This is a genomic window from Paenibacillus sp. FSL R10-2771 (assembly GCF_038000205.1).
Taxonomy (GTDB): Bacteria; Bacillota; Bacilli; order Paenibacillales; family Paenibacillaceae; genus Paenibacillus_AQ; species Paenibacillus_AQ phytohabitans.
Genome location: NZ_JBBOBM010000001.1, coordinates 6,632,226 through 6,747,568 on the forward strand (window position 1 = coordinate 6,632,226; position 115,343 = coordinate 6,747,568).

95 protein-coding genes, 3 rRNA genes, 1 pseudogene and 3 riboswitches (2 of these 102 cut by a window edge) are annotated in these 115,343 nt (G+C 52.9%); of the genes and pseudogenes, 23 read left to right on the forward strand and 76 right to left on the reverse strand.

The window, feature by feature from the left end:
• Together NSU14_RS28560 and NSU14_RS28565 are read right to left on the reverse strand one after the other, a co-directional pair.
• Positions 1-109 carry the 5' end (the start) of an MFS transporter gene (locus NSU14_RS28560; RefSeq protein WP_340948067.1) on the reverse strand. Its footprint begins 1,145 nt before the window's first position, so only the first 109 of its 1,254 coding nucleotides appear in the window; its start codon is at positions 107-109; its stop codon lies off the left edge, out of view.
• 550 nt (positions 110-659) lie between these two features.
• Positions 660-2,801, reverse strand: coding sequence for a DNA topoisomerase III (locus NSU14_RS28565; RefSeq protein WP_340948069.1), 2,142 nt, complete (start codon positions 2,799-2,801; stop codon positions 660-662).
• Between the two features lie 127 nt (positions 2,802-2,928).
• On the opposite strand from NSU14_RS28565, the gene tsaA reads away from it, so the two are divergent.
• Together tsaA and NSU14_RS28575 are read left to right on the forward strand one after the other, a co-directional pair.
• A complete protein-coding gene (gene tsaA, locus NSU14_RS28570; protein WP_047014141.1) occupies positions 2,929-3,378 on the forward strand; it encodes a tRNA (N6-threonylcarbamoyladenosine(37)-N6)-methyltransferase TrmO in 450 nt (149 codons plus the stop codon).
• 21 nt (positions 3,379-3,399) lie between these two features.
• On the forward strand, positions 3,400-4,305 hold the full coding sequence (locus NSU14_RS28575; protein ID WP_340948071.1) for a helix-turn-helix domain-containing protein: 906 nt from the start codon (positions 3,400-3,402) through the stop codon (positions 4,303-4,305).
• 76 nt (positions 4,306-4,381) lie between these two features.
• Here the strand turns inward: NSU14_RS28575 and NSU14_RS28580 are convergent, their stop codons facing one another.
• The 17 genes from NSU14_RS28580 to NSU14_RS28660 form a co-directional block, all read right to left on the reverse strand.
• A complete protein-coding gene (locus NSU14_RS28580) occupies positions 4,382-5,515 on the reverse strand; it encodes a DUF4179 domain-containing protein (protein ID WP_340948073.1) in 1,134 nt (377 codons plus the stop codon).
• Positions 5,490-6,248 carry an RNA polymerase sigma factor gene (locus NSU14_RS28585; RefSeq protein ID WP_340948075.1) on the reverse strand — a complete coding sequence of 253 codons (759 nt, stop codon included), beginning with the start codon at positions 6,246-6,248 and terminating at the stop codon, positions 5,490-5,492. Before NSU14_RS28585 ends, NSU14_RS28580 begins: the two co-directional genes overlap by 26 nt.
• Complete coding sequence (locus NSU14_RS28590; protein WP_340948077.1) at positions 6,238-6,984, reverse strand: acyl-[acyl-carrier-protein] thioesterase; 747 nt, start codon at positions 6,982-6,984, stop codon at positions 6,238-6,240. The genes NSU14_RS28585 and NSU14_RS28590 overlap by 11 nt, the downstream gene beginning before the upstream one ends.
• Positions 6,985-7,259: 275 nt before the next feature.
• Positions 7,260-7,376: ribosomal RNA gene (rrf, locus tag NSU14_RS28595) — 5S ribosomal RNA — on the reverse strand.
• 127 nt (positions 7,377-7,503) lie between these two features.
• Positions 7,504-10,434 (reverse strand): 23S ribosomal RNA (locus NSU14_RS28600).
• A gap of 300 nt (positions 10,435-10,734) precedes the next feature.
• A 16S ribosomal RNA gene (locus tag NSU14_RS28605) occupies positions 10,735-12,292 on the reverse strand.
• Together the 16S, 23S and 5S rRNA genes form the textbook arrangement of a ribosomal RNA operon.
• Before the next feature lie 364 nt (positions 12,293-12,656).
• A complete protein-coding gene (locus tag NSU14_RS28610; RefSeq protein WP_231575274.1) occupies positions 12,657-13,448 on the reverse strand; it encodes a transglutaminase-like domain-containing protein in 792 nt (263 codons plus the stop codon).
• Between the two features lie 32 nt (positions 13,449-13,480).
• Positions 13,481-13,561, reverse strand: a riboswitch (cyclic di-GMP riboswitch).
• Between the two features lie 72 nt (positions 13,562-13,633).
• Positions 13,634-13,714: riboswitch (cyclic di-GMP riboswitch) on the reverse strand.
• Between the two features lie 127 nt (positions 13,715-13,841).
• The gene (locus NSU14_RS28615) at positions 13,842-14,495 is read right to left on the reverse strand and encodes a class D sortase (RefSeq protein WP_042133377.1); all 654 of its coding nucleotides are present in this window, start codon (positions 14,493-14,495) and stop codon (positions 13,842-13,844) included.
• 71 nt (positions 14,496-14,566) lie between these two features.
• Positions 14,567-14,971: a GtrA family protein gene (locus tag NSU14_RS28620; RefSeq protein WP_042133375.1), complete on the reverse strand. Its 405-nt coding sequence runs from the start codon at positions 14,969-14,971 to the stop codon at positions 14,567-14,569.
• Positions 14,961-15,938: a glycosyltransferase family 2 protein gene (locus NSU14_RS28625; RefSeq protein WP_076246315.1), complete on the reverse strand. Its 978-nt coding sequence runs from the start codon at positions 15,936-15,938 to the stop codon at positions 14,961-14,963. The genes NSU14_RS28620 and NSU14_RS28625 overlap by 11 nt, the downstream gene beginning before the upstream one ends.
• Before the next feature lie 81 nt (positions 15,939-16,019).
• Positions 16,020-19,859 carry a phospholipid carrier-dependent glycosyltransferase gene (locus tag NSU14_RS28630; protein ID WP_340948082.1) on the reverse strand — a complete coding sequence of 1,280 codons (3,840 nt, stop codon included), beginning with the start codon at positions 19,857-19,859 and terminating at the stop codon, positions 16,020-16,022.
• Entirely contained in the window at positions 19,856-21,850 is a 1,995-nt protein-coding gene (locus tag NSU14_RS28635; protein ID WP_340948083.1) for a hypothetical protein, read from the reverse strand. The genes NSU14_RS28630 and NSU14_RS28635 overlap by 4 nt, the downstream gene beginning before the upstream one ends.
• 290 nt (positions 21,851-22,140) lie before the next feature.
• On the reverse strand, positions 22,141-23,541 hold the full coding sequence (locus NSU14_RS28640) for an NCS2 family permease (RefSeq protein ID WP_340948084.1): 1,401 nt from the start codon (positions 23,539-23,541) through the stop codon (positions 22,141-22,143).
• 124 nt (positions 23,542-23,665) lie between these two features.
• Positions 23,666-23,765, reverse strand: a riboswitch (purine riboswitch).
• Between the two features lie 381 nt (positions 23,766-24,146).
• Positions 24,147-25,685: a glutamine-hydrolyzing GMP synthase gene (gene guaA, locus NSU14_RS28645; RefSeq protein WP_039309743.1), complete on the reverse strand. Its 1,539-nt coding sequence runs from the start codon at positions 25,683-25,685 to the stop codon at positions 24,147-24,149.
• A 695-nt stretch (positions 25,686-26,380) separates the two neighbouring features.
• Positions 26,381-28,798 carry a transglutaminase domain-containing protein gene (locus NSU14_RS28650; protein ID WP_340948085.1) on the reverse strand — a complete coding sequence of 806 codons (2,418 nt, stop codon included), beginning with the start codon at positions 28,796-28,798 and terminating at the stop codon, positions 26,381-26,383.
• A 28-nt stretch (positions 28,799-28,826) separates the two neighbouring features.
• Complete coding sequence (locus NSU14_RS28655; RefSeq protein ID WP_340948087.1) at positions 28,827-30,326, reverse strand: DUF58 domain-containing protein; 1,500 nt, start codon at positions 30,324-30,326, stop codon at positions 28,827-28,829.
• A gap of 159 nt (positions 30,327-30,485) precedes the next feature.
• Complete coding sequence (locus NSU14_RS28660; RefSeq protein WP_340948089.1) at positions 30,486-31,907, reverse strand: polysaccharide deacetylase; 1,422 nt, start codon at positions 31,905-31,907, stop codon at positions 30,486-30,488.
• Between the two features lie 109 nt (positions 31,908-32,016).
• Between NSU14_RS28660 and NSU14_RS28665 the strand changes: the two genes are divergently transcribed.
• Positions 32,017-32,703 carry a DedA family protein gene (locus NSU14_RS28665; protein ID WP_340948091.1) on the forward strand — a complete coding sequence of 229 codons (687 nt, stop codon included), beginning with the start codon at positions 32,017-32,019 and terminating at the stop codon, positions 32,701-32,703.
• Positions 32,704-32,716: 13 nt separating this feature from the next.
• On the opposite strand, the gene NSU14_RS28670 is transcribed toward NSU14_RS28665, so the two are convergent.
• Complete coding sequence (locus tag NSU14_RS28670) at positions 32,717-33,994, reverse strand: MFS transporter (protein ID WP_340948093.1); 1,278 nt, start codon at positions 33,992-33,994, stop codon at positions 32,717-32,719.
• Between the two features lie 133 nt (positions 33,995-34,127).
• On the opposite strand from NSU14_RS28670, the gene NSU14_RS28675 reads away from it, so the two are divergent.
• Together NSU14_RS28675 and NSU14_RS28680 are read left to right on the forward strand one after the other, a co-directional pair.
• Positions 34,128-35,105, forward strand: a complete 978-nt coding sequence (locus tag NSU14_RS28675) for a helix-turn-helix transcriptional regulator (protein WP_340948095.1) — start codon at positions 34,128-34,130, stop codon at positions 35,103-35,105.
• A 119-nt stretch (positions 35,106-35,224) separates the two neighbouring features.
• A complete protein-coding gene (locus NSU14_RS28680) occupies positions 35,225-35,521 on the forward strand; it encodes a zinc ribbon domain-containing protein (RefSeq protein ID WP_336101128.1) in 297 nt (98 codons plus the stop codon).
• Positions 35,522-35,611: 90 nt separating this feature from the next.
• On the opposite strand, the gene NSU14_RS28685 is transcribed toward NSU14_RS28680, so the two are convergent.
• Both NSU14_RS28685 and NSU14_RS28690 read right to left on the reverse strand, forming a co-directional pair.
• Entirely contained in the window at positions 35,612-37,144 is a 1,533-nt protein-coding gene (locus NSU14_RS28685; RefSeq protein WP_076246289.1) for a DHA2 family efflux MFS transporter permease subunit, read from the reverse strand.
• Positions 37,141-37,593: a MarR family winged helix-turn-helix transcriptional regulator gene (locus NSU14_RS28690; RefSeq protein WP_039310060.1), complete on the reverse strand. Its 453-nt coding sequence runs from the start codon at positions 37,591-37,593 to the stop codon at positions 37,141-37,143. Before NSU14_RS28690 ends, NSU14_RS28685 begins: the two co-directional genes overlap by 4 nt.
• A gap of 208 nt (positions 37,594-37,801) precedes the next feature.
• Between NSU14_RS28690 and NSU14_RS28695 the strand changes: the two genes are divergently transcribed.
• Complete coding sequence (locus tag NSU14_RS28695) at positions 37,802-38,491, forward strand: DinB family protein (protein WP_336101129.1); 690 nt, start codon at positions 37,802-37,804, stop codon at positions 38,489-38,491.
• Positions 38,492-38,693: 202 nt separating this feature from the next.
• A complete protein-coding gene (locus tag NSU14_RS28700) occupies positions 38,694-38,852 on the forward strand; it encodes a hypothetical protein (protein ID WP_340948099.1) in 159 nt (52 codons plus the stop codon).
• A 74-nt stretch (positions 38,853-38,926) separates the two neighbouring features.
• On the opposite strand, the gene NSU14_RS28705 is transcribed toward NSU14_RS28700, so the two are convergent.
• Together NSU14_RS28705 and bcp are read right to left on the reverse strand one after the other, a co-directional pair.
• Positions 38,927-43,213, reverse strand: coding sequence for an acyl-CoA dehydratase activase-related protein (locus tag NSU14_RS28705; protein WP_340948101.1), 4,287 nt, complete (start codon positions 43,211-43,213; stop codon positions 38,927-38,929).
• 120 nt (positions 43,214-43,333) lie between these two features.
• On the reverse strand, positions 43,334-43,795 hold the full coding sequence (bcp, locus tag NSU14_RS28710; protein WP_076246284.1) for a thioredoxin-dependent thiol peroxidase: 462 nt from the start codon (positions 43,793-43,795) through the stop codon (positions 43,334-43,336).
• Between the two features lie 102 nt (positions 43,796-43,897).
• On the opposite strand from bcp, the gene NSU14_RS28715 reads away from it, so the two are divergent.
• Positions 43,898-44,956 carry an LCP family protein gene (locus tag NSU14_RS28715; RefSeq protein WP_042133356.1) on the forward strand — a complete coding sequence of 353 codons (1,059 nt, stop codon included), beginning with the start codon at positions 43,898-43,900 and terminating at the stop codon, positions 44,954-44,956.
• A gap of 105 nt (positions 44,957-45,061) precedes the next feature.
• Complete coding sequence (locus tag NSU14_RS28720; protein WP_042133354.1) at positions 45,062-46,387, forward strand: glutamate-1-semialdehyde 2,1-aminomutase; 1,326 nt, start codon at positions 45,062-45,064, stop codon at positions 46,385-46,387.
• A gap of 72 nt (positions 46,388-46,459) precedes the next feature.
• Here the strand turns inward: NSU14_RS28720 and NSU14_RS28725 are convergent, their stop codons facing one another.
• The 10 genes from NSU14_RS28725 to NSU14_RS28770 form a co-directional block, all read right to left on the reverse strand.
• Complete coding sequence (locus NSU14_RS28725) at positions 46,460-47,077, reverse strand: hypothetical protein (RefSeq protein WP_340948104.1); 618 nt, start codon at positions 47,075-47,077, stop codon at positions 46,460-46,462.
• Positions 47,078-47,110: 33 nt separating this feature from the next.
• Complete coding sequence (locus NSU14_RS28730) at positions 47,111-47,362, reverse strand: hypothetical protein (RefSeq protein ID WP_340948106.1); 252 nt, start codon at positions 47,360-47,362, stop codon at positions 47,111-47,113.
• Positions 47,362-47,928: a peptide deformylase gene (def, locus tag NSU14_RS28735; protein WP_042140716.1), complete on the reverse strand. Its 567-nt coding sequence runs from the start codon at positions 47,926-47,928 to the stop codon at positions 47,362-47,364. The genes NSU14_RS28730 and def overlap by 1 nt, the downstream gene beginning before the upstream one ends.
• Before the next feature lie 105 nt (positions 47,929-48,033).
• Positions 48,034-49,326: a stalk domain-containing protein gene (locus NSU14_RS28740; protein WP_340948108.1), complete on the reverse strand. Its 1,293-nt coding sequence runs from the start codon at positions 49,324-49,326 to the stop codon at positions 48,034-48,036.
• A 106-nt stretch (positions 49,327-49,432) separates the two neighbouring features.
• Entirely contained in the window at positions 49,433-49,723 is a 291-nt protein-coding gene (locus NSU14_RS28745; RefSeq protein WP_042133348.1) for a hypothetical protein, read from the reverse strand.
• A gap of 15 nt (positions 49,724-49,738) precedes the next feature.
• Positions 49,739-50,626 (reverse strand): inositol monophosphatase family protein, encoded by an 888-nt coding sequence (locus tag NSU14_RS28750; RefSeq protein ID WP_076246272.1) that lies wholly within the window; start codon positions 50,624-50,626, stop codon positions 49,739-49,741.
• A gap of 165 nt (positions 50,627-50,791) precedes the next feature.
• Positions 50,792-51,799, reverse strand: coding sequence for a UV DNA damage repair endonuclease UvsE (gene uvsE / locus NSU14_RS28755; RefSeq protein ID WP_076246268.1), 1,008 nt, complete (start codon positions 51,797-51,799; stop codon positions 50,792-50,794).
• Positions 51,796-52,113: a hypothetical protein gene (locus NSU14_RS28760; protein WP_039308646.1), complete on the reverse strand. Its 318-nt coding sequence runs from the start codon at positions 52,111-52,113 to the stop codon at positions 51,796-51,798. Before NSU14_RS28760 ends, uvsE begins: the two co-directional genes overlap by 4 nt.
• A gap of 47 nt (positions 52,114-52,160) precedes the next feature.
• Positions 52,161-53,252 carry a D-alanine--D-alanine ligase gene (locus tag NSU14_RS28765; protein WP_042133340.1) on the reverse strand — a complete coding sequence of 364 codons (1,092 nt, stop codon included), beginning with the start codon at positions 53,250-53,252 and terminating at the stop codon, positions 52,161-52,163.
• A gap of 19 nt (positions 53,253-53,271) precedes the next feature.
• Positions 53,272-54,300, reverse strand: a complete 1,029-nt coding sequence (locus tag NSU14_RS28770; RefSeq protein WP_340948110.1) for an amidase domain-containing protein — start codon at positions 54,298-54,300, stop codon at positions 53,272-53,274.
• Between the two features lie 444 nt (positions 54,301-54,744).
• Between NSU14_RS28770 and acnA the strand changes: the two genes are divergently transcribed.
• Positions 54,745-57,489, forward strand: a complete 2,745-nt coding sequence (gene acnA, locus NSU14_RS28775) for an aconitate hydratase AcnA (RefSeq protein ID WP_042133336.1) — start codon at positions 54,745-54,747, stop codon at positions 57,487-57,489.
• Between the two features lie 115 nt (positions 57,490-57,604).
• On the opposite strand, the gene NSU14_RS28780 is transcribed toward acnA, so the two are convergent.
• The 3 genes from NSU14_RS28780 to NSU14_RS28790 all read right to left on the reverse strand — a co-directional run bounded on the left by NSU14_RS28780 (position 57,605) and on the right by NSU14_RS28790 (position 61,969).
• Positions 57,605-58,636 (reverse strand): ABC transporter substrate-binding protein, encoded by a 1,032-nt coding sequence (locus NSU14_RS28780; RefSeq protein ID WP_340948112.1) that lies wholly within the window; start codon positions 58,634-58,636, stop codon positions 57,605-57,607.
• A 198-nt stretch (positions 58,637-58,834) separates the two neighbouring features.
• Positions 58,835-61,051 (reverse strand): helix-turn-helix transcriptional regulator, encoded by a 2,217-nt coding sequence (locus NSU14_RS28785; RefSeq protein WP_340948113.1) that lies wholly within the window; start codon positions 61,049-61,051, stop codon positions 58,835-58,837.
• Positions 61,052-61,219: 168 nt separating this feature from the next.
• Positions 61,220-61,969, reverse strand: coding sequence for an IclR family transcriptional regulator (locus NSU14_RS28790; RefSeq protein WP_042133334.1), 750 nt, complete (start codon positions 61,967-61,969; stop codon positions 61,220-61,222).
• A 348-nt stretch (positions 61,970-62,317) separates the two neighbouring features.
• Between NSU14_RS28790 and NSU14_RS28795 the strand changes: the two genes are divergently transcribed.
• On the forward strand, positions 62,318-63,313 hold the full coding sequence (locus NSU14_RS28795) for an alpha/beta hydrolase (RefSeq protein ID WP_076246342.1): 996 nt from the start codon (positions 62,318-62,320) through the stop codon (positions 63,311-63,313).
• Between the two features lie 203 nt (positions 63,314-63,516).
• Entirely contained in the window at positions 63,517-64,710 is a 1,194-nt protein-coding gene (locus NSU14_RS28800) for a Fe-Mn family superoxide dismutase (RefSeq protein ID WP_340948115.1), read from the forward strand.
• A gap of 87 nt (positions 64,711-64,797) precedes the next feature.
• Here NSU14_RS28800 and folE read toward each other — a convergent pair whose 3' ends face one another.
• From folE to NSU14_RS28825, 5 genes and pseudogenes are all read right to left on the reverse strand, one after another.
• Positions 64,798-65,391, reverse strand: coding sequence for a GTP cyclohydrolase I FolE (gene folE, locus NSU14_RS28805; protein WP_039308661.1), 594 nt, complete (start codon positions 65,389-65,391; stop codon positions 64,798-64,800).
• Between the two features lie 54 nt (positions 65,392-65,445).
• Positions 65,446-65,697 carry a YneF family protein gene (locus NSU14_RS28810; protein ID WP_042133331.1) on the reverse strand — a complete coding sequence of 84 codons (252 nt, stop codon included), beginning with the start codon at positions 65,695-65,697 and terminating at the stop codon, positions 65,446-65,448.
• Positions 65,698-65,803: 106 nt separating this feature from the next.
• Positions 65,804-67,575, reverse strand: a pseudogene (queG, locus tag NSU14_RS28815) (tRNA epoxyqueuosine(34) reductase QueG).
• A 38-nt stretch (positions 67,576-67,613) separates the two neighbouring features.
• Positions 67,614-68,231 (reverse strand): signal peptidase I, encoded by a 618-nt coding sequence (gene lepB / locus NSU14_RS28820; RefSeq protein WP_081969806.1) that lies wholly within the window; start codon positions 68,229-68,231, stop codon positions 67,614-67,616.
• A 210-nt stretch (positions 68,232-68,441) separates the two neighbouring features.
• Entirely contained in the window at positions 68,442-68,861 is a 420-nt protein-coding gene (locus tag NSU14_RS28825; RefSeq protein WP_039308670.1) for a GNAT family N-acetyltransferase, read from the reverse strand.
• Between the two features lie 480 nt (positions 68,862-69,341).
• On the opposite strand from NSU14_RS28825, the gene NSU14_RS28830 reads away from it, so the two are divergent.
• A complete protein-coding gene (locus NSU14_RS28830; protein WP_039308673.1) occupies positions 69,342-69,950 on the forward strand; it encodes a superoxide dismutase in 609 nt (202 codons plus the stop codon).
• Between the two features lie 141 nt (positions 69,951-70,091).
• Here the strand turns inward: NSU14_RS28830 and NSU14_RS28835 are convergent, their stop codons facing one another.
• From NSU14_RS28835 to acpS, 3 genes are all read right to left on the reverse strand, one after another.
• Positions 70,092-70,361, reverse strand: a complete 270-nt coding sequence (locus tag NSU14_RS28835) for a hypothetical protein (RefSeq protein ID WP_340948118.1) — start codon at positions 70,359-70,361, stop codon at positions 70,092-70,094.
• A 328-nt stretch (positions 70,362-70,689) separates the two neighbouring features.
• Complete coding sequence (gene mutY / locus NSU14_RS28840; RefSeq protein WP_340949014.1) at positions 70,690-72,171, reverse strand: A/G-specific adenine glycosylase; 1,482 nt, start codon at positions 72,169-72,171, stop codon at positions 70,690-70,692.
• Between the two features lie 134 nt (positions 72,172-72,305).
• Complete coding sequence (gene acpS, locus NSU14_RS28845) at positions 72,306-72,698, reverse strand: holo-ACP synthase (protein ID WP_042133315.1); 393 nt, start codon at positions 72,696-72,698, stop codon at positions 72,306-72,308.
• Positions 72,699-72,864: 166 nt separating this feature from the next.
• Here acpS and NSU14_RS28850 point away from each other — a divergent pair, with 166 nt between their 5' ends.
• A complete protein-coding gene (locus NSU14_RS28850) occupies positions 72,865-73,683 on the forward strand; it encodes an alpha/beta hydrolase family protein (protein ID WP_336101139.1) in 819 nt (272 codons plus the stop codon).
• 112 nt (positions 73,684-73,795) lie between these two features.
• Here the strand turns inward: NSU14_RS28850 and nadE are convergent, their stop codons facing one another.
• From nadE to NSU14_RS28865, 3 genes are all read right to left on the reverse strand, one after another.
• Positions 73,796-74,605 (reverse strand): ammonia-dependent NAD(+) synthetase, encoded by an 810-nt coding sequence (gene nadE / locus NSU14_RS28855; RefSeq protein ID WP_039309932.1) that lies wholly within the window; start codon positions 74,603-74,605, stop codon positions 73,796-73,798.
• 125 nt (positions 74,606-74,730) lie between these two features.
• Complete coding sequence (locus NSU14_RS28860) at positions 74,731-75,165, reverse strand: BrxA/BrxB family bacilliredoxin (RefSeq protein ID WP_039309930.1); 435 nt, start codon at positions 75,163-75,165, stop codon at positions 74,731-74,733.
• Positions 75,166-75,341: 176 nt separating this feature from the next.
• Entirely contained in the window at positions 75,342-77,063 is a 1,722-nt protein-coding gene (locus NSU14_RS28865; RefSeq protein WP_052421651.1) for an ATP-binding protein, read from the reverse strand.
• Positions 77,064-77,223: 160 nt separating this feature from the next.
• Between NSU14_RS28865 and NSU14_RS28870 the strand changes: the two genes are divergently transcribed.
• Positions 77,224-78,492 (forward strand): BaiN/RdsA family NAD(P)/FAD-dependent oxidoreductase, encoded by a 1,269-nt coding sequence (locus NSU14_RS28870; RefSeq protein ID WP_042133311.1) that lies wholly within the window; start codon positions 77,224-77,226, stop codon positions 78,490-78,492.
• A gap of 78 nt (positions 78,493-78,570) precedes the next feature.
• On the opposite strand, the gene NSU14_RS28875 is transcribed toward NSU14_RS28870, so the two are convergent.
• Both NSU14_RS28875 and NSU14_RS28880 read right to left on the reverse strand, forming a co-directional pair.
• Positions 78,571-79,821 (reverse strand): ABC transporter permease, encoded by a 1,251-nt coding sequence (locus NSU14_RS28875; protein WP_076246248.1) that lies wholly within the window; start codon positions 79,819-79,821, stop codon positions 78,571-78,573.
• Complete coding sequence (locus NSU14_RS28880; RefSeq protein ID WP_042133307.1) at positions 79,818-80,561, reverse strand: ABC transporter ATP-binding protein; 744 nt, start codon at positions 80,559-80,561, stop codon at positions 79,818-79,820. The genes NSU14_RS28875 and NSU14_RS28880 overlap by 4 nt, the downstream gene beginning before the upstream one ends.
• A 404-nt stretch (positions 80,562-80,965) precedes the next feature.
• Here NSU14_RS28880 and NSU14_RS28885 point away from each other — a divergent pair, with 404 nt between their 5' ends.
• The gene (locus tag NSU14_RS28885) at positions 80,966-81,433 is read left to right on the forward strand and encodes a MarR family winged helix-turn-helix transcriptional regulator (RefSeq protein WP_039309924.1); all 468 of its coding nucleotides are present in this window, start codon (positions 80,966-80,968) and stop codon (positions 81,431-81,433) included.
• 125 nt (positions 81,434-81,558) lie between these two features.
• Here NSU14_RS28885 and NSU14_RS28890 read toward each other — a convergent pair whose 3' ends face one another.
• The 3 genes from NSU14_RS28890 to NSU14_RS28900 form a co-directional block, all read right to left on the reverse strand.
• Positions 81,559-83,064 carry an MDR family MFS transporter gene (locus NSU14_RS28890; RefSeq protein ID WP_042133304.1) on the reverse strand — a complete coding sequence of 502 codons (1,506 nt, stop codon included), beginning with the start codon at positions 83,062-83,064 and terminating at the stop codon, positions 81,559-81,561.
• A gap of 26 nt (positions 83,065-83,090) precedes the next feature.
• A complete protein-coding gene (locus tag NSU14_RS28895; RefSeq protein ID WP_076246246.1) occupies positions 83,091-83,651 on the reverse strand; it encodes a GNAT family N-acetyltransferase in 561 nt (186 codons plus the stop codon).
• 177 nt (positions 83,652-83,828) lie between these two features.
• Positions 83,829-84,128 carry a hypothetical protein gene (locus tag NSU14_RS28900; protein WP_039309934.1) on the reverse strand — a complete coding sequence of 100 codons (300 nt, stop codon included), beginning with the start codon at positions 84,126-84,128 and terminating at the stop codon, positions 83,829-83,831.
• Between the two features lie 221 nt (positions 84,129-84,349).
• On the opposite strand from NSU14_RS28900, the gene NSU14_RS28905 reads away from it, so the two are divergent.
• Positions 84,350-84,829 (forward strand): GAF domain-containing protein, encoded by a 480-nt coding sequence (locus NSU14_RS28905; protein ID WP_039309920.1) that lies wholly within the window; start codon positions 84,350-84,352, stop codon positions 84,827-84,829.
• Positions 84,830-84,974: 145 nt separating this feature from the next.
• Here the strand turns inward: NSU14_RS28905 and NSU14_RS28910 are convergent, their stop codons facing one another.
• From NSU14_RS28910 to NSU14_RS28920, 3 genes are all read right to left on the reverse strand, one after another.
• Positions 84,975-87,407 (reverse strand): glycogen/starch/alpha-glucan phosphorylase, encoded by a 2,433-nt coding sequence (locus NSU14_RS28910; RefSeq protein WP_042133302.1) that lies wholly within the window; start codon positions 87,405-87,407, stop codon positions 84,975-84,977.
• A gap of 105 nt (positions 87,408-87,512) precedes the next feature.
• Positions 87,513-88,616 carry a glucose-1-phosphate adenylyltransferase subunit GlgD gene (gene glgD, locus NSU14_RS28915; protein WP_042133301.1) on the reverse strand — a complete coding sequence of 368 codons (1,104 nt, stop codon included), beginning with the start codon at positions 88,614-88,616 and terminating at the stop codon, positions 87,513-87,515.
• A 22-nt stretch (positions 88,617-88,638) separates the two neighbouring features.
• Positions 88,639-89,802: a glucose-1-phosphate adenylyltransferase gene (locus NSU14_RS28920; protein WP_039309915.1), complete on the reverse strand. Its 1,164-nt coding sequence runs from the start codon at positions 89,800-89,802 to the stop codon at positions 88,639-88,641.
• A 479-nt stretch (positions 89,803-90,281) separates the two neighbouring features.
• On the opposite strand from NSU14_RS28920, the gene NSU14_RS28925 reads away from it, so the two are divergent.
• The 3 genes from NSU14_RS28925 (at position 90,282) to NSU14_RS28935 (ending at position 93,318) form a co-directional block, all read left to right on the forward strand.
• Positions 90,282-90,968: a response regulator transcription factor gene (locus tag NSU14_RS28925; RefSeq protein ID WP_042133300.1), complete on the forward strand. Its 687-nt coding sequence runs from the start codon at positions 90,282-90,284 to the stop codon at positions 90,966-90,968.
• A complete protein-coding gene (locus NSU14_RS28930) occupies positions 90,965-92,593 on the forward strand; it encodes a sensor histidine kinase (protein WP_336101143.1) in 1,629 nt (542 codons plus the stop codon). The genes NSU14_RS28925 and NSU14_RS28930 overlap by 4 nt, the downstream gene beginning before the upstream one ends.
• A gap of 158 nt (positions 92,594-92,751) precedes the next feature.
• Positions 92,752-93,318 (forward strand): FAD-dependent oxidoreductase, encoded by a 567-nt coding sequence (locus NSU14_RS28935; RefSeq protein WP_042133298.1) that lies wholly within the window; start codon positions 92,752-92,754, stop codon positions 93,316-93,318.
• A 577-nt stretch (positions 93,319-93,895) separates the two neighbouring features.
• Here the strand turns inward: NSU14_RS28935 and NSU14_RS28940 are convergent.
• The 10 genes from NSU14_RS28940 to NSU14_RS28985 form a co-directional block, all read right to left on the reverse strand.
• Positions 93,896-94,879 carry a glycosyltransferase family 2 protein gene (locus NSU14_RS28940; protein WP_340948124.1) on the reverse strand — a complete coding sequence of 328 codons (984 nt, stop codon included), beginning with the start codon at positions 94,877-94,879 and terminating at the stop codon, positions 93,896-93,898.
• Positions 94,880-94,909: 30 nt separating this feature from the next.
• A complete protein-coding gene (locus NSU14_RS28945) occupies positions 94,910-97,093 on the reverse strand; it encodes an ArnT family glycosyltransferase (RefSeq protein WP_340948125.1) in 2,184 nt (727 codons plus the stop codon).
• Positions 97,094-97,354: 261 nt separating this feature from the next.
• A complete protein-coding gene (locus tag NSU14_RS28950) occupies positions 97,355-97,900 on the reverse strand; it encodes a DUF1697 domain-containing protein (RefSeq protein WP_340948126.1) in 546 nt (181 codons plus the stop codon).
• A gap of 28 nt (positions 97,901-97,928) precedes the next feature.
• On the reverse strand, positions 97,929-98,744 hold the full coding sequence (locus NSU14_RS28955; protein WP_042133294.1) for a phosphotransferase family protein: 816 nt from the start codon (positions 98,742-98,744) through the stop codon (positions 97,929-97,931).
• Between the two features lie 17 nt (positions 98,745-98,761).
• On the reverse strand, positions 98,762-99,058 hold the full coding sequence (locus NSU14_RS28960; RefSeq protein ID WP_039306615.1) for an antibiotic biosynthesis monooxygenase family protein: 297 nt from the start codon (positions 99,056-99,058) through the stop codon (positions 98,762-98,764).
• Between the two features lie 15 nt (positions 99,059-99,073).
• Positions 99,074-99,688 carry a hypothetical protein gene (locus NSU14_RS28965; protein ID WP_340948127.1) on the reverse strand — a complete coding sequence of 205 codons (615 nt, stop codon included), beginning with the start codon at positions 99,686-99,688 and terminating at the stop codon, positions 99,074-99,076.
• A gap of 130 nt (positions 99,689-99,818) precedes the next feature.
• The gene (locus NSU14_RS28970; RefSeq protein ID WP_340948128.1) at positions 99,819-100,913 is read right to left on the reverse strand and encodes a GerAB/ArcD/ProY family transporter; all 1,095 of its coding nucleotides are present in this window, start codon (positions 100,911-100,913) and stop codon (positions 99,819-99,821) included.
• Positions 100,914-100,939: 26 nt separating this feature from the next.
• Positions 100,940-101,143, reverse strand: a complete 204-nt coding sequence (locus NSU14_RS28975) for a hypothetical protein (RefSeq protein ID WP_076246233.1) — start codon at positions 101,141-101,143, stop codon at positions 100,940-100,942.
• Between the two features lie 2 nt (positions 101,144-101,145).
• Positions 101,146-102,300 carry a Ger(x)C family spore germination protein gene (locus NSU14_RS28980; RefSeq protein WP_083705641.1) on the reverse strand — a complete coding sequence of 385 codons (1,155 nt, stop codon included), beginning with the start codon at positions 102,298-102,300 and terminating at the stop codon, positions 101,146-101,148.
• The gene (locus NSU14_RS28985) at positions 102,297-103,844 is read right to left on the reverse strand and encodes a spore germination protein (RefSeq protein ID WP_340948129.1); all 1,548 of its coding nucleotides are present in this window, start codon (positions 103,842-103,844) and stop codon (positions 102,297-102,299) included. Before NSU14_RS28985 ends, NSU14_RS28980 begins: the two co-directional genes overlap by 4 nt.
• A 280-nt stretch (positions 103,845-104,124) precedes the next feature.
• Here NSU14_RS28985 and NSU14_RS28990 point away from each other — a divergent pair, with 280 nt between their 5' ends.
• The gene (locus tag NSU14_RS28990) at positions 104,125-104,517 is read left to right on the forward strand and encodes an MGMT family protein (protein WP_336102337.1); all 393 of its coding nucleotides are present in this window, start codon (positions 104,125-104,127) and stop codon (positions 104,515-104,517) included.
• Here NSU14_RS28990 and NSU14_RS28995 read toward each other — a convergent pair.
• The 9 genes from NSU14_RS28995 to NSU14_RS29035 form a co-directional block, all read right to left on the reverse strand.
• Positions 104,493-105,194 carry a DUF1361 domain-containing protein gene (locus NSU14_RS28995; protein ID WP_340948131.1) on the reverse strand — a complete coding sequence of 234 codons (702 nt, stop codon included), beginning with the start codon at positions 105,192-105,194 and terminating at the stop codon, positions 104,493-104,495. The genes NSU14_RS28990 and NSU14_RS28995 overlap by 25 nt on opposite strands.
• Before the next feature lie 214 nt (positions 105,195-105,408).
• Positions 105,409-107,187, reverse strand: a complete 1,779-nt coding sequence (locus NSU14_RS29000) for a SulP family inorganic anion transporter (protein WP_076246224.1) — start codon at positions 107,185-107,187, stop codon at positions 105,409-105,411.
• A 108-nt stretch (positions 107,188-107,295) separates the two neighbouring features.
• Positions 107,296-107,622, reverse strand: coding sequence for an ArsR/SmtB family transcription factor (locus tag NSU14_RS29005; RefSeq protein WP_039306638.1), 327 nt, complete (start codon positions 107,620-107,622; stop codon positions 107,296-107,298).
• 112 nt (positions 107,623-107,734) lie between these two features.
• A complete protein-coding gene (locus NSU14_RS29010; protein ID WP_076246222.1) occupies positions 107,735-108,112 on the reverse strand; it encodes a hypothetical protein in 378 nt (125 codons plus the stop codon).
• A gap of 65 nt (positions 108,113-108,177) precedes the next feature.
• Positions 108,178-109,806 (reverse strand): phospholipase D-like domain-containing protein, encoded by a 1,629-nt coding sequence (locus tag NSU14_RS29015; protein ID WP_340948132.1) that lies wholly within the window; start codon positions 109,804-109,806, stop codon positions 108,178-108,180.
• Between the two features lie 242 nt (positions 109,807-110,048).
• On the reverse strand, positions 110,049-111,236 hold the full coding sequence (locus NSU14_RS29020) for a pyridoxal phosphate-dependent aminotransferase (RefSeq protein ID WP_042140708.1): 1,188 nt from the start codon (positions 111,234-111,236) through the stop codon (positions 110,049-110,051).
• Between the two features lie 27 nt (positions 111,237-111,263).
• Entirely contained in the window at positions 111,264-111,560 is a 297-nt protein-coding gene (locus tag NSU14_RS29025; RefSeq protein WP_042133285.1) for a putative quinol monooxygenase, read from the reverse strand.
• A 58-nt stretch (positions 111,561-111,618) separates the two neighbouring features.
• Complete coding sequence (locus NSU14_RS29030) at positions 111,619-112,254, reverse strand: nitroreductase family protein (RefSeq protein WP_042133284.1); 636 nt, start codon at positions 112,252-112,254, stop codon at positions 111,619-111,621.
• A 39-nt stretch (positions 112,255-112,293) separates the two neighbouring features.
• Entirely contained in the window at positions 112,294-112,722 is a 429-nt protein-coding gene (locus NSU14_RS29035) for a MarR family winged helix-turn-helix transcriptional regulator (RefSeq protein WP_042133283.1), read from the reverse strand.
• Between the two features lie 109 nt (positions 112,723-112,831).
• Here NSU14_RS29035 and NSU14_RS29040 point away from each other — a divergent pair, with 109 nt between their 5' ends.
• Positions 112,832-113,611 (forward strand): carbon-nitrogen family hydrolase, encoded by a 780-nt coding sequence (locus NSU14_RS29040; protein WP_076246213.1) that lies wholly within the window; start codon positions 112,832-112,834, stop codon positions 113,609-113,611.
• A 483-nt stretch (positions 113,612-114,094) separates the two neighbouring features.
• On the opposite strand, the gene NSU14_RS29045 is transcribed toward NSU14_RS29040, so the two are convergent.
• Positions 114,095-114,991 (reverse strand): lipoate--protein ligase family protein, encoded by an 897-nt coding sequence (locus NSU14_RS29045; RefSeq protein WP_052421648.1) that lies wholly within the window; start codon positions 114,989-114,991, stop codon positions 114,095-114,097.
• 287 nt (positions 114,992-115,278) lie between these two features.
• On the opposite strand from NSU14_RS29045, the gene NSU14_RS29050 reads away from it, so the two are divergent.
• Positions 115,279-115,343 carry the start of a CHAD domain-containing protein gene (locus NSU14_RS29050; RefSeq protein ID WP_042133279.1) on the forward strand. The gene runs 838 nt beyond the window's last position, so 65 of the gene's 903 nt are visible here — the first part of the coding sequence; its start codon is at positions 115,279-115,281; its stop codon lies off the right edge, out of view.

Consider the following 115,343-nt stretch of genomic DNA (forward strand, 5'->3'; position numbering starts at 1 on the left):
AGAACCAGAACATAAAGACAATCACCAAAAAGAAAAACCGGCTGCCCCCCCTCTTGCCTGAGCCTTGTACCGATTGAATTTCATCTTCCACCTGCTTATCCGCCGCCACTTAATCACCCGCTCCACTATATTTGCCGGAACCCTAATAGCCCTTCCAGCTTCAATCTCCTAAGTAAAACATATCTGCCGCCCCTTGGACAGCCTTCGTAAAGTAACATTACACTTAATCTTCTGTCATACACCAGCCAGCCCCGCGATTTCCATAGACACAACAAAACCACCGGATGCTCCGGCAGTCTTGTTGTCTCGAAGCCTTCCCTCTCTGGAAGGGAAACTAACTTCTTTATAAGAGCTTAGAATAAACATGCTGCTCTTACGTTAACTAGTCTTACGCTTGTATCTTCGGTTGTATCTTTGTTTTTATCTTTGTTTGAATCATCGTAGTATCTTCGTTGTATCTTCGTTGTATCTTCGTTTGTATCTTGGCTTGCATCTTCGTTGTATTTTGTTTTTATCTTCGTTATATCTTCGTTTGTATCTTTGTTTTTATCTTTGTTCTTATCTTTGTTCTATCTTCGTTTTTATCTTCGTTGTATCTTCCTCTTTTTTTTGCCACTCACTTCATTTAATGCACTGTTGCCCTTACACTTTAGGCTTTTTTATTTCCCCTTCTGCTTGGCTTCCATCGCTGCCTTCAACAATTCACCAAGGTTAGAGCCGCCGGCGCTTTCCGGCTTGCTGTACTGCTGGACCAGCTTCTGCTGTTCACGTTTGTTGATATGCTTGTGGTCCTTATCCATCGTCTCCGTAATCCCGCAGCCGAGGCACTGCACATACATCCCTGCCTTGCCTTCCTTAAGCTCCATCTTCTTATGGCACTGCGGACAGCGGCGGTTCGACAACTGCTTCTCCCCTGCCCGGGTATAGCCGCAGTCCTCTTTGGGACAGACCAGCAGCTTGCCGCGTTTGGTCTTCTTCTCCAGCATTCTTGTCCCGCATTCCGGACAATGGCTGTTAGAGACATTATGCGGCTTGTATTCCGCTCCGCTATTCTTTACCCCGGACACCAGCTCCTGGGCCATATTACGGATTCCCTGCAGAAAAGGCTCCGGACGCCCTTGCCCGCGCGCGATCTTCTCCAGCTCCGCTTCCCAGCGTGCCGTAAGCTCCGGAGTGCGCAGCTGTCCTGAGACCAGTCCGATCAGCTGCTTGCCTTTGCCGGTCGGATGCAGCAGATTGCCCTGCCGCTCAATCGTATCCGAGCTGACCAGCTTCTCGATGATATCCGCACGGGTTGCCGATGTTCCCAGCCCGTACTTCTCCATCTGCGTCAGCAGCGAAGCTTCATTATAACGCTTCGGCGGCTGCGTCCGGCCGGGCTTGATGATGCAGCGCTCAATTTTCACGCTGTCGCCCTCCCGCAGTTCCGGCAGCTTCACACTGCCCGCTGCAGGCTCGTCGCCCGCGTTCTCATCCTCCTCATCCGAGCTCATATCCCCGCCATAGACTTCGCGCCAGCCCGCGTCCTTAACCGTAGTGCCTTTAACCTGGAACGTTTCTCCCTCCACGCTCACCGTCACAGCCACTGCATCATAACGTGCCGGTGGATAGAACAGGCTGATGAACCGCCGTACAATCAGATCATACAGCTTCCGTTCTTCTGCACTTAACAGATTAAGCAATACCGTCTGCTCTGTTGGAATAATTGCGTGATGGTCACTGACCTTACTGTCGTCAACAATCCGTTTCGTAACCAGCAGCGTTTTGCGCAGTAGCGGTCTAGCGAGGGCCGCATACGGTCCGACTGCTACGCTGTCCAATCTTTCTTTTAGCGTACCGGTCATATCGGCAGTCAGGTAGCGGCTGTCCGTACGCGGATAAGTAACCAGCTTATGCTGTTCATACAGTTTTTGCAGCAGGCTTGAGGTTTGTTTGGCCGAAAAGCCAAATTTACGGTTTGCATCCCGCTGCAGCTCCGTCAGGTCATAGGCCAGCGGATGGGGTTCGCTTTTCTCGCTTTTGTGCACCTTGGTAATCCGTCCACTGCGGCCGGTCAGCTTCTCCTTCAGGATACCCGTCTTGTCTCTGTCAAAAATCCGGCCGTCCCCGCCCTGCGCACGCCATCCTGCCTGGAAATTGCCGAAATCAGCAGTCAGCAGATCGTATTCCTGGGAATGGAAGCCTGTAATTTCATTCTCCCGGTCCATAATCATGCCAAGCGTAGGTGTCTGTACACGTCCTGCCGAGAGCGGCGCACCGAACTTACAGGTTAAGGCGCGCGTAATGTTCAGCCCGATCATCCAATCCGCCTCTGCACGGCAGCGGGCAGACTCATACAACCGGTCGAAGTCCTTGCCCGGACGAAGCGCGGCGAAGCCTTCCTTAATCGCCTTATCCGTCTGCGAGGAGATCCACAGCCGCTTGAACGGCTTCTTCCAGCCAGCCATATTCATGATCCAGCGTGCCAGCAGCTCCCCCTCACGCGCAGCATCCGTCGCAACGATCAGCTCCTCAATATCCTGCCGTTTCATCAGCTGCTGTACCGCTTTGTATTGCTGGCTGGTCTCCCGCAGCACCTTCAGCTTGGCCTTCTCCGGAAGAATCGGCAAATCCTCCAATGCCCAGGTAGCATATTTATTGTTATAGTCCTCAGGCTCAGCCAGGCCAACCAGATGACCCAGAGCCCAGGTAACCACATATTTCGGACCTTCCATATAGCTCTTTTGCTTATTTCCGCAGCCCAGCACCCGGGCAATCTCCCGGGCAACCGATGGCTTCTCCGCCAGTACCAGTACCTTCATAATTCTCTCCCCTCCATATCAACAACCTATTATACCACGGGATAAAAGACCGCAAATATCATCAGGCTGATTTCGCTTCATTTCAGATAAACTAGAATTATTCCCCAGCCGAAAGGAGTCACAGCCAATGCTCACAACAGAACCGTATAATGTTATATCAGTAGGTGTAGTATCCGTATCCGGATCACAGCACAACCTGCGTCTCGAGATTAAACCGCAATACAGACCTGCCTTGAAGGGGCTGGCTGATTTCAGCCACTGCCAGATTCTCTGGTGGATTCATGAATTTGCAGACGATGCCTTCCGGCGTACTACGCAGATTGAGCCTCCATATGAGGCTCCGGTAACGGGTGTATTTGCCACACGTTCTCCCGTACGCCCTAATCCTATTGGCCTTTCTGTGGCCGAAATTGTGTCCGTTGATGTTGAACAGGGAATTGTTGAGGTTACCGGACTGGATGCCTATCCGGGGACGCCTGTGCTCGATATCAAAGCCTATTTTCCTGCTACCGACCGTGTCCGTCATGTCAGAGTCCCTGTATGGGCGTCCTCTTGGGGAGAGTGGGCTCTAGAGTAAACTAGTACGAGGAGAGAGCTCATGACTAACTGCAAGCTTATTCTGCAAGTGATTGAGTACATTGAATCCAATCTGAAGCAACCATTGTCTGTCCTGACCCTCTCCAGAGTGAGCGGTTACTCGCTTTATCATTTTATCCGGCTGTTCCAGGGGGTTACCGGGCTGACACCCGGCGACTATATCGCAAGACGTCGAATTTCCGAGGCTGCACGTGAGATTCTGAGAACGCCTGACCGCAGCTTCCAGGATATTTCGCTGGATTATTCCTTTAACGATTATGAGACCTTCACCCGTGCCTTCAAAAGATTGCTCCATACCACCCCCACCTGTATCCGCCAAAAATCAAATCCGGACATCCCTCTGCTGCTGCATCCTATACGGGGAATGGATCTGCCGCACTGGACTGTCCACAACACCGGATCTCCGGAAATCATTGAGCTTGGGGAAATCAGACTTCAGGGACCGTTTATTACGGTTAACAACGATCCTTCTATTATAGGTGCAGCTTGGGAACAGCTATTCAGCGGTATCGCCTCTATTCCCTGCCGTAAGCTTCCGGAGAGGTATTATCAGCTTGGTTATTGGCCGGATAACTATGAGGATAGCGGCATCTCTTTTCTCTGTGCCTGTGAGTTGAACGCATCATCGCCTTTACCATCCGGCACTACATTTCGGGCAAACAGAGGACAAGCAGATAGCAATCTTCCCGTCCACATCCTGCCACCAGCGCGTTATCTTAAATTTCTGCATAAAGGTCCCTCAGCAGAAGTCTCCGCTACATACAAATATATATATGGCGTATTTCTGCCCGGAACTGATTATCGCCTAAACCTCACTTATGAATTTGAATATTACGGTGCAGGTTATCTTGGCCCGGATAATCCGGACTCGGTAAGTGAGATCTACATTCCTTTAACTTTGCTTTGAATACAAACAAGTCCGCCTCTGCAGAGCAGACGCGGACAAGAATACAGTTCATTTTACACATAACTAATTTTCTGATTTAAGGAATCACTATAGTAGTCTCAAGCTCTTTATGATAAGTTTTTACCCGTTCACCATTAGCATCCAGCAAAAGATTCAGCTCACTATCAAACGTACATGTATACGGTCTGATCGTAATCGTCTTGGGAATTTGCGGGAAGGTATTGTACAGATTATCCAGAATAGGATGCTGAACTGCTTTGGCCATGGCATATCCCATCTGCCGGGGATTGATCACATTGCCGGCATCATCCACAAGCTCATAGAATACTTCGGTAGGCGCATATTCTCCTGTCTGCTCCGCCGAGGCAGGCACTTCCCCTTCACTGGTTACGATCAATCTTAGGGTAGCAGGCGTAATGTCCAGACTCTTCACTGTGTAATGGAAGGAGCCTTTGCTTGCCCCCTGACCTGGAGTAAGATTAATTACTCCCTCCGTTACTTTTTTCACCGTTACCTGGAACTCAAACGGCTCTGCGATCTGAGCAACCGGCACACTGATATCCACCTTGAATTCGTCTCCCAAAGCTGCAGTGTTCCGCAGTTCATTCAGCTCCAACAGAAGGGTTTGGGCTTGTCCCTCTACGTCACCTGTAGAAGAGGAGCCGAAGCTGATGGGCTCACCTGACACCTGAGTAACCACAGGCAGCCCCAGTAGCCCTTTGGTCGACTGATCAAAGTCATGGGTTTTGAAATCAGTAATCTCCGCCAGAACCCGTTCATCCATGATTCCCGCTCTCTCAAATCCAATGGCTAGCCGGGTACCGTCATAAAATACTTCTGTAACACTTAAAGTAACTCCATCCTTTGTAACGCTCATGTTAGGTGAAGTAGTCAAGCCCTTTTCCGCCGCCAATTTCAAACCTGGGTCGGTGTGCTTGAAAATACTGCTGAATACGGGGAATTGACTCAATGTATCGGCCCATACTGGGGAGATGAATCCTGCTGTTACTGTACCTAACCCGATCATTACGGCCACACATGCGGCTGCTAACGTCTTTTTAATCAATTTGCTGCCTCCTTTGATCTCCATATGCTCAATACGGTTCATAATTTGCTCATTGTAACTGTCCACAGGAAGCTGAACCTTTCCGATGCTGCTGCGAATCTGCTCCAACATTTGCTTCTCAGTTTGATTCTGCCACTTCTCCACGAGTGCATCCTCCTTCGTTCGCTTTTTGCTGGATCAGTTTTCTCCGGAGCCGTTCATACTTCTTGCGGAGAGCGGCCGAACTGCTCCCGGTTATCTGTGCAATTTCTTCGAAACTGTATTGTTCAATGACACGCAGGATCAACAAACTGCGCTCCTCCGAAGTTAGGTCTCCGAACATTCTATCCACAGGCGAATTGACTGGAGACTCAGGAGTTTCCCGCACCAGCTGCAATTTATAAAGTGACATTAACCGGCTGCGGCGCTTATGCCTGCGAAGCTGGTCCAGGCAATGATGATAAGCTACCTTATACAACCAGGCTGAAAAAGAGACACGCTTCTCATAACGCCCAAGCTCCTGATACACCTTTACAAATATATCCTGCACAGCATCCTCAGCTTCTTCACGGCTCCTCAAAATATAATAACAATACGTATATATTTGCCGTTCATATGCAGTAATCACTGAAGTAAAAGCATGCTTTTCACCAGCGCGCACCTTATGAATTGCTTCTTCGATCATATTTGGATTCACTTGGCCCCCGGGGTTGCCTTGCTCCAAAAGAATCACCTCCATTTTCCTTTTACACCTGTATAACGAATGCCAACTGCTTATTTGTGACATCCCGGGAATTAGCTTTATATACGAAAAAAAGGCAGTTCTCTGAAAAACAGAGTGGCTGCCATGAGAAGAAACTACACTTAAGACTGTTGTTGTTAAGGGTTTATCTCTCAAACCTTAGACTAGCTTCAAAAAACACCTTGTCCCCGCCTTGGCCGCGTACATATACTCCTTCTTCAGTCCGGGAGGACCGTAAAATACTGATTTCCTCGCCATACTGGGCTTCCTGCGCATAGGTTATGTGAAGACCGGTAAGCTCCAGCTCTTCCCATTCCTCCAAAGTCAGCGCATCGCAGCATAAATCTACATACCTTGCATTGTTAAGGTGCCCGTTATTATCGAGCCCGCTATACCTTACTTGATAGCGAAAGGCTTCCTGCAGAGAAAGATCAGCGGGAATCACTACTTTGTCCGGGAGGCTTCCTACCGAATCCTCCAGATAAGGCTCTACAGCAATGGGAAGGGCTGAAGGACGAAGGATCTTTCGCTTATCCATATCCACAAGTGCCCAGATTGAGCGTGCCGCCGCCAGTTCTACAGCATTACTATCAAAAATCCGATAATCCCGCTGCCAGAGCGCTCCTTTGTTTCCTTTACTCCAGGTACGCACATTAAGAAGCTCGTTAGGCGACGGTAAACGTCGAAGATCCAGATCGAGTGTGATAACCATCCAGCCCATTCTTGCATTAAGCATTGTATCAATACTTAGACCCAGGCTGCTTACAGCCGAATCCGCAGCACGCTGCATAATATCAAGAAGAAAGGAGAGCTTGCCTCTTGACCGAAAATCAGTGTCACTTGCATGAACCATAAATTCCTCTGTCCACAAAAGGTTGCCGTGCTTGTCCATAACTTTACGCTCCTTTACGCATTCATCCACAATTCCCTCTGTTGTATCCACATTATCTAATATGATATCCACATGAATTGGGGAGTAATTGTTAAAAAATATAATCTATCCACATGTGTATAAGTTTTCATTTCTTTCTATTTACCACCGAATTATACACAAGCTATGCACAAAATGCACAAGCAGTACCAGAAATAGGGCCCTAAGTAATTGTAATACTATTCTCTAAAGGACACAAAAAAGCCATTGTCGATTACTCAACAATGGCTTCATTTGCTTGGCAACGTCCTACTCTCCCAGGACCCTTCGGTCCAAGTACCATCGGCGCTGGAGGGCTTAACGGTCGTGTTCGGGATGGGTACGCGTGGAACCCCTCCGCTATCGCCACCAAACATGCGTCTGTGAAACAGACGCTGCCGCTTGAAATTCGGTTCATCACGGATGTGTGAATGAATTTCATGGCGTACAGGCTTGATCACCTGAAAACTGAATCCGAAACGAATCTGCGCTCTAAGAAATTTGGATAAGCCCTCGACCGATTAGTATTGGTCAGCTCCATGCATTGCTGCACTTCCACCTCCAACCTATCTACCTCGTCGTCTTCAAGGGGTCTTACTAGTTGGGAAATCTCATCTTGAGGGGGGCTTCACGCTTAGATGCTTTCAGCGCTTATCCCGTCCGTACGTAGCTACTCAGCCATGCTCCTGGCGGAACAACTGATGCACCAGCGGTACGTCCATCCCGGTCCTCTCGTACTAAGGACAGCTCCTCTCAAATTTCCTGCGCCCACGACAGATAGGGACCGAACTGTCTCACGACGTTCTGAACCCAGCTCGCGTACCGCTTTAATGGGCGAACAGCCCAACCCTTGGGACCTACTTCAGCCCCAGGATGCGATGAGCCGACATCGAGGTGCCAAACCTCCCCGTCGATGTGGACTCTTGGGGGAGATAAGCCTGTTATCCCCAGGGTAGCTTTTATCCGTTGAGCGATGGCCCTTCCATGCGGTACCACCGGATCACTAAGTCCGACTTTCGTCCCTGCTCGACTTGTAGGTCTCGCAGTCAAGCTCCCTTATGCCTTTGCACTCTGCGAATGATTTCCAACCATTCTGAGGGAACCTTTGAACGCCTCCGTTACTCTTTAGGAGGCGACCGCCCCAGTCAAACTGCCCGCCTGACACGGTCCCCGTACCCGATTAGGGCACTAGGTTAGAACCTAGATACGATCAGGGTGGTATCCCAACGGCGCCTCCGCAGAAGCTTGCGCTCCTGCCTCACCGGCTCCCACCTATCCTGTACAGATCGTACCCAAATTCAATATCAAGCTGCAGTAAAGCTCCATGGGGTCTTTCCGTCTTGTCGCGGGTAACCTGCATCTTCACAGGTATTAAAATTTCACCGGATCTCTCGTTGAGACAGCGCCCAAGTCGTTACGCCATTCGTGCGGGTCAGAATTTACCTGACAAGGAATTTCGCTACCTTAGGACCGTTATAGTTACGGCCGCCGTTTACTGGGGCTTCGGTTCACAGCTTCGGGTTTAACCCCTAACCACTCCCCTTAACCTTCCAGCACCGGGCAGGCGTCAGCCCGTATACTTCGCCTTGCGGCTTCGCACAGACCTGTGTTTTTGCTAAACAGTCGCTTGGGCCTTTTCACTGCGGCCCCCTCGGGCTATTCACCCTACCGAGGCACCTCTTCTCCCGAAGTTACGAGGTCATTTTGCCGAGTTCCTTAACGAGAGTTCTTCCGCGCGCCTTAGAATTCTCTTCTCGCCTACCTGTGTCGGTTTGCGGTACGGGCACCTTCTCCTGGCTAGAGGCTTTTCTTGGCAGTGTGAGATCATGACCTTCGCTACTACAATTTTCGCTCCCCATCACAGCCCAGCCTTATCGATGTGCGGATTTGCCTACACATCAGCCTCACTGCTTAGACGGACACATCCATCAGTCCGCGTCACTACCCTCCTGCGTCACCCCATCGCTCATAGCGGATTACGGTGGTACAGTAATTTCAAACTGTTGTCCTTCGACTACGCCTTTCGGCCTCGCCTTAGGTCCCGACTTACCCTGAGCGGACGAGCCTTCCTCAGGAAACCTTGGGCTTTCGGCGGATCAGATTCTCACTGATCTTTTCGTTACTCATACCGGCATTCTCACTTGTATGCTGTCCAGCGCTCCTTACGGTACACCTTCAACCTACATACAACGCTCCCCTACCCCAGATGCAAAGCATCTAGCCATAGCTTCGGTGGTGTGTTTAGCCCCGTTACATTTTCGGCGCAGAGTCACTCGACCAGTGAGCTATTACGCACTCTTTCAATGGTGGCTGCTTCTAAGCCAACATCCTGGTTGTCTGTGCAACTCCACATCCTTTCCCACTTAACACACACTTGGGGACCTTAGCTGATGGTCTGGGCTGTTTCCCTTTTGACAATGGATCTTAGCACTCACTGTCTGACTCCCGGCAAGAAGTTAATGGCATTCGGAGTTTGACTGAGCTTGGTAACCCTTGCGGGCCCCGCACCCAATCAGTGCTCTACCTCCACCACTCCATTCACCGAGGCTAGCCCTAAAGCTATTTCGGGGAGAACCAGCTATCTCCGAGTTCGATTGGAATTTCTCCGCTACCCCCACCTCATCCCCGCATTTTTCAACATGCGTGGGTTCGGGCCTCCAGTGCGTGTTACCGCACCTTCACCCTGGACAGGGGTAGATCACACGGTTTCGGGTCTACGTCCACATACTCAATCGCCCTATTCAGACTCGCTTTCGCTGCGGCTCCGGCTTCTCACCTTAACCTTGCATGTTAAACGTAACTCGCCGGTTCATTCTACAAAAGGCACGCCATCACCCATAGATCGGGCTCTGACTTTTTGTAAGCACACGGTTTCAGGTTCTATTTCACTCCCCTTCCGGGGTGCTTTTCACCTTTCCCTCACGGTACTGTTTCACTATCGGTCGCCAGGTAGTATTTAGCCTTAGCAGATGGTCCTGCTGGATTCATACGGGGTTTCACGTGCCCCGCACTACTCGGGATCCGTCTCGGAGAGAACACAGTTTAGGCTACAGGGCTTTTACCTCTATCGCGGGCCTTTCCAGACCTCTTCGCCTACCATATTCCTTTGTAACTCCATGTGAGACGTCCCACAACCCCAAGAGGCAAGCCCCTTGGTTTAGGCTGTTCCGCGTTCGCTCGCCGCTACTGACGGAATCACTATTGTTTTCTCTTCCTCAGGGTACTTAGATGTTTCAGTTCCCCTGGTCTGCCTCTGCGTATCCTATGTATTCAGATACGAGTAACTGCGAATTACCACAGCTGGGTTTCCCCATTCGGACACCCCCGGATCAAAGCTTGCTTACAGCTCCCCGAGGCAGTTTCGTTGTTCGCCACGTCCTTCGTCGGCTCCTGGCGCCTAGGCATCCTCCGTGTGCTCTTATTAGCTTAACCAATGCGTTTTCCGTTAGGAAAATCGCTGTAGCAACTAATAACTATTTCAACTTGCTTACACAAGTTTCAGCTAAAAGATGTTCTAAAACGCAAATTCGTTTCGGTATCCAGTTTTCAAGGATCAAGGTGCTGAAATTTCGGTACAATCACGACTGTGATGTTCGAAAATTCAGACAGTTTAAAGATGAGAGTTTGAGCTCTCAAAACTGACCAACGAGTGAGTAACAGGCCTAGACCTGAGTTTTGGAAGCTTACGCTTCCGATTTGAATGTCACCGTTGCAGGTGACGATTCTCCATAGAAAGGAGGTGATCCAGCCGCACCTTCCGATACGGCTACCTTGTTACGACTTCACCCCAATCATCTACCCCACCTTCGGCGGCTGGCTCCCTTGCGGGTTACCCCACCGACTTCGGGTGTTGTAAACTCTCGTGGTGTGACGGGCGGTGTGTACAAGACCCGGGAACGTATTCACCGCGGCATGCTGATCCGCGATTACTAGCAATTCCGACTTCATGCAGGCGAGTTGCAGCCTGCAATCCGAACTGAGACCGGCTTTGCTGGGATTGGCTCCACCTCGCGGTTTCGCTTCCCGTTGTACCGGCCATTGTAGTACGTGTGTAGCCCAGGTCATAAGGGGCATGATGATTTGACGTCATCCCCACCTTCCTCCGGTTTGTCACCGGCAGTCACTCTAGAGTGCCCAGCTTCACCTGCTGGCAACTAAAGTCAAGGGTTGCGCTCGTTGCGGGACTTAACCCAACATCTCACGACACGAGCTGACGACAACCATGCACCACCTGTCTCCAATGCTCCGAAGAGGGGCACTATCTCTAATGCTTTCATCGGGATGTCAAGACCTGGTAAGGTTCTTCGCGTTGCTTCGAATTAAACCACATACTCCACTGCTTGTGCGGGTCCCCGTCAATTCCTTTGAGTTTCAGTCTTGCGACCGTACTCCCCAGGCGGAGTGCTTACTGTGTTAACTTCGGCACCAAGGGTATCGAAACCCCTAACACCTAGCACTCATCGTTTACGGCGTGGACTACCAGGGTATCTAATCCTGTTTGCTCCCCACGCTTTCGCGCCTCAGCGTCAGTTACAGCCCAGAAAGTCGCCTTCGCCACTGGTGTTCCTCCACATATCTACGCATTTCACCGCTACACGTGGAATTCCACTTTCCTCTTCTGTACTCAAGTCACCCAGTTTCCAGTGCGACCCCAGGTTGAGCCCAAGGTTTAAACACCAGACTTAAATGACCGCCTGCGCGCGCTTTACGCCCAATAATTCCGGACAACGCTTGCCCCCTACGTATTACCGCGGCTGCTGGCACGTAGTTAGCCGGGGCTTTCTTCTCAGGTACCGTCACTCCGGTAGCAGTTACTCTACCGGACGTTCTTCCCTGGCAACAGAGCTTTACGATCCGAAAACCTTCATCACTCACGCGGCATTGCTCCGTCAGGCTTTCGCCCATTGCGGAAGATTCCCTACTGCTGCCTCCCGTAGGAGTCTGGGCCGTGTCTCAGTCCCAGTGTGGCCGTTCACCCTCTCAGGTCGGCTACGCATCGTCGCCTTGGTGAGCCATTACCCCACCAACTAGCTAATGCGCCGCAGGCCCATCCCCAAGTGGCAGATTGCTCCGCCTTTCATTCTCTCTTCAGGAGAGGAAAGAAATTATCCGGTATTAGCTACCGTTTCCGGTAGTTATCCCAGTCTTGAGGGCAGGTTGCCTACGTGTTACTCACCCGTCCGCCGCTAAGCATGAATGGAAGCAAGCTTCCATTCAAACTCCGCTCGACTTGCATGTATTAGGCATGCCGCCAGCGTTCGTCCTGAGCCAGGATCAAACTCTCCAAATTGTATTTAGAAAGAGCGATTGCTCATTTTGAAACATCTGACGAGAATTTTCATTCTCTTTTTTGGAAGTCACTTTCGTGATTTCCGATACTCACTCGTTGTTCAGTTTTCAAAGATCAAGCTCGTTGTCAGCGCCGCTCATCGCGTCACCAGCAACTCTTATAATATATCACATTCATTCGAGTAATGCAAGCTTTATTTTGAAATCACTTATTTAAGCCATTTCTTATTAAGTTTGCCGCTCCAACAACGCTTATTTATAATACCCTATCTCTCTACCAAAAAGCAACCTTTTCCAAAATAAAAATAACCCGCTTAATTACTAAGCGGGTTATCCTCAATGAAACTATGAATGCATCTGTGCTCTTAGTAGAACTTAGCTGCAGTATATTTACTTGCTACTTTAACCAGATCTGCTGTTTTGCTGTTCTTGGCAAGTCCAGCATCAACTGTAGTATCAATAGTTACCCATTTGCCATTAAGGAACACTTCATTCCAAGCGTGGTAAGAAGTCACATAACTTGTGTTACCCATAACCAGTTTGGTAGGAATGCCTTCACTGCGAAGCATAGTAGCGAACAAGGAAGCGTAATCGTAGCAGATCCCCTTCTTGGTAGCCAAGGTGCTGTCGTTGTTAGGGATGTAATCTGTAGTAACACTGGAAGCCAGGGAATAATCATATTTCACATTGGCTACGATATAATTATAGATAGCCTTCACTTTGTCTTCATCTGATGTCAAACCTTGTGTAAGCTGTGTTGCTTTCAGAACTGCTTTATCGGAAGAACTCCATTTAACATTCTGTACGGAGCTCAGATATACGGCGTTGGCGTTGCTCAGGCTAAGATCTACCGTCTCGGAAGAGATTACTTTGTATTTGTTGCCGTTAGTGTTCTCAAGTACGGAAACCTTGTATGAACCGTTACCTTGTTGAAGCGGGAATGTTTCAGTTGGTTTGGAAGTGTATAAGTTGTAGGTGTAGCTGTTATTATCTTTGGTGATCATCAGCTTAATCTTCTTATCCTTAGGAACATTATAAGAAACTCCGATAACACCCTGATCAAGTTGACCTATGTTCAACCAGCTTGCATCTGCATTAGCAGCTTGAGCTGTACCTGTCTGCACCGACGTAACCACTACGAATAGTGTAACCAACATTAAATAGAACTTCTTCATTGGATAAAACCCCTTTCGGTAGCTGGCTGCCATCCTTACGGGAAGGCCCTTTAGCTTTGCGTCCCTACCTTTCGATAGGTTTGCCGTTATCGTATAAGCTTTATCTGTCCTTGCTTCTACCATAAAATGCTAGATTCACAATAAGAACAAACAAAAAAGCCTCTTCATTCGGTAGCTGGCTGCCATCCTTACGGGAAGGCCCTCTAGCTTTGCGTCCCTACCTTTCGATAGGTTTGCCGTTTATCGTGTATTAGCTTTGTATAGTTATATCTTACCATATCTATTTCTATTATCAAGACCTAAATCACTAGATTTCCGCGAAAACAAATAAAAATTTTAAGTATTTTAAGTTTTTCCGTCATTATTCTACAAACATCACGATAACTTTGCGTGAATGATAAGTCTATGCGTTGGATTCACCAGCGGATCACAAGTAATGAGTGTTAGAATCTTGTCATCCTTATTCCCTTTCAATACGGATACATCGGTTGGTTCCACAATAGTCACATCATAAACTACATAATTGTATGCCTGCTTGCCGGTTGTAACGGAAATAGTGTCCCCGACTCCAACTTCATTCAATCTGTTGAATAGCCTTCCCGTAGTTCTTGATCTATGCGCTGCAATTGCAGCATTCCCAGCAGAGCCAAGCGGAGCCGTCTCCTTCATATGCGCAGCAGCATGCTTCATATTCGCCTTGGTGGCGCCTTCCAGGACAGGCAGCTTCAGATCTATTTTGTCGATTTCGATGATTGCCATCACCTTGCCTCCGACTTCAATCTCAGGCGCAGCAGAGGGTTCTGGCTCTTCCGCAGCCGACTCATCCGCCAGCAGCTGGGTTACTTCCGCGTAAGGCTTACTTAGATCAGCACTGGCCGGAGCTGACGCAGACGGAACGATTTCACTGTAGGCCTGTTCAGCCTCTTCCAGCAGCTTTTGCTGCTGACGGTCATTGTACCATTCGCTTCCTTTGGGATAGAGCATAATAAGCACCCCGGCAAGTATAATCAAATAGGATAATTTCCGCATGACAATCGCCTCCGTAATATAGAATAGATGTTACCCTTCCGGAATAATTAAGAAGCAATGCTTCTTAATTATCAGAATACCCATTTCCGGCTTCCGAAGAAATTAATGATCACCGTAACAAATGTGACCAGCACTTTGGCGACCAGCACTTGAATACCGAGAGAATCGGTCAATATATGAATCAGCAGCACCGATATACCCAGCACCAACAGATTCAGCACGATAAACCTGATCAGCTGCATCCGGTCGAAGCCCTCTTTATTGCCTCTGTCCCGATCACGGAAGGTTACCTTTTTGTTCCAGAAGAAGCTGTTGGCCGTACCGGCGCTGTAGGAAATAATCTGCGCAGGGGTGTTGATCATCCCAAGGGAATGCAGCAGTGTGAATACAGCAAAATCAATCAGTGTATTCAGCAGGCCTACCGCATTGAATTTCAGGAACTGGATGAACCCCGCACTCCATTTCTTATCTGGCATAATCGCTTTCCTTCCGCGTGTCTTCTATTTCCGCATCCGGATAGCCTTTGGTCTCACGTACAATATAGAGCGGTCTGTCCTTCGACTCATCATAGATCCGTCCGATATACTCACCAATTACCCCCAGCAGCATCAGCACAATCCCGTTGAAGAGCAGGTTCACGCCGACTATAGATGCCCATCCGGGTACGGTCCAGGAGGTAAAGATTTTTTGGAACAATACCAGGAACAGATAGATGAAGCTGGAAAAGGACAGAAAGAATCCGATATAGGATGCGATTTTGAGCGGTTTGTGGGAAAAGGAGGTGATGCCGTCGAGCGCAAACCGGATCATTTTCTTGAGCGGATATTTCGTTTCCCCGGCAAAGCGCTCCTCCCGCACATATTCTACCATGGTCTGCCGGAAGCCTACCCAGCTTACCAGACCCCGGACATACCGGTTCTTCTCCTTCAAACCGCGCAGCACATCACAGACTTTACGGTCGATCAGCCGGAAGTCCCCGGTATCGGTAGGGATTTCAACACTGGTCATACTGCTGAGTAGGCGGTAAAAGATCTTAGCGGTGACTTTCTTGAAGAAAGTCTCCCCGTGACGCTTCAACCGCTTGGCATACACGACTTCGTAGCCCTCTTTCCACTTGGCAATCATCTGCAGAATAACCTCAGGAGGATCCTGGAGGTCTGCGTCAATCACCACGACTGCCTGGCCTTCGGCATAATCCATACCAGCCGTAATCGCCACCTGGTGGCCGAAATTACGGGAGAAGTCGATCAGCTTGACATGCTCATCCCGGCTGCTGATCTCGCGCATGATCTCCGCCGTGCGGTCCCGGCTGCCGTCATTGACGAAAACCAGTTCATAGGAATCACCGCAACCATCCATTACTTTTTTGAGCCGCTCATAGGTTACCTGAATGACTTCCTCCTCATTGAACATGGGGACAATTACACTGTATCTGGCTTTCACCTTAGTTCCTCCTATAAGTTTCTACGAGATACCCCGCAATAAAACTGTTTTCTGAAACATATGCCTTCTTAAATAGTGCCCCTAGAATACCCAGGAAGGGAACCAGCGCAGTACAGTATTTATATAACTGCTGTTAATCTGCATTCCGGACAACACCGGATAGAACATTACAAACAGGATGGCTGCAGCAGCCACATAGGCATACCGCAGATATTTGGCGTCGCCGAATCTGCTGTCAAGCAGCTTCAGGATATAGACAACCGACAGAATCATAAATGGCACCATCGCAAAATAATGGTACAGGAACGTCTCACGCGGCACAAGCATCCACGGGACATACTGTGAGAAGAACCCGATCCAGATCATGTACAGATTCTTGTCCCTGCGTTTCACGGTAAGCCACACGGCTGCCAGCATAGCGAAGATTCCTGTCCACCAGATGAGGGGATTCCCCATGGTCACGATACTGCTGGCCTTACCTTCCGGCAAGCCTTCACCGCCGCTGAAGAACCAGACCGGACGTTTCATGAACGGCCACTCCCACCAGGAAGAGGCGAACGGATGCGTAGCTACAAGCTGGCTGTGATAGTTGTACATATTTTTCTGGGCATCAATCAGTCCCTTAATGGTGAAGCCTTCCGCCGAAGCAGAGAGCGCCGGGACAAAGGACAGGCTATAGATGATAACCGGGATAGCAATGAAGAATATGATGCAGCTGGCCAAAGTAATGATGGTGTTCTTCCAGAAGGATTGGTCCGCTGTCCGGCAGGCAGCTTTGAGCTCCTGACCGGTCAGCTTGCCCTCAGCCAGCAGACGGCCTGCAGCCTTATACTCCCTATACCGCTCAAACAGCGCCAGTGCCAGCATCACCGCAAGTCCTGCCCCTCCGTAGAGAACAATCCACTTGGAAGCAACTCCGATTCCGAAGAACAGTCCGGACCAGAACAGCGGAACCAGCGTTGTGCGCAGCGGCATACGGTAGAAGTTCATCGTATAATACCGCTGCATGAAATAGAACATCAGCATAATGAAGAATACGCCGTATACATCAATCGTTGAAATGCGTGTCTGGGTGAAATGCATGAAGTCCAGCGCGAACAGTCCGGCTGCTAATGCAGCATAGGTAGTCTTCCGGAACAGCCGCATCGCCATGATATAGATCAGCGGCAGCATTGCAATGCCGAACAGGGTGCCGATGATACGCCAGCCAAACGGATTGACGCCAAACAGCTCCATGCCTGCACCGATCAGCAGCTTGCCAAGCGGCGGGTGCGTATTCTCATAAGGGACAATATCATGATAATGTTCATAAGCGGTCCGTGCATGATAGATTTCATCGAAATACGTACTGTTCATGAAATTCGAGTTCTCCGGGATCATGGACTGCTCATCGAACAGATTGGCTGGCGTCCCTCTTTTGGGAGCCGCAGCGGCATCCGGTGTAACACCGGCAATTTGCAGAGGCGTCTTCGGTGCCTCCTGGCCATAGAAAGCCACTTCATTCAGGGTGAAGCCCGGAGAGGTGACTGTCAGCTTGACGTATCTTGCCGATACGTTCAGCGGCTGGCTTTTCCATATGAAGACATTGCCGACATCCTCGCTCACATCAAGCGGGCTGCTCCAATTATCCGGACTCTGGCTGAACTCCAGCTGAAACTTGCCCGTGCCGACACCGCCGAAGATATTTACCCGCTCCAGCTGGTGGGCCTGCCCCAGATCCACATAGAAGCTCTCGCCGCTGGCGGCAGGCTCCCACAGGGTTTCAGGCGACTTGTTGTCCCCCAGATGATAAAGCGCAAGCGCTCCATAGAGTACCGTGATCGCGATCATCCAGATCCAATCTCTGCGCTGCAGCTTCAGCGGGGAACGCCGTTCTTGCTTGGCAAGGGGCTGAATCCCCTCTGCAAGCCGCACATCTGCTTCAAATGCAGCCTGCGTTGTAACAGGCTCTGGCAGGAGCTTTGTTGCTTTGCGGATATATACATCGTACCCAACATACAGCAGATATAATGCCAGAACTACGGTAGTAATCGCTGTAACCAGGACAATTCCGTCTGTCGGCGGATTGCTGCCGGTATTGAGATAGGCCAGCGTATAGCCTACATTAATATATTGAGTCAGCGAGAATCCGAGAAACAGTGTCAGGAAACGCCGGTCCTTGCTCTCAATGAAGGTGAATAGAGAAAGGAGCAGAACAGGATACAGGTAGCGTTCATGCATTTTGGTGCCAAATACAAAGACAACCGTGATCAGCACCATGCCGAGGAAATACGATTTAGAAAGATCCTTGCGGTCCTTGGTATTGAAGGAATAATAAGCTGCAAGAGCTACCGCTACAAGTATGAAAATAAAGCCCCATATGCGGTAAGGTATGCCGAGCCAGGTGACATCAAGCGCTGACCACATCGGATCCGTCAAAGCATAAAGATTGAATGCATTAACTGTAGAATACGGATAAGAAGATAAAGTGCTCTTATATAAATCAATCACTCCGGCAAAACCGCCGTTATTCCAGAAGAACGGGGCTGCGAGCAGAGCAAATATTCCCAGTCCGTAGACAGCGCCCAGAGCAAGCTGCTTCCAGGCACGGTGATGATAGAAGGCAAAGATCAGGACCGGTGTGAAAATCAGCGCCTGCGGTTTGATCAGTGTGGCAATGGCGAAAAAGATCGCTGCGCGTACAAAGGTTCTATCCACTACTCCCATTATGCTGAGCAGCAGGAAGATGAGGAAGAAGGAGTCTGCTTGTCCCCACGCTGCAGAGTCCATCAGCACTGCCGGGTTAAACAGGAACAGCATCATCAGCCCGATCGCAAGTCCGGGTCCGATCTTGGCACGTGCGCCCTTGTAGATGATCCAGCCGAGCACGAGGTCGGAGATGATGGCCGGCAGCTTATATAGCACAGTCTCTGCGCCTGACCCGCCCGCAAAATTAAACAATCCGCGGAGCAGACTCAGCAGGTACAGCACATACAAGTAGCCTGGGGGGTAATCCGCGAAATAGCCTTCTTCATAGAACTTGCCCGGACCAAGGTCTGTCAGACGATGGCTCCAAGCCATGAATGTATTCATATCATTCTGATAGCCCTGCGCAGTCAGGCCAATCCAGATCCGCAGAATGAATGCTACACCAAACAGGACATACAGCCAGCGTGTATAGATCACATCCTGCTGGTTCAGCAGGCGTTTACTGCTGAAGGCTCTGTGATATAAAAGAGCAAAGAACACACTGAACACTGCCGATATCAGCAGCAGCTTGGCAGGTGACACCTTATGCGGTGTTTCTGCCGGCTGGCTCCCGCCGCCCGCATCCGCCCCGGCCGCCGGTGCTCCGCTGTCCAGCGATACAATGTTCGCGCCTTCCGGAGCAGCATCCAGCTGTTCTACGGACAGATCATCGAAATAGGCCTTGCCCTGAATCAGGTTGGCATATCCGCCCAGGGCAGCACCTATCCCGATCTCGGTCTGCTCTTTGCCGGTCTGGCCGATGAACTCGAGATGCTGCCATTCGCCAGCTGTATCCTGGGTGGCGGGATAACCGCCGCCAATTCCGACCGGGAATATATTAGCACCCATTCCTCCGCCTGCTGTACTGACTATTTTGACATAACCCGAGATCTTGTAGTAGCTGTCCGGCGAGACGGCAACCGTCTGTACCCACTTCAGGTGATTGGGTTCAAGGTTCTCAATGACTGCCGCTTTGCTGCCGGAGTGAACATCCTCGGATTGAACGGACAGCAGACCGGAGGCATCGCCCGAGATCCACATATCTTTGCTCCAGCTGGCAGGCGCACCGTCCTCCCCATCCTCAAAACCCGGATTCTGCAGTAAATTCCCCTCAGCATAAACGTTTGTTACAGGAAGAATAAATAATAAGAGCATCAGTATAACGGTTGCCGCCGCACGTGTATTCTTGGTCATCGTTCCACCCTCACCTCGTCAATGTTAATCCAGCCGTTACCGCCGGTTATGTAAACTTCTGCCTGCATCCCCTGCTCCAGCGTGACCGCAGGGAGTGTAACCTGATGATAATCTTCCCCTGCCTGCAGTTCGGCTTCTGCCAGCACAGTGCCGGTTGCACGGATTCCGATCTTCCCGCCGCCGCTGCCGCCTGCACTAACCATTGCGGATAGCTTGTAGTCACCGGCTGCCGCGGCAAAAACCTGTGACACGCTTCTGTCAGCTCCCGCATCAAGATAAGCCAGCCTAGTTCCGGCGTAAGGCTTATTGTCAGCCACTCCCGCTCCCGCAGAGAATGTCCAGCCCGAAGTCCCTTCTTCAAACCCCCCGTTCCTAAATTCAGCAGCGGGAACCTCCGGAGCTGCCGGAAGCCCGTCCGCTTTGTCTTTAGTAAGCATTACGCTGTAGTTGGCGAAACGCTTAACTGTATATTCTGTACTTGCCGCAGGAAGCGGAGAGCTATTCCCAAAGATATATGCGGCATTTGCAGGCACCATGTTCAAATCGTCAAATCTGTATCTCCCAAAGGAGGATACACGCTGGAAAGCTTCTCCCGGATTGGCGTAAACGGCGGAATCCTGGAAGTCTTGCGGATTGATCCGCTCATAGAACAGCACATAAATGTAGGGCATATTCACATTATTGGTAATATAGATTTCTCCCGGGCTGTGTTCGGAGGCATACTGCACCGCCTCACCGAAAGAATCATAAAAAGCCGGTCCGATCCGGCCGGGGAACTCACGGAAATAATCACTTGAGAACAGGACAAAAAATATTGTAAACACTGCAGCGGCCAATACGGCAGCTCCCTTGACTCTCCCCGCAAGCCACACAAATCCGGCGCTTACCAGCATGATGAACGGATAAAAAATAATATTGATCCGGTTGATGTTTACACTTGTAATAAACGCCATCAGCACGGCAATCAGGAACCAGAGCAGCAACACTCCATACCCTGCGTTCTCCCGCCGCCTGGTCCACCACGAATGTATGAGGACAACCAACCCCAGCAGCGCAAAGGGAAGCGCGATCGGGTACGCATAGCCATAAGGAGAAATTGAATTCCATGGCAAGCCGTCAGTCCCGCTAAGCATAAGCTTGCTGAATGCACTGAAGTTATCCGCAGCTGCCCTCCCAAGCTGTCCGCTGAACACGGATGAAATCTCCTCCACACGCGGCATCGTAAGCTTGGGAATAGTGAACAATGGAGTGGCTATGTCCTGCATGGAGTAACGGTTAATAACAATAAATAATAGTATAGGCAGGGCCATTGCTGCAAACAGCAGGCTGTTCCACACAAGAGTCCTGAGCTTAAGTATCTTGCTATACAATAGAAGAATTGCCGTACCAAGCGCAAATAACGGGACAAAAAAGTAAGCTGTTCCATAGGCATACAGCGAGAGGGCCAGCATGCCGGTAAACGCATAAAACCATCGCGGATTGTCGAAGGATCTTAGCAGAAGGTACACAGCTATCAGAATCATCGTGGGAAACAGATTCGATTCCAGCGCCCACCTGGACATCATAATATGCCAGGGATTGATCGCAATAAAGAACATGGCAGCGATTCCTGCTCCGGATGAGGCGGACAGCCGTTTCATAATCAGGTAGAAGACAATCATGGCCAGTAAGCCCATGACCAGACTGAGTGCCCGCACAGACAGCGGCGTCAGGCCAAACAGCAGAATAAACGGCATGGACAAGTAGGCATACAGCGCATTCTGTCCGCTGCCCCAGGCGATAAGATGAACGGGCAGATGTACACCATTGCGGTCCATTCCGTAGTGAAGAATGGCGTAAGCATCATAGCCGATAGATGCTTCATCCTGGTTCAGTCCCGGAGGAATAGAATTTATGTATATGATACGAACGATTGCCCCCAGCAGAAACAATAGGTACGGCCAGGGATTGTTAATGCAGGACTTGTAAGCTCTCGTAAGTAAGCCGGACAACGTTTATCACCTCTTCAACAATATAATCTAAATACTGGATGAAGAAAAGGGTAAAGCAGAGGTTAACCCCAGCTGCAGCCTCCTTATGAGGGATTCTCCAGTGAAACTGAACATTTCTATAACAAGTAGAAACGGCTTTGCCGTCCTTCTATAAGGACGGTACCGTTTCAGCGAGAAATAGAAGGATAATTGATAGCGTGAAGCAAATAAATTCTTATATTTTTATAAAAAAAACGGCCCCTTCATATTAATGAAGGAACCGTGTACTTAAAGACGGATGTCGTTCTCTCTTAGCCTTGGCTGCCGATCAGAACATAACGCAGAATAATCAGAACAGCCAGTACCCACATCATCCAGTGGATATCATATTTCTTCTTGCCGGCCAGATTCGCTACGCAAGCCAGAATAACATAAGTGACAATCCCGAACGAAATACCGTTAGCGATGTTGTAAGTGAAAGGCATAATAACAAAGGTAAGGAAGGCCGGGATCGCCAGGACCATGTCCTGGAAATCAATGTCGCGGATGGATTGGGCCATCAGGACACCGACAATAATCAGTGCAGCGGCTGTTGCAGGGCCGGGAATAAGCGCTACAATCGGAGCCAGGAACAATGCGAGCAGGAAGCACACACCTGTAGTTACTGCAGTCAGACCCGTACGTCCGCCTTCAGCTACACCGGCAGCACTCTCAACATAAGCAGTGGTTGTGGAAGTACCCAGCATCGCACCACCGGCAACGGCTACTGCATCTACAAACATGGCGTTACCAACACGTCTTTTGCCTTCTTCAGCATCCTTCATGATTCCTGCACGTTCGGCAGTACCTACAAGTGTACCGAAGGTATCAAACAATTCTACAAAGGTAAAGGTAGCAATTGCGGAAACGATACCGGTGTGCATGATGCCTTCCCAGTCAAATTCCCAGAAGTTGAGTTGCGTGAAGTCCGGAATCCAATGGGCTTGTGAATCATTAATGGAACCAAAATCTACAGCGCCCATCAGGATCGCAGCCAGCGTAGTACCCAGAATACCGAACAGGATTGCGCCGCGTACGCGCAGCACCATCAGGATGGAAATCAGCAGCAGGCCGATAATTACGAGCTGAACATCGGTGTTCTCCAGGCTGCCCATATGAATTACAGTTTCGAAGGAAAGAACATCCGTGAATTTATTAGCGGCAATGTCATTACCGGCTTCAACGCCGATCGTCATCAATCCGCTGTTCTTCAGGCCGATAATGGTGATGAACATCCCGATACCGACCGTGATGGCATGCTTCAGGCTGTCAGGAATTGCGGTAAGCAATATTTGCCGGACCCGGGTAACGGTCAGCAGGATGAAGATGATACCGGAGATAAATACCGCAGTAAGACCCATTTGCCAGGTAAACTCATGTTCGGTGGTTGCCGAAGACAACACTACGGAAGCAAAATATGCATTAAGGCCCATACCAGGTGCCAGAGCTACCGGGAAGTTAATGAATAATCCCATGGCAATTGTGAAAATACCTGCTGCAAGTGCTGTAGCCAGGAATACGGAATACCAGCCCATATCAATGCGGCCAAAGGCAGTCAGGGTATTGGGATTAACCGATAGGATATAAGCCATTGCCATAAACGTGGTCAAACCGGCCATGATCTCTGTGCGTACTGTAGTGCCGTTCTCTTTCAACTTGAAAAAGCGATTCAAATTGTTCTCCCCCTAAGGTGTATGTTATGCCATCACAGCAACAGAAAAGCCGGCATCTGGGAAGACACCGGCCCGAAAAAAGAGATTCTTGCCCGGCATATCCGGTGTTAACCGGAATTCCAGGTAAGCTGCTCTTCTTAATCGTAGCCAGGTCATTACGGTGACCTCGTAGAGACTTCCAGGCCAATCCCCGGAATTATACGAATATGTATTTGCTGTAGCGCTTTATCATTTTAGGTGTATATGACATGAGTTGTCAATGGTAAATACGAACATTAAGCGTAAGGTTTATACAATTGTTCGTAAATCGAACATTTTCATGACAAATTTCGCTTGGTACAGGGATGATCCGCCAAACATCGCGGTATAAACGCGGACGGTACTGTACTTAAGCCAGGTTATACACGTATGATGGAGCGCTAAGCGGGATAGCCGGGTGGCATCATTTTCTGTGTATAGCATTTGACTGTCCTTCCGTTTGTATGCAGGACAGAAAAGAGAAGATTCTCAAATAGAAACGGCTTGCCCTTATATCAGCAAAAAAGCCGGAAACGCCAGTGAAGGCGTTCCGGCTCCGGAATTTGATAGTCAGCTGTTGATGAGGCCTATTCCCACTCAATCGTTGCAGGCGGCTTCGAAGTAATGTCGTACACGATACGGTTGACGTTATCCACTTCGTTGACGATGCGGACGGAGATTTTCTCCAGAATATCCCACGGAATACGCGCCCAGTCTGCGGTCATTCCATCTACGGAAGTTACAGCGCGGATACCTACGGTATAGGAATACGTACGCTCGTCGCCCATAACGCCAACACTCTTCATGTTAGGCAATGCAGTGAAATACTGCCAGATTTCACGGTCGAGACCGGCTTTGGCAATCTCTTCACGCAGGATAAAGTCCGAATCACGAACAATAGTCAGCTTCTCTTCGGTTACTTCACCCAGAACACGGATGGCCAGACCCGGACCCGGGAAAGGCTGACGCCAGACGATGGCATGCGGCATTCCGAGCTCTTCACCCAGCTTGCGGACCTCATCCTTGAACAGGGTGTTCAGCGGCTCGATCAGACTGAATTTCATATCTTCAGGCAGCCCGCCTACATTATGGTGGGACTTAATGGTCTGAGCCGTTGCTGTACCGCTCTCCACGATATCTGTATACAGTGTGCCTTGTGCCAGGAACGCGAAATCACCCAGCTTGGCCGATTCTTCGTCGAAGCAATAAATGAATTCATTGCCGATGATCTTACGTTTCTGTTCGGGATCGGAAACACCGGCCAGCTTGCCGAGGAAGCGGTCACGGGCGTCGATTTTGACCACATGGATATCGAATTTGCCGACAAAAGTCTCCATAACGCTCTCCGCTTCACCTTTGCGCAGAAGGCCGTGGTCAATGAACATACAAGTCAGCTGGTCGCCGATGGCACGGTGAATCAGCATAGCCACAACAGAGGAATCTACACCGCCGCTGAGTGCGCAGAGCACTTTTTTGTCGCCGACTTTGTCGCGGATATCCTTAATGGCATCGTCAATAAACGACTCCATCGTCCATTTGCCCTCGCAGCCGCAGACCTCATACAGGAAGTTCGAAATCATCTCATTCCCGTTCACAGAGTGGCGCACCTCAGGGTGGAACTGTACGGCGAAGAATTTGCGTGCATCATTGCTCATAGCTGCGATTGGAGCACTCTCTGTCCCGGCGTCCAGCTTAAAGCCTTCCGGAAGCTCCACAACATGGTCACCGTGGCTCATCCATACGGTCTGATTGCTCTCAAGACCTGCTGCAAGCACAGACCCTGGCGAGAATTCCACATCCGCTTTGCCGTATTCCCGCTTGGATGCGCGTTCTACCTTGCCGCCCTGCTGCTGGGCCATCAGTTGCATCCCGTAACAGATTCCGAAGATCGGAAGTCCGAGTTCATAAATCGCCGGATCTACATGTGGTGCATCCTCAGCGTACACACTGCTTGGCCCGCCTGAGAAAACAATCCCTTTTGGCGACAGTGCCTTAATCTTCTCCATTGGTGTATTGTACGGCAGAAGCTCGCTGTATACCCCCAGGTCCCGAATTCTGCGCGCGATAAGCTGGTTATACTGTCCCCCGAAATCCAGAACAACGATAATTTCATTTGGCTTGTTCATTACTTGCCTCCCTTGATTATTGGATTCATTATACTCATGGTTAATTCTCAGCGTCAAGGAAAGGAGACGTCTTGTCTTCGGGGATTTCTCCCATATGTGACGGGGTCTGGGGCGATTTAGGGGGGCCTGTAAAGACAGTATCCAGATCTTGGAATTCGTATCCGCTTCCACGTTTGCATGCTGGGGAAAAGTGTGACGCTACCGCTGCTAACAAGTGATTTCCTCTTTCAGGAATGCCGTCATATGCTGGACAGAACAGAGGGCTAGCCGGCGGGCGACACCGGGGAAGTTACTATGAACTAACTAATACGCCGGAAAACCAACTAATACGCCAGAGCTATACTTTTGCAGCCCTCCAAGGGTCACGCTGTACTCTCCGGGGCGCCGCACAGCAGCAAAGCGGGCTCACTTAAGTTCACCTGTAAAGAAAGGCCTAAATGTTGTAAGTATTACAACATGGATTCATGAATACTGGGGGATTCGTAACAATTGTTGTATGAAATGCAGGAATTGATGCGCTTAGCTGCCTGATTATGGGGAAATGCTGCTTTTTATACAACAATTTCTGATTTGGCTCGTTATTATGAGGAGATTGTTGTATTTCGTGCAGGATTTCAGTTGGCATCCAAGTTCAGCTTAAATATTGATGTAAATGAAAAGGCGCTCGCTGCATTAGCAGTGAACGCCTTTTCATCTTATCGGGTCAGACGGAATGTAATCGTCAAACATCTGGCAATAAACGCGGCAGCGTCATTGGCTTCCGCATCCTTGGCAGGAGCACTGGAGCGCAGGGGTTGCGGGACCGGGTCGGAGGCGCCGGGACGCGGGAGCTGCGGAACCGCGCCGGATGCGCCGGGACGCGGGGGCTGCGGAACCGCGCCGCCTGCGCCGGGGCACGGCGATTGCGGGTCCGCGACGACTGCGCCCCGGTGCGATGGCTGCGCGCGGGCGGCAAGCCCGCCCGCGCATCCGCTGTACGCCAGGGTTTCCCACTGGCGTACGAAGTCCCGGACGGCGGCGCGCAGCCGCCCGTCCTCAATGGCCAGGGAGTCTGCGTACTCCCTGGCGGTAACCCCGGGCAGCGGCGGCCCATACCGCGCCGCCAGCCCGTGCCAGGCCAGAGCGGCGGCGCGAAGCTGCCGCTCACGGCTTAATCTGCCGGCGCGGCGCACCGCCGGCAGCAGGGCCAGGCAACGCCGCCAGCGGATGGCGGCGGCCAGCCCCAGCGCCGCTGCGGCAAGCGGCGCCGGAGCTGTGCCGCCCGCCTGCGGCAGGGCGGCGGACAGAGCATCCGCGAGCTGCGCAGCGGACATGCGGGCTCCCGGCGGCGCGGAGGCAGCCGCCGGATTCGTCTCCGCCGCGCCTGCAGCAGCGGCGGAGGCAGCAGGCGTGGGGTCGAAGGGGACCCAGCCGGCGCCGGGGAAATAGACCTCGACCCAGGCGTGGGCATCACCGCCGGTCACATTGTAGCGCTGCGGCATGGAGCCGGCCACAAGCGTCCCCGGGCCGTAGCCCTGGACGTAACGGGCCGGAATGCCGCTGCTGCGCAGCAGGACCGTCATCGCCGTGGCGAAATGCACGCAGTAGCCCTGCCGGGTCCCGAAGAGGAAATCATCGGCGAAGTCCGCACCGGGCGGCGGCACTCGGGTCTGCAGGGTGTAGGTGTAGCCGGTTTGCAAATAATCTGCAACTGCAGCAGCGGCATCATAACGGTTAGCCGCAGCAGCGGTAAGCTGCTCTGCCAGAAGCCTCACCCGCTCCGGCACGGCTGCGGGGAGCTGCAAATACAGATTGCTCACCCGCTCAGGATCAATCCCCTGCAGCTTGCGCAGCACAGCCGGATCACTTTCCGGAAGCACGGACTTCACCGTATATTCCGTTAACTTGGCGGACCCGGAGACCTCCGGCAGCCGGAAGCTGCTCTTCTCGCCGTTCGCAAGGACATAACCAAGCTGGCTCCCATCAGCCAGCCGGATATTCTGTACATCGACTGCCGTGCCTGCGCTGAAGAGAGGAAGCCCGCCGGATGAAGGCTTGGCGAACTGAATCCGCTGAATGAGCGGCGCTGGCCCGGCCGCTTCCGGCTCCGCAACCGGGAGGCTCGTTAAATTAAGCGGTTCATAGGACACCCCGCTTCTGATCCAGCGGCGGCCGTCATAATAAGCTATGCTTTCTCCCCGCCAGTAGGACGGACGGGCAGCCGTTACGCTAAAGACGGCCTCTCTGCTGGGCGACAAGGGCATTCCCAGCTCCCCGTCTCCCGCACTGTAACCGGTGCTGGCCGCCTGAGGTCCAGCAGATTCTCCGGGCCTTTGCGTTTCCGCCCAATTCTCCAGCTTGTTTAGAACCGGCTGCAGTGTAATGGGAACCACTGGCCGGGCACCGAGTCCCTGCCCGCCTATCCAGGCTGCCACCGTCACGGCCACCGCTGTAGAGAACGCCCATATTCCCCAGCGGGCGTAAGGAAGAGCGTGGCTTCCTGTCCGCTCCTGCAGACGGAGCAGTCCGCTTAATGACCGCATCCAGAGAATCAGCCCCGCTGAGACCAGTACATCACCGGACGTATCGACAGCATAGACCATATCGAGCGCCAGCAGATATACCAGGGTTACACCTGTAAATAAGGTGATACTTCCCCTGTAAAGAGCCAGCTGCTGGACAGTTGACACTAACAGGCCCCAGCCAAGCACCAGAATCAGCAGCCGGCTGTCCTCACTTAAGGCTGAAATCCGGCCTGACAGGAGCAGAAGGGCATCCTCACGGATATCTGCTGCATAGAGCCGTAGCCAGGCAGTTCCTTCCTGTGCCGCGCACAGGTAGAACCAGGTCAGGAAGATCAGGAGGAACTGCCCGCAGGCCTGCAGAAGGCGGGGAAGCTGAATACATCCCCATAACAGCAGTCCGGCAGCCGAGAGCATCAGGAGCTTCAGAAGCTCGGCGGTATCCGCCGATGCGGCCAGCCGCTTGAGCGGCAGCAGCCACAGGGTGAACATCCCCATAATAGCCAAAGAGAACAGCCCGCGATAATACAGGGGACTGCTCTCCCTTTTATCGGCGAAGCTGTTCTCCGTACTTTCCGCTTCCGGCTGCCGGCTGCCCCCTGGAGAATTCACAGGGCCCCCTAAGTCTGCTGGAGTAACCCTAATGCGATGTCGGTTGGCCCGGATATCCATAATACTCCGCCCCCTTGTACCCTTGTGCAGGAGAGACATCGTTCAGACAATGGATCCGCGCACCCAGCCGCATCAGACTTCCGGCTATAGTGCCCGATGTACGCTGCTTGCCGCCGGAACCCGGGCTATACTTAACAGCCGGATAACTCTCTACAGGCTCAGGGAATCCTTCCCTGGCCTCCTTGGTTCCGGTTGAACTCCGTACCGGATCTTCCGCCGGTCCTCCCCCCGGAGAGGGCTGATCCCAGACATAGTACAGCTCGACCTTAATTCCCTGGACCAAAAAGCGGGCAAGCGTCCGGGCAGACTCTTCTTCAAGCCGGCCGGTAATGACAGACACCGTCATGCCGGGAATCCAGCCCCGTGAAGCATCCTCCAGCAGCCGGCTGAGACTCTGTGAGCCGGATGGGGATATTTCCGTCAGCAGGTCTTGTACCCTGCCGGGGATTTGACCCAGGCCTTCATATCTGGCCATCCCTTCAGGCCAGCCGCCGCTGAAGAGCTGCAGGTAACTGCTGGAACGTTCGGCAGAGAGCATCAGTCCCATTGCCGCCGACACCGCCCGTTCAAAAGCAGGCATAACCGTTCCGCGCTGCCCGCGAGGTACCAGGGCACCGTAAGGAACCTCATAATCCTCCGGAGAATTGGCAAGCACGATACAGGTCATTTGCCCGGCTTCCCGTTCAGGTACTCTGCTCTGCAGGGTTCCCTTGCGGGCGCTGTTCTTCCAGTGAATCCGGCTGAGCGGATCACCGGGGGCATAGTCACGGATATCCGCTGCTTCTGCACTGCCCTGCTTCCCCCGTCCGGGAAGCATCCGGTCTCCCGGCATTACACGGTTATCCGGCAAGCTGCCGGCCAGATACAGCGCCTTCGGGAGCACCTTGAAGCTCTCTTTGCCGCCCGGCTGACAGCCGCCAGTGAACAAACCAGGCAGATCCCCCCAGGTGACACCGCAGCCGTAAAGCTGGTGGACCCCTCTGGGAACAGACTTCAGTTCATACGAATAAGTGAAGGAGCGCCGGAATCCGGGAAACAGCAGCTCCTGATGGCTGCCTTCACTCCAGTAATCGGCAACAACTATCCATGGAAGCGGGATCTTGGAGACAAAGCTGATCTGTACCTTAACGGTAACGGTATCCCCGGCCGACGGGCGTGCGGGAGTTATTGTGCGGAGAACGGCTACCCTCCGTGGACCGCAAAGATGCATAAGCAGCCCGCCGGACATTACAATTACGCCAGCCGTCAGAAGCAGCAACAGTGATTCTCCGCCCCGCCACAGATATAACCCTAAGACTGCTGCGGTTAAAAGCAGCATCCGCGCCCACTCCTGTACAGTGCTGCGGACACGCCGGCGGGACAGGAACGCAGCCGCAGATTTCCCGGAACTATCCCGCTTTCCATGCTCATATTTGATCTGATCTATCAATGATGAGGAGGACAAGGATGACACCCTTCTTTCGGTCATAGACTAGCTCCCCCGCCTGCCCGCAATATCACTGGCTATTCGGCTTCCGGGAGCCTATTACTATCTATTCTTTCCATCAAAAAGGGTGCCCAGACATTCAGCGAATTCTTTTTAGCCCCGACTCTCCCGGCTATTTATATCAACGGCTGACACATCGGTTCAAAGTGCCTTCACTCTGCGTTCTTCTACATTTACACTGGCCGCAAGCGGCGGATGTCCTGTAGCTTCGAGCAAATCCCGCAGGGATACCCATAAGGAAGAACCAATGAGCTGTATCTCTGCTGTCTTAAGCTCCACCGCTCCGTCCGGCTGGACGACCTCTATCTGCTGTTTCTTTGAATTTACAGTCACTGTCCGCCCATTCCAGCTTACCTGTCCGCTGCGGGTAGCCGTATCCCAGCCGACTTGCCCGCCAAGCCGCTCCACGGCGGTACGGAGAGGCACGAAATATTGCCCGTTTCTAAGGTTGTACTCTCCAGGCTTCAGGATGGTTTCCAGCCTGCCTACCTCCAGAGCAAGCGGTTTGCCGGGTGCAAACAGTTCAGCATTCGGAACAATATTCGCCGAGATCCAGGCTTTGGACGGCTTCACCCGCTGCAGTGCCGCTGCCTGAGCCGACACTCTGAACTGTACCGGCTCACTCTGCGCATTAAGTAAGCCGAATTCATAACCGGCGGCTTTGTAGCGTTCAATAATGGCCGGCAAGGCCTTGGCACTCTGCTCATGACCCGACCCGTCATGCAGCAGCAGGATAACACTCCCGGAGTCCAGATCAGCAACCGAATGCTGAAGGATCTCTGCGGCAGGCACTCCCCGCCGGCTGGAGTCTCCGCTGTCTACGGTCCAGTCCATCACCTCATAGCCCGCCTGCTTCAGCAGATAAAAATAAGTATTGTCAAAATGGCCAAAGGTGCCTCCCGGTGCACGGACCAGCTGCGGACGAACCCCTGTAATGCCTCTGACCGTTTCCTCTGTCTGTTTGATCTGACGCCAGAACTCCGTGAATCCGCTATAGAGATCATGATAATTATGGTTATAGGTATGATTGCCGATGGCATGCCCCTGCTCCCAGATGGCATTGACCAGCTCGGGGCGGCTGGCAGCTTGCTCCCCCAGCACGAAGAAGGTAGCCTTCACTCCCTGCTCCTGCAATATCTGGAGCACCCGGTGAGTAACCGCACTTGGCCCGTCATCGAATGTAAGGTAGACGACCCGTCTTGCCTTGCTGTGTTTAGCTTCCTGATTAGATGTGCCCGCAGCGGCGGATACTTTCTGTAGGGTAGCAGCCTGCGGATCGGTAGCAAGTGCATAAGCTGAACCCCCTGAACCGTGGGGCTGCAGCGGCTCTGCTTCAGCATTCTTGACTGCAGCCGGCGGCAAATCTTGCACCGGGACTTCCGGAGGATTATTCTTAGAGAGTAAAGATGCTGCACTGCCTGCTTCAGCCTGCAGGGAGAATGTCCTCCATGAAGCCGGGGATTGCCCCTTGCCCCCAAGGGCTGACATACTTAGAAGCACTGCCATAACAAGCAACCCGCGGATCATAACCCGGCGGATAGGATTTTCCCGGCTATCCTTCATCTTCTCTACCTCCAGCATTCTATTGGCGATTTCACGCCATTTGGTAGATTGTATGAAGACAAGCTTCAGAATAGAATCAGGCGCGCCGCCTTCGGAGAGTGATGAATGTATGGAAATGCTGAAATGGATACAGGAATTGTTCGCCAGCTATGGATATAGCGTATTGTTCTTTGGGCTTTTGCTGGAATTCATTGCTCTTCCCTTTCCCGGAGAGACTACCATGGCCTTCGCCGGGTTTCTGTCCTATACCGGGAGGCTGGATTTCTTCACGCTGGTTATCGTAGCTTTTGCAGGGACCACAGTTGGCATGACCATTACTTATTTCATTGGACTTAGGGCCGGGCTGCCCTTCATCCAGCGTTACGGCAAATGGTTCATGTTCTCTCCGGCCAAGCTGGAAAAGACCCAGCGCTGGTTCGAGCGGTACGGCAGCGTGCTGATCTCAATCGGCTACTTTGTTCCGGGCGTCCGCCATTTCACCGGCTACTTCGCCGGTATTATCGCACTGCCTTTCCGCAAATTCGCAATGTACGCCTATGGCGGCGCCTTGTTCTGGGTACTGTTATTCCTGGGTATCGGCAAAATCTTCGGACCGCAGTGGATGGGCATTTTCCACTTAATCGAAACCTACGCCCTCTGGATTGCCCTCTTCGCCGCAGCCATTGCTGCGCTGATTGTGATGTACCGTTACCGGAATGCCATCCTTCTCCGGCTGTCCCGGCGCAAATCCGCTGCTCCGCTGGAGACGAAGGTCAAAGTAAAGGTCAAGGTCAAAGAAACTTCCAAAAGCCGCTGATTCTTTCAGATTATTAAGGCCGGGACTCCCTGTACCGCTTATTCCATTTGCTGCGCAGCAGGTAATAACCTCCCAGCAGCAGCGCAATCCCAGCAAAACCCGCCCCGCCCGCGAATCCCAGCATTCTGGGCTCCACATCATCAAGCAGCCAGCCTGCCCCTAGCATGGACAGACCCAGCAAGGTTCCGCTTACTGCCGCCAGCAGGCCGAATACGGCCGGCTGCAGCGCAGGCGGCGTTTCTCTCATCACCAGCGCATCCAGACAGGCATTGCCAATCCCTCCGGCCAAAGATAACAGAATGTACAGCAGAAATGCTGCAGCGAAATGACCGCTGCTGCTAATCATCATGAGCAGAATGCCCTCGAGCAGCAGACCGCCCAGTGCTACCGCTAAGAGCCTTTTGCGGAATAAACGCCCGGCAAAGAAACTCAGGCTGAGCCCGATGCCAAGCGCTGCGTAGAACGCCCCCACCCCGCTGTCTCCCGCATGAAATACCTGCACAGCATATACGCTGATCAGCACATTATCCCAGCCATTGATCACCGGCACCAGCAATTCATAACAGAGCACAATCTGCAGTGCCAGACTGCCTCCAAGGACTGTGCGCAGCGCCCGCCGCCGTGTCCCTTTGGCAGACAAGCCTAAGGTATGGTTTCCGCCTTCAGCATGCGGTGTTGACTCCCGGCCTGCATCTCCGGCAAGTGCCTGCTTGGGATAATGAATCCCCCTTATCAGCAGTCCGGCCGCCAGGAACGACACAGCATTCATAACAAAGGCCATGTCCGGACCGAGATACAGCGAGACAATCCCTCCTGTAAAGGCGCCAAGAATCAGCACGCAGCCGTTCAAAAGCTGTTCCAGGCTGTTGATCCGCAGCAAATCCTCCGGCGCTGCCAGCAGCGGGATGGAAGATTTGCGCACCGGACTATAGATGGCTTCACCCGCTGCCATCACAAAGCTGCCGGTATACACCAGCCACAGCATATGCTCCCCGTCTACCCAGAGCAAGGACAAGGCTACGGGGACACGCAGGAAATCCACAGCCATCATGATTGTTGTGCGCGGCAGTCTGCCAGCCAGTAACCCTCCAAGCGGTGCCATGAACAGATAAGGCAGCACCCGCACGCCAAGCGATATCCCTACGGCCATTCCCGACCCGGTCAAATGAAGAACCAGGGCCAGCATGGCAATACTGCTGAAGCGGTCGCCGATACCATTGATTAACCCGGCTGCAAACAGCCTTTGATAGCCTTTATTGCGTCCCGCAAGTGATCCTGCATTTGTGCTCATAACTTTAGCCCCTCATTAAATTATATAAATATCTAATTAGATGATAATATAATATGAAATTTGGAGCAATGCTTTATTTCAGACAATTTGCTAAGCTTAGACCATTAACCTGAAAGAAAGCGGGTGCATTTCTGTGAAAATAGACCGTCTCCTCTCCATTGTCATTCTGCTGCTGAACCGGCCGCTGATTCAGGCCAAGGAGCTGGCCGATATGTTCGAAGTCTCCGTACGCACCATCTACCGCGATATAGACAGCATTAATACCGCAGGTATTCCTGTCGTCACGTATCAGGGGGCCGGGGGCGGTATCGGCCTCATGCAAGGCTACCGGCTGGACCGTAATGTTCTATCCGAGCGTGAGCTGGCCGATATCTTCGGCGCACTGCAAAGCGTCTCCTCTTATGGCGGTGAAGGGCACCAGCTGTTAATGGAGAAAATCAGCAGTGTGATCCCCCCTTCCCAGACAGCTGCCTTCCGCAGCAAGACCACCCAGATGATCGTTGATCTCTCCCCTTGGGGACTGATGGGCCCTTTGGAGGAGCGGATCAGCCTTCTTAAAGAGGCGCTGGAGGAAAATACAGTCATCTTCTTCGAATACATCTCGGCCGAAGGCCGGGCAAGTACGCGTACCGTTGAACCCTACACCCTTGTACTCAAAGGACAAAGCTGGTACTTATACGGTTTCTGCACAGAACGCCGGGATTTCCGGCTCTTCAAGCTGCTGCGGATGAAAGCGCTGGTGAAGGAGAAGCGGCACTATACCCGCCAGGATATTCCGCTGAAGGAGCTGCCCTGGACGGACGGCTGGAAAGAACCGCAGAATATCCAGCCGATCCGGCTGCAATTCGCACCGGAAGGCAGGCATCTTGCGGAAGAGTATTTCGACTCCGAGGAGCTGCAGCAGGATGACCGCGGCGGGTACTCCCTCACCGTCCATTATCCTGAGAATGATTGGCTGTTCGGTTTCCTGCTAAGCTTCGGAACCGTACTGGAGGTGCTTGGGCCGGAACATATCCGCCGGAGAATAGGCGAGCTGGCCGGAGGCGTTGCTGCCAAATACGCCTCCAGCCTCCCGCAGCCAGCACTACCTGCTGAACAAAGAAGGGGATAGTATCTTTTTTCCATAACCCGCACATGAACCTGAATCTATGCTGTCAGGTTTGCCGGCTTATACTGGACAGGAAGAGGCGGCAAACACCGCCTGAACCAGAACCCTGAGGAGTGTGCAATATGGAAACGGCGTCAACGAAACAAACGGAGGGCTTGTTCTGCCAAAGCTGCGGAATGCCGGTTAACGAAACTGAGCTGCAGGGCAGCGACAAGGAAGGCAACAAAACGGAGGAGTATTGCATCTACTGTTATGAGCATGGTGAATTCAAGCAGCCGGATATCACTCTGCAGGAGATGACCGATCTCTGTGCCGGGTACTTGGTGGAGGAAGGGATGGATGAAGCTGCCGCCCGCCAGATGCTGGGGTATTCCCTTCCGCAGCTGAAGCGCTGGAGCAAGGGAGCCGGGATTAGCTGAGGCTGTAAACGGACAACAAAAGGACTACCCGGCAAAACCGTACGGCTTTGCGGATAGTCCCTTTGTTGAAATTATAGCCTGTTCATACAACTAAGCTCTTTGCGATTTCACCTTGTTAGGCTGCGGCTGTACTGCATCCTCTTCTTCCGTCTTCAGGAAATCCGGCTGCGGGGAAGTCTTTCTGATGAACAACGCCAGCACCAGGGCAAGAACTGTCACCCAGGTAGCTACAGTGAACGCATGGGTAATCCCGTTAATCGTTGCTTCCTGCGTAAGCTTAAGCATCGCCGCCTTATCGGTCTGCGATACCGCACCACTTGTCAGTGCATCGGTAATGTTGCTCTTCGTACGGTTGGTCATCAGGCTGACGAACAGCGCCATACCCAGTGCACCGCCAACGGTCCGCAAGGTGTTGGACATTGCCGTACCGTGCGAAGCCAAACGCTGCGGCAGCTGATTCAGGCCGGCAGTTACGATTGGCATCATCAGCATGGACATCCCGAACATCCGCGCAGTATAAGTCAGGATCAGATGTGTATAGGTTGTGCTGTCACTGATCTGGCTGAATTCCCAGGTCGTAATGGCTGTGATGGCAAGGCCGATAACCGCCAGCCATCTTGCACCTATTTTATCAAATATAATTCCGGTGATCGGAGACATAATACCCATCAGAATCGCACCCGGCAGCAGCATCAGTCCGGATTCCATAGGTGTAAATCCGCGGATCGTCTGCAGATAAATCGGCAGCAGGATCATACCTGCGTACATAGCCATAGTCACAATAATGTTAATTACTGTAGTGAGTGAATACATGTTGTAGCGGAAAATGCGGAATTCAAGCAGCGGCTTATCCGCTGTAAGCTCACGCCATACGAACAGCCCCAGGGAGACAATACCCAGGATCAGACAGAGGATAACTGTGGTGCTGCCCCAGCCGTCCGTTCCTGCGTCACTGAAGCCATACAGCAAGCCGCCAAAGCCCAGGGTCGAAAGAACCACACCCGGCTTATCCAGCTTCGGAGAAGTTAGTTTGCCTACATTCTGCATCGTCTTCATGCCAAGCAGCATCGAGAAGATCGCCAGCGGAAGCACGATGTAGAACAGCACGCGCCAGGAGTAGTTCTGAACCACCCAACCGGACAAGGTAGGTCCGACTGCCGGAGCAAAAATCATCGCAACCGCCATAAGTCCCATGGCCTTGCCGCGTTCTTCAATCGGGAAGATGCGCAGGAACACAATGTTCATCAGCGGCATCAGAATCCCGGCACCTACCGCCTGGATAACTCTGCCGACCATAATCATTTCAAAGCCTGATCCTATTGCACAAACCAGTGTACCTATGGAAAATAGCATCATCGCCGTCGTAAAGAGCTGGCGGGTCGTAAATTTCTCTACCAGATAAGCACTGATTGGCACCAGTACACCATTAACCAGCATGAACCCTGTAGTCAACCATTGCGCCGTATTGGCGGCGATCTTCAGGTCCTCCATCATTTTGGGCAGCGCCACATTCATCAGTGTCTGATTCAGCAGCGCCACGAAGGCGCCGATCAGGAGCGCTGCGATAATCGGACCTCTGCGGATCGCTTTAGACGATGCAGTGTCTGCAGTAATTGTACTCATAGCTTCTTTTTGTCTCTCCCTTGTTCTAGAATTTTGATGATTTCACCATGCAACCGCAGCAATTCTCCAGCATCCTCAGCAGGTATATTAGCCAGTGGCTGCAGATACCTGCGCAGAGACTGTTTGCTTAACTCCCGGATCTCCTTGCCCTTATCGGTCATCGCCAGCTTAAATATACGTCTGTCGCTCTGCGAGCGTTCTCTGGTAATCAGTCCAGCCTTCACCATCCGGTCTACCACTCCGCTTGCCGCGCTGTTGCCAAGATGCAGCAGATCTGCAAGCTCAGTGATACCGATATCGGGATGTGCCGATAACTTACGCAATACCATTAGCTGGGTGGATGTAATCTTCAGCTCTTCTGCGTCCTTCCACAAAAGCTGCTGGAAATTATGGTTGATGCAGCGGAAAGAGGACAGAATATCGTCCAATTGCTTTTCCTTTTCCTCCAACCTCAATCCCTCCAATCGCCCAATATGAAATAATACTTCGCATACGAACTATTTTACTATTTACCTATTTATTCGTCAATAACTTGCAGAAATTTTCTGAAAAAGTAATTATTCTTTCACTCCTACCGGGATGCCACCGGCAAAAGTTTGCGTTTATTGTGGACTTCCCGGGTCCAAAATATGAATTACACGAAAGCGGGGAAAACAAATGAGTCTGGAGCAACAACGTAAGAGCTGGAGCGGGGAGCATAAGTTTTTGTCGGAGATCATCGTAAAGCCTGAAGCGCATGCTGAAGCTGCCGCTTTATTCCTGAGGCTGCATTCAGCCCTGTATGCTGCAGACATAAGCAGCGGGGAACAGCCTAGTTTCGAGGATTCCTTATGGAACAATCTGTTAGAGTCTACTTTGCGCAGCTATCCTGTTCAGACGCCCGGCAGCCGTAATTCTATAGTCTGGCATATATGGCACAGCGCGCGGATCGAGGACATCACCATGAACATCCTTGGTGCAGACCGTGCGCAGGTGCTTCATTCAGAGCACTATGCAGAGAGCCTGCAGACCCCTTTCATCCACTCCGGTAATGGAATGAGTGATCAGGAAGTGGCTGCATTCAGTGCAGAGGTGAATATCGGGGCATTAGCGGCATACCGGCGTGCTGTAGCAATCAGAACACGCTCCATCATTTCCGCTGTGCAGCCGGGGCAATTCGGGCGCAAAGCCACTCCGGCGCAGTTCAGCAGGGTGCTGGAGGAAAAAGCCGTCCTGGAAACCGAGCAGTGGCTACTCGATTACTGGGGCGGCAAGACCCTTGCCGGACTGGTGCTGATGCCTGCCACACGGCATAATTTCGTCCATCTTAACAAAGCGATGCGCGTGAAGCAGAAGCTGCAGAAGTGAGCTATATTAACCGCACTTAAGGCAACAACCATTCAAATTCCGGTCAGTCGCTGCGGACTGGCGGAATACGTCAATGCTCAATGCCTTACACTTGATTCTTTAGCGGCAGAATGGAGACCTCTTAGGAAGCTCTGTAGACATAAATGTTGTACGTTTTGCAACTTTGATTCATGGATTACGGGGTGATCGGGAGGATTGTTGTATGAAATGCAAGAATATTCCTGCTGAGCTGCTTGAAAAAGGTGAAATGCTGCCTTTTATACAACAATTCTGGTTTTGGGCCGATAGGAGGAGGGAATTGTTGTATTATGGGCAGGAATTTATGAAGAGTTACGGGAGTTCCACCACAGAAAGCGGATGAATCTAAAAAGAGCGGGCCGGAGATTAATCCGGTCCGCTCTTTGGCATATGCAGGGCTTTACAGCATCACTGGGCTTATATCCCGCAGCCCACAGTGCCAGTTAAAGTAGGCTGCAGCCGTGCGATTTCCTCTGCTGACGGTTGTTTGCCGCTCTCCAATCCGCTGGCAATTGACATCATCAGCTTGATCCGGTTAGCCTGATTCACGACGCTGACCCCGGCATCATAGTCGATGGCAACGATATTCGCGCCCGGATACAGCTCCTTCAGTCCTTTAATCATGCCCCGGCCGGTAATATGATTCGGCAGGCAGGCAAATGGCTGAATACAGGCGATATTGTTCACGCCATTATCGAGCAGATCCATCATCTCCGCTGTCAGGAACCAGCCTTCGCCCATCTGGTTGCCTACAGAGACCAGACGGCTTGCTTTCTCGGCCAGCCCATAAATATTCTCCCGGCCTTTGGCCAGTCCCGCTTGCTCCAGCGCCACTTTGACCGGCTTGCGGTAAATCTCCAGATACGAGATCAGCATGGGATTAATATATCCCAGCCGTTTGCTTTTGCCGAATTGCTCGGCTTTGTAGATCGGATTATAGACACAATAGAAAATGAAGTCCAGGAAATCCGGCATTACAGCCTCTCCGCCTTCTGCCTCAATCATATCGATAATGCGGTTATTGGCGTCCGGATGGAATTTGATCAGTATTTCACCGACAATGCCCACCTTCGGCTTCACTGCCGGGTTAACCGCGAGCCGGGAGAACTCAGCGACGATCTCACGGCATAGCCGCTTGTACTCACGGAACGAGAAGTTCGACAGGCTTTTTTTGCAGCGCTCCATACCGCTGCGGAATAAGGCTCCGGCGCTTCCCGGAACAGTCTCATACGGTCTGAAGCGGTGCAGAAGACGCATCATCAGATCACCGTAGCAGGCCGCAGCAATCAGGCGGTTCGCCAGCTTCAGGCTGATCCGGAAGCCCGGCTGATTCTCCATGCCGGATGCATTCAGTGAAATAACCGGAATCTGCCCCAGATTCGAATCCTTCAGTGCCTTGCGCAGCAGGGAGATGTAATTGGTCGCCCGGCAGCCGCCGCCGGTCTGTGACATGATTACGGCAGTCCGGTCCGGATCGTATTCCCCGCTCTTCAGCGCGGACAGCATCTGCCCGATGGTTACAATCGCCGGATAACAGGCATCATTGTTCACGTACCTTAGACCTTCCTCGGTCTCCTGCGGTCCGGTTGATTCCAGGATCTTCAGACGATAGCCTGCATCCTGGAACACCCGTTCAAACAGCTCGAAATGGATCGGTGACATCTGCGGAGCCAGAATGGTATAGGTTTCCTTCATTTCCTTCGTGAACGGCACATTTGCCTGCGTCTTGTACAGCAGCTGAGGCTGCACATCCCCCTGCTCCCGCTCACGCATAGCTGCCAGCAGGGAACGCAGACGGATACGTGCGGCCCCCAGATTGCTGATCTCATCAATCTTAATCAGCGTATAGACCTTATTGTGGCGTTCCATAATCTCCTGAACGGCATCGCAGGTGATCGCATCAATACCACAGCCAAAGGAAGTCAGCTGGACAAGCTCCAGATCGTTTCTTCCCGCAGCCAGCCGGGCCGCACGGTACATCCGCGCATGGTAGGTCCATTGGTTGACTACGCCTACGTCTCCTTCACTGTGGTCCAGATGGCAGACCGAATCCTCGGTCAGCACCGCAAGACCCATGCCGGTGATCATATCGGCAATACCGTGGTTGATCTCCGGATCAGCGTGGTACGGATGTCCGCAGAGCAGAATCCCCTTCGTCCCTGTCTCCGTAAGGAAGACCAGCGTTTCTTCACCCTTCGTACGCACATCATTCTTCGCCTGATCGGCTTCCGCAAGTCCCGCCTGTACAGCTGCAGCGATCTCCTCCTTGGGAACATCGGCAAAGGTCTTCACCAGCACCCGCGTCAGCGCCGGAATATCATCGAAGGTCAGGAACGGACTGACTAGAGGAACCCCCTGCTCCTTCAACCCATCCATATTGTTGCGGATTACCTCTGGATAAGAGGCAACCACCGGGCAATTGAAATGATTCTGGGCGGCTTCATCCTCCTTCTTCTCAAAGACAACCGCAGGATAGAAGATGAAGTCGACGCCTTTGCCGATCAGACTCTGCACATGCCCGTGAGCCATTTTGGCCGGATAACAGATGGATTCCGACGGAATGGTATCCATTCCGCTCTCATACAGCTTCTTAGTGGACTTCGGCGACAGTACAGTCCGGTAGCGCAGAGAGGTGAAGAAGGTATGCCAGAACGGATAATTCTCGAACATATTCATCGTCCGTGGAATTCCGACCGTGCCCCGTACCGCCGCTTCTTCAGGCAATCCCTCATAGTCGAAGAAACGTTCATATTTATACTGCATCAGATTCGGCAGCGTATTCTTCTCTTTCTTGCCGCCTGCCCCGCGCTCGCAGCGGTTCCCGGTCACGTGGAAGCTCTTGTCCGGGAAGCGGCTGATGGTCAGCGCGCAGTTATTGGCACAGCGGCTGCAGCGGCCGGGAGAGACTGAATATTGGAATGTCTCCAGCTCTTCGGGTCCCAGAATAGTGCTAATCCCTTCCGGGCCAGCCTGTTCTTTGGCAATCAGCGCACAGCCGTAGGCGCCCATAACGCCGGCAATATCAGGTCTGACCACGGTTCTCCCGGTCAGCTGCTCGAAGGCCCGCAGTACGGCTTCATTGTAGAAAGTGCCGCCCTGAACAATAATGTTGCGGCCCAAATCCTCAGGATTGCGGATTTTGATTACCTTTTGCAGGGCATTCTTGATAACTGAATAGGCAAGTCCGGCCGAGAGATCGGCCAGAGACGCGCCTTCCTTCTGTACCTGCTTCACCTTGGAATTCATGAACACGGTGCAGCGGGAACCGAGATTCACCGGCTTGACGGATTCGAGCGCCGATTGGGCGAACTCCTCAATGCCAAGCTCCAGCGCGGAAGCGAAGCTCTCCAGGAAGGAGCCGCAGCCTGCCGAGCAGGCTTCATTAAGCATCAGGCTGTCGATAGCGCCGCCGCGGATCTTGATGCACTTCATATCCTGGCCGCCGATATCGAGGATAAAGTCTACTTCCGGCATGAATTTGGAGGCCGCTTTATAATGCGCTACCGTCTCCACTTCGCCGCCGTCTGTCCGCAGTGCGGCCTTGACCAATCCCTCGCCGTAACCGGTAGCATAAGCTCCGGCGATGTAGCAGCCCTCCGGCAGAATCCGGTAGATTTCCTTCAGCGCATCCGTAACAGACTGCAGCGGATTGCCTTTATTGCTTCCATAGGAAGTGTATAGAATCTCATCCGCCGACCCGGTAATCACCAGCTTTGTCGTTGTAGAGCCGGCATCAATGCCGAGATAAATAGGTCCGCGATAGGCGGATAGCTCGGAACGCGGTGCTGTCGCTTGGCCGTGGCGGAGTCTGAACTGCACCAAATCATCCGCAGTCTCAAACAGCGGTGCCAGCTCGGCATCCTCCGCACGGTCCAGCGAGAAGTCCACGGAAGCAATCCGCGAGATCCAGCTAGACAGCGGCAGGAACAGGGGATCCGACTGCGCAAGCGCCGAACCGATCGCTACAAAATATTGTGAATGCTCCGGGAACAGTATGTCGCCTTCCTTAAGTCCCAGCGTATCCGCAAAACGGTCGCGGAGTGCAGACAAGAACGTCAGCGGTCCGCCCAGAAAAGCCACACGGCCGCGGATCGGCCGTCCGCAGGCAAGTCCGCTGATCGTCTGGTTCACAATGCTCTGGAAGATGGAGGCCGCCACATCCTCGCGGCGTGCTCCTTCATTAAGCAGCGGCTGCACATCACTCTTGGCAAATACCCCGCAGCGTGAAGCGATTGGATAGATCCGTTCATGCTTCACTGCAAGCTCATTGAGCCCGCCGGGATCGGTCTGCAGCAGCGAGGCCATCTGATCGATGAACGCTCCGGTACCGCCAGCACAGGCGGTATTCATCCGCTGCTCAATGCCGCCGCTGAGATAGATAATCTTGGCATCTTCCCCGCCAAGCTCAATCGCTGTATCGCACTGCGGAATCCGTTCGCTGATCGCCTTGGTGCAGGCAATGACCTCCTGGACAAACGGAATCTCCCCCAGTTTGGATAGTGATAAACCGGAGGAGCCGCTTACAGTGAGTGCTGCTTCGCTATCCGGGAACCGGTCCTGTACATCGGACAAGAGAGATAGCGCCGCTTTTTTTATATCGCTGAAATGACGCACATAATCTTGATAAATAATTGTATCCCGCTGCATAACAACCAATTTGGCCGTAGTTGATCCGACGTCAAGCCCAATACGCAGTATTTTCATGCCATCCCCCATGCCTTGCTCCAAATTTGAAGTAATATGAGGCAACTATATCATGAGAGAGGCTGACCAAAGCTGTTAAAAAAGTAACAGACAAATACAATTAACTCCTAGCATACTTAATTATTTCACGATTTGTTCTAATGCGGCCTCCACATGGCCCTTGACCCGGACTTTTCTCCATTCCGCGATCAGAATTCCTTCTTCGTCAATCAGGAAGGTGGAGCGCACAATGCCCATAAATTCTTTGCCGTAGAGCTTCTTCAGCTGCCACACTCCGAATAATTCGCTTACCTTATGCTCCTCATCGGACAGCAGAGGGAATGGCAAACCGTTCTTCGCGATAAATTTGCCGTGTGAGGCGAGATTATCGGGGCTGATTCCCAGCAGAACCGCTCCATGGGCTGTAACCCTGTCATGGGCATCACGGAAATCGCAGGCTTCCTGCGTGCAGGCGGGTGTCATATTCTTGGGATAGAAGTAGAGCAGGACTTTCCTGCCGCGATACTGGCTTAAGCTGATTTCCTGCCCTGTGGAAGCGGGGAGCGTAAAGTCCGGAACCGCTTGTCCAAGCTTGATATTCATTTAATGTTCACTCCTTATGGATATGGCTGATGATTCGGAAATTGCGTGTATTCCCAAAAGAAATTATAATGTAGAGAATGTGAACCGGAAAGGAAGAACGAAATGCCGCCAAGAAAGAACCGGCACGCAAAAGCCGGCAAATCAAAAAAGAAGACGTTGCTCTGGACTCTGGCAATCATACTCCTTCTAATTATCGGAGGTCTGGTTTATTATTTCACCGCAATCTACAACCAGCTCGACAACCTGCACAAGACAGGTGAAGATTCTCCGTTTGCCAATGTGCCAACAGCCTCGGCGGAAACTGTTCAGCCCCCCGAATGGGAAGGTACAGAGCCTGTGAACATCCTGCTTATGGGTGTCGATGCGCGCGGAGTGAAGAAAGGCGAGGTCCCACGTTCGGATACCATGCTGGTTGCCTCATTAGACCCGGTCAAGAAAAAATTCTATGTCTTCTCCATTCTTCGCGATACTTATATCCCTATCCCTGACCACGGGACACAGCGGATCAATGCTGCAATTACCTATGGACCCAATACGGCGATGCAGACGGTAAGCGACCTGCTCGGCATCCCGATTCAATATTATGTGTATACCGATTTCCAGGGCTTCATGAAGCTTGTAGATGCCGTTGGCGGTGTCGACTATGAGGTTGAGAAAGACATGCACTATACTTCCAAGGCGGACGGGCCTGAGTTCGATATTGATCTCAAAAAAGGCTTCCAGCACCTGGATGGCAATATGGCGCTGCAGTACGTGCGCTTCCGCCATGACGCCACTTCCGATTTCACCCGGACGGAACGTCAGCGCGGATTCCTCAAGGCCGTGGCGGACAAGGTGATCAGTACCACTTCTATTATTAAGCTGCCCACGATTCTGTCAGAGGTTACGCCTTATATTGATACCAATCTTACCTTAAGTGATATGTGGAAGCTGGGGAGCGTCGGCTATGACAGCTCCATGGGCGGCAGTGCGCAAATCCCGCCGATGGAGCTGATCAGAGAGAAAACCACCAAGGATGGCTCCCAGGTCATCGGCTTCACCAGTGATGAAGATCTGAAGCAGTTCGTGCAGGATACAGTCACTGCGCCTGATCCTACTCCGACTCCTGAGGCAGAGGCTTCCCCGGGCAGCAGCCCTTCCGCTACACCGGGATCTAACTAGAATACAATATAACCATGCTTGGCACACAGGGGCGGGCGGACAGCGGGATACACCGCCAGTTCGCCCTTTCCCTTGCGCCTCCGGCATACGAAAGGATGTTATTCCATGAACCGCAGCACATCAGAACATTTATACCAGGAAGCTCTGCAGCATATCGTCGGAGGCGTCAACAGCCCCTCCCGTTCCTTCAAGGCCGTAGGCGGCGGCGCTCCCGTATTCATGAAACGCGCCGGAGGCTCCCGCTTCTGGGACGAGGACGGCAATGAATATATTGATTATCTGGCCGCCTATGGCCCGATCATTACCGGACATGCCCACCCGCATATCACCGCTGCCATTACAGAGGCTGCACAGAATGGACTGCTCTATGGCACGCCAACCCAGCTTGAAATCAGGCTGGCCAAAATGCTGAAGGAAGCTATCCCCTCCATGGACAAGGTACGTTTCGTCAACTCTGGTACAGAAGCCGTTATGACGACCATCCGCGTGGCCCGTGCCTACACGAAGCGCAGCAAGATCATCAAGTTCGCCGGCTGTTACCATGGCCACTCCGACCTGGTGCTTGTAGCTGCAGGCTCTGGACCGTCTACGCTGGGCATCCCGGACAGTGCAGGCGTTCCGGCCAGCATCGCCCAGGAAGTCATCACTGTACCCTTCAATGATCTGGACGGGCTACGCGCGGCGCTTAAGCAGTGGGGCGAAGATGTGGCTGCCGTTATGGTCGAGCCGATTGTCGGCAACTTCGGCATGGTCATGCCGCATCCCGGTTTCCTCGAAGGCCTGTGCAAGCTGACGCATGAGAACGGCTCGCTTGTCATTTACGATGAAGTCATCACCGCTTTCCGTTTCCATTACGGCTCCACTCAGACCTATGCAGGTCTTGCGGGCCATGAGGATATCATTCCCGATCTGACCGCACTGGGCAAAATCATCGGCGGCGGGCTGCCTATCGGCGCTTACGGCGGACGTAAGCATGTCATGGAGCAGGTCGCTCCGCTGGGTCCGGCATATCAGGCCGGAACGATGGCTGGTAACCCAGCCTCGATCTCGGCAGGGATTGCCTGCCTTGAGGTGCTGAGTGCCGAGGGTGTGTATGACGAGATGGAACGGCTCGCTATCCGCCTGACTGAAGGGCTGCAGGAATCTGCCGGACGGCACGGCATTCCACTGACCATCAACCGGATACGCGGTGCATTCTCTACGCATTTCTGCAATCATCCGATTACTAATTACGATGAAGCGCAGGATACCGACGGTGAAATGTTCGCCAGCTTCTTCCGCCATATGCTGAACCGCGGCATTAATCTGGCGCCTTCCAAATATGAAGCGTGGTTCCTGACCACTGCCCATACGGACGCCGACATCGATATTACGCTGGAGGCAGCAGAGGCCTCGTTCGCGGCTATGGCAGCGGAGCAGCAACAGCTGTAAGAAACTCTAGATAAAGAGGCTGGCCCCAATGGGGCCAGCCTCTTTTCACACCCAATATAACGTGCAGGTTCCTTAGAAATCAATCTGCTTGTCCAGAGTGACTTCCTTATGGCGCGGACGTCTAAGTCCTCTGCCGTCAGGGACCAGTGAGAATTCAATGGAATCCAGCGCTTCCGGCAGCGGGGGCCAAATTAGAAACCGCATCTCTACCTGGGCACCGCCGCCCCGGCCACCATGCATCTGCACCTCATATTCAGCCTCTCCCAAAATTGCGAGTGTAAGAGGGGCTTCGATGCTGACGCTTTCTACGGCCGCTGTCAGGCACTTGATCTCGACCGAGAGAATACTCAGGTTCTCATACTGCATGGAATGAGTAAGAGCATATTCGAAATCCCCATCCCGTGTTGTCTTCATGATCGGAAGCACTCCGCGTAATTCACCCGGCTCTTCCCAAAAGTGGCGTCTGGGCACCGATTCATTCAAGCTGCCCAGTACAAGCGATATTTCCGAAAGCTCCAGCCCCAGTTCAGCAGACCATTGCTGTATCATCTCCGGATTCGGAAACAGCTGTTTCCCTTCCGCGACCGACTTCCTCTGCTGTACTAATCTTAGAATCTGCTCATCAATCTGTTTCGCTTCATCGTTGTATACATTCTGCAACCCTCTTATCGCTATTCTGTTCCACTCCAAACTGCTTCACTCCCGATTTCAGGGTTGAGATGATCAGCTCCCGCCGCTCTTGCGCTGTCCATACATGAACAGCGCAGCAACCGTGAGCGGGGTCACCAGCCTTACAGCGAGCGGCATACTGCCTCCCGCAATAGCGACAACCACATAACTTACAACGATGGCCGCTTCCGCCATGATGTGCTTGTGGAATGTACCTTTTCTAATCCTGTAGACAAAAACCAGCGCAATGACTAGTGCCAATCCTATATATAGAAGGGTTAGCGGCAATCCTTGAATATCCATCATTACCCCTTGCTCTTCTGTTCATACAGGCTGCGGATTTCCACATCCTGCGGAAGCTTGAACGGATTCTGCTGATTGATCCGGTCATAGAACATGATCCCGTCCAGATGATCCATCTCATGCTGAATCACGATCGCCTGATAACCCTTGAATTTCTGGGTAATTACCTGACCGTTCAGATCAAATCCCCGAACCTTCACGGTTTCATACCGCGGCACAAAGCCGTGTACAGGCCGGTCCACGGACAGGCAGCCTTCGCTCTCCGGTAAATACACCATCGCCAGAGAATGGCTGATGATCTTGGGGTTCACCCAGGTATACTCTACATTCTTGCCGTTATCGTCCTTCAGGCACATCACGAACATCCGCTTCTTCAGCCCCACCTGATTGGCGGATAAGCCCACCCCTGAACGGAGCTTATGTTTGGCAGACATTTCGGCATCCTGGCTGTTCTTCAGGAACTGCATCATACACTTCAGCGCCTCGCGGTCTTCCTCCTGCAACGGCAGCTGCACGGGTTCTGCTACCGCACGGAGTACGGGATCCCCTTCACGCACGATATCATCCATCGTGATTATATATCCGGCATTATATTTTGTACTAGACAACTGCGTTCATCCACCTTTGCCTTACGGGCCTGATTTTATTATGCAATATTGATATATTATGCTGGATTATGGATTAATGAAAGCTGTCCGCAGCTTGCTGCTGTAATTCACATCGAAGCCAAGCCCGGTAGCGAGCGCGGCGAGCGGCAGGTACGTTTTATCCTCTTTGCCGACCTTTTGCAGGAATGCCGGGGTATCAATCGCTACATCCGTTCCGTTCACCTTAATCGTCTTCGAGCCAATCGTAATTACCACGGTTCTTCCGCCGTAAATAATCGTCGCGCTGGATGTTTTGTTATCCCATTTACCAGTTGCGCCTACCGCATTCAGAATGTCCTTCAGCGCCAGGAAATTCTGTCCATTCTTCAGAATGGGCTTATTGGGAGTGTTAAGCGTGGTCCCATTCACTACAATTGACATCGGTGCGGAGGCTGAAGTCATCACTGCAGCTGCCGGAGTAAGGTATTCCCCCCACTGCAGCTCTGCGAACACCGTGGCGATCCGTTCATAGCCCAGCTGCGTCGGATGGAAGTCTGCCGCTCCAGCCCCGATAATATGGGTGAGCGATCCCTCTACACCGGCAAACTTGGCGGCTACATGGGCTACCTTTACAGGTGCTCCCGCCTGGTTCAGGGTAGCTGCAATATTCTCGGCGGCTACTGTAAACTGTGCAGCGGCACTCATCAGCTTGTCATACGAAGCACCCAGGGCAATTCTGGGAGCAGGCTGATATTGATCGGCCAGCAGAATCGTTGCCAGGGGATTCACGGCCCGGATATTGTCCAGTGCCGATTTCACATTGCTGCTGTACGCCGCGAGGCGTTCCGCAAGCTGGGCTGTGAAGTCAGCCTCCGTTAGTGTCTTAACATTCAGAAACAGACTGCTGACATCATTACCGCCTATAGTGAGCGTAATCAAATCCGCTGCAGCAAGCTCCGTTCTAATCTGCGGCGTCATAGCGGCAAACTGGGCGATGCGCGGATCAGGCAGCCCCGGCTGGATTGCCTCTGCCGTAGTTGCGATGCCGTCTTTGATGGATGCGGTATACTGAAGCAATCCGGATGTCTTCAGACCTAATATACCGTAATTGCTTAACGTGCTTCTGCCGTGATACCAGCCCTGCTCCAGTAATCTCTCGGCATATCCGTACGGCTTCACACTGGAATCAGTCATCCCCGGCTCATATCCGGCAGTAATGGAATCTCCAAGTGCCACGATGCGAAAGACATCCTGCTCCGAGTCCGGCGTAACGGCTGCTGCAGCGGCACCGGCAGGGCCTGCATACACATTAATTAATACAGCGAACAGCAGCAGCCCGCTAGTTCCGGCTGATATGAATCTTCTCCATGTCTTCAGCATCGTATTCCCCCTAAATTAGTATAATTCCATTCTAACACCCAGCCACGCTGCGCAAAAGAGCGGTTTCCCGATTGTTCGGAAAACCGCTCCTGAGGCTTGCTGCGGCTTACTGCTCTCCGCTGCCGGATTCTGTAGAATTCTTATGGCCGCCCGCGCTAGACGGGCCGCTGATTTGTTCAGAACGCTGCACATATTTATCATACCGGCTGTCCAATTCGTAAGCGATTTTGCGGTATCGGCGCGTTTCTTCAACTATAGGATCAAGCGTAGTCTGTATCCGGATCTCATACTTGGGCGAAATCTGGCGGATTTCCTTGGCCTGCCGGTCATCCGGCTCCATCTCGCCATCTTCCAAAAGCTCACTCAGTCTGCGCTCCAGATCATCATTGTCACTCATGGCAATGCCGCCTCCTTACTGCTTCTTGAATCCCGTGGCATCAGCTGCCTGCAGGGAGTTCACCAGATAATCATGTATCCGTCCATTACTCGCCACCACATGGCGTGTACTGATATCGTAGGGATTGCCCTGGGTATCAGTGACTTTCCCGCCGGATTCCAGCACCAGCAGCACGCCTGCCGCACAGTCCCACGGACTCAGGCCCACTTCCCAGTAGCCGTCCACCCGGCCTGCCGCAACATATGCCAGGTGCAGCGCTGCCGAGCCACCGGCGCGAACGCCGCGCACCTGCGGCAGAATCTGCTGCAGTCCGGCCATATTGGCAGGCTGGGCGAATACCCGGTCCGGCGGAAAGCCCATGGCAATCAGACTGCTTCCAGGCTCCGTCTCCGCTGACACGGCGGTAGGAATCCCGTGCATATACGCACCCTTGCCCTTCTCGGCAACGAACATTTCGTCACGGATCGGATCATAAATAACACCGACTGTCAGCTCCCCCTTAACGACGAGGGCTATTGAGACACAGTAGAAAGGAAAGCCGTGTACGAAATTGGTAGTCCCGTCAATGGGATCAACGATCCACAAATACTCATGCTCCCGCGCTTCATCCAGGGCGGCAGTCAGCGCGTCCGCTCCCGGCTGAATGCCTTCCTCCCCAAGGATGGCATGGTCGGGATAATGGGTCAGGATCAGCCGGCGGATCATTTGCTCCACACCTTTATCGACCTCTGTAACCAGATCCTGGGCGGATGTCTTGCTGCCCAGCTCCTTCACCTGGCCTTGTCTGCTCTTGATCCATTCCCCCGCTTTGGCTGCAGCATTAATTGCCGCCGCCGTATGTCCCTTGCTTGTAACTACATAGGGTTCCCGTTCATTTCGGTTATCAGGACTTACAGGACTCATCTCTTCACTCCGCTTTCTTTGAGCATGATCGTTCTCCCATGGAACGCTGTTACGCGCAGGACGTCAAATTGCTGCTCAACTTTCATTCAACGTACCCTATTTCCGCCCACTTATCAAGTTAATACTGGCACCGTAATAAGGCCTAATCCCCTTGTTTGTTGCCTGTTATGCTTGTATATTCACGCTGGCTCCGTTTAGTACCGTAATTCCGTTCCCGCCCTGTGCAAGCTCCTTCATGGCCTCCATCAGGCCAAACAAGGCTCCGTCCTTGAGCTTCGCTTCGATCATGACATCCACTGCCGGGGTATCTGCGGCGATCCGCTTCAGAAAAGCAAACAGCGGAGCCGGCTCCACACCGTCGGCATGGCTCCGCGGATCGGACGGGCTGCGCGGGCTGGAGACATGAATCTTCGGTGGCAGTACTTCCCCGGGCAGGACATCCTTCCGGGCCAGACTGCTTGTCCATGTCTTCTGGATCTCCGGCCACAGCTCCCAGGGAAGCTCGCCTTCGTTGTTGACCCATTGATGATGGATATCCAGCACCATCGGCAGTCCGAGGCTCCGGCTAACCTCCAGTGTCTCCACCGCATTGAACGTCTTGTCGTCATTCTCCAGCGTCATCCGTTCCCGGAGTGCAAGCGGAAGCGCGGAGCATTGCTCACAGAAACGCGCCGCAGACAGAGGCTTGTCCCCATAAGCACCGCCAATGTGGATATTGCTCTTGGCGGTTGCCGGCAGCCCCATGGCCTCAAGCATATCGGCATGATGCTGCAGGTCGCGGATCGAGCTTGCGAGCACCTCGGGACGCGGAGTGCTCAGAACCGTGAAATGGTCCGGATGAAAGCTGACCCGCATGCCGTGCTTCTTCACATAAGTGCCCACCTCAGCGAACTCCTCCGCCAGTGCGGACAGCGGATGCCAATCCGCCAGATCAGGATGGGTCGCCAGCGGAATCAGCTTGGAGGTCAGGCGGTAGACCATAATATCCGAGCCTGCATTATGCTTCAGCAGGCGGAGTGTATTATGCAGATTGATCCGTGCGATTGATTCCAGCTTACGCAATCCGGCTTCCCGGTCGCCCAGCTTGTTAAAGCTTGCCATAGTCATTGTCTTAGAGGGTGAGCAGTCCGGGATGACAGTAGACATGGCGACATAGCCGAAGCGGACAATCATCCTTCTTCTCCGAAGAACATTTCGTAGGCAAGGGCCGTCTGTACCCGCGACTCTTCCTCATTCAGCTTGCGTACCAGATCCATCTCCACAGCTGTAACCTCATTGCCCTGGAAGTTGATTTCAGCAATGGAAGCAGAAATTTTGACGATCGCTACAGCAACATTCTCCGGATTGTAGGCGATGACCTTCTGGCCGGTCGGGTATACACGGAAGCCCTGCTTCACCATTTTGGTTCGTCCGTACTCCAGCAGCTCATATAGCTCCTGTTCATTCTTGAATTTGCACACTGAATTGAATTCTGATTGAAACCCCATGCTTCTCTCTCCTTCCCGGCCGGAATGCTCCCGCCGATCACCATATGTTATTCGTTATCGTACTTAAGCCCTTGTCTGAACTGGTACCGCTCCAGCGCCAGCCCGATCATCCGGTCCAGCAGCACCTGGTAGGATACGCCGGTCTCGCGCCACAGCAGAGGATACATGCTGAACGGGGTGAAGCCGGGCATTGTATTCACTTCATTAATGAGAATTTTGCCGTCAGACTTCCGCAGGAAGAAATCAGCCCGGGTAATGCCGCTGCCCTCAATGGCCTTGAAAGCCAGCAGTGCCGATTCGCGCAGGCGGTCTGCCACCTCGGGATCGACAGGTGCCGGGATCAGCATCTGCGATTTGCCGTCCGTGTATTTGGCCGCATAATCATAATATTCGCCGGAAGAGACGATTTCACCCGGAACTGAGGCTTCTGGCTCTTCATTGCCAAGTACGGCAACTTCTACCTCACGGGCATCGATGAATTCCTCGATGATGACCTTGGTATCATAACGGAAGGCGTAATCAACAGCCTTGATCAGACTTTCTTTGTCGGCTGCTTTGGAGATGCCTACGCTGGAGCCAAGGTTGGCCGGTTTCACGAATACCGGATACCCCAGCTTATCCTCTACACCAACGATCAGCTCATGGCTTTTGCTTTTCCAGTTAGCAGCATTGAAATAACAATATTCACATTGCTCGAGCCCTGCCTCGCCGAACAGCTTCTTCATGACAACCTTATCCATACCTGCCGATGAAGCCAGCACACCTGCGCCAATGTACGGAATATTCGCCATTTCGAACAGCCCCTGGATGGTACCGTCTTCCCCGTTCGTACCATGCAGCAGCGGGAACATCACATCCACAATGGAATCTCCGCCGCTGAGACCGCTGAATAACGCATTCAGGGCCATCCCCATATCACCGGAAGCTCCGGACAGCTTAAGCTCTTCAATTCCGCTGAATGGAGCCTCCAGGGCTGCCCCTACCTTCCACACTCCCTGTTTGGAAATGTAGAATGGAATAATTTCATATTTATCGTAGTCAAAAGCGTTCATAACCGCATAAGCCGTCTGGAGCGATACCTCATGCTCTCCGGATTTGCCGCCGTACACTAGTCCTACGGTCAATTTAGCGTTCCCCATGCCCTAACCTCTTTCTGAATTATAAGTAGTCATTAATATGAAAAAAACGGTAGGCCGTGCGGTCCGTCCAGGCGTAGGAATCCTTGTAATCCCAGAAGCGGTGGCGGCTGCTCACCGTCCGGGCGTTCACCAGCGGCATGCCTCCCGCATCAAAGGCGGTAACAATCGTGCTGTGCTGGTAATGTCCGTTGCCGTCCCAGTCGTATTGGATCACATCGCCTAACATCAGCTGCTCCGGCCGCTCGACAACTTCAGCGCGCAGACCGCTGCTGCGGCTGCCGCTCAAATAACGCTGCAGGCTGTCTGAAACCGCCCAGCTGAAGCTCCACCATTCCTGTGCCCCGTTGTAGCCCTTGTACCACCAGCCCGTTTCTCTTTTACCAGTATAGTTGATAGGTGCTCCCCCTGCAAAGAGACATTGGGAGACATAATTGGTGCAGTCCACCTCGAAAATCTCGAACTCCGGATTGCCGTCCTTCCACCAGCGGTCGGCATACGCCGCCGCCTCTTCGCGGCGGTAGCGGACCTCTCTTGCGCCGCTCACTCCGCGCAGGACCCTGCGGTTCAGCAGCGGCTGGGATGGCCGCGGTGAAGGCAGCACCTCCCCCCACTGCGACAGCCGCAAGGCAGGCTCAGTCTCCACCACTTTGCGCACAGCATTCCGCTCGGGAACACTGCGCTCCACGTTGATTATCTCCCAGTCTCCACCTTTTCGCACAAAGGTCAGCCGCTCGGACTCAATCACATCCTCGCGGTGAGTCATTCCGCCCTTCTCATAATAGAATGCGCTGTGCAGCGCCACATCGGCGACCACCTCGGCGGGATTCTGCCGCACGGTACGCAGTGTCCTGACGCCTGTTTCCCCGCGCAGCGGAGTGATCCCCCGCTGGCTGTACCACTGCGCAATACGGCGGAAGCGTGTACGCTGTTCGTCCATGAACCGCGGATCCTTGATTGTGGTTTGGCGCGGTTCAATTCCAGGTGCAACCCGCCCCTTGTTCAGCTGATCCACATAGACATAGAGACTTTTCTTCCACTGCTGCTCCATTCATTCTCCGCCCTTTCGTTCAAATATAAGAATTTATAGGCTCTGGCACTATAAATAATCCTTCTATTTCCCGCTGAAACTGTGCCGTCCTTTTGAAGGGCGGCATAGCCGTTCCCCTTCCCGTTTTGGCTGCTGTCCTATGTAGTCCTATGTATATGAAGGATTGCCTGCCGCTATACAGGACAGGAACGATTTAACTACATTTGAATCCGGGAAACCATCCGCTCCAGGCATGGCTGGAAATAGGCGGAAACGGCTTTGCTGCATGAAGCATATAAATTTCTGGATAAACGGCATTTTCGCTCCATTTAGCGCAGTTTCAACCTCTTACAAACCTTCCATGAAGAAGGAAAAAAAACTTTACTCCCCTCTTTGCAACCGTTATACTTAAAGTATAGGAAATATGAAATGTAGTTTCACCAGATGAAACGAGGAGGCGCATATATGCCAAGCAAGGACCATTTCTCACTGGCTAAGAACCTGGAATCAGGCGGAAAAACTTATCGCTACTATCATTTGAACTCGCTGGAAGAACAAGGCGCGGGCGACATTTCATCCCTGCCATTCTCCATTAAGGTATTACTTGAAGCTGCTGTCCGCCAGTATGACGGACGGGCAATTACAGAAGAGCATGTGAAGCAGCTGGCCGGCTGGTCCGGCGGCATTGACCGTAATAAAGAAATCCCTTTCATCCCGGCCCGGATTGTATTGCAGGACTTCACCGGCGTACCGGTAGTCGTTGATCTTGCCGCAATGCGTGACACCGTCAAGAAAGCCGGCGGCGACCCTAAGAAGATTAATCCGCTTGTGCCGGTTGACCTGGTTATTGACCACTCGGTTATGGTCGATGCCTTCGGAACTGCCGACGCACTGGAATATAATATGAACGTTGAATTCGAGCGCAACGAGGAACGTTACCGCTTCCTGCGCTGGGCGCAGACTGCCTTTAACAACTTCCGCGCAGTTCCCCCGGCAACAGGGATTGTGCATCAGGTTAACCTGGAGTATCTGGCTTCTGTAGCCACTACCAAGACTATTGACGGCGAAACGGTCGTTTACCCGGATTCCCTGGTCGGAACCGACTCCCACACCACAATGATTAACGGCCTTGGCGTGGTCGGCTGGGGTGTAGGCGGGATTGAAGCGGAAGCAGGCATGCTCGGACAGCCGCTTTATTTTGTGACACCGGATGTCGTGGGCTTCAAGCTGACCGGCAGTCTGATGGAAGGCGCCACTGCTACCGACCTGGCCCTGACCGTTACCCAAATGCTGCGCAAGAAAGGCGTAGTCGGCAAATTTGTCGAATTCTACGGTCCTGGTCTGGCTAATATCAGTCTGGCGGACCGCGCGACCGTAGCCAATATGGCACCTGAATATGGGGCTACGATCGGCTTCTTCCCGGTAGACGACGAGACGCTGGCCTATCTGCGCAGCACCGGACGCCCGGATGAGCTGGTTGAGCTGGTAGGCGATTACTATAAAGCGCAGGGGATGTTCCGCACCGCAAGTACGCCGGACCCTCAGTTCAGCGATATCATCGAGCTGGATCTTGCCTCTGTAGTGCCCAGCCTGGCCGGACCGAAACGTCCGCAGGACCGGGTCGAGCTGACCCATATGAAGGAGAACTTTGAAGGCATCATCCGTACACCAATCGATAAGGGCGGCTATGGCCTCAGTGATGAGAAGATTGCCGAAGTCGTGGAAGTGCAGCACAAGAACGGCAGCACCAGCAAGCTCAGCACAGGAGCTGTTGTAATTGCGGCCATTACCAGCTGTACGAATACCTCCAACCCAAGCGTTATGCTGGGAGCGGGACTGCTCGCCAAGAAGGCTGTGGAACGCGGACTGACCAAACCCGGTTATGTCAAAAGCAGCCTGACGCCCGGATCGCTGGTCGTTACGGAATATCTGCAAAAGGCCGATCTCCTGAAGCCGCTGGAAGCGCTGGGCTTCTATCTGGCCGGATACGGCTGCGCCACCTGTATCGGTAACTCCGGCCCGCTGCCGGATGAAGTCAGCCAGGCCATTACAGAACATGATATGACCGTTGCCGCTGTTATATCCGGCAACCGTAATTTCGAGGGCCGCGTACATGCCCAAGTCAAAGCCAACTATCTGGCTTCACCGCCGCTTGTGGTAGCCTATGCGCTCGCTGGTACCGTTAATATTGACCTGAAGACCGAGCCGCTGGGTTACGATCCGCAGGGCGAGCCTGTCTTCCTGGCCGATATCTGGCCTACTACTGCCGAGATTCGCGAAGCTATAGGACTCTCGCTAAGTCCGGAAATGTTCCGCAGCAAATATGAGAATGTCTTCACGGCTAATGAGCGCTGGAATTCCATTCCGGTACCGGAAGGCGAATTGTATGAATGGGATGATAATTCCACTTACATTCAGAATCCGCCATTCTTCGAGCATCTGGCAGACGGTGTAGGCGACATCAAGGATATCCGCAGCTCGCGTGTTCTGGCGCTGCTGGCCGATTCCGTCACCACGGACCATATCTCACCAGCCGGTAATATCTCCACCTCCGGTCCGGCCGGAGAATATCTGCGTAATCATGGCGTAGAACGTGCCGACTTCAACTCCTACGGCTCGCGCCGCGGGAACCATGAAGTGATGATGCGCGGTACCTTCGCCAACATCCGGATCCGCAACGCCGTTGCTCCGGGAACAGAAGGCGGGGTAACCACCTTCCTGCCGAGCGACGAGGTGATGTCGATCTATGACGCATCCATGCTGTATCAGTCGGCCGGTCAGAACCTGATCGTCATTGCCGGCAAGGAATACGGAACCGGCAGCTCGCGTGACTGGGCCGCCAAGGGCACGCTGCTGCTGGGAGTCAAAGCCGTCATCGCCGAGAGCTTCGAGCGGATTCACCGCAGCAATCTCGTCGGCATGGGCGTACTGCCGCTGCAGTTCCAGGAAGGCCATGGCTGGAGCAGTATGGGCCTGACCGGACGTGAGACCTTCGACATTACCGGTCTCGACAACTATGTACTACCCGGTCAGGAGCTGACCGTCACCGCCACACGCGAAGACGGAACCCAGTTCGACTTCCCGGTCATTGCCCGGCTCGACAGCACCGTTGACATCGACTACTACCGTAACGGCGGTATCCTGCAGACGGTGCTCCGCCAGATGCTGGCTGATGCCACAGCTTCGGAAACGGCTCTGCCGGTAGAATAATTGTATACACAGGCTTAAATATCACAAAAGCTGCGCTGGTATCAGATATTGATCTGACACCGGCGCAGCTTTTTATATGCAGATTTGCAGATAGCTTCATTATTTCAATAATGGATTATTTCACGGACAGCAGGCTTGTTGTGATGAAATCCAGCTGTGCCTCCAGGGACACCGGATCATTATACGTGTCTGCATCCGGGTTAAGCTGGAATACGTTGCCTGCTTTGACCGCAGGCAGGCCTGACCAAAGCGGATTGTCATATACAATCTTAGGATCTGTAGTATCCCCTGACCATGGACAAGTGAAGATAATATCACCGGCAAAGTCCGGGAGCTTCTCCAGAGAGATGGAGGCCCAGCCCGTACCGCTGTCAATTGCCTCTTTCTGGGCCTCTGCCGGAGCCTTCAAGCCGAATTCCCCATACAGAATTTCGCCGCCGCGTCCATAGTTATGACCGAATACAAACAATCCCTTGGCGTATGGATTCAGGATGGATACGGTTCTGTCACCCACGGCAGCCTGCACCTGCGGCTTCAGTTCAGCAATCTTCGCTTCCCACTGATCTACCCAGGTTTTGGCTTCATCATTCTTGTTCGTTAGCTTACCGAAGTCCATCATCTGGTCCTTATAGTTCTTGGAGCCGTATTGAATCTGCACCACCGGAGCGATCTCCTTCAGCTTGTCGATGCCTTCCGTGCCGGTGTATACAATAATCAGATCAGGATCTAAGGCAAGGATGTTCTCCGGTGTTACATCATTGCTGAGCGACTCCACGCCATCGAGCATTCCGGCAAGATATGGATTGCCCATTGCCCCCTCCATGGCGCCTACCGGCTTAACGCCTAATGCCAGGAAATAACCCGTGTAGAACGCAGTGGTATCAACGATTCGCTGCGGATTCTTGGGTACTTGAACTTCTCCTACACTGTCTTGGAAAGTGACCATTTCTACATCACCGGTTGAATCCGCACTGCCAGCTGTTGCAGCAGGAGCCGCCGTAGAAGAGGCCGCAGGAGAAGCTCCGGAATCAGCTGCTGCAGCGGAATTGTTTGCAGAGTTATTAGCGGACTGGCCGCAAGCTGCCAGCAGCAGAGCCAGAGCCAAGGTGAAAACGATAAGCACCAGACTTTTATTAGAATGTCGCAAAATGATCCCCCTATGTATATGATATTGATAATCATTATCATTTAAAATATAACACAGCTCTTTCTCTCTGACAACTTCATTTTGTTAAATTTTAAAATTGTGCACCTGCCCTCCTGCTGCATATAACCGCAAAAAATCCCCTTTCAGCCGAAAGGGGATGGATATCCATATGGAGCAAAGCAGTTAAACCCGGCGTAATCAGATCTCGATGCGCTCAGAGTCGAGTATTCTTTTATAGACCAGAGCAATGATCTGTGAACGGTCCGTTACATTCATTTTGGTGAAAATACGGCTTAGATGATTCTTAACGGTATGCTCGCTGATAAATAAGGCACTGGCAATTTCCTTATTCGTCTTGCCCAGAATGATCAATTCAAGCACTTCCTCTTCACGCGGCGAGATTCCCCATTCTTCCTTAGGTGTCTTCAGTGCAGCGCTGTTCAGCAGCTTGACCGCCGAAACCGTTCTCCTCATTGGCTGCGCATCCGAGCGGCTGCGCAGAAACGATTGAAGGGCTGATTGCGGCTCACTGTCAATCTCCCCGGCAATATAATCATCCATACTGTAGCGGGAGGGGTCCAGCCACTCAACCTCTGGTTCCGCAAGCTTATCCCTATCCGCATGTTTGGCGGTATGATGAAGCACAAGTGCCAGCAGCTGTGCGGGCAAAGAAACCGACGGCTTATCCATCTTGAAATAGAAGGATGCCAATTGATCCACCTGCTTCAGCAGAGCTATTTCTTCCTGATAGAAGCCGTATCCCTGCAGAAAATCAAGTTTGAACGGAGCCAGCAGACAGGCGTTTCTCATCCGTTCCGCTTCCCGTTCCGGCAGACCGGTGTAGCGGGCAAGCTCATGCGCCATTGAAGAGGCTTCCAGCGACAAGCGCTGCAGCTCAGGATTAGTGCTCCTCAGATAATCCCGGGTATGCTGGAGGAATACCCCCGCCTGCTTCACAAGCCTGCTATCCTTCTCGATGAGCCGGATTGCCGTGCTGGCCAGACTGGCCAGGCAGCTGGCGAATGTCAGCCATTCCTCTGCTTCACTGCGGCGTCTGAAGCCTACCGCCAGAATTCCTTTGAATACCTTCTCGGCAATCAGCGGACATTCCAGCAGCACCTGCCCCTCGGCATCCTCGTTGATAATAGCAGAGGAGAGAAAGGCTTGCGGCGAATACCGTTCCTCAATCTCCTGGACATACTGGGCAGCCGCCTCCGGGCTCCAGCCCTTCGCATGATGGCTGCCTCCCGCTGCCTCCTCAAAGTAGACGAGTACAGATGAAGGATAGAACGGCATCCCCATAATGATATCGAGCAGTTGAATGCCCAGCTCCTGCGATGATGTAGTCTGCGGCAGCAGGCACGCGGCCTCTTTAAGCCTCAGTGTAGCATCATTACGCAGGGTTTCGCGCTGCCGCAGCTTCTCCCCCCGTGAGGATAGCCCAAGCAGAGAAGCAACCATCTGGTCCTGCTGGGCATGGTCCTGTAACTGGCGGATTTCACCAAAGCCCACAGCCAACAGCAGCGCTTTTTTGCCGCTGTGAATCTGAACCGGATAACATGACAAATACTCCGGCTGCGTAATTCCGCGCTGGGTGAAGAATAACGACCTCGGATCTTTGGCAACGCCCTGCCAGTGCCGGGGCTCCCTGCCGAGAACAGCTTGTCCCAGAAATCCGTCCCCCTGCTGGAACTCGGCATTCATCAACAGATTCGCTTCTTTGCCGGCGGAATATTTCACCTTATACCTGCCTGCCTCTTCCTCTTTGGCAAAAGCATATAAATCGGCATCCGAGAACCTTCCTGCCATTTGCTGCAAAACATCCTCAATCTTCAGAAAGTCTGTTTCCAGATTGGAGAGCAGCTGTGAAACCACCATGCCGCTTCTCTGCGCCAGGGGTTTGAGTACACCGCCCGCCAGTAATTTAGACAGTATGTTTCCAAGAACGGCCAGTTTGCCCCTGATTATGCCGATACGCTCCCGGCTAAGCTCAGGCATGGCAAGCAGTTCAGTCCGTAACTCATCATAGTGGGGGTGAATCCTCATTTTGGCCTCAAACGCCTGCAGTACAAGCTCCCGGGTCCCTTCTTCCATGTATAGGCCCGACCACAAATAATAAGTCTGTCCATACTCGGGAACCAGCGGACTGACCACATACTTTAGCCCTGGAACCCATTCTTCCAATACAGCAGGATGCGATAAGGGGCCCAGTCTGAGCAAAGCCGGCTCGAAAGGGCGCTGCGTCTCCTGCAAAGAACTGAACATTTTCTGATAGAATATTCCGTAAAGCGTTGGACGGGTTATTACATTCCCTGCCTGATCCGTAAGCACAATAGCCTGACTCGTGACAGAACCGAACGTATCCTGGAGCTCTTGAATTTCTCCCATCAGTGAATCGGGTATTACAGCTTTCATCCCATCACCTCATGCTCTGGATTACATTTCATATCTTTTAATAATTGGAACTAATATTTTTTAATAATAGTTCATTTTAACTAGATATACAATGGAACTGACAGGCCTGGTTAGCCTCTATTTACTAAAATTACCCCTTAATCACGGCATATAACGGGCGCCGCCGTTTCAGCCCATCATCAGCCCCATTTCAGCCGCAGCTTCACCCAGAATCACTGCATAGTCCTCCAGCGTCTCCCGCGAAAGCCGGCTGACCGGACCTGAAAGAGAGAGCGCTGCAACCACTCCCCCGGCACGCCCGGTGATAGGCACCGCCACTGCAGCCGCACCCGGTTCGCGTTCCTCGAAGCTGGTAGCATACCCGCAGCGGGTGATTTCCTTGAGCTGCTCCAGATACTGGCTCCGGTCTACAGCTTCCGGCCATGCCGGATCGGCCAGCAGCCGGACCTGCACTTCCGGAGGCGCGTAAGCGGCCAGCACCTTGCTCGATGCGCCTACAGAGAGAGGCAGCCTTGCACCGATCTGTGCCACCCGGCGGATTGCCTGCCGGCTCTGCACGGCCTGGATGCGCACGCGCTCCAGATTGTCGCGCAAATAGAGGCTGACCGTCTCTCCCAGACGGTCACGCAGCCGTTCCATCGCCGGCAGCAGCAGTACCGCCGGTTCATTCAGGGTCGGCAAATGCGTAGACAGCTCCCAGATGCGAATCCCGAGCCGGTATTTCTCCGTGCCCTCATCGCGCTGCAGGAAGCCCTTCTCCTCAAGCGTAGTCAGCAGGCGGTGCACCGTACTTTTATGCAGGCCAATCTTGGCGGAAATCTCCGTCAGACTGAGGTCATAATCATTATCCTGAGTGAAGCAGAGCAATATATCCAGCGCACGTTCCACGGCGCGTACAGTCAGTTTCCGGTCTTCCACCCTGTTCTCCCCCTCATGTGTTTCACCTCTTGAAACCCGGTTACATTATTCTTCAGATACATTCTATCTTAGTGCAAAGGTCCGAAAAAAGTCCAGCATATTCACTGTACGGTAAAGACTGGGCCGCAGTTTACAGTTACATTACAAAACCGCTGAATTCATTGACTTTGTAAGGGCATAACCATACGATTAAATATATGAAGTATTTCTGCTAATCAAACTTAAGTTCATGCTTCCGAAGCAGTTTTGCTGCGAAGTAGTCTCACAGGAAGCGGATGTTCCACAAAACTTTTAGGAGGGGACCTTATGGATCTGGCAACAAGTCACCCCGGCTCGCCGGTCTCCCGTATGCCTAACGAGGATAAGCCTAATTCCATACCTATTATTTCACTGCGGATGATACGCGTTAAGCATATTGTCGTAGCTCTGCTGTTATCTGTGTTCTTCTTCTTTTTATTCTGCTTCATCGCCCTGCACGGCTATATAGCCTGGGTGCTCTCGAATCCTACTGTAGCGCCCCTCTACTCTAACCCTTATCTTGCCAAAGGGCTGGCGTATGAGGAGATCACCTTTCCGGCAAAGGACGGCAGCCGTATTATGCAGGGTTGGTATATTCCTTCAGAGGGAGCCAAGAAGACCATTGTCTTCAGCCATGGCTACGGTGCTAACCGAGAGGAAAGCTGGGTTCCTATGTACGACCTGGCCCATTATGCGCACAGCCTGAAATTCAATGTGGTCATGTTTGATTACGGCTTCGCCTCCAAGGTCAATAAAGATATCGCTACCGGCGGCAAAAAAGAATCCCAGCAGCTTCTTGGGGCGATCGAATATGCCAAGGACAAGGGTGCAAACGAAATCGTAGTCTGGGGCTTCTCCATGGGTGCTGGTACCGCGCTGCAGGCGGGTCTCGTAACCAAAGACGTGGATGCGATGATACTGGACAGCACCTTCCTGCTGGAGCCGGATACACTCTATCACAATATCAAGCAGAATATAAATCTTCCCCGCCAGCCTTCACTGGAGATTATGGAGCTGTTGTTCCCGGTACTGAACGGTACAGGGCTGAATCAGATTCCCTATTCCAAGGTGAAATCCGAGGACTATCCGTTCCCGGTACTCTTCATGCACGGTACTATGGACGAGAAGGCACCTTATCCGATTGCCGAAGAACTGGCCGCGAACCAGACCAACCCGTACTCCGACTCATGGATTGTGGAGGACAGTCATCATGAGCTGCTGTTCCGCGAGCATCCGCGTGAGTATCTGCGCCGTGTCTCAGCATTTCTCGGCAATGTCCAGCTGGCCCGCATCAGCGGGGACAACGGAAGTCAGGCCAGCAAGTAACCACAAGCAGAAACAGCAGCGTTCCTATACCTATATTGGATTAACTAAGCATGCGCAGATGTATTTCCTTATACATGCTGCGCATGCTTTTTTGGGGTTTGCTCACCATAGTGCCTTAGGCCACAACGAATACCGTTACATAAGCGGACTCTCCCGGTCATATAATGAAGCGTTGAAAATTCAGGACGGGAGGACTGCATGCTATGCAATATGTATCCGGTGCGCCGCTGCCAGTGCACATTCTAGGGGAAATTGCCTTCTGGAAAAAACAGGAGAAGGAACACGCTGAGGTTCTTATCCAGCTTACTCCAAACCTCGAGGAGCCTTATGTCAAGCTGCTCCAGGAATGGACGGTTGTCTTCCTGGCTACGGAGCAGGCGGCGTGTCAACTGCTCGGAAGCCAACAGGCTCCGGCCTTCGGCGGTCCGGGAAGCCTTGCCGCCGAAACAGAGCTGCTGCTTCATACAGCCTGCAGCCAATCCAGTGAATTCATCCGCCAGCTGAAGGCTATGGGGGAGGCTAGCCAGGCCATGAGCGCCTCCCCTCTGGCCGGGGTCGTAGTGAAGCATTTTATCTGCGAATCGGAGTATTTCCTTGCCGTGCTCACGGCTCTCAGCGCCCCGGAATATGGAGCCGGTGCCGGCATGATGCGGCAGAACCCAATAGAGCAGGATGAACCGGCTGCTATGCCTGCGGTGTCCCTAAGTGAAGACTCTCCCCAGGAAACGGCGGCTTGGACGGCTCCTCTGTGGGAAGCCCGTGAATTGGGGCCGGTCCCGATCGGCGGGCACACACTGCCCCCGCTCCCTTATGCTTATAATGCGCTGGAGCCCTACATCGACGAGAAGACGATGATTATTCATCACGACAAGCACCACCAGAGCTATGTAGACGGACTCAATAAAGCAGAGATTAAATTGGCGGAAGCCCGGAAGAGCAACGATTATGATCTCGTTAAACACTGGGAACGGGAGCTTGCCTTTAACGGGGCGGGCCATTATCTGCACACGATCTTCTGGAACGTCATGTCCCCGCAGGGCGGCGGCCGGCCATCCGGAGCACTGCTGGATGCCATTATACGGAGCTTCGGAAGCTACGATGCCTTCAAGGCCCAGTTCACTGAAGCGGCCAATAAAGTGGAGGGCGGCGGATGGGCCATCCTGGTCTGGAGCCCGCGCAGCCGCAGGCTGGAGATTCTGACTGCTGAGAAGCATCAGAATCTGTCCCAGTGGGATGTTGTCCCGCTGCTGGCGCTGGATGTATGGGAGCATGCCTATTATCTCAAGCATCAGAATAACCGCGCAGATTATATCCAGGACTGGTGGAAAGTCGTGAATTGGCCTTACGTAGCCGAGCGGTACAGCGCCGCCCGCAAGCTGGTCTGGCAGCCTTTTTGAGGTCTTTCCCCAAAAAAGCCCGGCGGCCACTCGAAAGTGGCCGCCGGGCTTTGCCTTGCACAAGTCAGGGAATATTAGTCCCGCGTACTATTCTTTGATCAGAGCAAGAAACTCGGCCCGGGCAGCAGCATCCTCACGGAAAGTGCCCCGGGTTGCCATGGTTACTGTCTTGCTGCCGGGCTTCTTCACACCCCGGGCACACATGCACAGATGCTCTCCTTCGACAACCACCATGACACCGTGCGGATTCAGCACCTCGGTCATGATGTCGGCGATCTGGGCAGTAATGCGCTCCTGCACCTGCAGGCGGCGGCTGACTGCTTCCACGAGCCGGGCCAGCTTACTCAGTCCGGCAATCCGCCCGCTGGGGACATAGCCAATATGCACTTTGCCGAAGAAAGGAGCCATGTGATGCTCGCACTGGCTGTAGTAGACAATATCCTTCACAATGACAAGCTCTTCATGAGACTCGTCGAAAGTTACGCCCAGCGCCTCGCGCGGATCAATCGAATAACCGCCAAATATCTCTTCATACATCCGCGTGACTCTAGCCGGTGTTTCCAGCAGGCCTTCGCGGCTGGTATCTTCACCAATCAGCTCTAATATTTTCTCAACATGATATTCGATTTGCTCACGGTTTACAGAAACCTTCCCGTTCATGTACTCCTTGATGCTCCCCATGAAATCTCCCCCTTCCGCACCCGAAGCTGATTCTTATCTATTTCCTTATCCTGATTATTTCTTCTTGCGGGCCTGTCCTTTGGCTGCCGCAGGAGCACGCCCCGGCTGATTGCCGTTCTTCATCATCTGCTGGGCACGCTGCATCTGCTTTCCGTTCAGGTTATATCCCATTTGCTTAGCAACCTTCTGCAGCATTTCAGGATCATTCTGCATCGTTGTCATTTGTCTGCGCAGATAATACACACCGATAAAGAATCCGCCGATCAGACCTACAACAAGCGTAATAATAGGCAATGCAATATTCATCTGTAATCCACCTTTGTACTCTATTGTCTGGCAATGCCCCTATTTAAGGCACGCGAATCTATCATAGCATTTCAACAACTGGACAGCAATTGGCAAATCCCGTGATTCAGAAGAGATAGTTGCCGCTTAAGCCGGGCCCTGCCTGCTCCGCTTCCAGCTGCAGAAGGCGGCTTTTGATTCCCAGACCTCCGGCATAACCGACAAGTGCGCCTCCGGCACCTATAATCCGGTGGCAGGGTACAATGACCGGAACCGGGTTGCGGTTATTGGCCCCGCCAACAGCACGTACAGCCTGCGGATTGCCGATCATGACCGCAATATCCTTATAAGAGGCGGACTCCCCGTAAGGCACGCTGAGCAGAGCTTCCCATACCTGGCGCTGAAAATCCGTTCCGCGCATATCCAGCGGCACACTGAAGCTCTGCAGTTCTCCTGAGAAATACGCTGTAAGCTGCTGCTCCGTCTCGGACAAGCTCCCGGTATCCGCATAAATCTGTGCAGCGGGACCCAGCTGCGTCTTCACCCAGCCTGCAATAGTGTCCGAGTTCGCATCATAGGTGCCGAACTTGATCATGCATAGTCCGGAAGCTGTCGCGCATAGCGTCAACGGGCCAATGATTGAATCGATCTCCTTATAATAGAGCGAAGCTTCCGCCCCTTCGCTGCTCTCTGGACGGTGATTCATTCTCCTTCCGCCTCCTTCTGCCCAAGCAGCTTGTCCTGTGCCCGGCTTAGCATTCCGCGCACCGTAACGTCCTCTTCCTTCTGCAGTGCCTGCTCCACGGCTGTGAGGGCTTCACTGCCGCCGATGCGGCTTAGGGCCCAGGCGGCAGTCCCGCGCATCTCCGGCCGCGGCTCCTGCAGCAGAATCTCGGTCAGCTTCGGCACGGCAGAAGCTTCCTTGAAATTGCCAAGCGCGATAACCGCATTGCGCTGGATAGGCTTTTTGCCCCGCCATGCAGCCGAGCTGCTGCCGAATTTCTCCTTGAACTCACGGTTGCTGAGATCCAGGATCGGCATCAGCAGCGGCTTCACGATCTCCGGATCAGGCAGCAGCTGCGGGCGGTGATTCCAGTTCTTGCCGCGGTTATGGGGACAGACAATCTGGCAGGTATCGCAGCCGTACAGCCGGTTCCCGATCTTGGTCATGTAGTCCTCACTGAGGAACCCCTTGGTCTGTGTCAGGTAGGAAATGCAAGCCTGGGCGTTGAGTTGTCCCGGACCCACCAGTGCGCCGGTAGGGCAGGCATCGATGCATTTCGTACAGTCCCCGCAGCCTTCCTGCACCGGCTGATCCGGAGGCAGCGGTATATTCGTCACCATTTCCCCGAGATAGATCCAAGATCCCCATTTGGGGGAGATAATGGCGCAGTTTTTGCCGCTGAACCCGATGCCCGCCCGCTCTGCAACCGCCCGGTCAACAAGAGCGCCCGTATCCACCATACTCTCCAGTACGGCATCCGGAACACGCTCGCGGATGAAGTTCTCCAGCTTCGCCAGCGCTTCACGGAGTACATGATGATAGTCCTGCCCCCACGATGCCCTGGCCAGTATGCCTCTGCGTGCTCCGGGCTCGGACTTGGGCGGGTCCTCCATTTTGGAGGGATAGGCTACAGCGATTGCAATAATAGAGAGCGGCTGCTCTCCCGACTGCAGCGCCGGAACCGTCCGCTTGTCCAGATCCGGCTCCTCGAAGCCCGAGTCGTACCCGTTGTCCCTATGTTCCTGAAGAATATTTTTTAAATATAAAAACGGCTCTGCGGTGGTGAACCCGATATCGTCAATACCGAGCGCCGGCGCAGCAGCCTTGATTGCAGCCTTGAGATCCTCCCACTTGGAAGGCGGCGGAGCATAAGGTGACTGGAAGTTAGAATTCATTTCCGCCTCTCCTTTATTATTATGTCTATACAAATCCCTTACAGGACTCTCATCTTAGCTACAGGCCACCAGATCAGTGATGCCTTCCCCACAATACGCTCCTGTGCAACAGCGCCGAAATAACGGCTGTCCTTGCTGGCTCCGGCATGGCGGTTATCCCCCATTACAAAGTAGGTGCCGTCCTGCACAGTCAGCTGACTGAAATCCGGGTCTTGAATGGCCGTATCGATGTAAGGCTCATCCACTACTTTACCATTAACATATAGCTGCTGGTCCTGAACTTCCACGATATCACCGGGGATACCAATAATCCGCTTAACCAGGTACTCCTTACGGTCCGGCCCTGTGCTGGGGTCATGCAGAACAACAATATCGCCCCGGCCCGGATTCCCGAAGCTCAGTGCAATCTTATTAATAATCAGCTTCTCCCCTTCGTAGAGGGTCGGCTGCATGGATTGGCCAATCACAGTAGACACATTGAACACAAAAATATTAAGCAGTGACATGATCGCGAATACAATCCCCGCAGTGATGATCCACTCCCGCATATCCTTAAGCCAAATTCTTCTCGATTCGCGCTTGGATTTGTTATGGGTAACGGATCTGTATCGTTGTTTGCGGCTCCGCATGAATTCTTCTTCAAGCTCCCGGTTCATAGGCCACCTACTTGCTTCGATTGGGTTTATAAGTCCATAACAATAGAAAAGCATATCTTCCGCCCATTTGCAATGCAATGGACACTGGGAAGATATGCTTTAGTATAATGAAACAGACTATGCAGGTGTGACCTTATTCTAAAAGTACAGGCTGCATTAGTTCTCTACTCTACCAATTGTTTCCGCTTACAGCACCGTTTCAAAAAATAATTACCCGACAATGCTCAGCTTGCGTACAGATTTGAAGATCTGGTCCTCACCATAACCCATAGCCTCATACAGCGGCAGTGCGAAGGAATTATGCTCATCAACGGCTACATAAATACCGCTGACCTTGCGTGCCTGGAATCTGTGTTCCATTGCCGATACGAGACTCTTGCCGACTCCTCTGCGGCGGTATTCAGGATGGACGGCAATGCGGAAATAACAGCCGTGGTTCTTCTCAATCGTACCAATCAGTGCGCCGATGATTTCTCCTTCATCCTCTGCAACTACAATGAGATCTGAATCCCATGAAAGCTGCCTGGAGAAGGGCTCGATCGTGCTCTCGAAACATTCTTCCGATAATGCGGTCTGCAGCAATTCAGTCACTGGAGTAACGTCGCTTAATTGAAAGGAACGAACGTGCATACTTAAAAGTCTCCCTTTTCTATGGCTTAGAATTTTACAAAAAGAAGGAGTTTCCATAACAGTGTAAAGAGGAAAAAAGCATCAAAAACCGAGGAATACCTGCTTTTAAATCTATTAAAGCACACTTTTCTCGCGATATCATCAATTTTCTTTTGAAAGCGCTTGATATGAAGCGTTTTCATTGAATATAGTTTCATTTTTTCTTGATTAAGGAAATTATCGCAGTGCAAACACTCTCTCTTAAGGAGTTTTATAACTTTAACACACCCTTAACATTTGTAGTGAGCTATGGATGAAAAAATACTTTATAAACACTATTGTTTGTTTAATGTTGCATTATTGTTCCAGATACGGTTTAATAATAAGTATCTCAACGGATATATAACCTATAAGCCACATCGGAAATAAGGGGTTTTGACGTCAAGACCGCCAAAATTCTTTATCTATACAAATTCTAATATACTCAGGAGGGATTTTTCCATGGCATTTCAATTACCGGCACTTCCTTATCCAAACAACGCTCTTGAACCACACATCGACGCTTTGACGATGGAGATTCATCACGACAGGCACCATAACACTTATGTGACGAACCTGAACGCCGCACTGGAAAAAGCACCTGAACTGCAAGACAAGAGCATCGATGAGCTGCTGACTGACCTGAACGCTGTACCTGAAGCTATCCGCACTGCTGTTCGCAACAACGGCGGCGGACATGCCAACCACACCTTGTTCTGGGAAGTTATCGGACCGAACGGCGGAGGCGCACCCACTGGCGCTCTGGCTGCTGCAATTGACAGCGAACTGGGCGGATTCGACAAATTCAAGGAAGACTTCGCTACTGCAGCTACTACACGCTTCGGCAGCGGCTGGGCCTGGCTCGTCGTGAAAGACGGCAAGCTTGCTGTGACCAGCACTCCTAACCAGGACAACCCGGTCAGCGAAGGCGCAACTCCAATCCTCGGCCTCGATGTATGGGAGCATGCTTACTACCTGAACTACCAGAACAAACGACCTGACTACATCAAGGCGTTCTGGAACGTAGTGAACTGGGAAGAAGTCGGCAAACGTTACGAAAGCGCAAAATAAAGAACTGCGGCGTGTAAGCCGCAGCATCACGGTATAAGAAAAACCGGGAGCACCCTTGTGGGTGGCTCCCGGTTTTTTGTGCTGGGAATACGGAGGAACAGGCACCCGCGGCACACATTCCTGCGAATGCAGGTATATGTCTTAGTGCGATGCGCTATCCCTTCGGGTACATGCCTGATAAGTGGAAATTCCCTTTAATTTCCACATACCACCCACTTTTGGTGGAATTAGAGGGATTTTTCCCTTTAATTTCACCATATCGCCCACTTTCGGCGGAATCAGAGGGATTTTTCCCTTTAATTTGCTCATACCGCCCACTTTCAGCGGAATTAGACGGATTTTTCCCTTTAATTTCCTCATACCGCCCACTTTCGGCGGAATTAGAGGGATTTTTCCCTTTAATTTCCTCATACCGCCCACTTTTGGTGGAATTAGAGAAATTGCACATTTAATTATACGATGTCGTCCGCGCAGAACAGGAAAGGTGGATAAACGGCAGCTAATTTATCTGATTTCACCTTCGAGGACGAATTCCGAATAATTAGAGAAAATCAAATGCTCTTTGTTCACTTGTTCTCCGGGATGACGCACAAGGAATGGAGCTTCCTCCGGGTTATACCCGTCCGCAATAACTGGCCTGGCCAAACTGTCTTCCTTAACCTCAGAAGCGGAGTTGCCAGACCAAACGGTTTGCCGGTACTCCCGGTTATAGCTAGCAAGACTGCATAGCCGAGCCGGATTACACGGCGCCCCCCTCCTGCTCATCAAAATAAGCGTTGAGCAGCTTGAGGAACACATTGGGAAAGGCGTAATTCGCCATGTCGCTGCGGTTGATCCAGCGTACTGCGCCTGCATCCTCCGCTGTTCCGCTTCCGTCCGCGAAGCGCTCGACGGGCCCGCTGCCATCGGCGAATAAATCGGCGGGAACGGACGCGGTGAGCCCGGCGTTGTACATGCCTTGGCTGGTGGCGGAGCGATCACCGGCACCAGCCGCACTGGCGGCGGCATAGTCTGCGGCGGCATAGTCTGCAGCGGCAACCGGTTCACCCGGGCCGGGAGCTGAGGTGCTGCCCGGATCAGCCGGGCCGGTGGCAGCCCCGGCAGCCCCGGGTGCTGCGCCGGTGGCTGCAGCATCAGCACTGGCAGCGCCGTTCCTGGCCGCTGCGCCGTACAAGGAACGCCCTTCCGCAGCCAGCGGCAGGGCCGGGGCCTCCTCTTCCCTGCAGCGGTACACCTGCAGGGTCCAGACAATATGGCTGAATGTATGCTCCGCAGCCATCCAGTGCCCTTCAGGCCGGGCGAAAATCCCGGCCTGAAGCAGGGACCGGCGCAGCCGGTCCTGCGCTGCCGTCTCCGGCAGCAGCGCAGCGGAAGCGCCGCCCTCCGCAGGCGGCGCCGGCCAGTGCGGCAGCTCCCACATGCGGGCCAGGAGCCCGCTGGATGGCCGCTGCCGGATGAGTACCCGGCCCGCGTGCCCGCCGCGGCCCTCTATCAGGGCTGCCAGCCGCTCTTCCGGGCGAGGCGGCTTGGCCTTGGTCTTGACGGGCAGCGAGGTCTCGCAGCCCGCTAGGCGCGCTGAGCAGTGCTCCATCACCGGGCACGGCAGACAGCGCGGTGATTTCGGCGTGCAGATCAGCGCGCCAAGCTCCATCAGCGCCTGATTGAAGTGCGAGGCTTCCCCTTCGGGAATCAGCTCTGCCGCCAGGCGCTCCATTTTGACGCGGGTGGGGCCTTTGGCGATATCATCCTCAATCAGGAAATATCGGGACAGCACCCGCATGACATTGCCGTCCACAGCGGGCTCCGGCCGGTTGAAGGCAATGCTGAGAATAGCTCCGGCCGTATAAGGCCCCACTCCCTTAAGCCCGAATACGGCATCACGGTCATTGGGAACCTGCCCGCCATACTCTTCCTTCACCTGCTTCGCGGCGTGCTGCAGATTCCGGGCGCGTGAATAGTAGCCAAGCCCCTCCCAGCACTTCAGAACATCCTCCTCCGGGGCATCGGCCAGTGACTCCACCGTAGGGAACCGCTCGATGAACCGGTTGAAATAAGGAATAACCGTATCGACTCTTGTCTGCTGAAGCATAATCTCCGAAATCCAGATGTAATAAGGATTGCGGTGACGCCGCCACGGCAGATCCCGCTTCTGCCCATGGTACCACTCCAGCAAATTACGGCTGAAATATGACTTGGCTTCCTGCTGCTCATTTGTAGTCATCATTAATCTCCTTGCTTCTATATTGAATGTATCTATATTCCGCGATAAGCAGCTCGTCCCCTTATTGCGTAAAGTTTACCCGTATAAATACCGCTCTGCGAAGCCGCAGGCAGGATCCGGCACTCCGCAGCAGCTTAGTTTACCTGCTCCACTACGGCAAAGGCTGAAGCCAGATCCCCGCTGTGTGTAATGGCCAGATGGATGATATGGCGGCCGCCCGGCAGAAGCAGCCGGTCCCAGGCCGCCTCCGACAGTGAAACGACCGGTTTGCCCTGGCTGTCCGGCAGAATTTCAATATCCTGAAATCCCACCTTCGCGCCGATTCCGCAGCCCAGTGCCTTCACTACTGCCTCCTTGGCGGCAAAACGCCCCGCAGCGAATTCCGCTGCCTTCCCCTTCCGCCCTGCGGCCAGCTCAAGCTCACGCTCTGTAAGAATGCGCTGCAGAAATCCGGTTGCTTGTCCGCTTGCCAGCAGAGCCGTAATCCGGCGGATTTCCAGCACATCATTTCCGATTCCATAAATCACTATATCCACTCCTTAGCTGGACAGGCAATATGCAATTACTGTAAAAAACCGCCCTATCCTTACCTGCTTTAATAATGGTATGATCTTCATAAACATTATTCATAAACATTATCAATAATACAACCTTCAAATCCGTTTCAGATTATATAGAGAGGGGATTTACCCGATGACCCGTAATTTCCAATTGCCCGCAGGAGAAGATGCTGTACTCCGCTGCTCGCATTTCCCCGCCAGGGATAAGGCTAAGAGCCTGATTGTTATCGCCCACGGTTACAAGGGGTTCAAGGATTGGGGGATGTTTCCTTATGCTGCGGCAGCCCTCAGCCAGGAGCATGAGGTCATAACCTTCAACTTCTCACATGCCGGAATCGGCGAAGATCTGCAGAATTTCACGGAGCTTGAGAAGTTCGCCCGCAATACCTATACCCGTGAGATCAAGGATATGGAGATCCTGCTCTCTTATCTCAGCCAGCACCACAAATTCGGCAGCCTGCCGTTATTCCTGCTGGGCCACAGCCGTGGCGGCGGAGGCAGCCTGCTGTACGCGCTGGACCATCCGGGAGAGATCACCGGAGTGATCTCCTGGAACGGCATTACCGACCTCGACCTGTTCACGGAGGAACAGAAGATTGAGATGAGGCGCAGCGGCCGGACCCATGTGCTTAATGGCCGGACCGGCCAGCAAATGCCGCTGGATGCCGTGTTGCTGGAGGACCTGGAACAGCATGCCGTTCGCTACAACCTGCTGGAACGGATGACAACAGCCAGCTTCCCGGCGGTTCTTATTCAGGGAAGCCAGGACAGTGAACGGCTGCGCCGGGGATCAGAGCAATTAACGGAGCTCCGCCCGGATATCCGCTGGGTGCAGATTCCCGGCGGCAATCACACCTTCGGTACCGTGCACCCGTTCGAAGGAGCTACCCCGCAGCTGGAGGAGGCAATATCCGCCTCCCTGGAGTTTATTAACCAGATCCTGGCCGGCTAAGCTTACAAGTTGGGCAGCGCCTCTCCAGCTAATACTTATGAAAGCCAGAACCGCCGGGAATTCTGCGAAATGACTGCAGCTTCTCCGGCGGTTCTTTTATACTTCTGACTGCTTATATTCCAGGGATTGCATCCCGTTTATGCCCCGTTCTGCGGTAGTAGGCTTCAAGCTTCCCGGCGACCTCGGGAGACACCGCTTTGCCCTCCAGATAGTCACTGTTGTCATCATAGGTGATCCCCAGCTCGGTTTCATCCGTCTGGCCCGGCCAGAGGCCGGCTGTCGGTGCTTTGGTTACGATATCGGCCGGTACTCCAATCGCCGCAGCCAATTGCCGCACCTGCCGTTTATTCAGTGAAGACAGCGGTGTAATATCAACTGCACCATCGCCCCATTTGGTATAGAACCCGGTGATGGCTTCAGAGGCATGGTCTGTTCCTACCACCAGCAGATTGTTCTCGAAGGCTAGTGCATACTGCATAACCATCCGCGTTCTCGCCTTCACATTCCCTTTGCCCTGATGGGTGATGTGGCGGTGCTGTCCCAGCGCCTTCAGGCTATGCTCTACCTCCAGCGCGATCTCGTTTACAGCTTCTTCAATATTCGTCTCCACCGTATGCGTCAGCTCAAACGCCTTGGCTACCGCGTAACTGTGCTCAATATCCTCCTGCTCGCCGTAAGGCTGGAATACACCGAGTGTAATATACTCTTTGCCTTCCTCTGCCGTCAGCTCGTCCGTAGCCTGTTTGCATAGACCCGCAGCCACTGCACTATCAACGCCTCCGCTGATAGCAATCAGCAGCCCCCTGGCACCCGCCTGCAGCGCATATGCTTTCAGGAAATCCACACGTTTGCGCACTTCCGCTCCGGTATCAATCACCGGCTTGACTCCCAGGGCTTTAATAATCTCTTCCTGCATTCCCAATTCACACACCCCTTTTCTTATAACTTGATCTGTCCGATGGGACTCAGGTGCCTATATGTTCAGAAAAAATCCCGCATGAGCCTAGCCTCCGGCTGATGCGGGAATATCCCTTACAGAAAATGAGCTTATTGGCACAGACGATTGAAAACTTCCTTCAGCTCAGCCGCAATTTCAGCAGCCGAACGGTCTTCAACGCCGTGACGTTCGATGAAATGAACAAGCTCGCCGTCCTTCATCAAGGCAATGGATGGTGAAGATGGCGGGTACGGAGCAAAATACTCACGCGCCTTGGCTGTAGCTTCCTTCTCCTGGCCGGCAAATACCGTGAACAGGTGATCGGGGAGAATTTCGTTCTGCAGCGCCTGGGCTACACCTGGACGGCATTGGCCGGCGGCACAACCACAAACGGAGTTAACAACCACAAGCGAAGTTCCCTTAACGGCTGGAAGAGTTGCTTCAACTTCATCCGGAGTCAGCAGCTCCTGAAATCCGATACTCGTCAGATCATCGCGCATAGGCTGAATGGAATCCTTCATATATTGATTAAAAGACATGGACATTTCTCTGCACTCTCCTTTACCCTTAGAATAGTTGTCAGAACCCGGATAACGTCGCCGCGTTACTGCACTACTTGCTAACTTTATTATACATACATACTCTGTGAAAGCAAGAGAAGCAACCTGCCTACAAGCCGTTATACAGCAGCGCTAAAGCGCATAGTTAGAGCCTTGAATCCCTAAGAATAGACTTCCACCTCAGCGGGTTCCTCCTTGGGCTCAAAGGGGATCGTAACGATGACCGAGGTGCCTTTGCCCACTTCGGATTCCACATGAATGGTTCCGTTGTGACGCTCGGCGATACTCAGGCAAAGCGACAGTCCAAGTCCTGTACCCTGGCTTTTGGTTGTGAAGAACGGGGCAAACAATTGCTTCAGCTGGCTCTGCGGGATGCCGCTTCCCGTATCTGTGATGATCAGCTGAGCAGTATCTTCATGCTCACAGGTTTCCAGCGTCAACACCCCTTTGGCCTCCATTGCCTCCATTCCGTTGCGGGCCAGATTGAGTATCAGCTGCTTGATCTCCCTGACGTTCAGCCGCAGCAGCGGCAGAGACGGGCTAAGCTTCAATTCAACGCTCTGTCCGCGAAGATTGGCATCCGCCCAGATCAGGGGGGTAAGCTCCTCCATAATGAGATGCAGCTGCACCATTTCCTTGTCCGATACACGGCTCTGGGCCAGCGACAGGAAGTCATTGATGATACTGTTGGCCCGGTCCAGCTCCTCCATTACAATATGGTAATAGGAATGCAGGTCCTCCGGACTCTTTTCCCGCATCAGCTGCAGGAATCCGCGCACTACCGCCATCGGGTTGCGGATCTCATGGGTAATTCCGGCCGCCATCTGCCCGACCAGCGTCAGGCGTTCAACATTATCAAGCTCGCTGCGGATTTTCTCCTCTTCCGTAAGATCCTGTATAATCATGACAAGGCCGCCCGCAATACCGGACTCATGCTGTAACGGCGCCGTGAAGATATGATAGGTCATGGAATCATACTTGATCTTGGTATTGGCACGCTGCCTGTTCAGCAGGATTCCCCGTAAGTGTTCATAGGTTTCCTGATCCATGCTGTGGCCGAAGACCCGGTCAGCCGGCTGGGATAATATAATCTCTCTGGTCAGATGGGGGCAATGACGCTGAATCAGGCTGAGCATGTATTCATTCAGCTCCGTCACATATCCGTTGTCATCAAACGACATAATATTCAGCGGCACCACATTAGTAATCTGCTGGAGCTTCTCCGATTCCCACTGGAATCTCTCGGAGATACCTTTCATCCGTTCCTTGACCTGCAGCTTGTCCCAGGCCGTTTCAATATATACAATAAACAGTCCGCCCAAAATAACAGCCGTTAATAAATACACCCCTACCAGAATCGCATCCGTGGGGGGTGTGTTGAAGATGCTTTGTCCCTGCATCTTAGGTACAATTACAATAAACAGCATACTGGGAAACAGAGTACCCCATAGCATGCCGACTTTTTGGATTAAAGAGGCACTCTTGAAGGGCTTGGCCATACCAAACAACAGCGGATACAGCAGTACCCCCGAATTTAATATGAGATGATCAAATCCTGAAGGAACCGAGAATAGTACAGTGCAAAAGATGAAATACATTGCCAGGTAAGCCCCTGAACGAAAAGTCCCGTACAAGATCCCTATATACGCCGGAAGGATAGCCAGATTCAGATACACTACTCCGAACATTGTAGTCGACAAGGCCATACACAATGTAACCCCGAGTGCACAGCATATTATCAGAAAAGTCTGGTCATCCGGAAATCTGCGGTTTCTGCGTGTGAAATGGCCCTGGTCCAACCGCCACTGAAACAGAAACAGGAAGGTGCACGCAGCCGATATTTGCAATAAAATATCCTTAACCGCATGAATAATTGCAATCACTCCCCAATTTGGACAAAATACCCTTTCCCCTTAGATTAAAGCACAACCGCGCACTCCTGACAACGATAATCACATCAAGCCTCTCCGGGTCTGGCTACACTCCGGCCGGAATGGTATGATGCCGTTAGCAGAGTGCTGCAACATGTAAAGGAGCAGAGTTATGAGTAACTATGATGTAATTGTCATTGGAGGCGGCCCGTCCGGATTAATGGCCTGCGTAGCGGCAGCCGGACACGGGGCGGCTGTATTATTAATTGATAAAGGTGCCAAGCTTGGCCGGAAGCTGGGCATCTCAGGCGGCGGACGCTGCAATGTTACCAATATCAAGGAAACTGCGGAGCTGATCGCCCATATCCCGGGCAACGGCCGTTTTTTATACAGCTCATTCGATCATTTCAACAACCGGGATATTATTGAGTTCTTCGAAGCCCTCGGTATCGCCCTGAAGGAAGAGGACAACGGTCGGATGTTCCCTGTATCGGACAAGGCTGCAAGTGTTGTCTCCGCGCTGGTTGGCAAAGTGCGCAGTCTTGGCGTACAGATTATGACAGACAGTCCGGTGCGCGAGGTTATCTATGAGAACGGTGCGGCCACGGGCGTACGTCTGGAATCGGGAAAAGCCTTCAGTGCCGGGGCCGTTATTATCGCTACTGGCGGCAAATCGGTGCCGCAGACCGGCTCTACCGGTGACGGCTATCCGTGGGCCGCTGCTGCCGGACATACGATCACGGAGCTGTTCCCGACGGAGGTGCCGATCCTTTCAAGGGAGGAATGGATTAAATCTGGTGAGCTGCAGGGCTTATCCCTGCGTGACGTGAGTCTTACGGTCTGGAATCCCAAGGGCAAGAAGGTGATCTCCCACCGCGGAGATATGATCTTCACTCATTTCGGGCTGTCCGGCCCGATCGCCCTGCGCTGCAGCCAGTTCCTGCGCCAGGTTCAGAAGAAATCAGGTACAGATACCGTAGAGTTGTCTATCGACCTCTTCCCCGACCTGACTCTGCAAGAGGCAGAGAACCTGCTGCAGAATAAGCTGGAGCTGGAGCCCAAGAAGGCCATCCGCAATTCGCTGAAGGGCCTGCTGCCTGAGCGCCTGATTCCGCTGCTGCTGGCCAAAAGCGGACTGGACGGTGAGCTTACAGGTCATCACCTGCCGCGGACCGGTCTTCAGGCACTGGCTACCCTGCTGAAGCGTATGCCGGTACTGGTCTACGGAACGCGTTCCCTGGCAGAAGCTTTTGTGACTGGCGGAGGGGTGAATCTGAAGGAGATTGATCCGAGAACAATGGAATCGAAACTTACGCAGGGGCTGTATTTCTGCGGCGAGATTCTGGATATTCACGGATATACCGGAGGTTATAATATTACGGCTGCCTTCTCGACCGGATACACAGCCGGCAAACATGCGGCCGGGCAAGTGCACGGATAAGCAGCCGCTGAGGCTCCCGGGCTCATTCCTGTAATTAAATAAGCCTTCCTCCAGGTGCGGAGGAAGGCTTATTGTATGTTATCTGGCAAACCGCATGACACTGAATATACGGCCAATCCAGATGGCTGCCGCAGCGCCTACCGGTATAAAGAGCAGGAGCCCCCACCAGCCATACACGGGGATGCAGACAACGGCTGCACTGAGGACCGCAAACGGCATTAATAGAATCGGCATGGCCTTGGAACCGGCATCCGCCTTCTGCGCTTTGGTGAACGGCAGAATACCGATATAGTCATCGCCGGAGAACAGCAGCCAGAAGGAAGACAGCCAATACGCCATCAGTGTTGTCAGGATGGCAAACAGCAGCCACTTCAGAACGGCCGGCACAATAAAGATGGCCACAAGCGCCACGCCGGTAAACGACAAATACAGCTTGAAGTGGGCCGGATTGCGCAGCATCGCCTTGACCGCTGCGGCCGAGAAGCGGCTCTCCGGTTCCTTCGAGGCCAGCAGCGGCTGCGATTTGCGGAAGATCCACGGTTTATACCGTGTAGGCCGCGGCTTATCCAGTACTCCGCGCAGCAGAATGGCCGCAATCTTCATCCGCTGCTTGTAGTCTTCGCGCACATCGTTCATGAAGGTGCCGCGCAGCCGCAGGCGGGTCCTGAACACTATGGCTGCCATCACAGTGAATCCGCCAGCAGCAATGAACAGCAGGACGGGGCTGTCCTTCCAGAGGATTGCCAGACGCAGATAGACACCGCAGGGCACGGTGACAGCCGGAATCAGCCACAGCCAGCGGCGGAAGCCCTGCCGCTGCACCTTAACGAAATGGCCCAGCAGCTTAACGGACCAGCTGCAGGTTATCGTCAGCGCGAGCAGCCCGTAGGCCCCTGCCGCACTGACTCCGAAGCCCTTGATAAGAAACGGCAGCAGAATGGCAAAGGCCGCCGCCATCTTCAGCGTGGTTACCGCAAGGCTGTAGACCATTCCCCGCAGGATAATGGTGCTGATCCAGTTCTGCCGCTGTCTAAGAAACAGCGAGTCACCTTCCTGCAGCAGCAATACGATTCCTCCGGTAGCCAGCAGAATGGCCAGCAGCGCAGGTACGACCATATAGGGGACAGTGCTGATCCACGCCGGCTGCTCCCCGTTCCAGTACCCATAGTAGAAGCGTCCGCCAAGCAAGCCTCCCGGGATAATAATATACAGCAGGACGGTCCAGTCCACAGCTGTACGGATAATAGTAGACTGCTCACGGAAGTGGGAAGCCAGCCGGCGCCGGAAAAGAGCAGCAGCTGTAGGAAACGCAAATGAATTCCTGCTCATGTTAATTCGTCGAAGCAATCAAACAACGACCCCTCCGGCAGCCCTGCATCCCCGCGTATACCTTCCAGCGTGCCCTCGGCAGCAATTCTGCCGCCGGAGATTAATATGAAGCTGTCACAGATCTTCTCCGCTGTATCCAGAACATGCGTAGACATCAGCACCCCGGCTCCACGCTCGCGCTCCGCCTCAAGCAGGCGCAGGAAATCCTTGGTTGCCCGGGGGTCAAGCCCGATGAACGGCTCGTCCACGATATAGACATCGGGCTGGACCAGAAAGCCCAGCATCAGCATCATCTTCTGCTTCATGCCCTTGGAGAAGCCGGCAGGCAGATCATTGCGCACACTTTCCATACCAAACTGGGTCAAGAGCTTCTCCGCTGTTGACTCGAAGGTTTCATAGCTTAGCCCGTAGGCTGCGGCCGCGAGATCGAGATGCTCCCACAGCGTCAGATCTTCGTAGAATACCGGCTGCTCCGGCACATAGGCATAGGACTTGTTCTCGCCGCCCAGCTTCACCTTAGCCTTGGCATGCTTCAGCAGGCCGAGCAGGGTCTTGATCGTAGTGCTTTTGCCGGCCCCGTTCGGTCCGATTAATCCAAGCAGCTCGCCCTTACGCACCTGAAAGGAAATCCCTGATATCCGTATATCTCCGGCTTCATAACCGGCTTCCTCAATAACAACATCAAGCACGATATCCTCATCGTCTTCACGCTCTTCGTAATAATTCGTAATCTGGTCCATACAACTCTCCATCTCCTAGGCAATCGTTCATAGTAATGCGATCATAACACCATAGACGGGTCTATGCTGCAAAAAATTTCACCACCGCTATCCGTCAGCGGCCTGGTCTCTGTATCCCATTATACGAATTACCGGGGGCAGACCTCAAACCCGCGCCGGATCCCACTATTTCCACCCCTGCGTTACAGCTTAGGTACAGATCATTATGTGAAAATCGTGTGAAATCCGCAGCAGCTATGCACCATCAAAAAATTGTTTGATTTTTAATAATTAAAAGTGTGCTTATTGTGACAAATGACATGTTCTTCATTCTTTGTTTGAAGTAATGTAAAGCTAGATCAAGAAAAGCAGTATTCCAAACCGTGCGGGGAAGCCTGTACGATTAACAATAGAGGTGGAGAAGCATGATACAATCATATGAACGCGATACTCAATTGACACTGCATTTGTACCGGGTTTTTGCCAAGTCTTTCAAGAGCATTAACGAACACGCCGTTACCGGCAGCAAGATTGAAGGATTCAATCCTACAGCCTTCGCCGTTATGGAGGTCCTCTATTATAAGGGGGCACAGCCTATCCAGCAGATCGGTGCCAAGCTGCTGCTGCAGAGCGGCAACGTTACTTACGTAATCGACAAACTGGAAGAACGCGGCTACCTGCAGCGCAAGCCCTGCCCGAGCGACCGGCGTGTGATTTTTGCCGAGTTGACTGTAGAAGGCGAGCGCCTGATGAACGAAATGTACCCGAAGTATTCGGAACGCCTGCATCTGGCTTTCAGCGGACTGAGCGATGAAGAAAAGGAACAAATGATTATTCTTCTGAAGAAGATGGGCCTGCAGGCTGAGAAGCTCTCCCCGCTTCCACGCAAATAAGCGCAGTTGAGGCAGATGCAGTTGTGAATCTATTCACTAACCTGCTTAATAGTAATGATAACAAAGCGGCAGCGCAATCCTGATGGATGCGCTGCCGCTTTGTTATGAATAAGCAGGCTTGAAGATTATGGCTTGGACGCGGTACTTCCCTCTTGAATGGTTGGCAGCCCTTTATTAAGCCCCGCAGAAATAACCAGGGAGGCCACAGCAAAGACGGCCATCACAATGAAGAGCGAGTGCAGGCCGCTCTCCAGCGCGCCGTGCAGACTGCCCCAGGCCTCAGCGGACAGGGTACTCCCGCTATGCGGGTTAAGCAGCTGGTTGATATCAGCCCCTGTAGCAGAAGCCCCAGGCTGTTCCGCCAGCTTCCTGTCGATATTGTAGTTCAGCCAAGACCCGAAGATCGCTACCCCCACCGTCTGCCCGAGTGAACGGGTGAAGGTATTCAGGGCCGTTGACGCACCGCGCTGCTCATGCTGTACAGAGGATTGCGCGATAATCGTGAAGACTGTAGAAGCATAACCAAAACCTACGCCGCAGAACAGCATCAGAATCAATAGCAGCAGCTGGGACGAATCCCCGTTCATCAGAGTCAGCCCTACCGCTGCGACAACAATCAGCGACAGCCCCAGCATCCCTGTACGGCGGGTACCCGCGCGCAGAATCATTCTTCCGCCAGCGATGGAGCCGAGCATCCAGCCCACCGACATCGGGGCGAGCAGCAGGCCCGAGAGGGCTGCGCTTTTACCGAAGACGCCCTGCACCCACAGCGGCACGTATGTAGACAGCCCGATAATTAAGGTGCTGACCAGCAGGTTAGCTCCTGTAGAGACAGCGATATTGCGGATAGAGAACAGCTCCAGCGGCAGCATTGGCTCGGGAGCACGGCGCTCCACGAACAGGAACACGGCCAGCAGCACCGCAGCCCCCGCTAAGATAGCCAGCAGCAGCGGAGAGTTCCATGCCAGACTCTGCCCTCCCGCCGTAAGACCAAAGAGCAGCGCTCCCATTCCTGCCGCGAACAGCAGCACTCCGGCCACATCGATTCTGGTCTTGCGCCGGACCTTCTCTTCCTTCAGATACCGCGAGATGAATATAATAGATAGCAGCCCAAAAGGCAGATTAAAGACAAACACCCAGCGCCAGCTCAAATAATCAACCACATAACCGCCAAGCAGCGGTCCTACGAGAGAGGAAATCCCCCATACCGAGCTGAGCAGCCCCTGAGTCTTCGCCCGTTCCTTAATGCTGTAGATATCCCCGATAATCGTAAAAGTCATAGGAATGAGCGCACCCGCACCGATCCCCTGTATCCCCCGGAAAATAATCAGCTGCTGCATGCTCTGCGAAACCCCGCATAACAGCGAGCCTGCCAGAAAGACCACGGCCCCGCCAATGAACACAGGCTTGCGGCCAATCAGATCACTTAACTTGCCAAAAATAGGCGTCGTAACCGCCATAGCCAGCAGATAAGCGGTAAATATCCAGCTGAGCCACTGCATGCCCTGAAAATCGCCGACAATGGCCGGTCCCGCCGGTCCTGTGACCGTACCTTCGATTGCTGCCAGAAAAGTGGCCAGCAGTACTCCAATTAAAATTAACTTGCGTTCAGTTTCACCAGGTGACTTCAATCAATCCAAATCCTCTCTCTATGTTCTCAGCCCCGCACTTTCTCTCCTTGCAGCAAGGAATACATCCGTACATCCTGATAGCCGGAATCCGTATGCCGGTACTGACGCAGCAGCCCTTCCTGCCGGAAGCCGAGCCTTGTAATCAGCTGCTCCGCCCGGATATTGTCAGGATGGCATAAGGCTTCAATCCGGTTCAGCCCCATGCTGCCGAAGCCGAATTCCAGCATAAGCTCCAGCGCTTCCCGCATATACCCCTGACCCATGGCGGCAGGTGACAGCTCGAAACCGATCTCCCCCCGGTAAGCCCCCTCAAGCTGCCAGTGATTATAGCCGCAGCTTCCGATAACCTCTGCTTCCGGCCCCAGAATACTCCAGCGTATGCTTTCTTCTTCCCGGGCCATCTGTGCCAGCAGAGCAATCAGTGCTCCCGCTTCTTCTGCAGAGGACAAGAAGGGGGCATCCAGCCAGGGCGCAACCTGAGGATGGCACCAGATCTCAAACAGCGCTCCTGCATCTCCGGCAGCCATAGCCCGGAGCCGCACTCTCCGGCCGGTTAATTCCGGAATTACTCCGCCGCATATATACATCTTCCCGTCCCCTTCCATCCTAATAAGTATACATCAGATGTAAGCATTCCCTTAAGCGAAATCTGACATGAATCCGAACTCCACACTCCACACAAATAGCGCCTGCTCCGCGCGGCTTGCTTCCGCGCGATCAGACGCCGTACGTTTTCTGAACATGAATGGTTACTTGATGTAGAATTAACCCGATGTACCCGCAGCCTTAACCGGCTTAAGCACTTCGGTGCATAGCACTCCCAGCTTGGCCTGAATCGCTTTGAATTCCTCTATTCCCGTTCCGGTAATGCTGTATGCCTCACCATGGGCCGTGAGGAAGTTCTCCTGGGTCAGCCGCTCCAGCTCCTGTTTCACTTCGCGTTCCGCTACCCGGTATCCCAAATCCTCCAGCTCCGGCTGCATCTCCGTCAGTGTCAGATTCCTCTCATGTGCGAAATAAAGCATATGGATTCCTATAAACAAGTTCTGTACGTCGGCGCGCATATTCCACTCCTTCCGGCTATAAGCCTTCGGTATATTTATAAAAGCATTACCCTGCCCGGGGTTGCCGGAAACATCCGCCCGGAGACAATTCATACATCTTCCTGATCTTCCACTAACCGGATAATTCCGTTATTGCTTGACGTATTGCGCTCCGCTGTACTATCTTGTTAGTTAACAGTTATGGATTCATACTGACTCAAGGTACAGGAAGGTGATGCTTCATGTTTCAAGCCATGCCTTATGATGGCACCCGCAGTGAACGGTTCGAAGCCGTTCTAAGCCAGCTCGGGGCACTTATGGAGGGCGAGCCCAATGCTATCGCCAACTTATCCAATGCTTCAGCTCTGTTAAAGCTTTCTCTACCGGACACCAATTGGACCGGTTTCTATTTATTTGACGGCAAAGAGCTGGTTCTGGGCCCGTTCCAGGGACTTCCGGCATGCATCCGTATTCCGCTTGGCCGCGGCGTATGCGGAACAGCGGCTGCGGAACGCCGCACCCTTGTCGTAGGCGATGTCCATGCCTTTCCGGGGCATATTGCCTGTGATGCTGCCTCGAACAGCGAAATCGTAGTTCCGCTGGTTAAGGGGGATACCCTGTACGGCGTACTGGATATCGACAGCCCGCTCAAACACCGCTTCGACGATGAGGAACGCCGTTTCCTTGAACGGTTCGCAGCCATGGTATCCGAGGTGCTGTAATTCTCCTCCTCTCCATATGCCTTAGCATGAAGAAGCCGCTCCACTGCAGGAATGTCCTGCTGATGGAGCGGCTTCTTCATGTGCATGTGCAGAAATAGCACAGGCTGAGGCTCCTGTTGCGGAGATTCAGCCTGTAGCTGACGCGTTATACCTTAACCGGATGGATATGCCAGATCTCGGAGGCATAGCGTGCGATCGTATTATCACTGGAGAATTTGCCGGAATGGCCGATATTGATAATTGACTTCTTAAGCCATTCCTTCTGGTTGCGGTAGGCCAGGTCAATCTTGACATGGGTCTCCACATAGCTGGCGAAATCCTTGAGGACGAAGAACTCATCATTATTATCAAGCAGCGACTGGTAGAGCGTATCGAATTCCTGGGCATGAGCGCAGAACGGTCCAGGTACAATCAGCTGATCCAACACTTCCTTCACCCGGCCGTCGCCATTATAGATATCGCGGGCGTGGTAACCGCCGTACTGGTAGTAGTCCATGACCTGCTCTGCCCGGAGACCGAAGAGGAACATGTTATTGTCTCCTACCATTTCGTGCATTTCCACGTTAGCTCCATCCATCGTCCCGACAGTCAGCGCACCGTTCATCATAAATTTCATGTTCCCGGTACCGGAGGCTTCTTTGCTCGCTGTAGAGATCTGCTCACTTACATCCGCTGCCGGAATAATCTTCTCCGCCAGCGATACCGAATAATTCTCCAGGAAGAAGATGCGGATCTTCCCGTTAATGTCCGGGTCCTTATTCACTACATCAGCCACCGTATTTATCAGTTTGATGATCCGCTTAGCCAGATGATAACTCGGGGCCGCCTTCGCACCGAAGATGAACGTACGCGGTACGATGTTCAGCGAAGGGTTGTCTTTGATCTGATTGTACAAATGCATAATGTGCAATACATTCAACAGCTGGCGCTTATAGGCATGCAGCCGCTTCACCTGCACATCGAAGATGGAGTCGGGGTCCACCCGGACACCGTGCTTCCCGTAGATGTAGTCGGCCAGATGCAGCTTGTTGCGGCGTTTGATCGCAGCCACCTGCTCCTGGAAGGAGGAATCCTCACTGTATTTGATGAGTCCGATCATCTCCTGCGGCTGATGAATCCAGCGGGTGCCGATCGATTCGCTGATCAGTCCGGCAAGCTCCGGATTGGCATGCTGCAGCCACCGGCGGTGTGTGATGCCGTTGGTCTTATTATTGAAGCGGTGCGGATACATCTCATTGAACAGGCGCATCTCACGCTTTTGCAGAATTTCCGTATGCAGTGCCGCTACGCCGTTTACGCTGTGGCTGGCCACGATGGCGAGATGCGCCATCCGTACCTGATCATCATGGATGATGGCCATCTGATTGATCCGGTTCTGGTCTCCCGGATACTTGCTCATCAGCTCTCCGCAGAAGCGGGCATTGATCTCCTCAATAATCAGGAAGATGCGCGGAAGCAGCTCCTTGACCATGCCAAGCGGCCATTTCTCCAGCGCCTCACTCAGAATGGTATGATTCGTATAAGAGACCATACGTGTCGTCATGCCCCAGGCCTGATCCCAGCCAATCCCGTGCACATCCATCAGTATACGCATCAGCTCAGGGATAACCAGTGTAGGATGCGTGTCGTTAATATGCAGGGCCACCTTGTCAGGCAGGCTGTCAATTGGAGCCCCTGTCTTGGCGAAGGTACGCAGAATACTCTGCAGTCCGGCACTACACAGGAAATATTGCTGTTTCAGCCGGAGAAGCTTGCCTTCGTATTGTGAATCATCCGGATACAGGAACTCCGAGATGGATTCTACGGAGCGTTTATACTCCAGGAACTTGTGATAATCTGTCCCCCCCAGTGCACCGAAGACTCTCGAAGGCTGTGTGATCGACTCTGCACTCCAGTTGCGCAGTGTATTCACATGCCTGCGGTCTGCCCCGATCACCGGAATGTCATACGGAACGGCCCTCACGGCTTCATAGTCCTTGTGCTCAAAGAACAGCTCATCATTCTCCCAGCGGGTATCCACATGTCCCCAGAAGTGCACTTCCACCTGCTTGTCTTCACGGCGGACTTCCCACACATTATCATTCTGCAGCCAGTAGTCCGGCAGCTCTACCTGATATCCGTCTACAATCTTCTGCTCGAACAGGCCGTATTTATAGCGTATGCCGCAGCCATGCCCTGCATATTGCAGTGAGGCGAGTGAATCCAGGAAACAGGCAGCCAGGCGGCCCAGACCGCCATTACCAAGCCCTGCATCCGCTTCAACCTCCTCGATATCCTGCAGGCAGAAGCCCAGCTCCGAGAGTCCTTCACGGACAACCTCCAGCACACCCATATTCAGCAGGTTATTGCCCAGAAGCCTGCCGATCAGAAACTCCATGGAGAAATAATAGACCTGCTTATCCTGATCGATCTTGAACTTCTGATTGGTGTCCGCCCAGTTCTTGCCGGCATTCTCGCGGATCATATTCCCGAGGATATTGTAAATATCGGCGTTCGAAGCTTCCTCCAGCGGTTTGCCTAATTTCCCGATTAGTTTCTCGCGGAACACTTGTTTGAAAGTCTCTTTATCGTTGAACAACAGCAGGTTCCTCCTAACAGATGCTTGTATTTGTGGAAAAATATTGCCTATTACAACACTGGATCAGAAGAACTGCCGCACTGCACAGTTCCCCTGATCCAGATATTATATCTTGCTGCTCTTGGCAATGACAAACGGACGCCTGCTGTCTCCGACGAGTATCCGTTCCTTGCTCAGATGCACGTCTTTGTCCATAATGACATTCTCAATTACGGCATTCTCTTCAATTACACATTTCTGCATGATTACAGAATTGATGATTTTGGCTCCCTTGCGAACCTGCACACCACGGAAGATTACACTGTTCTCCACGGTTCCGGCAATAATACAGCCGTTGGCTACCAGCGAATTGCTGACCGAGGCGCTGTCCAGATAACGGGTAGGGGCTTCATATTTAATCTTGGTCTGCACCGGACTCTCTTTGAACAGGCCGAAATAATTCTCCTGCTTCAGCAGCTCCAAGCTGTTCTTGTAGTAGCTCTCCAGCGAATTGATAACGGAATGATAACCTTTGTATTCATAGGCGGCAATCTTGAACTTGTGGCGGTTCTTCTGAATGGCATCGCGGAAGAAATAACTTTCGCCATGGGCGATGCAATGCTCCACCTGCTCCAGGAACAGCTTCTTCTCCATAATAAAGATATCCAAATATACATTGGGATGATGCTTCTCATGGTGAATATTCGTTACTGTGTTGTCTTCATCGACCTCTACCCGCAGGCAGGGATCATGCTCCGGCTGCAGCTGATCGATCTGCTTGTAGACCATGGTCACATCTGCGCCCTGCTCCAGGTGGTATTGGTATACATCCTGCAGATCAACCGTATTAATGTGCTGGCTGCCGGAGAATACAATATATTTGGCAGACGCCCGTTTGAAGAAATCCAGATTGTTATGATAATGCTGCAGATCGCCAAGGGACGTGTCCGTAGGGTCATTCCAGTCCGGCGGCAGAATGAACAAGCCGCCATGCTTGCGGTTCATGTCCCAGGATTTCCCGTCGCCGAGATGGTCCATCAGCGAGCGGTACTTGCGGCGGACGAACAGTCCCACGCTCTCCAGCTCCGCACGCATCATGTTGGACAAGACGAAATCGATCAGCCGGTAGCGGCTGGCGAACGGGACCGCTGCCCCGCAGCGGAAATAGGTCAATTCATTTAAATTATCCAGTTCATGGTCAAGATTGATTACGCCCATAAGCTCTTTCATCGGTATCCCCCGTCCTCTGTGGTTATATGGTTTTGGCTGCTACGGATTTGTTTTTTTTGCTGCGTTTGTCAATCAGCAGAATTTCGTCCTCATTCTCCCGGTCGACGCCGATTTCCATATAATCCTCAATGACTGTGTTCTCACTGATGATGGCTTTGTGAATTCTTACATTCTTGCCGATCTTCACCTTAGGCATAATTACAGAATCCGTAATCACGCTGCCTTCGCCCACTTCTACCCCATAGAACAGTACCGAATGCTTAACCTCGCCGTATACAATGCAGCCTTCGTTAATAATGCAGCTGGATACCTTGGCTCCAGGTGCAACATATTGCGCTGGCTGATTCGGATTGCGGGTGAAGATTCTCCAGCTGGTATCATTCAGGTTCAGCGGAGGATTGTCACTCAAGAGATCCATGTTCGCTTCCCACAGGCTGTCTACAGTACCGACATCTCTCCAGTAGCCTTCGAATGGATAAGCATACAGGGACTCTCCGTCATTCAGCATCAGCGGAATGATGTCCTTCCCGAAGTCATGGGACGAGCCGGCGTTCTCCCCGTCCTCAAGCAGATGCTTGCGGAGAACATCCCATTTAAAAATATATACACCCATAGAAGCAAGTGTGCTCTTAGGTTTGGCAGGCTTCTCATCAAACTCGTAAATTTTGAGGTCGTCTTCCGTATTCAGTATGCCGAAGCGGCTCGCTTCCTGGAGTGGCACGTCAATGACCGAAATGGTGCAGTCGGCGTTCTTGGATTTGTGATACTGCAGCATAGCATGATAATCCATCTTGTAAATATGGTCACCGGACAGAATCAGTACATGCTCCGGATCAAATTGATCAACGAACTTCAGATTGCGGTAAATCGCATCAGCCGTGCCCCGGTACCAGCTGCTTCCATTCTCCCGCTCATGCGGCGGCAATACAAACACCCCGCCGTCCTTGCGGTTCAAATCCCAGTCACTGCCGACTCCAATATACGAATGCAGCACCAGCGGTTCATACTGTGTCAGTACACCCACTGTGTCGATACCCGAATTCGAGCAGTTGCTTAAAGGGAAGTCGATGATGCGGTAGGTTCCTCCGAAATAAACAGCCGGTTTGGCAATCGATTTGGTTAATCCCTTCAATCTTTTTCCTTGGCCTCCCGCCAATAGCATGGCTACCATCTCTTTTTTCTTCATGGAAGAGCCTCCTTGACTTATGGGTAGTGAAACATGTAATAAATAGGTTGAATGATTGGTGCGGTGTAGTGTAGATCCCACATTGAAACCCAAAAAGAAATGAAGCGGAAAGAAGCAAACCATAAGAAATGCTTGTGACAGGAATGAATAAGATTTAAAACGGGGGAGGAAACAGAGAATTGGGACATGCTGCCGGTTTTGTCAGGAAAAACGCTCAAAACCGGGATTGTATCCTTATTGTAAAGTGTTCTCTACCCGCCGTCAAAACCCTTTATTGTCCGCTTCAAAAACTTTTAATTTCTAACTATATTCCTTATTAATAACATTAATATTTCCGTATAATTAGATTAACCATTATGATTAACCATGAACGACAATTCTGAATCCAATCTTTGGCTCCAAAGACCTATTTTCAGCAAACGTTCAACGTATAGCGTCATACTATGGACACTATAACCACTGAATATGGAGGAACGCTAATGAAAGCAGCGCAAGGCGTCCGATTGCTTCTGGTGGATGATGAGCCTCATATCCTCCAGTTTCTCGAACTGGGATTAATGAACGAAGGATTTGAAGTGCAGACTGCGCCGGATGGTGCAGGTGCAATCGCTGCGGCCGCAGAGTTCAAGCCGCATGTCGTGATTCTCGACGTCATGATGCCCGGCATGGACGGCTTCGAGGTCGTCCGCTATCTCCGTTCAGAGGAGGCAGAGGTGGCCGTGATCATGCTTACCGCCAAGGATGAAGTGGATGACCGGGTTAAAGGCCTGTCTATCGGTGCGGATGATTATATGGTCAAGCCCTTCAGCTTCGATGAGCTGCTAGCCAGGATTCAGGCCCGCCTGCGCAACCAGTTCCCGGGACTGCTCGGCGAGGTGCGCTGCGGCCCCTTCCGGATTGACGGCCGGCGCAAAGAAATCAGCCACAAGGAGGAGGTGCTGGAGCTCTCGCCCACAGAATATGAGCTGCTGCAATATCTGGTTATTAACCACGGGCTGGTGCTGAGTAAACCCATGATTCTGGACAAGGTGTGGGGATATGATTTCGGCGGCGAGGAGAACATCGTTGAGGTCTACATCCGTTCCCTCCGCGAGAAGCTCGGGGACAAGGATCACCGGATTATCCGCACCCTGCGCGGCGCGGGATACCGGGTGGACCTTGTATGATTGCCCGGACCCGGGGCTTCCTCAGCAAACTGCAGGCACCGCGATCCCTGCGCAAACAGCTGCTGGCCACCTCGCTGTTAATCCTGTCCGTATTGCTGATTCTGATCGGCGTACTCCAGTATGCTCTGATGCGGAATTTCATCTACAGCAACCGCGCGGAGGCGATGGAAACCCAGATGCGCTCCGTGCCGCGCGAATTCTATTACATTAACCTTAATAATCCTGCGGGAAATGCAGCAGATCTAAACAATAGTGCGGGGGGCAATATTCCTGGCGGAGCTGTAAGCGGGACTATAAGCCCTGGCAACACGCTCCAAGGCGGAACTCCTGGCGGGGCTGACAGCGCCGGGAATAACGCCAACATGAGCCCTGGCAACAAACGGTTCTACGGAGACCGCCGCCCGCTGCTGCTTGATGCCCATACTACGATAGCCATATACAGCTCAGACGGCACCTTCAAGGATCTGCAGGAAGAAACCCTGTCTGGGTCAGTAGCACCAAGAATGAGCAACGGCGAATATAACACCCTGCTGAAGCAGGCATCGGATAAGGCTACCGGGAAATACAGGCTGATTACTGCAGCAGACGGCAACGAGCATCTGGCTGTCTTCATGAACCTTGGCAGACCGGGTGCTACTAAATTGTTGCTGCAAATGAGCGTAGAAACCGGCCCTCTGAGAGATGTGATTATGCAGCAGCTGCTTATTTTTGGCGCGTTATCGGTGGTCGCTCTGCTGGCCGGACTGTTCCTGTACTTACCCGCGCTGCGCAAAACGCTGATTCCCTTGTCCAAAATGGGAGAATCCGCGCAAAGCATCGACGCCGGCAATCTGGATGTGCGCTTCCCTGTAGATCAGGGCCAGCTTGAGGTCGACAAGCTCTCCCAGTCCTTCAACGGAATGCTGGAGCGTCTGGAGATTTCTTTTCACAATGAACGTGAGGCCAAAGAACAGATGCGCCGGTTCGCGGCAGATGCATCCCATGAGCTAAGAACCCCGCTGACCTCAATATACGGATTCCTGGAGGTACTGCTCCGGGGAGCAGCCGATAACCGGGACCAGCTCTATAGCGCGCTCAACAGCATGCATGGAGAGGCCAAACGCATTAACAAACTGGTGGAGGATCTGCTGCTGCTCGCCCGTATGGATGGTGCTCCGCAGCTGCGGGTCAAGAATCTGCTGCTCGGTGAGATGATTGACGAGATGCAGCCGCAGCTGCTGGTGCTGGCCGGCAAACGGAAGGTAAACTTCGATATTTCTTATGGTGTACGCGGCCCTGTTGACCCTGACAAAATAAAGCAGGTTATTCTTAATCTATTCCATAACGCCGTGCAGCATACGGATGCGGAATCCGGAGCGGTACAAGTCTCGCTGCATGCCAGAGGAACAGTGGCTGTTCTGACTGTGAAGGACAACGGCTCCGGTATTGCTGTCGGACATCTCCCGCATGTCTTCGACCGGTTCTACCGCAGTGATTCATCCCGCACCAGAAAGTACGGCGGCTCGGGGCTCGGGTTATCCATTACCAAGTCTATCGTGGAGGCGCATCAAGGAGAGATTACTGTAACCAGCACTCCTGGTGAATGCACAATCTTCCAAGTCTCTCTCCCCTGCCTGCCGGATTAGCTAATGACCTGTAATTAACGATATAATAGTAAGCAGAAGAAATAGCTGTCCTCATTGAGCATGGCTAACAAAACTTAAGCCCACGCTTCCGATGCGAGTTTTGTACGAAGTGAATTCACGGAAGCTGGGCTACAACAAAACTTTTAGGAGGTTACATCATGTACGAAATCGCTATTATCGGCGCCGGTCCTGCCGGGGCAAGTGCCGCATTGTTCGCCGCCAAGGCGGGCAAAAAAACACTGCTGATTGACAATGACAAAGGCATGACCCGCAGAGGCTGGTATGAGAACTTTTACGGAATCAGCGAAATCGGCGGACCCGACCTCGTGGAGACCGGACATAAGCAGGCCGTGAAATTCGGAGCCGAGCTGGTCGCTGAGCAGGCTACCGGACTGAGCGCAAGCGGTGAAGGGTTCGTAATCGAGACGGAGAGCGGAGCTGCTTACGAGGCCAAGCATGTTATTCTGGCTACAGGGGTTCTCACCGATCTGGCCGCCAAGGCCGGAGTGGAAACCAAGGATGGCACGGAGCCGAGAATCAAGACAGTTATTGCAGCTACTGCAGAAGGCAAAACCAACATTGACGGCATCTGGGCAGCAGGAACAGTTGCCGGTGTGAGTGTGCACGCTATTATTACTGCCGGAGACGGTGCCAAGGTTGCGGTTAATGTTATCAGTGAGCTGAACGGTGCGCGGTATGTTGATCACGACTTGCTGAAGGCTTGATTCACACAGACTAATAAGATTCTCAATAAAAAATGTATAAACAACCCGCCTTCATCATGGATGAGGGGCGGGTCGTTTTTTTTGTTATGAGGAAGAAGAATCAGCTAGCCTAGCCGGGCTATTGTTGGCAGAAATCCGCTACTGAGTGTGCAAGCCTTGAACAAACACCTTTATCCGAGAACCGCTAAACGCAATAGAGTCTGCTGCAGCTTATCCAAACTGCGGATTGTTGTACTAAATGCAGGATTTCCAACTCAGGACCCCCACAAAGTAAATATTGCTGCAGAAAATACAACATTTCAGCGCCATCGAGGCCCCAGCGCGCTAAATTGTTGCATTTCGTGCAAGATTTCCGATTTTTCCGGGTAAATGTCTTTGGATTGTTGTATTTTATGCAGGATTTCATGAGCCGGGTGCTGTAACGGGGCGTTGAACCTAGGAGGCTTTGGGGTTCGGGGGTTCGGGGGTTCGGGGGTCCAGGCGTTAACGATAATGCTCCAGGCCAGCCGCAGCAAAAAACTGCTCCGGACGATCACGGTTCGCTCGCCGTAATCGTAATCGCCCGCGCAGCCGTCCGTTATTTGTTGAGATGGGCTACTCTGTGCTTCTGTGCACTCTGCTGCTTCTTGCCGCCATAGAACTCCTGAACAATGTAGAGCGGACGTCCCTTAGACTCATCGTAAATCCGGCCGACATACTCGCCCAGCACGCCCAGCATGATCAGCACAAATCCGTTGAAGGTTAGCGTAATCCCGATCATCGACGCCCAGCCCTTAACGGCCTCGTCCGTAAAGAGCGCCAGGTAGAGCACATACATAAGGTACAGAAAGCCGGATGCGGACAGCAGTGCTCCCAGATAGCCCGCCAGCTTCAGCGGTTTGTAGGAGAAGGAGGTGATACCGTCCAGCGACAGCTTAATCATGCGTTTCAGCGGATATTTGGTTTCGCCCGCCAGGCGTTCATCACGCTCATATTCAAGCGCCTTCTGGCGGAAGCCCACCCAGCTTACCAGTCCGCGGACGAAACGGTTTTTCTCCGGCAGACGTTTCAGCTCATCGCAGACTTTGCGGTCAATCAGCCGGAAATCGCCGGTATCTACCGGGATAGAGATATCTGTCGAATAACGGAGTATCCGGTAAAAGAGGGCTGCCGTCCATTTTTTGAACAGGGACTCCCCTTTTCGTTTGATACGCTTGGCGTAGACAACCTCGTAGCCTTTTTTCCACTCGGCAATCATATCCAGAATCAGTTCCGGGGGGTCCTGCAGATCCGCATCGATAATAACCACGGCATCTCCAAGCGCATAATCCATCCCTGCTGTAATAGCAATCTGATGGCCGAAATTACGGGACAGGTCAATCAGCTTCACACTTTCATCCCAGTAGCTGTACTCCTCGATCATCTGCGCACAGTTGTCCGTACTGCCGTCATTGACGAAGAGCAGCTCATAGGACTCCCCTGTTGCTCCCATTACTTTCTTGATCCGCCGGTACGTCTCCTGAATCACTTCCTCTTCATTGAACATCGGTATAATTATGGAATAGCGCACTTGGGTGCTCATGGGCAGCTCCTCCTCAAATGATGTAGTTACTTAATTAAGCGTGACCTCGTATAATGTTCCGCCAGCGCCCCCTGATGTTCCCTGCCAGTCTGCGGACGGAATCTCCGTCCCGTTCTCAGTGATCCAGGATGTAATTTCCGAGCTGCCGCCTCCGCGCCCGCCGCCCATACCGCCGCTGCTGACCAGGAAGTATTTCACCTGGCCGCTCTCTACGAGCGCCTTCAAAGTATCTGTGGTATAGGGAACGTCTGATGCGTTAAATCCGTTAAGGATAACCACCGATTCACCTTTGTCGATAATATAAGCACCTGCCGTTCCATAATCCATAGCTGCGAACAGGTATTTCTCGCCGGTATTGTTTTCTTTAAGATAGGCCAGCAGATTCTTATTAACTCCTGTAGCGCTATTCCTGCCGCCCATGCCGCCAGCACTGCTGCTGTCCGGGCCCGCTGCCGGAGTCATGCTGTTATTGCCATAAGTGATCGGTGTAAAAGCCCAGTAGAGCGGACCGATCAGCAGAACGAGAAGTCCTGTTACAGCAGCGGCATGCAATAAGGATTGCTTATTTGCGCTGGCTTTCAGCAGCCGCAGGATGAGCAGCACTACGGAAGCTGCAACACCCGCTGCCAGGACAACAATGGACCAGCCGCGGCCAATGGTATCGTTATAAGGATGGATGATATATACCTCGAGAGCCGTTGTTGCGAGTACCGCTGCCGGAAGCAGCCAGGACAGCCACGATGTACGTTCCTTGTAATAGCTCCAGAGCTGTGACCACCCTGCACCTGCCAGCGCCGCAACCGGCGGAGCCATCATGATCAGATAATACTGGTGAAAGAAGCCGGCGATGCTGAAAAAGCCCATGACCGGTACCAGCCAGGCGAGCCAGAACAAGGCCTCCTTATGCTTCCGGGTGAAGTTCTTCCGGCGCAGGCTGGCAAAAATCCCGATGCAGCCGAACAACACGAACGGCAGCAGCCAGCTGGCTTGGCCGGATAACTCGGACTGGAACAGCCGCAGCGGGCCGGCGGTACCGGTATTAAACATCCCGCCAGCACCAGCGCTGCCGTTCATTCCACCCCGTCCGCCTTGGCCGCCGTCCCCGCCGCCCCAATCACCAGACTGACGTCCGCCTCCGCCCGTTCTGCCTCCTCCATCCTGCCCCTGCGTTCCGTCAGCCTGGCCAGGAGCCGTTCCCCGGCCTCCGCCGTCTGCAGTCCCGGCTGTTCCGCTACCGCTGCCGCCGCCCTGATCATCACCGGTTGTCCCCGGAGGCGAGTCTTGTCCCTGCTGATTTCCGCTGAACGATCCGCCGTCTCCATTCAACGCCGGCATTTCACCGCCAAACTCCGGCATCTCCCCGTTCATTGCGGGCATTCCCCCGCCGCCAAAACCGCCGCCGCTTCCAGTGCCGCCCGTACTGCGGTCACCCGTTAGACGGGAAACCCCGTTATAGCCAAAAGCCAGATTAAGTACAGAGTTGGTGCCGCTGCTTCCGATATAAGGACGTTTGTCGGCCGGTATGGAATCAACGATTACCGCCCATGAGAGCGAAACCGCCAGCAGCACTGCGGTGCAGACCGCCAGAGTCCCGGTTTTCCTCTTCCAGTTGACCTTGGCCGCCAGAATATAGAAGAGATAGAATGCCGGAACAACCATATAGGCCTGCAGCATCTTCTCATTGAAGGCTACACCAATCAGCCCGAATGCAGCCAGTAAGCTGCCCATCCGGCCGGTCCTGATGCCCCTGAACAGAAACCATGCCGCCAGCAGCAAAGTAAACACCAGCAGCGCATCAATATTGTTCGTGCGGCTCACTGCAGCTGCTACCGGTGTAGCCGCCATAGCCAGGGAAGCGAGCCTTGCAGCGGCTTTTCCAAAAGTAGGCTTCACCAGCAGATAGACGATCAAGACCGAACCTACACCGCCCAGTGCCTGCGGCAGAATGACACTCCAGCCATGCAGGCCAAAGATCAGCGCACTTAGAGTCTGCAGCCAGAACGTTACCGGCGGCTTATCGACAGTTACGGATCCGGCAGAGTCAAGTGAGGCGAAGAAGAAGTTATGGAAACTCTGCAGCATGCTCCCTACTGCCGTAGTGTAGTACGTATTGACATATTGATCATTCCAGATTCCATAGCCGTACAGAACTGCCGCCAGCAGCAGAATACCCAGCAAGACGGCGTCGGAACCCAGCCTTTTTAACCATTTCATAGATTCACCCGCTCCAATCCGTTCTTCTTGACATCCGGTAAGACGCCTTGTTGACCGGCCTTGTCTTTGTATAGGTGTATTATTGCATCCTTACCTTAACTCATAATGAATACTGGCTGAATGTTTGCTGAAACGGTACTGTATAAAAGGGAACGGCAAACACCCCCGCTTAGCCGTCCATGCTGCCTGAGCAGCACTCTAGAGAACGGATGCGGGGGTATACATAAAGCACACAGGGCAATATTCTTAAGCTAATCTTACCTACGGCTTGCGGGCCAGCGCCGTCACCTTACCGAGGGTATTCCAGTTGCGTGCCGTGAGATTCGTGCCCAGCAGCTTATCGAACTGCACTTTGAACAGCGGCGATTCGCTTATACTCACCTCATAGTAAGTGTACATTTCTTTGCCGATCACCCGTACCTGATCCGCTCCATCCTCATAGGGACGAACCTTCTCCAGCGCTTCAGCCGAAGGCTCGTCAGCCAGAAATGATACATACAGGTGTTTGAATTCCTCCGGCTCTGTCAGCGGGAACGGATTGCCGGCAATGACCGCTTCCAGCTCCTCCACGGAACGGATGATCACAGGGACCTCGAAGCCGAAGGTCTCCCGGATACGCTGGCTGATCACTTCGGCAAGCCCTTCGCCGGAAGCCGCTTCACTTTCAAATACCACGTTGCCGCTCTGGATATACGTCCGTACATTCGCATACTGAAGCTCCCCGAACATCGCCTTAAGCTCCTGCATTCTGATCAACTTGTTGCCGCCGACATTAATTCCGCGCAGCAGTGCGATGTATGTATTCATAAGCTCACCTGCTTTCTCTATGAAATGGTTATCGGGCGGAAGGCAATGATCTCAAGCGCTTGCGGATTTCGCGGACCAGCTGTTCCTTCTCTGATACCGGAAGCCACTCCACCAGCCGTGCAGCCGCTACCGGCAGTATCCAGGCTTCAATGTCCGCCCGGGACACCCCTGATAGTCTCATATATTCACGGGTGTATTGGCTCGTCATCCGCTTTCTGGCGAAGCCTAAGAATACTTTGGTGAACAAAGAAGCATGTTTGGGCATGGCTCCTATACTGAACATGACTATGGACCGTGCAGCATCTGCTGCAGGATCTCCTGAAACGGCAGTCATCCAGTCGATAACCCACAGCTGCCCGTCCATCAGCACATTGTCCGGATGGAAATCACCATGACATAGCTTATTCCCGCCTGGAAGCAGCTCCAGCTGAGATAGAATAGGTGCCTTCTCTTCCATATTAAGCATGGGGGCAGCAATAACATTCTGCTTCAGCCGTTTTTTCTGTTCTCCGGCTTCACCCGGGCCTGCAAGCTGATGGAGGCTGTATTGCAGAGCCGCCATCTGCTTGGCGTAGCTGGCAATTAGCCACGGTTTCGCACCCATCAGCTTCAGCAGCGGGGAGCCATGAATCTGCTGAAACACAATGCCCTTTCTGCCCTCTTCCGCGGCAAGCTCAACCGGCCGCGGGGTACGCACTCCCTGTTCATAGGCATAGGTACTGATGTGGTATTCCCAGTCCACATGATGCTCCGGCACCTCATTCAGATAGAGCTTAAGAATCGTTCCTTCGCCATACTCCATAACTTCCGCAGTCCGGCCTTTACCGATTACTTTCCCCAACATACTGCGCTTCCTTTCCTCTAATCCAGAATGATACGGGTATAATGCTCAACTACAGGGAATGGGCTGTAATAATGATGCAGCAGCGCTTTCCACTTCTGATACTGGGCGGATTCTCTGAACCCCACCGTATGGTCCTCCAGGCTGCGCCATCTGACAATCAGCAGATATTTATGGTCGTCCTCCATACAGTGCTGCAGCTCATGCCCCAAATAACCGTCAATCGAGGCAATCAGCGGGGATGCCTCCCTGAAGCTCTGCTCAAACTGCCGGGTCAATCCCGGCTTTACCTGCAGCATTGCCGCTTCTGTAATCATGCTCTCATCTCCCTCTTAAAGTGAATCGCGGAAAAACTCATGATAGAAATTAATAATGACCAGCAGCACGGCCAGTGACTCGTTGACACTGCCTACCTCCAAAGAATGGTTGGCATCATCAATCCTGTACACCCGCACCTGCTTCAGGCCGCTGAGCTCGGCAGAATGCTGCTCCGTGAACAGCGGATCACTCCCGCCGTAAATAATGCTTCCCCGGCTCTGCTTAATGTACGGGATACTTTCAGCAACAGGGGTGAGGAACAGATGGGAAACCTTCTCTCCTATTCCTGTCTCTGAAGCTACCTTGCCGGCGATCACTGTCCCCATGCTTTTGCTGATGAACAGCAGCTGCTCATACTCCGGAAGCGAAGCAAGCGCCACCTTGCATTCCTCTGCGACAATGTCAATTTCTTCACGTTTGAAGGGCGCCCGTGCACTTTGGTATCCATATTCCAGCAGCAGCAGATCACAGCCGTATTCCCGGGCCAGCTTGCCCGCATACTCCAGCAACGGACGCTCGGCGGAATAATTCTGCCCCGGAAACACCACGGCCAGCGACTTGGAGCCTTGTGCCACATACTTATGTCTGACTTCCCTGCCCCAATGTGAGGACATTACGATGCTGGACACACTCATCTATTCTCACGCCTTTCGTTATCCTCTTCTACAACATGATTCTCTGCCTATCATTATAGCCAACTTCCGCGCAGGTTGAAAATAAATAGCCCCGCAACGCGGGGCTGTGGAGGGATGGCATAGTTCATATGGATTTGCTGCTCTTTCTGCGGGAGAGAATCTCTGCTGCAATCCACAGCATAACTGGAATAACCACCTGGAACGGGAGGGCATACACTTTGTAGATGTGATAAGCAAAATACTGCATTTCCATAATATCCTTATAGATGAAATCGGATAGATACACCATGATGAGCCCCATCTGGAGTACAACCGACCGGTAGCTCTTCAGCTTGAATAATTTGCTGACTCCATTACAGGTTACATACAGGCAGAGGCTGACTTTTATGAATAGCGCCGTGACAAATACGATGGCCGCCGAACCTTCAATGCGGGTCAGGAAATCACCAATGTTAATCCTGCTGACTGCCACATAAGACGGAAAATACAGGCTTGAAAGGATATCAGGCCCCAGCACCAGCAAATTGCGCAGCGTAACAAAGATAATGATGATCCCGGCAATCAGCGAACCGCTTACCAGCACCCGTGTGGCAGAGCCTTTGGCCGGAAGCACATTGAAGGCGCCCAGGAAGATCACAATTTCGGCAAAGGGAAACGTGAAGGAGCCTGCTGTATCTGCAAATACAGGACCCCATCCACTATCCAGCAGCGGCTTCATATGATGGTATTCGAACTTGGGAACAGAGAGCAGTTGTATGAGGACAATGACAATGAACGAGAATAGCAGCAGAAATTTGGCGCTTCTGCCGAGCACCTCCATCCCCGCATACACAACCCAGATGCAGAGCAGTCCGATCATAAGCATCGGGGCAATCATTGGCGTGGAGGTTAAGGCCACCGTCTTGCTGAACTCCCCGAAATTACGCAGCACCAGCGCTCCCAGGTGAAGAGCATACCATATATACAGGCAGGAAAGCACCCGCCCGAAGACTGCTCCGAAGACAGCGATCAGCATATCGTACAGATCCTTGCCCGGAAAAAGCACATGGAGTCTCGCATAGATCAGCATGAGCGGTACAGCCAGCGATATCGCAAAAATGATAGCAATCCAGCTGCTGTTGCCGGACTGCCCTGATGTGCCCATGAACAGTGAACTGCCGCTGATAAATAACACAGCTATGCTGATGGACTGACCCGCCGGTATAATCTCTTTGCTCATGGAATTCCCACCTTCAGGAGTGTGCTCTAGTATAGCCTCTTAATTAAGTCTACAATCAGCGGGGACGGGCTGGGAATCTCCCAGTGCATCGACAGCGCGAAAGCCAGGGAGAAGGAGATCAGGTACAGCGTAGAACAGACAAAGAAATCCCGCTTCATGCCCCGCTTCAGCAGTCCGTAGGGATCAAAGATAGCTACAAACACATAGATCATCACAATGTAAATGACCATGACTAATCCCCCAGCCTTATCGCACGCGTTGTTTTGGCACTGCTCTGAATTTCGACTTTGGAGCTGACCGTCACATCCAGATCAGCGAATGCTTCGGGCCAGTGATCCTTGACCTTAGCCCAAATCTTGGGCTGATTCTCATGAACATTCTCGCCAAAGGCAAAAATATCGGCATCGTACTCCTGCTGGACTTTATGGATTAAGGCAAGAATATCTGCCTCCATACGCTCACTAGCCCTTTTCTCAATATCCTGAATAGTTTCTCCTTTCATGAAGCCCTCAACAGTCATGACTTCATCCAGTCCGGTTTGGGTCAGAGTTTCGATCTGCATCTGCAGCCTGCCTTCGGCCATCCGGGGCTTCAGTTTCGTTTGATTCGAAATAATCTCCAAGGAGTAGGACGGCGTTCCATGTTTATCCTCAATATCCAGCACACCGCCTGTTACTAAGTTTTTGACAAATAACATACTCTTCGTCTCATCTCCGTCCAGCTTACCCACCATTCTGTCCCTTACAAATACAGCAGTACCTTCCACACGTTCATTCTTCTGGTTATTTTTCACATGGATATTAACCATCGGCGCTACCGAATTATTCCCAAGGGTCTCCAGCTTGTCGATGAAATCCCAGATTTCCACAGTGGGTGCACTGCTGATATACTTCTCATCCCGCATCATCTGGGCTAATTCAAACGACATAATCGCTTGCGTCGTACTGTTCAGATTAAGAACCTCGCGGGCCGTCTTCTCTCCGGAGACGAAAATAAATACATCTGATCTTGTCTCCGTATCTCTGCTGTACCAGTCAATCGCTTTGATGAGCCCTTCTCTGGCAACCTCTTCGCTGACAATAATGGCTTTGGCATGGCTCCAGAACAGCTTTTTGCCGGTTATGGAGATGATATTGCGGACGATCTCAAACATCGTATCCCCGCTGAGACTAATCATCTTGAACCCTGCCTGCGTTTTATCCAGACCTCCGTTGGTATCAACCAGCTCCACAGTGAGGAGCAGCTTGCCGTCCGCCTTGTTCTTGTCGATCGCTACTCCTGCTACGATGGACATATCATCCACCTCGGTATAATTCCAGCACCCGGAAATGCTGAACAGCAGCAGCACAGAGACTAGCACGAACAGGACTCTGCGCAAGGTGCTCATGGCCGCTTCACCCGCTTATTAGAGGGCTTCCGCTTCATATTCCGCGCTCCGATCACTGCAGGCCGCAGATACATATCCCACCAGGGCGCACGGATTGCCGTGTCCTTAATATCCTGCGGCCTGATCGAGCCTACTCCGAGCATATAGGAGACTCCGAAGGAGCGCAGGCTCATCAGATGAATCACCAGACCCAGCAGCCCGAAGAAATATCCGTATATCCCCAGAAAAAAAGCGATAAACAGCAGGGCAAGCCTGACTATAATCAAAGGGCCTGTCAGCCTTGGATTCAGCAGTGTCGTTATTCCCGTCAGTCCTACCATGATAACCATTGGTGCACTGACAATCCGCGCATCTACTGCAGCCTGACCCAGCACCAGCGCCCCTACGATACTGACAGCCTGCCCTATTGAGGTCGGAATCCGCGCCCCCGCTTCACGCAGCACCTCGAAGATGGTCAGCATGAGCAGCGCCTCAACGATCGTAGGAAAGGGGACGGATTGCCTTGCGGTCGCAATGCTTAACAGCAGCAGCGTAGGAACCATTTCCTGCGCGTAGGTTACAAGTGCAACGTACCCGGCTGGAATACTAATTGACATGAAAGCTCCCAGCACTCTGAGCAGACGGTTGAAGGAAGCAAAATAATAATTGATATAGTAATCTTCACTGGCCTGGAAGTTCTCCACGAAAACATACGGCAGCGTCAAGGCAAACGGGGTACCTTCAATGAGCACAGCGATTCTGCCCTCCATGATTTTGCTCACCAGAGCATCCGGCCGTTCGGTATTGCCGATCGTCTCGAATGGGGAATAGGGCTCATCGCGGATAAGCTCAGCCAAATACCCCGTATCCAGGATGGAATCAATCTCCACCCGCTCCAGCCGGCTGTAGAGCTCTTTAAGAATATCGGGTGAAGCCAGGCTCTCCATGTAGCAGATGCAGGTCTGTGTCTTCGTACGCGTCCCGATGTCAGTGAACACAAATTTCAGATCGGAGTTCTGTACCCTGCGCCGGATAAGGGTGAGATTGACGAGCAGGGATTCGGTGAACCCCTCTCTGGGGCCCCGGACGGCTTTTTCCGTGGTAGGCTCTTCTATGGCCCTGGTCTCCCAGCCTTGGGCATTGATATTTAGGGCTCCTGCGTAGCCATCGAGCAGGAATACTGTTTTGCCGCTGACTACAGCACCAACCAGCTCCTCCAGTTTCGTGGACACCATAATGTCACTGATATTGATAACTTCCATGCGGATTTTTTCCATCAGCTCTGCGGGATTGCCGCTCTCTTCATCTGTGAATTCATAGGCCATGAACGGCTTGGTAATCCCATTCTGTATAAGATCACGGTCAATCATTCCATCCACGTAGATCAATCCGCAGCGGATGGGCATGCTATGCTTATTCTCAATCACACGAATTCTCAGGGTTCCATCGTTACTGAAAATCTTCCGGAACAGAGCCAGCGTATCATCCAGCGAAGGACTTAACGGCTGGGAAGATGATATTTTGCCGTCAGCTTCATTGTCTATTGCAGCATCCTCGCTCTTCACAGCAGTCACTCCTGTCACATTTCTATTGCTCTGATTATCCCCCGTCTCTCTAACTCCTATTCGCCATAATTATGCTGTAGAGGAAGAACTCAGGCTTAGGCAGCGCACAGCAAATATCCCCTGTCTGTACAGACAGGGGCTTGGCCGGGCGGGACCGGGAGGATACTATCAGGCTATCGCGGTTGCTCCTTCCCGGCAGATGCTCTATACGGCGCTTTATGTTATGGTTGTTCTAAGTACATACAGCGGATGATTCTGTTATAGACAAAGGAGCCTGTACATGACGCCATTCACCAAAAGAGTGATCACCATTATTCAGTCCATTCCGGAAGGGTCCGTCATGACCTATGGCGGAATTGCCCGCGCGGCCGGAAGCCCCCGGGGAGCCAGGCAGGTGGTGCGTATTCTGCACTCTATGAGCAGGAAGTACAAGCTGCCATGGCACAGGGTCATCAATTCCAAAGGAATGATCTCGCTCACCGAAGACGAATCCGGCTCACTGCAGCAGCTGTACCTGCTGGGTGAAGGGATTATTTTTGATGAGCGGGGTGTGATTGATCTTGAACGTTACCAGTATCACCCAGGACCCGGGCTGGAGCTGGAATTAGAGCTGGAGCCGGAGCAGGATTTCAACCCTGACCCTGAAGATCATCTTCTGCCGCCCTTCGAATAAGCTTTGCCGCTCCCGCTGGCAAGTCCGTTCAGCAGACAATAGAGCGTGGCATAAATCACCAGCAGCACAAAGGCTACGAATAAGCTGAAGAATACGGACTGCTGGTTCAGGCTGTCCTTAACCAGCTGGTACAGCTGGTGGCGGTCTGTCAGCACATCCCAGCTGTTCAGGCGGTAGACTCTGCCCAGCAGAACGCCATAACCGCCCATTACGCAGGCAAACAGCACGAAGATCCAGGACAGCACCCCATTGGTCTTGCGGTAGATCACATGCTGGAACTGGTACAGGGAGAAGAATCCGGTCAGCCAGCCGCTCCAGGTGAACAAGAGCAGGGTGGTCAGATCGTACCAGTACCGGTTCTGGATCGTCCCGCCTACGATGTATTTGCTTTTGCGGATGGTTAAATGCACGAGGTCAGTCATAATATAAGGCGCATTCGGGAAAAAGAGCAGCCAGGCTATACCAAGCGGCAGAATCAGCACCCCCCCGATCTTCCGCTTATCCAGCTCATGCGCAGCCATGGAGAAGAAGAACGGCACCCAGGCCAGAAACAGATTCCAGAGCAGAAAGGCATAGAACGTATCGGTCTGCAGCGAAACTACGCGATATACGGCAAGTGTTGCCGCTGTCATTCCAGCCAGAAGTATAAATACCTTCGAATAATTCAGTTCCTTCATGAGGGAATACTCTCCTTACTTGTTATATAATTCAGCTATGTACACTCTGCAATTGCCTTTTCACTCTTCCTAATTGTACAAATATGGAACCGCATAGTCCAACATTGTATGCGGCAGCTATAAAAACAGCCCGGACGTGTGAATGTCCGGGCTGGAGCTGTTGCTATTGTTCCTATTAATGTAAATCTGGATTAACAGGACCGGATTCCGGTCTCTATACCCCGCCGCTCAGCTTCCTGGCGACAGCCGGAGTACGCCCTTTGAAGGCTGCGCTGCGCGGGTATGCCTCATCAAGCCCTGAGAATGCGCTGCATTCTCTGAAGGCAGCATGCTTGCAGCCCAGGCAACGGCTGTAATCAATGCTTCCCAGCGCTTCATTGATCGCTTCCCCTGTATGATCATAGAACTGCGCAGCCCCGATTCTGTCATACAGACCTGTCTTCTTCAGCAGATCCAGCGGCTGGCTCTGGATACCGGAGATCATCAGTCTTCCGCCATCCGCGTGCAGCTGCTTCACCAGGCCAGCCAGATTGGCTTCACCGGTGGTGTCCATTAGCGGCACCTTCCCCATGCGGAGCAGAATGACCTTCGGCTGATCCGGCCCCAGTCCCGGCATGGTACTGTCGAAGCGGTAGGCTGCCCCGAAGAACAGCGGTCCTTCGACATTATAGATTCCGATCTGCGGACAATCGTGGCTGTCCGTCACCATATGTGCCTCAACCTTCACGGAGGAAGGGTCAGGCAGTACTTTGGAGACCATGTGTACTTCTCCCATCCGCTTCACGAAGAGTATCACCGCGAGCACCAGCCCCACCTCTACCGCCAGCGTCAGATCCGCAAACACAGTCAGCAGGAAAGTAATGAACAGCACCAGTGAATCGCCCGTCTTCAGCTTAAGCAGGTGAAGGAATTCCTTGCGTTCACTCATGTTCCAGGCCACGACCATCAGGATCGGGGCCATCGCGGCCAGCGGAATGCTGGAGGCATAGGGTGCGAATAACAGCAGGATCAGAAACACAACAACGCCGTGAATGATACCCGAGAGCGGCGAAGCCGCACCGCTGCGGATATTGGTTGCCGTTCTGGCGATCGCCCCGGTCGCTGGTATTCCGCCGAACAACGGCGCAGCAATGTTGGCGATCCCCTGGCCGACCAGCTCGCGGTTGCTGTCATGGCGGCTGCCTGACATGCCATCGGCGACTACTGCGGACAGCAGCGACTCAATGGCGCCCAGCATCGCAATGATGAAGGCCGGGCGGATAAGCAGCCTGATCTTCTCCCAGGTAATGACCGGGAAATGAAAGCTCGGCAATGTATTCGGGATATCCCCGTAAGCTGAACCGATGGTAGTCACCTTGCCGCTGAAGAATAAGGCAGCAATGACCGTAGCGCAGAGCAGCCCGATCAGAGAACCGGGCACCTTCGGCGCGAAGCGCATCCCCAGCACTACGACAGCCAGACAAATCGCCGCAGTCAGAATACTGTACAGATTGATTGTCGAGATATGGGCGCCGATCTCTTTCATATTGTCCAGAAAGCTCTCATGCCGCTCCATATCCCTTAGTCCGAGAAAGTTGGCGATCTGCCCGCTGAAGATAATAACGGCAATTCCTGCCGTGAACCCGATTGTCACCGGCTTCGGAATGAACTTGATCAGCACCCCGAGCCGCAGAACGCCCATCACCACGAGAATGACCCCGGCCATCATTCCGGCAATCAGCAGATTCTCGTACCCGTACTGCATGGCAATCGCGAATAAAATAGGAATAAACGCACCCGTAGGCCCGCCAATCTGAAACTTTGTACCGCCGAATAAGGAAATGAGAATACCGGCTACTATGGTCGTGTAAATTCCGTACTCCGGTTTCACACCGGAGGCAATAGCAAATGCCATCCCCAAGGGGATGGCAATCACGCCGACGATCGTCCCTGAAATGATATCCTTGCGCAGAGAAGCAATATTGTAGCCTTTAAAACGGCCCCACCCTGTCATCATTTAACCTTCTTTTCTTTAAATATCTGATTATTTGAATATAAGAACCACATTACTCCTGCCTGCCGTTCTTGTCAACGGGGTAATCCGCCCCCCGGGAAGCCGGGGTCATTCGCTGCGGATGCCTTCAAGCAGGGAGATGGTGTTCACAAGGTGATTGTCGAATATTTGTTTGGCTACAGCCAGAAGGTCTTTGATCAGAGGATCACGGAGGGCATAAATTACGGTGGTTCCTTCTTTGACACTGGCCACTACGTTCTTGGCACGGAGTACGGCCAGCTGCTGGGATACGGCAGAACCCTCCGAGCCGAGGATCGCCTGCAGCTCATTCACATTCTTCTCGCCTTCGCTGAGCAGCTCCAGAATGCGGATCCGCATCGGATGAGCCAGCGCCTTGAAGAATTCCGTCTTAAATTGTTGAATATCGCTGTTCATGGGACTTCTGCTCCTCTTGCTATACTTTTTAATGTATATTATCTTAGCTCATTTAGCCGAAGGTGGCTACGCCGGAGCAGGAAATAGTTAGTCCGGCATACGCCCCGCAGGCTCAAGGAGTGACAGGGTACAGCTTGATCTCCCCGGTCCTGATCTCCACGAATCCGCCCAGCGCCATTGGTTCACCCAGACACTCGAACATGATTACATCGCGGCCAAGCCGCAGATAACCGGTTCCGTCTTCCTCTATATTCTCCAGAATACCCGTCAATATGACAACATTCCCGTCCATACGTATCTCACAACGGCCTCCATGCGCCGGCACAATATCCACCCAGCGCATGAACAGCGGGGGCAGCTCAAATTCAGCCCCGCAGATCTCCCCGGCAGCCACAGCGGCGCCGCACCAGGTTCCTCTGCCCTCACCGAATTCGCATGCGAAGAGTACCTCATTCTTCTTCAGGCTTGTCCCAAGTATATTTATATTCATCCTCATTAGCTCCATCTTCATATGTTATACCGCTCATTATACATGACATGGGGCCAGCAGACATATCAGGTGTAATTCTGCGTCGCCTTGTTCAGATACGTGCTGGGATGCAGCCAGGGATGTTTGAAGAATTCGTGCTTGTCGCTGATTTTACGGGACACCCCAAGATCATAATCAATCATCCGTTTCACCTTGTCTGCGAACGGCTCACTCTTAACCAGCATTCCCATTTCGAAATCATGGCAGGCGCTTCGTTCGTTGATATTATACGAGCCGTGGAATACAGCCCGCGCTCTGTGGTCATAAGTGATTTTCCAGTGGGAGAAGCGTTCTGTAAAGCTGTAGTCATAGAAGGACACCCCATTGCAGAAAGGAATGTACATATTGCTGCGCACCGCCGAATTGTTCGTAGGATGATCATTGACCTCAAGCGGATTGCATATCGAGATATGGCGGGAACACTCCGGTCCAACTTCACCGAGCCGGTCCCAGAAAGCCTGGTCGATCAGATAAGGATTCACAATAATAGTCTCTTCGGCGGCATACGTAAGCAAATCCAGATAATACTGCTGAATCAGATTCACCGGATTTCCGGGAAAACTTAGAAAGAGCGTGCATTCTTCCCCGCCGAATTCATAGTTTGCCGCTGGGTGGTAGAACGGGTCTTCCACCTCAAAGTGATCTCCTCCAAGCAGAAGCCATCTGGCGTGAAAAGCCTCATTCAGCGGCCGGGCAGCCTCCCCTTGAATCCGGAAGCAGCCGTCATGCCACTCCTCTTCCCTGGAGGGAATCCCAAGCGGGCGTCCGTCAATCTGTTCAGTTGCCGACTCCCGGATAGGCGTTGCAAAAGTATACTGGTCACCGATATTGAGACTTCCTATAATGGACGTTGTTCCGTCAATGACCATAAATTTACGGTGATCGATCACATTCAGCCCGGTAATTTTGACATCCTCCTGCACCTTGTCCTGCAGAAAGAGGATACTCTCAGGGACGCCCTGAGACTTCAGTTCCTCACGCTTCACTGCCCATTCCGCAGCAGCGTAGCAGGAATGAAATGTATCCTTCAGCCGGGCTCCAGCCTGCTCAAGGACTGCTGCAATCTCGGAGAATCTTCCTACTTCAAGATTGCTTCCGTATCCCAAGGCGGTGACGGTGTAATTCACCAGCATCCGGACCTCTACTCCCCGCTGAAGCGCATGAAGCAGCTCCGAGGCGATTAGCTTTCCCGAATGGTCATTGAAGAACAGCATCACGGACAGATGGATATAACGCTGTGCATTGCGGATCTCTTCCAGCAGCATCTCCAGGCATTGCGGCCCGTTCACATATGGATCCACCTTGTTATGCCTTGTAGTCTGCGGCGCCAGCGCTCTAAGCTTGCCGGAATCCAGGCCGGACACGGCTGATGCGAGCTGCTCAAGCAGCTCCGGGCTGAATCCGGGAAGCTCCTCCAGCTGCCGGACATCGGTGATCACCCCCCCATGCTGTGCCTGCCGGTAAGCACGGACAGCAGCGCTGTCCAGAATAGGCTCAATAATAGAATCGGCGGCGTCCGTGTTCTTAGCGATAGTTCTTAAATAGCCGCCGGATATCCGGTAATTCACGTAATCCGCGAGATCCTGCCGAAGCCGTTCATCCCACTGCGCTGCAGGTAATTGCGGCAGTTGCTTGTTGCTATGTATGTTTCCCATTCGATCCCCTCATCCCTTTCATTCCCCACTCTCTTCAGGTCCCGCCTGCGCGTTACAGCTCGTGTAAGGGTAAGCTTAGATACCCGGCACGCCTGTTTTATAAACGTTCCGCTTCTTAGCATTATTTTCTTCCGCCTCCCGCTGCGGGATGCCAAAGGGGAAACCCCGGCAGCCGTTAAGACTGCCGGGGTTTCCCCGTAGTGAGTGTGTATATTAGCTAGTTTAATAGGAGAGCTACATAATTATAGCCCGGAGGGCTGAAAAAGCTTCAGCGCGGCAATCCGCTCTACCGCTTCCGCAAGCCGGGCCTCCTCACTGACCAGCCCCACCCGCACATATCCTTCGCCATAGGCTCCGAAGCCGATGCCTGGCGCTACCACCACATGAGCTTCATCAAGCAGCAGGTCAGCGAAGCTCTGCGAGGTATAGCCTGCAGGAACCGGGAGCCAGGCGAAGAAGGAGCCGCGGGGGGCTTCCACTTCCCAGCCGATGCTGCGCAGACCCTGAATCAGGACATTACGCCGCGCTTCATAGCGGGCCACATTCGCCTGTACCGGGGCCTGCGGGCCAAGCAATGCCGTTCTGGCTGCCTCCTGCACCGCGCCGAACAGGCTGACATACATATGATCCTGCAGCAGGTTAAGGCTCTCGATCACGCTGGCATTCCCTACGGCGAACGCGACGCGCCAGCCGGCCATATTGTAGGTTTTGGACAACGTATAGATTTCGATGCCATTCTCCTTCGCACCCGGGGTCTGGAGATAGCTCCGCGGCTTCTGCCCTTCATAACCAATGGCGGCGTAGGCAAAATCATGCACCACGCAAATGTTGTGATCCGATGCGAACTGCACCGTTTCCCTGAAGAAATCCGCGGTCGCCACAGCTCCCGTAGGATTATTCGGATAGTTCAGGAACATCAGCTTCGCCTTCGCGGCGGCTTCCGGGCTGATGCTGCCATAATCGGGCAAAAACCCGCGTTCTGCCGTCAGCGGCATCATCTCCATAACAGCCCGTGCCAGCTCAATCCCCGACCAATAGTCCGGATAACCGGGATCAGGCACCAGCGCCGTATCCCCTGGATTGAGCAGACACTGCACCACCTCAACCAGACCGGTCTTGCCGCCGAACAGAATGGCGACTTCACGTTCCGGTTCAAGCTCTACTCCATATTCCCGCAGGTAGAACTCGGCCACGGCTTCCTTGAGGTAAACATGGCCGCGAAACGGCGGATATTTATGATTCAGAGGGTTCACTGCGGCCAGCTGGAGGGACTCCACGATATGGGCCGGTGTAGGCATGTCCGGATTGCCTTGCCCCAGATTGATTACGTCATGCCCTTCGGCAGCAACGGCTCCGGCTCTGGCGACAAGCGCGGCGAAGAATTGCCTGGGCAGAGATTTCAGCATTTGTGAAGGTTCAAAACGATTCACGGGCATGCTCCCCTCTTCAAACCAGAATTATTTGCTCAATTCTTCAGCGTTATACAGCTTAACATCCAGCGGTGCAGTCAGGAATTCTCCTGCTTTGGCGGCGAAGCCGGTGAAATGCGGGCTTGTATTATGGGCAGCTACAGCCGCCTGGTCACGCCAGATTTCGACCATGATATAGGTATTTCCGTCCGCTGTATGCTTATACAATTCATATGAGATGTTGCCATCTTCTTCGTGGGTTGCAGCAACCAGAGTCTTCGCGACTTCAAGGAACTCCTGCTCACGTGCGGGATTTACCTGAAGCAATGCGTGAATAATAATCATTTAGTATTCCTCCTAAGTTTCTTGAATATTAACTCAATGATCCAGTATTATCCAATATTTATTTCCACTGGGCAACAGTGTCAACCGGCAGACGGACGGATGCATAGCCTTCTTCAACCGCTTTGCCGATCGATATCAGCATGACCGGAATATAACGCTCTTTGTCCATATCAAACAATTCCGCAATCTGATCCTTCTCGAATCCGCCGATCGCGTTCGTGTCATAGCCATGGGCACGGGCTGCCAGCATCAATTGCATCGAGACCAGACCGGCATCAATCAATACCGTTTCTCTGTTTACGTCCGCAGGCAGCTTCGCGAAGTGGGCACCCAGAGAGGCCAGCTGTCTTTCTTTTACCTCGGCAGGCATCAGTCCGCGTTCTACAGCCGTTCCGTAGATTTCCTCAGCATAGTCGAAGTTGTTCAGATCACCAAATACGGCAATCATTGCTGCGGAGGTTTCTACCTGAAGCTGATTAAATTTGGCAATGGTGGCCAGCTTGGCCTTGGCTTCCGCGCTTTCGATGATAAGGAAACGCCAAGGCTGCATATTAACGGAGGAAGGGGCCAGAGTCGCTTCAGTAAGGATCTCAGTCATTTCCTCTTTGCTGATTTTAACAGATGTATCGTATTTGCGGATTGAGCGGCGTCCTGTAATAATGCTTGTGAAATCGTTGTTTCTGGTTGTGTTCATGAATAATAAGCTCCTTTATGGTTTGATTATAGGTGACGGCTACAGTAAATTAATATTATATTGCAGCCGGGTAAGCATCTCTGCGAGTACGGTGCGTTCCTGTTCATTGAACCCGGTAAGCAGTTCGCTGATGAAGCGGGTCTTCTCTTCCCGGTAGGAATTAATATGTTCCCGGCCGTGATCGGTCAGGGAGACGAGGGTGACCCTGTTATCGGCAGGATTATTCCGGCGGGCAATCATTCCGCTGTCTTCAAGTCCTCTCAAGTGGCGGGTGACTGCTGCGGCATCGATATCGAGTGTCTTTTGCAGCGAAATCTGGCTGATCTCGGAGACTCGAAACAATTCCTGGAGAAGGCGGAACCGGGTGGGTGTAATGCCCGCACAGCGCTCGAACTTCGGGCTGATTCCCTTATGCAGCGCCTGCAGCAGCTCAAAGATTGTATCTTCATCGGGCAGATGTTCTGTCAAAATTAACCCCCTTACGCAAATATATTGTGCAAAACCTTTTTGACAAACCTTACTTTACACCGGAATCGTTGACCCGTCAACTAATAAAATTAAAGAGGAGTTTGCCCGTATGAAAATAGCCCTGATTCAGCTCGATATAGCATTTGGCAATCCGGAGGTGAATTATGCTGCGGCAGAACGCAAAATTCGCGAAGCCGCCGCCGGTAACCCGGACTGCATAATCCTTCCCGAATTATGGACGACCGGCTACGATCTGACCCGGCTGGACGAGATCGCAGATCACGGGGGCCGCACTGCGGGGACCCTGATATCCGGTCTGGCCCGGAAATACGGGATTAATATCGTCGCCGGCTCTGTCGCCGTGAGGCAGGATACCGGGATTACCAATAGCATGTTCGTCTTCGACCGTACCGGAGCACCCGCCGGGCAGTACAGCAAGCTGCATCTGTTCAAGCTGATGGATGAGCATCTCTACCTCCAGCCCGGGTCAGCCAAAGGACTGTTCAAGCTGGACGGCACCTTATGCGCCGGATTAATCTGCTATGATATCCGCTTCCCCGAATGGGTCCGTGTTCATATGGCGGAGGGCGCTGAAGTGCTGTTCATCAGCGCAGAATGGCCGCTGCCCCGCTTATCCCACTGGCGGGCGCTGCTAATCAGCCGGGCGATTGAGAACCAGTGCTACGTGGTGGCCTGCAACCGCTCCGGTTCTGATCCGGCCAACATCTTCGGCGGCCATTCCATGATTATTGACCCTTGGGGAGAGATTGTGAGCGAGGCTTCCGGCAGCGAAGAGATTCTCAGCGGCGAGATCGACCTCGCCAGGGTGCGGGAAGTACGCGGGCAGATCCCGGTCTTCTCCGACCGGCGGCCAGAGCTGTATCTGTAGGGCAGATAAGACGCCCTCTCCAGGGATTCAGGGGCACTTCTGCCCCTCATTTCCACCAAATGTCCGCTTCCCTCCAATTCAGGGGCACTTCTGCCCCTCATTTCCGCCAAATGCCCTCCCACCAACCAACTTAAAGGGATTTTTCCCTCTATCTACCTCCAAATCCCCTCCCACTAACCAATTTAAAGGGATTTTTCCCTCTATCTACCTCCAAATGCCCTCCCACCAACCAATTTAATGGGATTTTTCCCTCTATCTACCTCCAAATGCCCTCCCACCAACCAATTTAATGGGATTTTTCCCTCTATCTCTCCAAACAGCAAAAAGCACAGGCGAATTTAGCTCGCCTGCACTCGTCTGCATTTACCTGCACCCTTCTCGTGTGCACCTGCCTGCACCCTTCTCGTATGCACCTGCCTGCACTCTTCAATGACCGCCCGCTCTCCACGCTTCCCAGGACTCCCGTTACATTGCGCGCTTGCTTCAGCGCGCATACCTCTCCCGCAGCACACGCGCCGCCTCCAGTACTCGCGGATCGCCGTACTGCAGGCTGTAGCCGGTCTCCTGCTGCAGGCGTTCCGCCGGCTTCAGCAGTGTGCCCCGGCGGGCAACCGCCTGCCGGATGCCTGCGGTGAAGACTGCGGCCGAATCCGGGCCGCCAAGCTCCCCGAGCGCGGCGATCGTCTCCGGACGCACGCGGGGATAGTCCAGCGATTCGTCCCCGTCCGCTGCCTCTGCATAGAAGCTGCGGATGAGTTCTCCGCGCGCAAGCCCGGAGCCGGACACGACAACAAACGCGTGGACGAAGTACGCGTTGCTCTGTCTCCGCTGGGCGATGCCGCAGAACTTGCGGCCGCCGATGGACAGATCGAAGTCACCGGGGCAATACGACCCGGTGACTTCTTCGGCACGGATCAGCGCCGCCGCCTGCGGATGGCTCACAGCTACGGCTTCGGCAATCAGCGAAGCCAGCAGCCGGAAATCATCGTGAAAGTCCAGCTTGCCCGGACTTTTGGGCAGCAGCAGGGACACATTGATGATCCCGGCATCCAGCGGCACTGCTGCGCCGCCTGAATGCCGGACCGCCGTGCGGATTCCCTGCTCCTCAAGCGCCTGCATCGCCGCCCCCGCACGGGGCAGCTTGCTGTCCCGCAGCCCCAGCGCCACACCGCCCTGGTGGCTCCAAAGATGCAGTACCGGCGGAACCTGTCCGGCTCCGACATCCCGGCACAGCATTTCCTCGAAGGCAAACGGAACCAGCATATCCTGCCCGGATTCCGTTTCCTCCGCTTCCCCGCTCAAATGCGTGAAGAGCAGCATATCTTCAGGCAGCCTGCCCGCCACTCCATTTTCCAGCACATTATAAGGTTCACTTCTCATTCGGATTGCCTGCGAGTCCCACTGACTACCTCTTTCCCGGATACGGCAGGCCGGGCACCGCCCTGATCCCGCAAGTCACGCTGCGTATTCCGCTGTGTTGTAATTACACTTTCTTAATTAGTCCTATTGTAACCGATCTGCACACTGGCCGCGAAGCCTGGAGCCTATAAACTCTGTATTTGAAATGGCGGCTGGAACCCGTTATCCTTAGAGGATAAGAAGATAATCCCAGCCATAAGAATCGCGTTGAAGCTCATGCTATACACAACCCTTAGGAGTGATGCCGCATGACAACCGAACAACTGACAAAGGACAGGCAACTAAGCAAGGCCAGACAATGGGAGCAGGCAAT

Excerpts from the sequence above, each read along its gene's own strand:
- NSU14_RS28565 (WP_340948069.1), bottom strand. The coding sequence starts at position 2,801 with ATGAAGGTACTGGTACTGGCGGAGAAGCCATCGGTTGCCCGGGAGATT.
- tsaA (WP_047014141.1), top strand. The coding sequence starts at position 2,929 with ATGCTCACAACAGAACCGTATAATGTTATATCAGTAGGTGTAGTATCC.
- NSU14_RS28575 (WP_340948071.1), top strand. The coding sequence starts at position 3,400 with ATGACTAACTGCAAGCTTATTCTGCAAGTGATTGAGTACATTGAATCC.
- NSU14_RS28590 (WP_340948077.1), bottom strand. The coding sequence starts at position 6,984 with ATGGACAAGCACGGCAACCTTTTGTGGACAGAGGAATTTATGGTTCAT.
- NSU14_RS28610 (WP_231575274.1), bottom strand. The coding sequence starts at position 13,448 with ATGTTGGTTACACTATTCGTAGTGGTTACGTCGGTGCAGACAGGTACA.
- NSU14_RS28615 (WP_042133377.1), bottom strand. The coding sequence starts at position 14,495 with ATGCGGAAATTATCCTATTTGATTATACTTGCCGGGGTGCTTATTATG.
- NSU14_RS28620 (WP_042133375.1), bottom strand. The coding sequence starts at position 14,971 with ATGCCAGATAAGAAATGGAGTGCGGGGTTCATCCAGTTCCTGAAATTC.
- NSU14_RS28630 (WP_340948082.1), bottom strand. The coding sequence starts at position 19,859 with ATGACCAAGAATACACGTGCGGCGGCAACCGTTATACTGATGCTCTTA.
- guaA (WP_039309743.1), bottom strand. The coding sequence starts at position 25,685 with ATGAACAAGCCAAATGAAATTATCGTTGTTCTGGATTTCGGGGGACAG.
- NSU14_RS28655 (WP_340948087.1), bottom strand. The coding sequence starts at position 30,326 with ATGACCGAAAGAAGGGTGTCATCCTTGTCCTCCTCATCATTGATAGAT.
- NSU14_RS28660 (WP_340948089.1), bottom strand. The coding sequence starts at position 31,907 with ATGAAGGATAGCCGGGAAAATCCTATCCGCCGGGTTATGATCCGCGGG.
- NSU14_RS28665 (WP_340948091.1), top strand. The coding sequence starts at position 32,017 with ATGGAAATGCTGAAATGGATACAGGAATTGTTCGCCAGCTATGGATAT.
- NSU14_RS28670 (WP_340948093.1), bottom strand. The coding sequence starts at position 33,994 with ATGAGCACAAATGCAGGATCACTTGCGGGACGCAATAAAGGCTATCAA.
- NSU14_RS28680 (WP_336101128.1), top strand. The coding sequence starts at position 35,225 with ATGGAAACGGCGTCAACGAAACAAACGGAGGGCTTGTTCTGCCAAAGC.
- NSU14_RS28685 (WP_076246289.1), bottom strand. The coding sequence starts at position 37,144 with ATGAGTACAATTACTGCAGACACTGCATCGTCTAAAGCGATCCGCAGA.
- NSU14_RS28695 (WP_336101129.1), top strand. The coding sequence starts at position 37,802 with ATGAGTCTGGAGCAACAACGTAAGAGCTGGAGCGGGGAGCATAAGTTT.
- NSU14_RS28700 (WP_340948099.1), top strand. The coding sequence starts at position 38,694 with ATGAAATGCAAGAATATTCCTGCTGAGCTGCTTGAAAAAGGTGAAATG.
- NSU14_RS28705 (WP_340948101.1), bottom strand. The coding sequence starts at position 43,213 with ATGAAAATACTGCGTATTGGGCTTGACGTCGGATCAACTACGGCCAAA.
- bcp (WP_076246284.1), bottom strand. The coding sequence starts at position 43,795 with ATGAATATCAAGCTTGGACAAGCGGTTCCGGACTTTACGCTCCCCGCT.
- NSU14_RS28715 (WP_042133356.1), top strand. The coding sequence starts at position 43,898 with ATGCCGCCAAGAAAGAACCGGCACGCAAAAGCCGGCAAATCAAAAAAG.
- NSU14_RS28720 (WP_042133354.1), top strand. The coding sequence starts at position 45,062 with ATGAACCGCAGCACATCAGAACATTTATACCAGGAAGCTCTGCAGCAT.
- NSU14_RS28730 (WP_340948106.1), bottom strand. The coding sequence starts at position 47,362 with ATGATGGATATTCAAGGATTGCCGCTAACCCTTCTATATATAGGATTG.
- def (WP_042140716.1), bottom strand. The coding sequence starts at position 47,928 with ATGGATGATATCGTGCGTGAAGGGGATCCCGTACTCCGTGCGGTAGCA.
- NSU14_RS28740 (WP_340948108.1), bottom strand. The coding sequence starts at position 49,326 with ATGCTGAAGACATGGAGAAGATTCATATCAGCCGGAACTAGCGGGCTG.
- NSU14_RS28745 (WP_042133348.1), bottom strand. The coding sequence starts at position 49,723 with ATGAGTGACAATGATGATCTGGAGCGCAGACTGAGTGAGCTTTTGGAA.
- NSU14_RS28750 (WP_076246272.1), bottom strand. The coding sequence starts at position 50,626 with ATGAGTCCTGTAAGTCCTGATAACCGAAATGAACGGGAACCCTATGTA.
- uvsE (WP_076246268.1), bottom strand. The coding sequence starts at position 51,799 with ATGATTGTCCGCTTCGGCTATGTCGCCATGTCTACTGTCATCCCGGAC.
- NSU14_RS28760 (WP_039308646.1), bottom strand. The coding sequence starts at position 52,113 with ATGGGGTTTCAATCAGAATTCAATTCAGTGTGCAAATTCAAGAATGAA.
- NSU14_RS28765 (WP_042133340.1), bottom strand. The coding sequence starts at position 53,252 with ATGGGGAACGCTAAATTGACCGTAGGACTAGTGTACGGCGGCAAATCC.
- NSU14_RS28770 (WP_340948110.1), bottom strand. The coding sequence starts at position 54,300 with ATGGAGCAGCAGTGGAAGAAAAGTCTCTATGTCTATGTGGATCAGCTG.
- acnA (WP_042133336.1), top strand. The coding sequence starts at position 54,745 with ATGCCAAGCAAGGACCATTTCTCACTGGCTAAGAACCTGGAATCAGGC.
- NSU14_RS28785 (WP_340948113.1), bottom strand. The coding sequence starts at position 61,051 with ATGAAAGCTGTAATACCCGATTCACTGATGGGAGAAATTCAAGAGCTC.
- NSU14_RS28795 (WP_076246342.1), top strand. The coding sequence starts at position 62,318 with ATGCCTAACGAGGATAAGCCTAATTCCATACCTATTATTTCACTGCGG.
- NSU14_RS28800 (WP_340948115.1), top strand. The coding sequence starts at position 63,517 with ATGCAATATGTATCCGGTGCGCCGCTGCCAGTGCACATTCTAGGGGAA.
- folE (WP_039308661.1), bottom strand. The coding sequence starts at position 65,391 with ATGGGGAGCATCAAGGAGTACATGAACGGGAAGGTTTCTGTAAACCGT.
- NSU14_RS28810 (WP_042133331.1), bottom strand. The coding sequence starts at position 65,697 with ATGAATATTGCATTGCCTATTATTACGCTTGTTGTAGGTCTGATCGGC.
- lepB (WP_081969806.1), bottom strand. The coding sequence starts at position 68,231 with ATGAACCGGGAGCTTGAAGAAGAATTCATGCGGAGCCGCAAACAACGA.
- NSU14_RS28825 (WP_039308670.1), bottom strand. The coding sequence starts at position 68,861 with ATGCACGTTCGTTCCTTTCAATTAAGCGACGTTACTCCAGTGACTGAA.
- NSU14_RS28830 (WP_039308673.1), top strand. The coding sequence starts at position 69,342 with ATGGCATTTCAATTACCGGCACTTCCTTATCCAAACAACGCTCTTGAA.
- NSU14_RS28835 (WP_340948118.1), bottom strand. The coding sequence starts at position 70,361 with ATGAGGAAATTAAAGGGAAAAATCCCTCTAATTCCGCCGAAAGTGGGC.
- mutY (WP_340949014.1), bottom strand. The coding sequence starts at position 72,171 with ATGACTACAAATGAGCAGCAGGAAGCCAAGTCATATTTCAGCCGTAAT.
- NSU14_RS28850 (WP_336101139.1), top strand. The coding sequence starts at position 72,865 with ATGACCCGTAATTTCCAATTGCCCGCAGGAGAAGATGCTGTACTCCGC.
- NSU14_RS28860 (WP_039309930.1), bottom strand. The coding sequence starts at position 75,165 with ATGTCCATGTCTTTTAATCAATATATGAAGGATTCCATTCAGCCTATG.
- NSU14_RS28870 (WP_042133311.1), top strand. The coding sequence starts at position 77,224 with ATGAGTAACTATGATGTAATTGTCATTGGAGGCGGCCCGTCCGGATTA.
- NSU14_RS28875 (WP_076246248.1), bottom strand. The coding sequence starts at position 79,821 with ATGAGCAGGAATTCATTTGCGTTTCCTACAGCTGCTGCTCTTTTCCGG.
- NSU14_RS28880 (WP_042133307.1), bottom strand. The coding sequence starts at position 80,561 with ATGGACCAGATTACGAATTATTACGAAGAGCGTGAAGACGATGAGGAT.
- NSU14_RS28885 (WP_039309924.1), top strand. The coding sequence starts at position 80,966 with ATGATACAATCATATGAACGCGATACTCAATTGACACTGCATTTGTAC.
- NSU14_RS28895 (WP_076246246.1), bottom strand. The coding sequence starts at position 83,651 with ATGTATATATGCGGCGGAGTAATTCCGGAATTAACCGGCCGGAGAGTG.
- NSU14_RS28900 (WP_039309934.1), bottom strand. The coding sequence starts at position 84,128 with ATGCGCGCCGACGTACAGAACTTGTTTATAGGAATCCATATGCTTTAT.
- NSU14_RS28905 (WP_039309920.1), top strand. The coding sequence starts at position 84,350 with ATGTTTCAAGCCATGCCTTATGATGGCACCCGCAGTGAACGGTTCGAA.
- glgD (WP_042133301.1), bottom strand. The coding sequence starts at position 88,616 with ATGAAAGAGCTTATGGGCGTAATCAATCTTGACCATGAACTGGATAAT.
- NSU14_RS28920 (WP_039309915.1), bottom strand. The coding sequence starts at position 89,802 with ATGAAGAAAAAAGAGATGGTAGCCATGCTATTGGCGGGAGGCCAAGGA.
- NSU14_RS28925 (WP_042133300.1), top strand. The coding sequence starts at position 90,282 with ATGAAAGCAGCGCAAGGCGTCCGATTGCTTCTGGTGGATGATGAGCCT.
- NSU14_RS28930 (WP_336101143.1), top strand. The coding sequence starts at position 90,965 with ATGATTGCCCGGACCCGGGGCTTCCTCAGCAAACTGCAGGCACCGCGA.
- NSU14_RS28935 (WP_042133298.1), top strand. The coding sequence starts at position 92,752 with ATGTACGAAATCGCTATTATCGGCGCCGGTCCTGCCGGGGCAAGTGCC.
- NSU14_RS28940 (WP_340948124.1), bottom strand. The coding sequence starts at position 94,879 with ATGAGCACCCAAGTGCGCTATTCCATAATTATACCGATGTTCAATGAA.
- NSU14_RS28945 (WP_340948125.1), bottom strand. The coding sequence starts at position 97,093 with ATGAAATGGTTAAAAAGGCTGGGTTCCGACGCCGTCTTGCTGGGTATT.
- NSU14_RS28950 (WP_340948126.1), bottom strand. The coding sequence starts at position 97,900 with ATGAATACATACATCGCACTGCTGCGCGGAATTAATGTCGGCGGCAAC.
- NSU14_RS28955 (WP_042133294.1), bottom strand. The coding sequence starts at position 98,744 with ATGTTGGGGAAAGTAATCGGTAAAGGCCGGACTGCGGAAGTTATGGAG.
- NSU14_RS28960 (WP_039306615.1), bottom strand. The coding sequence starts at position 99,058 with ATGATTACAGAAGCGGCAATGCTGCAGGTAAAGCCGGGATTGACCCGG.
- NSU14_RS28970 (WP_340948128.1), bottom strand. The coding sequence starts at position 100,913 with ATGAGCAAAGAGATTATACCGGCGGGTCAGTCCATCAGCATAGCTGTG.
- NSU14_RS28975 (WP_076246233.1), bottom strand. The coding sequence starts at position 101,143 with ATGGTCATTTACATTGTGATGATCTATGTGTTTGTAGCTATCTTTGAT.
- NSU14_RS28980 (WP_083705641.1), bottom strand. The coding sequence starts at position 102,300 with ATGAGCACCTTGCGCAGAGTCCTGTTCGTGCTAGTCTCTGTGCTGCTG.
- NSU14_RS28990 (WP_336102337.1), top strand. The coding sequence starts at position 104,125 with ATGACGCCATTCACCAAAAGAGTGATCACCATTATTCAGTCCATTCCG.
- NSU14_RS28995 (WP_340948131.1), bottom strand. The coding sequence starts at position 105,194 with ATGAAGGAACTGAATTATTCGAAGGTATTTATACTTCTGGCTGGAATG.
- NSU14_RS29000 (WP_076246224.1), bottom strand. The coding sequence starts at position 107,187 with ATGACAGGGTGGGGCCGTTTTAAAGGCTACAATATTGCTTCTCTGCGC.
- NSU14_RS29005 (WP_039306638.1), bottom strand. The coding sequence starts at position 107,622 with ATGAACAGCGATATTCAACAATTTAAGACGGAATTCTTCAAGGCGCTG.
- NSU14_RS29010 (WP_076246222.1), bottom strand. The coding sequence starts at position 108,112 with ATGAATATAAATATACTTGGGACAAGCCTGAAGAAGAATGAGGTACTC.
- NSU14_RS29015 (WP_340948132.1), bottom strand. The coding sequence starts at position 109,806 with ATGGGAAACATACATAGCAACAAGCAACTGCCGCAATTACCTGCAGCG.
- NSU14_RS29025 (WP_042133285.1), bottom strand. The coding sequence starts at position 111,560 with ATGATTATTATTCACGCATTGCTTCAGGTAAATCCCGCACGTGAGCAG.
- NSU14_RS29030 (WP_042133284.1), bottom strand. The coding sequence starts at position 112,254 with ATGAACACAACCAGAAACAACGATTTCACAAGCATTATTACAGGACGC.
- NSU14_RS29040 (WP_076246213.1), top strand. The coding sequence starts at position 112,832 with ATGAAAATAGCCCTGATTCAGCTCGATATAGCATTTGGCAATCCGGAG.
- NSU14_RS29045 (WP_052421648.1), bottom strand. The coding sequence starts at position 114,991 with ATGAGAAGTGAACCTTATAATGTGCTGGAAAATGGAGTGGCGGGCAGG.